The organism is Lysobacter sp. MMG2 (genome assembly GCF_016735495.2).
GTDB lineage: Bacteria > Pseudomonadota > Gammaproteobacteria > Xanthomonadales > Xanthomonadaceae > Lysobacter_J.
Map to the genome: position 1 here is coordinate 224380 of NZ_JAERQY020000004.1, position 111870 is coordinate 336249.

Annotated in this window: 110 protein-coding genes, 1 tRNA gene, 1 pseudogene and 1 riboswitch (2 of these 113 cut by a window edge); of the genes and pseudogenes, 59 read left to right on the forward strand and 53 right to left on the reverse strand. The window is 67.7% G+C overall.

Going from position 1 to position 111870, the window contains the following annotated elements:
- The 4 genes from atpA to JI752_RS15660 form a co-directional block, all read left to right on the forward strand.
- Positions 1 to 1220, forward strand: the 3' portion of a protein-coding gene (gene atpA / locus JI752_RS15645; protein ID WP_216965799.1) for a F0F1 ATP synthase subunit alpha. 331 nt of this gene lie to the left of the window's left edge; only the last 1220 of its 1551 coding nucleotides appear in the window; its start codon lies off the left edge, out of view; the stop codon is at positions 1218 to 1220.
- A 111-nt stretch (positions 1221 to 1331) separates the two neighbouring features.
- A complete protein-coding gene (atpG, locus tag JI752_RS15650) occupies positions 1332 to 2195 on the forward strand; it encodes a F0F1 ATP synthase subunit gamma (protein ID WP_216965801.1) in 864 nt (287 codons plus the stop codon).
- A gap of 150 nt (positions 2196 to 2345) precedes the next feature.
- Complete coding sequence (gene atpD / locus JI752_RS15655; protein ID WP_216965803.1) at positions 2346 to 3746, forward strand: F0F1 ATP synthase subunit beta; 1401 nt, start codon at positions 2346 to 2348, stop codon at positions 3744 to 3746.
- A gap of 124 nt (positions 3747 to 3870) precedes the next feature.
- Positions 3871 to 4296, forward strand: a complete 426-nt coding sequence (locus JI752_RS15660; protein ID WP_216965805.1) for a F0F1 ATP synthase subunit epsilon — start codon at positions 3871 to 3873, stop codon at positions 4294 to 4296.
- An 81-nt stretch (positions 4297 to 4377) separates the two neighbouring features.
- Here the strand turns inward: JI752_RS15660 and JI752_RS15665 are convergent, their stop codons facing one another.
- Positions 4378 to 4782, reverse strand: coding sequence for a GtrA family protein (locus JI752_RS15665; RefSeq protein ID WP_216965807.1), 405 nt, complete (start codon positions 4780 to 4782; stop codon positions 4378 to 4380).
- A gap of 140 nt (positions 4783 to 4922) precedes the next feature.
- On the opposite strand from JI752_RS15665, the gene glmU reads away from it, so the two are divergent.
- Complete coding sequence (gene glmU / locus JI752_RS15670; RefSeq protein WP_216965809.1) at positions 4923 to 6293, forward strand: bifunctional UDP-N-acetylglucosamine diphosphorylase/glucosamine-1-phosphate N-acetyltransferase GlmU; 1371 nt, start codon at positions 4923 to 4925, stop codon at positions 6291 to 6293.
- 403 nt (positions 6294 to 6696) lie between these two features.
- Here the strand turns inward: glmU and glmS are convergent, their stop codons facing one another.
- The gene (gene glmS / locus JI752_RS15675; RefSeq protein WP_216965811.1) at positions 6697 to 8529 is read right to left on the reverse strand and encodes a glutamine--fructose-6-phosphate transaminase (isomerizing); all 1833 of its coding nucleotides are present in this window, start codon (positions 8527 to 8529) and stop codon (positions 6697 to 6699) included.
- Positions 8530 to 8723: 194 nt separating this feature from the next.
- On the opposite strand from glmS, the gene JI752_RS15680 reads away from it, so the two are divergent.
- The 7 genes from JI752_RS15680 to JI752_RS15710 all read left to right on the forward strand — a co-directional run bounded on the left by JI752_RS15680 (position 8724) and on the right by JI752_RS15710 (position 16927).
- Positions 8724 to 10013, forward strand: a complete 1290-nt coding sequence (locus tag JI752_RS15680; RefSeq protein WP_216965813.1) for an HlyD family efflux transporter periplasmic adaptor subunit — start codon at positions 8724 to 8726, stop codon at positions 10011 to 10013.
- Positions 10014 to 10075: 62 nt separating this feature from the next.
- Positions 10076 to 10807, forward strand: a complete 732-nt coding sequence (locus JI752_RS15685) for an ABC transporter ATP-binding protein (RefSeq protein ID WP_216965815.1) — start codon at positions 10076 to 10078, stop codon at positions 10805 to 10807.
- Positions 10808 to 10818: 11 nt separating this feature from the next.
- Positions 10819 to 12138, forward strand: coding sequence for an ABC transporter permease (locus JI752_RS15690; protein WP_216965816.1), 1320 nt, complete (start codon positions 10819 to 10821; stop codon positions 12136 to 12138).
- Between the two features lie 16 nt (positions 12139 to 12154).
- Positions 12155 to 13390: an FtsX-like permease family protein gene (locus JI752_RS15695; protein ID WP_216965819.1), complete on the forward strand. Its 1236-nt coding sequence runs from the start codon at positions 12155 to 12157 to the stop codon at positions 13388 to 13390.
- Positions 13391 to 13570: 180 nt separating this feature from the next.
- The gene (locus JI752_RS15700; protein WP_216965827.1) at positions 13571 to 14908 is read left to right on the forward strand and encodes a sigma-54 dependent transcriptional regulator; all 1338 of its coding nucleotides are present in this window, start codon (positions 13571 to 13573) and stop codon (positions 14906 to 14908) included.
- A gap of 4 nt (positions 14909 to 14912) precedes the next feature.
- Positions 14913 to 16229 (forward strand): ATP-binding protein, encoded by a 1317-nt coding sequence (locus JI752_RS15705; RefSeq protein ID WP_216965829.1) that lies wholly within the window; start codon positions 14913 to 14915, stop codon positions 16227 to 16229.
- Positions 16230 to 16300: 71 nt separating this feature from the next.
- Positions 16301 to 16927, forward strand: coding sequence for a dihydrofolate reductase family protein (locus tag JI752_RS15710; RefSeq protein ID WP_216965830.1), 627 nt, complete (start codon positions 16301 to 16303; stop codon positions 16925 to 16927).
- Between the two features lie 12 nt (positions 16928 to 16939).
- On the opposite strand, the gene JI752_RS15715 is transcribed toward JI752_RS15710, so the two are convergent.
- Positions 16940 to 18124, reverse strand: a complete 1185-nt coding sequence (locus JI752_RS15715; RefSeq protein WP_216965832.1) for a low temperature requirement protein A — start codon at positions 18122 to 18124, stop codon at positions 16940 to 16942.
- A gap of 180 nt (positions 18125 to 18304) precedes the next feature.
- Here JI752_RS15715 and JI752_RS15720 point away from each other — a divergent pair, with 180 nt between their 5' ends.
- Positions 18305 to 18733, forward strand: coding sequence for a nuclear transport factor 2 family protein (locus JI752_RS15720; protein WP_216966140.1), 429 nt, complete (start codon positions 18305 to 18307; stop codon positions 18731 to 18733).
- Between the two features lie 175 nt (positions 18734 to 18908).
- Positions 18909 to 20495, forward strand: coding sequence for an FMN-binding glutamate synthase family protein (locus JI752_RS15725; RefSeq protein ID WP_216965834.1), 1587 nt, complete (start codon positions 18909 to 18911; stop codon positions 20493 to 20495).
- A 36-nt stretch (positions 20496 to 20531) separates the two neighbouring features.
- Here the strand turns inward: JI752_RS15725 and JI752_RS15730 are convergent, their stop codons facing one another.
- A complete protein-coding gene (locus JI752_RS15730) occupies positions 20532 to 20918 on the reverse strand; it encodes a hypothetical protein (RefSeq protein WP_216965836.1) in 387 nt (128 codons plus the stop codon).
- Positions 20915 to 21679: a methanethiol S-methyltransferase gene (gene mddA, locus JI752_RS15735; protein WP_216965838.1), complete on the reverse strand. Its 765-nt coding sequence runs from the start codon at positions 21677 to 21679 to the stop codon at positions 20915 to 20917. Before mddA ends, JI752_RS15730 begins: the two co-directional genes overlap by 4 nt.
- A gap of 168 nt (positions 21680 to 21847) precedes the next feature.
- Here mddA and JI752_RS19355 point away from each other — a divergent pair, with 168 nt between their 5' ends.
- The 17 genes from JI752_RS19355 (at position 21848) to JI752_RS15820 (ending at position 41800) form a co-directional block, all read left to right on the forward strand.
- Positions 21848 to 22897 carry an alpha/beta fold hydrolase gene (locus tag JI752_RS19355; RefSeq protein ID WP_216965840.1) on the forward strand — a complete coding sequence of 350 codons (1050 nt, stop codon included), beginning with the start codon at positions 21848 to 21850 and terminating at the stop codon, positions 22895 to 22897.
- A 252-nt stretch (positions 22898 to 23149) separates the two neighbouring features.
- A complete protein-coding gene (locus JI752_RS15745) occupies positions 23150 to 24772 on the forward strand; it encodes an ABC-F family ATP-binding cassette domain-containing protein (RefSeq protein ID WP_216965842.1) in 1623 nt (540 codons plus the stop codon).
- A gap of 89 nt (positions 24773 to 24861) precedes the next feature.
- Positions 24862 to 25365 (forward strand): DUF6491 family protein, encoded by a 504-nt coding sequence (locus tag JI752_RS15750; protein WP_216965844.1) that lies wholly within the window; start codon positions 24862 to 24864, stop codon positions 25363 to 25365.
- A gap of 234 nt (positions 25366 to 25599) precedes the next feature.
- Positions 25600 to 26604, forward strand: a complete 1005-nt coding sequence (locus JI752_RS15755) for a serine hydrolase (RefSeq protein ID WP_345777366.1) — start codon at positions 25600 to 25602, stop codon at positions 26602 to 26604.
- A gap of 135 nt (positions 26605 to 26739) precedes the next feature.
- Positions 26740 to 27132: a hypothetical protein gene (locus JI752_RS15760; protein ID WP_216965848.1), complete on the forward strand. Its 393-nt coding sequence runs from the start codon at positions 26740 to 26742 to the stop codon at positions 27130 to 27132.
- A gap of 134 nt (positions 27133 to 27266) precedes the next feature.
- On the forward strand, positions 27267 to 27695 hold the full coding sequence (locus JI752_RS15765) for a hypothetical protein (RefSeq protein WP_216965850.1): 429 nt from the start codon (positions 27267 to 27269) through the stop codon (positions 27693 to 27695).
- 118 nt (positions 27696 to 27813) lie between these two features.
- A complete protein-coding gene (locus JI752_RS15770) occupies positions 27814 to 28494 on the forward strand; it encodes a hypothetical protein (protein WP_216965852.1) in 681 nt (226 codons plus the stop codon).
- Between the two features lie 97 nt (positions 28495 to 28591).
- Positions 28592 to 29056, forward strand: coding sequence for a hypothetical protein (locus JI752_RS15775; protein WP_216965854.1), 465 nt, complete (start codon positions 28592 to 28594; stop codon positions 29054 to 29056).
- A 221-nt stretch (positions 29057 to 29277) separates the two neighbouring features.
- Positions 29278 to 30906 (forward strand): TldD/PmbA family protein, encoded by a 1629-nt coding sequence (locus tag JI752_RS15780; RefSeq protein ID WP_216965855.1) that lies wholly within the window; start codon positions 29278 to 29280, stop codon positions 30904 to 30906.
- Positions 30907 to 30928: 22 nt separating this feature from the next.
- Positions 30929 to 32263 (forward strand): TldD/PmbA family protein, encoded by a 1335-nt coding sequence (locus tag JI752_RS15785; RefSeq protein ID WP_216965856.1) that lies wholly within the window; start codon positions 30929 to 30931, stop codon positions 32261 to 32263.
- An 18-nt stretch (positions 32264 to 32281) separates the two neighbouring features.
- Positions 32282 to 33919 carry a TldD/PmbA family protein gene (locus tag JI752_RS15790; protein WP_216965857.1) on the forward strand — a complete coding sequence of 546 codons (1638 nt, stop codon included), beginning with the start codon at positions 32282 to 32284 and terminating at the stop codon, positions 33917 to 33919.
- Complete coding sequence (locus JI752_RS15795; RefSeq protein WP_216965858.1) at positions 33916 to 34617, forward strand: DUF4159 domain-containing protein; 702 nt, start codon at positions 33916 to 33918, stop codon at positions 34615 to 34617. Before JI752_RS15790 ends, JI752_RS15795 begins: the two co-directional genes overlap by 4 nt.
- A gap of 66 nt (positions 34618 to 34683) precedes the next feature.
- Complete coding sequence (locus JI752_RS15800; RefSeq protein ID WP_216965859.1) at positions 34684 to 35679, forward strand: MoxR family ATPase; 996 nt, start codon at positions 34684 to 34686, stop codon at positions 35677 to 35679.
- Between the two features lie 13 nt (positions 35680 to 35692).
- Positions 35693 to 36607, forward strand: a complete 915-nt coding sequence (locus JI752_RS15805; protein WP_345777367.1) for a DUF58 domain-containing protein — start codon at positions 35693 to 35695, stop codon at positions 36605 to 36607.
- Complete coding sequence (locus JI752_RS15810) at positions 36604 to 37773, forward strand: BatA domain-containing protein (protein WP_216965861.1); 1170 nt, start codon at positions 36604 to 36606, stop codon at positions 37771 to 37773. Before JI752_RS15805 ends, JI752_RS15810 begins: the two co-directional genes overlap by 4 nt.
- A complete protein-coding gene (locus JI752_RS15815) occupies positions 37770 to 39959 on the forward strand; it encodes a DUF4175 domain-containing protein (protein WP_216965863.1) in 2190 nt (729 codons plus the stop codon). Before JI752_RS15810 ends, JI752_RS15815 begins: the two co-directional genes overlap by 4 nt.
- Positions 39956 to 41800, forward strand: a complete 1845-nt coding sequence (locus JI752_RS15820; protein WP_216965865.1) for a carboxypeptidase regulatory-like domain-containing protein — start codon at positions 39956 to 39958, stop codon at positions 41798 to 41800. Before JI752_RS15815 ends, JI752_RS15820 begins: the two co-directional genes overlap by 4 nt.
- Here the strand turns inward: JI752_RS15820 and JI752_RS15825 are convergent.
- The 4 genes from JI752_RS15825 to JI752_RS15840 all read right to left on the reverse strand — a co-directional run bounded on the left by JI752_RS15825 (position 41787) and on the right by JI752_RS15840 (position 45968).
- Positions 41787 to 42332, reverse strand: a complete 546-nt coding sequence (locus JI752_RS15825; protein ID WP_216965867.1) for an isochorismatase family cysteine hydrolase — start codon at positions 42330 to 42332, stop codon at positions 41787 to 41789. The genes JI752_RS15820 and JI752_RS15825 overlap by 14 nt on opposite strands.
- Before the next feature lie 314 nt (positions 42333 to 42646).
- Positions 42647 to 44518: a TonB-dependent vitamin B12 receptor gene (gene btuB / locus JI752_RS15830; protein WP_216965869.1), complete on the reverse strand. Its 1872-nt coding sequence runs from the start codon at positions 44516 to 44518 to the stop codon at positions 42647 to 42649.
- A gap of 162 nt (positions 44519 to 44680) precedes the next feature.
- A riboswitch (cobalamin riboswitch) is annotated at positions 44681 to 44889 on the reverse strand.
- Positions 44890 to 45108: 219 nt separating this feature from the next.
- Positions 45109 to 45486: a TfoX/Sxy family protein gene (locus JI752_RS15835; protein WP_216965870.1), complete on the reverse strand. Its 378-nt coding sequence runs from the start codon at positions 45484 to 45486 to the stop codon at positions 45109 to 45111.
- Positions 45483 to 45968, reverse strand: coding sequence for a GAF domain-containing protein (locus tag JI752_RS15840; RefSeq protein ID WP_216965872.1), 486 nt, complete (start codon positions 45966 to 45968; stop codon positions 45483 to 45485). The genes JI752_RS15835 and JI752_RS15840 overlap by 4 nt, the downstream gene beginning before the upstream one ends.
- A gap of 69 nt (positions 45969 to 46037) precedes the next feature.
- On the opposite strand from JI752_RS15840, the gene bioD reads away from it, so the two are divergent.
- The 3 genes from bioD to JI752_RS15855 all read left to right on the forward strand — a co-directional run bounded on the left by bioD (position 46038) and on the right by JI752_RS15855 (position 51200).
- Positions 46038 to 46706, forward strand: a complete 669-nt coding sequence (gene bioD / locus JI752_RS15845) for a dethiobiotin synthase (RefSeq protein ID WP_216965873.1) — start codon at positions 46038 to 46040, stop codon at positions 46704 to 46706.
- A 123-nt stretch (positions 46707 to 46829) separates the two neighbouring features.
- Entirely contained in the window at positions 46830 to 48017 is a 1188-nt protein-coding gene (locus JI752_RS15850) for an efflux RND transporter periplasmic adaptor subunit (protein WP_216965874.1), read from the forward strand.
- Between the two features lie 9 nt (positions 48018 to 48026).
- Positions 48027 to 51200, forward strand: coding sequence for a multidrug efflux RND transporter permease subunit (locus JI752_RS15855; RefSeq protein WP_216965875.1), 3174 nt, complete (start codon positions 48027 to 48029; stop codon positions 51198 to 51200).
- A gap of 77 nt (positions 51201 to 51277) precedes the next feature.
- On the opposite strand, the gene JI752_RS15860 is transcribed toward JI752_RS15855, so the two are convergent.
- From JI752_RS15860 to JI752_RS15870, 3 genes are all read right to left on the reverse strand, one after another.
- A complete protein-coding gene (locus JI752_RS15860; RefSeq protein WP_216965876.1) occupies positions 51278 to 51829 on the reverse strand; it encodes an RES family NAD+ phosphorylase in 552 nt (183 codons plus the stop codon).
- Positions 51826 to 52206, reverse strand: a complete 381-nt coding sequence (locus JI752_RS15865; protein ID WP_216965877.1) for an antitoxin Xre/MbcA/ParS toxin-binding domain-containing protein — start codon at positions 52204 to 52206, stop codon at positions 51826 to 51828. Before JI752_RS15865 ends, JI752_RS15860 begins: the two co-directional genes overlap by 4 nt.
- A gap of 189 nt (positions 52207 to 52395) precedes the next feature.
- Positions 52396 to 52806, reverse strand: a complete 411-nt coding sequence (locus JI752_RS15870) for a phasin family protein (protein ID WP_216965885.1) — start codon at positions 52804 to 52806, stop codon at positions 52396 to 52398.
- A 189-nt stretch (positions 52807 to 52995) separates the two neighbouring features.
- Between JI752_RS15870 and JI752_RS15875 the strand changes: the two genes are divergently transcribed.
- On the forward strand, positions 52996 to 55260 hold the full coding sequence (locus JI752_RS15875) for a patatin-like phospholipase family protein (RefSeq protein ID WP_216965887.1): 2265 nt from the start codon (positions 52996 to 52998) through the stop codon (positions 55258 to 55260).
- 93 nt (positions 55261 to 55353) lie between these two features.
- Here JI752_RS15875 and queD read toward each other — a convergent pair whose 3' ends face one another.
- Positions 55354 to 55707, reverse strand: coding sequence for a 6-carboxytetrahydropterin synthase QueD (gene queD, locus JI752_RS15880; protein ID WP_216965890.1), 354 nt, complete (start codon positions 55705 to 55707; stop codon positions 55354 to 55356).
- Between the two features lie 88 nt (positions 55708 to 55795).
- Here queD and JI752_RS15885 point away from each other — a divergent pair, with 88 nt between their 5' ends.
- The 3 genes from JI752_RS15885 to JI752_RS15895 all read left to right on the forward strand — a co-directional run bounded on the left by JI752_RS15885 (position 55796) and on the right by JI752_RS15895 (position 58320).
- Positions 55796 to 56731 (forward strand): S41 family peptidase, encoded by a 936-nt coding sequence (locus JI752_RS15885; protein WP_216965892.1) that lies wholly within the window; start codon positions 55796 to 55798, stop codon positions 56729 to 56731.
- Between the two features lie 134 nt (positions 56732 to 56865).
- Positions 56866 to 57222, forward strand: coding sequence for a BON domain-containing protein (locus JI752_RS15890; protein ID WP_216965894.1), 357 nt, complete (start codon positions 56866 to 56868; stop codon positions 57220 to 57222).
- A 93-nt stretch (positions 57223 to 57315) separates the two neighbouring features.
- Positions 57316 to 58320: an SDR family oxidoreductase gene (locus JI752_RS15895; RefSeq protein WP_216965896.1), complete on the forward strand. Its 1005-nt coding sequence runs from the start codon at positions 57316 to 57318 to the stop codon at positions 58318 to 58320.
- A 374-nt stretch (positions 58321 to 58694) separates the two neighbouring features.
- Here JI752_RS15895 and JI752_RS15900 read toward each other — a convergent pair whose 3' ends face one another.
- From JI752_RS15900 to JI752_RS15910, 3 genes are read right to left on the reverse strand one after another with little or no spacing between them, the layout of a single operon-like run.
- Complete coding sequence (locus JI752_RS15900; RefSeq protein WP_216965898.1) at positions 58695 to 59492, reverse strand: alpha/beta fold hydrolase; 798 nt, start codon at positions 59490 to 59492, stop codon at positions 58695 to 58697.
- The gene (locus JI752_RS15905; protein WP_216965900.1) at positions 59482 to 60660 is read right to left on the reverse strand and encodes a DUF3182 family protein; all 1179 of its coding nucleotides are present in this window, start codon (positions 60658 to 60660) and stop codon (positions 59482 to 59484) included. The genes JI752_RS15900 and JI752_RS15905 overlap by 11 nt, the downstream gene beginning before the upstream one ends.
- Before the next feature lie 8 nt (positions 60661 to 60668).
- A complete protein-coding gene (locus JI752_RS15910; protein ID WP_216965902.1) occupies positions 60669 to 60860 on the reverse strand; it encodes a hypothetical protein in 192 nt (63 codons plus the stop codon).
- 186 nt (positions 60861 to 61046) lie between these two features.
- Here JI752_RS15910 and JI752_RS15915 point away from each other — a divergent pair, with 186 nt between their 5' ends.
- A complete protein-coding gene (locus JI752_RS15915; RefSeq protein WP_216965905.1) occupies positions 61047 to 61475 on the forward strand; it encodes a low affinity iron permease family protein in 429 nt (142 codons plus the stop codon).
- A 509-nt stretch (positions 61476 to 61984) separates the two neighbouring features.
- Here JI752_RS15915 and JI752_RS15920 read toward each other — a convergent pair.
- The 7 genes from JI752_RS15920 to JI752_RS15950 form a co-directional block, all read right to left on the reverse strand.
- Positions 61985 to 62938, reverse strand: coding sequence for a transporter (locus JI752_RS15920; RefSeq protein WP_216965906.1), 954 nt, complete (start codon positions 62936 to 62938; stop codon positions 61985 to 61987).
- 107 nt (positions 62939 to 63045) lie between these two features.
- Positions 63046 to 65655: a hypothetical protein gene (locus JI752_RS15925; protein WP_216965909.1), complete on the reverse strand. Its 2610-nt coding sequence runs from the start codon at positions 65653 to 65655 to the stop codon at positions 63046 to 63048.
- Positions 65656 to 65725: 70 nt separating this feature from the next.
- A complete protein-coding gene (locus JI752_RS19365; protein ID WP_254200938.1) occupies positions 65726 to 66262 on the reverse strand; it encodes a hypothetical protein in 537 nt (178 codons plus the stop codon).
- Complete coding sequence (locus JI752_RS15935; RefSeq protein WP_216965911.1) at positions 66259 to 67059, reverse strand: DUF2092 domain-containing protein; 801 nt, start codon at positions 67057 to 67059, stop codon at positions 66259 to 66261. Before JI752_RS15935 ends, JI752_RS19365 begins: the two co-directional genes overlap by 4 nt.
- Before the next feature lie 470 nt (positions 67060 to 67529).
- Complete coding sequence (locus JI752_RS15940; protein WP_216965913.1) at positions 67530 to 69239, reverse strand: GAF domain-containing protein; 1710 nt, start codon at positions 69237 to 69239, stop codon at positions 67530 to 67532.
- Positions 69236 to 69778 (reverse strand): biliverdin-producing heme oxygenase, encoded by a 543-nt coding sequence (locus JI752_RS15945; protein ID WP_216965915.1) that lies wholly within the window; start codon positions 69776 to 69778, stop codon positions 69236 to 69238. Before JI752_RS15945 ends, JI752_RS15940 begins: the two co-directional genes overlap by 4 nt.
- A 66-nt stretch (positions 69779 to 69844) precedes the next feature.
- Positions 69845 to 70588, reverse strand: coding sequence for a response regulator transcription factor (locus JI752_RS15950; RefSeq protein WP_216965916.1), 744 nt, complete (start codon positions 70586 to 70588; stop codon positions 69845 to 69847).
- 156 nt (positions 70589 to 70744) lie between these two features.
- On the opposite strand from JI752_RS15950, the gene JI752_RS15955 reads away from it, so the two are divergent.
- The 3 genes from JI752_RS15955 to JI752_RS15965 are packed head-to-tail and all read left to right on the forward strand — an operon-like array spanning position 70745 to position 72727.
- On the forward strand, positions 70745 to 71200 hold the full coding sequence (locus JI752_RS15955) for a PA2169 family four-helix-bundle protein (RefSeq protein WP_216965919.1): 456 nt from the start codon (positions 70745 to 70747) through the stop codon (positions 71198 to 71200).
- 40 nt (positions 71201 to 71240) lie between these two features.
- Positions 71241 to 71522, forward strand: a complete 282-nt coding sequence (locus tag JI752_RS15960; protein WP_216965921.1) for a hypothetical protein — start codon at positions 71241 to 71243, stop codon at positions 71520 to 71522.
- A 2-nt stretch (positions 71523 to 71524) separates the two neighbouring features.
- Positions 71525 to 72727, forward strand: a complete 1203-nt coding sequence (locus JI752_RS15965; protein ID WP_216965923.1) for an FAD-dependent oxidoreductase — start codon at positions 71525 to 71527, stop codon at positions 72725 to 72727.
- A 12-nt stretch (positions 72728 to 72739) separates the two neighbouring features.
- Here JI752_RS15965 and JI752_RS15970 read toward each other — a convergent pair whose 3' ends face one another.
- Genes JI752_RS15970 through JI752_RS15980 form a run of 3 tightly spaced genes read right to left on the reverse strand, consistent with a single transcriptional unit; the run spans position 72740 to position 75379 of the window.
- Positions 72740 to 72928: a hypothetical protein gene (locus JI752_RS15970; RefSeq protein WP_216965925.1), complete on the reverse strand. Its 189-nt coding sequence runs from the start codon at positions 72926 to 72928 to the stop codon at positions 72740 to 72742.
- Positions 72925 to 74097, reverse strand: a complete 1173-nt coding sequence (locus JI752_RS15975; RefSeq protein ID WP_216965927.1) for a PepSY-associated TM helix domain-containing protein — start codon at positions 74095 to 74097, stop codon at positions 72925 to 72927. The genes JI752_RS15970 and JI752_RS15975 overlap by 4 nt, the downstream gene beginning before the upstream one ends.
- Before the next feature lie 7 nt (positions 74098 to 74104).
- Positions 74105 to 75379 carry a TonB-dependent receptor gene (locus tag JI752_RS15980; RefSeq protein WP_254200941.1) on the reverse strand — a complete coding sequence of 425 codons (1275 nt, stop codon included), beginning with the start codon at positions 75377 to 75379 and terminating at the stop codon, positions 74105 to 74107.
- Positions 75380 to 75381: 2 nt separating this feature from the next.
- On the opposite strand from JI752_RS15980, the gene JI752_RS15985 reads away from it, so the two are divergent.
- Positions 75382 to 75621 carry a hypothetical protein gene (locus tag JI752_RS15985; protein ID WP_216966163.1) on the forward strand — a complete coding sequence of 80 codons (240 nt, stop codon included), beginning with the start codon at positions 75382 to 75384 and terminating at the stop codon, positions 75619 to 75621.
- Positions 75622 to 75723: 102 nt separating this feature from the next.
- On the opposite strand, the gene JI752_RS15990 is transcribed toward JI752_RS15985, so the two are convergent.
- The gene (locus JI752_RS15990; protein ID WP_216965929.1) at positions 75724 to 76650 is read right to left on the reverse strand and encodes an NmrA/HSCARG family protein; all 927 of its coding nucleotides are present in this window, start codon (positions 76648 to 76650) and stop codon (positions 75724 to 75726) included.
- Between the two features lie 121 nt (positions 76651 to 76771).
- Here JI752_RS15990 and JI752_RS15995 point away from each other — a divergent pair, with 121 nt between their 5' ends.
- Positions 76772 to 77398, forward strand: coding sequence for a TetR/AcrR family transcriptional regulator (locus tag JI752_RS15995; RefSeq protein ID WP_216965931.1), 627 nt, complete (start codon positions 76772 to 76774; stop codon positions 77396 to 77398).
- Between the two features lie 135 nt (positions 77399 to 77533).
- Here the strand turns inward: JI752_RS15995 and JI752_RS16000 are convergent, their stop codons facing one another.
- Both JI752_RS16000 and JI752_RS16005 read right to left on the reverse strand, forming a co-directional pair.
- On the reverse strand, positions 77534 to 79111 hold the full coding sequence (locus tag JI752_RS16000; protein WP_345777368.1) for a site-specific integrase: 1578 nt from the start codon (positions 79109 to 79111) through the stop codon (positions 77534 to 77536).
- Between the two features lie 66 nt (positions 79112 to 79177).
- Positions 79178 to 79254 (reverse strand) — tRNA-Met (locus JI752_RS16005).
- Between the two features lie 119 nt (positions 79255 to 79373).
- Here JI752_RS16005 and JI752_RS16010 point away from each other — a divergent pair.
- The 3 genes and pseudogenes from JI752_RS16010 to bfr form a co-directional block, all read left to right on the forward strand.
- Positions 79374 to 79868: pseudogene (locus JI752_RS16010) on the forward strand (RNA pyrophosphohydrolase); the annotation flags it as partial.
- A gap of 169 nt (positions 79869 to 80037) precedes the next feature.
- Complete coding sequence (locus tag JI752_RS16015) at positions 80038 to 80241, forward strand: (2Fe-2S)-binding protein (RefSeq protein WP_216966146.1); 204 nt, start codon at positions 80038 to 80040, stop codon at positions 80239 to 80241.
- Positions 80242 to 80355: 114 nt separating this feature from the next.
- Positions 80356 to 80826, forward strand: a complete 471-nt coding sequence (bfr, locus tag JI752_RS16020) for a bacterioferritin (protein WP_216965936.1) — start codon at positions 80356 to 80358, stop codon at positions 80824 to 80826.
- A gap of 87 nt (positions 80827 to 80913) precedes the next feature.
- Here bfr and JI752_RS16025 read toward each other — a convergent pair whose 3' ends face one another.
- On the reverse strand, positions 80914 to 81495 hold the full coding sequence (locus tag JI752_RS16025) for a DUF4126 domain-containing protein (protein ID WP_216965938.1): 582 nt from the start codon (positions 81493 to 81495) through the stop codon (positions 80914 to 80916).
- Between the two features lie 76 nt (positions 81496 to 81571).
- On the opposite strand from JI752_RS16025, the gene JI752_RS16030 reads away from it, so the two are divergent.
- The 5 genes from JI752_RS16030 to nudC all read left to right on the forward strand — a co-directional run bounded on the left by JI752_RS16030 (position 81572) and on the right by nudC (position 85048).
- The gene (locus JI752_RS16030) at positions 81572 to 82306 is read left to right on the forward strand and encodes a DUF6776 family protein (RefSeq protein WP_254200947.1); all 735 of its coding nucleotides are present in this window, start codon (positions 81572 to 81574) and stop codon (positions 82304 to 82306) included.
- A gap of 53 nt (positions 82307 to 82359) precedes the next feature.
- A complete protein-coding gene (locus JI752_RS16035; protein WP_216965941.1) occupies positions 82360 to 82776 on the forward strand; it encodes a polymer-forming cytoskeletal protein in 417 nt (138 codons plus the stop codon).
- Positions 82777 to 82828: 52 nt separating this feature from the next.
- Positions 82829 to 83635, forward strand: coding sequence for a DUF6776 family protein (locus tag JI752_RS16040; protein ID WP_254200950.1), 807 nt, complete (start codon positions 82829 to 82831; stop codon positions 83633 to 83635).
- 82 nt (positions 83636 to 83717) lie between these two features.
- Positions 83718 to 84092, forward strand: coding sequence for an iron-sulfur cluster insertion protein ErpA (erpA, locus tag JI752_RS16045; RefSeq protein ID WP_216965943.1), 375 nt, complete (start codon positions 83718 to 83720; stop codon positions 84090 to 84092).
- Positions 84089 to 85048 (forward strand): NAD(+) diphosphatase, encoded by a 960-nt coding sequence (gene nudC / locus JI752_RS16050; protein WP_216965945.1) that lies wholly within the window; start codon positions 84089 to 84091, stop codon positions 85046 to 85048. The genes erpA and nudC overlap by 4 nt, the downstream gene beginning before the upstream one ends.
- Here nudC and JI752_RS19465 read toward each other — a convergent pair.
- Entirely contained in the window at positions 85045 to 85176 is a 132-nt protein-coding gene (locus JI752_RS19465; RefSeq protein ID WP_256448154.1) for a hypothetical protein, read from the reverse strand. The two genes, nudC and JI752_RS19465, sit on opposite strands and share 4 nt — an antisense overlap.
- Before the next feature lie 428 nt (positions 85177 to 85604).
- Between JI752_RS19465 and JI752_RS16055 the strand changes: the two genes are divergently transcribed.
- Positions 85605 to 86549 carry a hypothetical protein gene (locus JI752_RS16055; RefSeq protein WP_216965947.1) on the forward strand — a complete coding sequence of 315 codons (945 nt, stop codon included), beginning with the start codon at positions 85605 to 85607 and terminating at the stop codon, positions 86547 to 86549.
- 103 nt (positions 86550 to 86652) lie between these two features.
- Here the strand turns inward: JI752_RS16055 and JI752_RS16060 are convergent, their stop codons facing one another.
- The 8 genes from JI752_RS16060 to JI752_RS16095 all read right to left on the reverse strand — a co-directional run bounded on the left by JI752_RS16060 (position 86653) and on the right by JI752_RS16095 (position 94013).
- Positions 86653 to 87081, reverse strand: a complete 429-nt coding sequence (locus tag JI752_RS16060) for a DUF2752 domain-containing protein (protein ID WP_216965949.1) — start codon at positions 87079 to 87081, stop codon at positions 86653 to 86655.
- Positions 87078 to 87431, reverse strand: coding sequence for a CD225/dispanin family protein (locus JI752_RS16065; protein WP_216965951.1), 354 nt, complete (start codon positions 87429 to 87431; stop codon positions 87078 to 87080). The genes JI752_RS16060 and JI752_RS16065 overlap by 4 nt, the downstream gene beginning before the upstream one ends.
- 79 nt (positions 87432 to 87510) lie before the next feature.
- Entirely contained in the window at positions 87511 to 89412 is a 1902-nt protein-coding gene (locus JI752_RS16070; RefSeq protein ID WP_216965953.1) for an MFS transporter, read from the reverse strand.
- 447 nt (positions 89413 to 89859) lie between these two features.
- Positions 89860 to 90930 (reverse strand): DUF1176 domain-containing protein, encoded by a 1071-nt coding sequence (locus tag JI752_RS16075; RefSeq protein ID WP_216965955.1) that lies wholly within the window; start codon positions 90928 to 90930, stop codon positions 89860 to 89862.
- Between the two features lie 32 nt (positions 90931 to 90962).
- Positions 90963 to 91910 carry a hypothetical protein gene (locus JI752_RS16080; protein ID WP_216965957.1) on the reverse strand — a complete coding sequence of 316 codons (948 nt, stop codon included), beginning with the start codon at positions 91908 to 91910 and terminating at the stop codon, positions 90963 to 90965.
- A 602-nt stretch (positions 91911 to 92512) separates the two neighbouring features.
- On the reverse strand, positions 92513 to 92818 hold the full coding sequence (locus JI752_RS16085) for a helix-turn-helix transcriptional regulator (RefSeq protein ID WP_216965959.1): 306 nt from the start codon (positions 92816 to 92818) through the stop codon (positions 92513 to 92515).
- Between the two features lie 11 nt (positions 92819 to 92829).
- Complete coding sequence (locus tag JI752_RS16090; RefSeq protein ID WP_216966152.1) at positions 92830 to 93135, reverse strand: type II toxin-antitoxin system RelE/ParE family toxin; 306 nt, start codon at positions 93133 to 93135, stop codon at positions 92830 to 92832.
- A gap of 185 nt (positions 93136 to 93320) precedes the next feature.
- Positions 93321 to 94013 (reverse strand): alpha/beta hydrolase, encoded by a 693-nt coding sequence (locus JI752_RS16095; protein ID WP_216965961.1) that lies wholly within the window; start codon positions 94011 to 94013, stop codon positions 93321 to 93323.
- A gap of 251 nt (positions 94014 to 94264) precedes the next feature.
- Here JI752_RS16095 and JI752_RS16100 point away from each other — a divergent pair, with 251 nt between their 5' ends.
- The gene (locus tag JI752_RS16100) at positions 94265 to 94537 is read left to right on the forward strand and encodes a hypothetical protein (RefSeq protein ID WP_216965963.1); all 273 of its coding nucleotides are present in this window, start codon (positions 94265 to 94267) and stop codon (positions 94535 to 94537) included.
- A gap of 205 nt (positions 94538 to 94742) precedes the next feature.
- On the opposite strand, the gene purD is transcribed toward JI752_RS16100, so the two are convergent.
- From purD to prmA, 6 genes are all read right to left on the reverse strand, one after another.
- Entirely contained in the window at positions 94743 to 96041 is a 1299-nt protein-coding gene (gene purD, locus JI752_RS16105; protein WP_216965965.1) for a phosphoribosylamine--glycine ligase, read from the reverse strand.
- Between the two features lie 148 nt (positions 96042 to 96189).
- On the reverse strand, positions 96190 to 96684 hold the full coding sequence (locus JI752_RS16110) for an N-acetyltransferase (RefSeq protein WP_216965976.1): 495 nt from the start codon (positions 96682 to 96684) through the stop codon (positions 96190 to 96192).
- A gap of 299 nt (positions 96685 to 96983) precedes the next feature.
- Positions 96984 to 98573: a bifunctional phosphoribosylaminoimidazolecarboxamide formyltransferase/IMP cyclohydrolase gene (gene purH, locus JI752_RS16115; protein ID WP_216965979.1), complete on the reverse strand. Its 1590-nt coding sequence runs from the start codon at positions 98571 to 98573 to the stop codon at positions 96984 to 96986.
- Positions 98574 to 98766: 193 nt separating this feature from the next.
- Positions 98767 to 99039 (reverse strand): DNA-binding transcriptional regulator Fis, encoded by a 273-nt coding sequence (fis, locus tag JI752_RS16120; protein WP_216965981.1) that lies wholly within the window; start codon positions 99037 to 99039, stop codon positions 98767 to 98769.
- A 100-nt stretch (positions 99040 to 99139) separates the two neighbouring features.
- Positions 99140 to 100027, reverse strand: coding sequence for a DUF3426 domain-containing protein (locus JI752_RS16125; protein WP_216965982.1), 888 nt, complete (start codon positions 100025 to 100027; stop codon positions 99140 to 99142).
- Positions 100028 to 100061: 34 nt separating this feature from the next.
- Positions 100062 to 100982: a 50S ribosomal protein L11 methyltransferase gene (gene prmA / locus JI752_RS16130; RefSeq protein ID WP_216966154.1), complete on the reverse strand. Its 921-nt coding sequence runs from the start codon at positions 100980 to 100982 to the stop codon at positions 100062 to 100064.
- A 166-nt stretch (positions 100983 to 101148) separates the two neighbouring features.
- On the opposite strand from prmA, the gene JI752_RS16135 reads away from it, so the two are divergent.
- Together JI752_RS16135 and JI752_RS16140 are read left to right on the forward strand one after the other, a co-directional pair.
- The gene (locus JI752_RS16135; RefSeq protein WP_254200952.1) at positions 101149 to 102135 is read left to right on the forward strand and encodes a hypothetical protein; all 987 of its coding nucleotides are present in this window, start codon (positions 101149 to 101151) and stop codon (positions 102133 to 102135) included.
- Positions 102132 to 102542, forward strand: coding sequence for a hypothetical protein (locus JI752_RS16140; RefSeq protein ID WP_254200955.1), 411 nt, complete (start codon positions 102132 to 102134; stop codon positions 102540 to 102542). Before JI752_RS16135 ends, JI752_RS16140 begins: the two co-directional genes overlap by 4 nt.
- A gap of 17 nt (positions 102543 to 102559) precedes the next feature.
- Here the strand turns inward: JI752_RS16140 and JI752_RS16145 are convergent, their stop codons facing one another.
- From JI752_RS16145 to cutA, 7 genes are all read right to left on the reverse strand, one after another.
- Positions 102560 to 103369 carry an energy transducer TonB gene (locus tag JI752_RS16145; RefSeq protein WP_216965984.1) on the reverse strand — a complete coding sequence of 270 codons (810 nt, stop codon included), beginning with the start codon at positions 103367 to 103369 and terminating at the stop codon, positions 102560 to 102562.
- Between the two features lie 91 nt (positions 103370 to 103460).
- A complete protein-coding gene (gene accC / locus JI752_RS16150; protein ID WP_216965986.1) occupies positions 103461 to 104828 on the reverse strand; it encodes an acetyl-CoA carboxylase biotin carboxylase subunit in 1368 nt (455 codons plus the stop codon).
- A 70-nt stretch (positions 104829 to 104898) separates the two neighbouring features.
- Positions 104899 to 105372, reverse strand: a complete 474-nt coding sequence (gene accB, locus JI752_RS16155; protein WP_216965988.1) for an acetyl-CoA carboxylase biotin carboxyl carrier protein — start codon at positions 105370 to 105372, stop codon at positions 104899 to 104901.
- Positions 105373 to 105449: 77 nt separating this feature from the next.
- Positions 105450 to 105908: a type II 3-dehydroquinate dehydratase gene (aroQ, locus tag JI752_RS16160; protein WP_216965990.1), complete on the reverse strand. Its 459-nt coding sequence runs from the start codon at positions 105906 to 105908 to the stop codon at positions 105450 to 105452.
- Between the two features lie 130 nt (positions 105909 to 106038).
- Positions 106039 to 106635 (reverse strand): TlpA disulfide reductase family protein, encoded by a 597-nt coding sequence (locus tag JI752_RS16165; protein WP_216965992.1) that lies wholly within the window; start codon positions 106633 to 106635, stop codon positions 106039 to 106041.
- Positions 106635 to 109031: a protein-disulfide reductase DsbD gene (gene dsbD / locus JI752_RS16170; RefSeq protein ID WP_216965994.1), complete on the reverse strand. Its 2397-nt coding sequence runs from the start codon at positions 109029 to 109031 to the stop codon at positions 106635 to 106637. The genes JI752_RS16165 and dsbD overlap by 1 nt, the downstream gene beginning before the upstream one ends.
- Positions 109024 to 109365 carry a divalent-cation tolerance protein CutA gene (cutA, locus tag JI752_RS16175; RefSeq protein ID WP_216965996.1) on the reverse strand — a complete coding sequence of 114 codons (342 nt, stop codon included), beginning with the start codon at positions 109363 to 109365 and terminating at the stop codon, positions 109024 to 109026. The genes dsbD and cutA overlap by 8 nt, the downstream gene beginning before the upstream one ends.
- A gap of 152 nt (positions 109366 to 109517) precedes the next feature.
- Between cutA and JI752_RS16180 the strand changes: the two genes are divergently transcribed.
- A complete protein-coding gene (locus tag JI752_RS16180) occupies positions 109518 to 109991 on the forward strand; it encodes a hypothetical protein (protein WP_216965998.1) in 474 nt (157 codons plus the stop codon).
- A gap of 3 nt (positions 109992 to 109994) precedes the next feature.
- On the opposite strand, the gene JI752_RS16185 is transcribed toward JI752_RS16180, so the two are convergent.
- On the reverse strand, positions 109995 to 110417 hold the full coding sequence (locus JI752_RS16185; RefSeq protein ID WP_216966000.1) for a helix-turn-helix domain-containing protein: 423 nt from the start codon (positions 110415 to 110417) through the stop codon (positions 109995 to 109997).
- A 538-nt stretch (positions 110418 to 110955) separates the two neighbouring features.
- Between JI752_RS16185 and groES the strand changes: the two genes are divergently transcribed.
- Positions 110956 to 111243, forward strand: coding sequence for a co-chaperone GroES (gene groES / locus JI752_RS16190; RefSeq protein WP_216966001.1), 288 nt, complete (start codon positions 110956 to 110958; stop codon positions 111241 to 111243).
- Between the two features lie 144 nt (positions 111244 to 111387).
- Positions 111388 to 111870, forward strand: the start of a protein-coding gene (gene groL / locus JI752_RS16195) for a chaperonin GroEL (protein WP_216966003.1). It continues 1155 nt past the right edge of the window; 483 of the gene's 1638 nt are visible here — the first part of the coding sequence; it begins with the start codon at positions 111388 to 111390; its stop codon lies off the right edge, out of view.

The following is a 111870-nucleotide window of genomic DNA, read 5'->3' on the forward strand; positions in this document are numbered from 1 at the left end:
TGAACGCGCTGGGCGAGCCGATCGACGGCAAGGGCCCGATCGCCGCCACGCAGACCGCTCCGGTGGAGCGCGTTGCCCCGGGCGTGATCTGGCGCAAGTCGGTCGACCAGCCGGTGCAGACCGGTTACAAGACCGTCGACGCGATGATCCCGATCGGCCGCGGCCAGCGCGAGCTGGTCATCGGCGACCGCCAGACCGGCAAGACCGCCCTGGCCATCGACGCGGTGATCAACCAGAAGGGCACGGGCATCAAGTGCGTGTACGTGGCGATCGGCCAGAAGGCCTCGACCGTCGCCAACATCGTGCGCAAGCTCGAAGAGAACGGCGCCCTGGCGCACACGATCGTCGTGGCCGCCACGGCGTCCGAGTCGGCCGCGATGCAGTACATCAGCGCCTACTCCGGCTGCACGATGGGCGAGTTCTTCATGGACCGCGGCGAAGACGCGCTGATCGTGTACGACGATCTGTCCAAGCAGGCCGTCGCCTACCGCCAGATCTCGCTGCTGCTCAAGCGCCCGCCGGGTCGCGAAGCCTATCCGGGCGACGTGTTCTACCTGCACAGCCGCCTGCTCGAGCGCGCCGCGCGCGTGTCCGAGGAGTACGTCGAGAAGTTCACCAACGGTGAAGTGAAGGGCAAGACCGGTTCGCTGACCGCGCTGCCGATCATCGAAACGCAGGCCGGCGACGTGTCCGCGTTCGTGCCGACCAACGTGATCTCGATCACCGACGGCCAGATCTTCCTGGAAACCGACCTGTTCAACGCCGGCATCCGCCCGGCCGTGAACGCCGGTATCTCGGTGTCGCGCGTCGGTGGTGCGGCCCAGACCAAGATCATCAAGAAGCTCTCGGGCGGCATCCGCATCTCGCTCGCCCAGTACCGTGAGCTGGCTGCGTTCGCGCAGTTCGCCTCCGACCTGGACGAAGCCACCCGCAAGCAGCTCGAGCGCGGCCAGCGCGTCACCGAGCTGATGAAGCAGAAGCAGTACGCGCCGATGCCGATCGCGCTGCAGGCCCTGTCGATCTACGCCGTCAACGAGGGTTACCTCGACGACGTGCCGGTCAACAAGCTCCTGTCGTTCGAAGAAGGCCTGCACTCGCACTTCATCAACACCCAGGGCGAGCTGGTCAGCAAGATCAACGGCACCGGCAACTGGAACGACGAGATCGAGGCGACCTTCAAGCAGGGCATCGCCGAGTTCAAGCAGACCGGTACTTGGTGAAGCCGGGAATCGAATAAGGAGAATCGGGAATCGTAGAAGCCAGAGCAACGTGCTCCTGACGATTCCCCATTCCCGATTCCCCATTCCCGAACGAGCGAAGCGAGCGAAAAGATGGCAGGCGGACGCGAAATCAAATCCAAGATCAAGAGCGTGCAGAACACCCGCAAGGTGACGCGCGCGCTCGAGATGGTCTCGGCTTCCAAGATCCGCAAGGCGCAGGAACGCATGAAGGTCTCGCGTCCGTATGCGCGCGTGATGAAGCAGGTCATCGGCCACCTGGCGCAGGCCAATTCCGACTACCAGCATCCGTACCTGGTCGAGCGCCAGGACGTGAAGCGCGTCGGCTACATCATCGTGTCGTCGGACCGCGGCCTGGCCGGCGGCCTGAACAACAACCTGTTCCGCAAACTGCTGGGCGAGTTCCGCAAGTGGCAGGAGCAGGGCGTCGAGATCGACGTGGTCACCATCGGCCAGAAGGCGTCGGTGTTCTTCCGTCGCATCAAGGTCAACATGGTCGGCTCGGTCACGCACCTGGGCGACCAGCCGAAGCTGGAACAGCTGGTCGGCGTCATCAAGGTGATGCTGGACGGCTACAGCGCCGGCAACCTGGACCGCGTCTTCATCTGCTACAACGACTTCGTCAACACGATGACGCAGCGCGCGGCGTTCGACCAGCTGCTGCCGTTGCCGCCGGCGGAGACGCAGGTCGCCAAGCACGACTGGGACTACATCTACGAGCCCGACGCGGCGACCGTGCTGGAGCACGTGCTCAACCGTTACGTCGAGTCGCTGGTGTACCAGGCGGTGCTGGAGAACGTGGCCTCCGAGCATGCCGCGCGCATGGTCGCGATGAAGGCCGCCTCCGACAACGCCACCAAGCTGATCGGCACGCTGAACCTGGTCTACAACAAGGCCCGCCAGGCGGCGATCACCCAGGAAATCTCGGAAATCGTCGGCGGCGCCGCGGCGGTGTAATCAAAGCCGGGATTCGGGAGTCGGGATTGGAGATTCGATAGAGCAGCGCAGCGCGCTTTTACGAATCCCGAATCCCGAATCACGAATCCCAACGCATCAATCAGGCGACGCAAGCCGCCGAAACGAACAAAGTTAATCGGAGCAACCACAATGAGTCAGGGCAAGATCGTTCAGATCATCGGCGCCGTCGTCGACGTCGAGTTCCCGCGCGAGTCCGTGCCGAAGGTGTACGACGCGCTTAAGGTCGCCAACACCGAGATCACGCTCGAAGTGCAGCAGCAGCTGGGCGACGGCGTCGTGCGCACCATCGCGCTCGGCTCGACCGACGGCCTCAAGCGCAACCTGGTGGCCAACAACACCGGCAAGGGCATCTCGGTGCCGGTCGGTGCCGGCACGCTGGGTCGCATCATGGACGTGCTGGGTCGCCCGATCGACGAAGCCGGCGACGTTGCCGCTTCCGACCATTGGGAAATCCACCGCGCCGCTCCGTCGTACGAGGACCAGTCCTCGGGTAACGACCTGCTGGAAACCGGCATCAAGGTCATCGACCTGATGTGCCCGTTCGCGAAGGGCGGCAAGGTCGGCCTGTTCGGCGGCGCCGGCGTCGGCAAGACCGTCAACATGATGGAACTGATCAACAACATCGCCAAGGCGCACTCGGGTCTGTCCGTGTTCGCCGGCGTGGGCGAGCGTACCCGCGAGGGCAACGACTTCTACCACGAGATGAAGGACTCCAACGTCCTCGACAAGGTCGCGATGGTGTACGGCCAGATGAACGAGCCGCCGGGCAACCGCCTGCGCGTCGCGCTGACCGGCCTGACCATGGCCGAGTACTTCCGCGACGAGAAGGACGCCTCGGGCAAGGGCCGTGACGTGCTGCTGTTCGTCGACAACATCTACCGCTACACGCTGGCCGGTACTGAAGTGTCGGCGCTGCTCGGCCGCATGCCGTCGGCCGTGGGTTACCAGCCGACGCTGGCCGAGGAAATGGGCGTTCTGCAGGAGCGCATCACGTCGACCAAGACCGGTTCGATCACCTCGATCCAGGCCGTGTACGTGCCCGCGGACGACCTGACCGACCCGTCGCCGGCGACCACCTTCGCCCACCTCGACGCCACCGTCGTGCTGTCGCGAAACATCGCCTCGCTGGGTATCTACCCGGCGGTCGATCCGCTCGACTCCACCTCGCGCCAGCTCGACCCGAACGTGATCGGCCACGAGCACTACGACGTCGCGCGCAAGGTCCAGTCGACGCTGCAGAAGTACAAGGAACTGAAGGACATCATCGCGATCCTCGGCATGGACGAGCTGTCGGAAGAAGACAAGCAGGCCGTGTCGCGCGCCCGCAAGATCGAGCGCTTCTTCTCGCAGCCGTTCCACGTGGCCGAAGTCTTCACCGGTTCGCCGGGCAAGTACGTCGCGCTGAAGGACACGATCCGCGGCTTCAAGGGCATCGTCGAAGGCGAGTACGACCACCTGCCGGAGCAGGCGTTCTACATGGTCGGCGGCATCGAGGAAGCGGTCGAGAAGGCCAAGAAGATCACGGGTTGATCCGTTGATCTTGTCCCCTCTCCCGCTTGCGGGAGAGGGTTAGGGTGAGGGCTCTGCCTTCACCCTCACCCCAGCCCTCTCCCGCAAACGGGAGAGGGGGACAAAGCAGAAAGGCACGTTCTCTATGGCATCCACGATTCGTTGCGACATCGTCAGCGCCGAGCAGGAAATCTTCCACGGCGAGGCCGAGCTGGTCGTCGCCACCGGTGAGATCGGCGAGCTCGGCATCGCGCCGAAGCACGCGCCGCTGATCACGCGCCTCAAGCCGGGCAAGGTCGTCGTGACCCTGCCGGGCGGCGAGCAGTTGGACTTCGCGATCTCCGGCGGCATCCTTGAGGTGCAGCCCACCGTCGTCACCGTGCTGGCCGACACCGCCGTGCGCGCGCAGGACATCGACGAAGCCGCCGTCCGCGCCGCGAAGGAAGAGGCCGAGCGGATCCTGTCGAAGAAGGATCCGAAGATGAGCATGGAAGAGGCCCAGTCGCAGTTGGCGATGAGCATCGCCCAGCTCAGTGCGCTGGAGCGTCTGCGCAAGAACATGAAGCATTGAGTCCCGCGCTGGCCGCACGGCCGGCTGCGGACAAGAAAAACGCCGGCAATGCCGGCGTTTTTCTTTGGTGCCGAAGCTGCCTCAGCGCCGGTAGACCCAGTGCCGCGAGAGCACGAAGCCTACCGAGGCCAGGACGAGCTCAATGGCCGGTTTGGCGACCCAGGCCCACTGCAGACCCACCGTGTCGTCGACATGGCCCAGAGACCACGTGCTCACCACCGTCGTGGCGATCCACATCGTCAGGAAACGCGCGAACTGTCGCCGCCCCACCTTGGTGTCCTCTCCGGCGAAGGTGACGCGCCCGTTGAGCCAGAAGCCCAGCACGGCACCGCTCACCCGACCCAGGACGTTTGCCGGCTCCACGGCCAGGCCCATCGCGCTCAGCGACACGAACATCGCCCAGTCGACCAGCAACTGGAGCAGGCCTATCACGAGGTAGCTGCTGCCCTGGCGGACCAACGGGGAGCCGGAAAACCATCTGCGCATGCGCACATTCTAGACAGGGCCGCGTCAGGCCGCCGGTGCGGAACCCTCCGGCCTTCAGGTAGTGTCGGGTCGATCCGGGCGGGCATCGCGATTGCTAAGATTCCGCCACATCTTAAGGTCGCACAGCACAGGATGGCCGCATGAACCCGTTACACGTCGTGATCCTCGCAGCCGGCGAGGGCAAGCGGATGAAATCCTCCACGGCCAAGGTGCTGCAGAAGATTGCGGGCAAGCCGATGCTGGGCCATGTGATCGATACCGCGCGCCAGCTGGGAGCCACGGGGATTCACGTGGTCTACGGTCACGGCGGCGAGCAGGTACGCGCGGCCTTCGCCGACCAGACCGATCTGCACTGGACCGAACAGGAGCAGCGCCTGGGCACGGGCCACGCCGTGCAGCAGGCGATGCCGTCCATTCCAGTCGATGCGCGCGTGCTCATTCTTTACGGCGACGTGCCGCTGATCACCACCGAGACCTTGCAGCGCCTGCTGGCCGCACCAGGCCGCATCGCCGTGCTGGTGGCGGACCTGCAGGACCCGACCGGCTACGGCCGCATCGTGCGCGACACGCAGGGGCGTGTCGGCCGCATCGTCGAACACAAGGACGCAGACGACGAGCAGCGCGAGATCCGCACCGTCAATACCGGCATCCTCGTGGCCGATGGCGAAGCACTGCGTCGCTGGCTTCAGCATCTGGGCAACGACAACGCGCAGGGCGAGTACTACCTCACCGACGTGTTCGCGTCGGCGGCCGCCGAATTCAACGCGGCGGAGATGGTGCATGTGCAGGACCCGCTCGAAGTCGAGGGCGCCAACGATGCATGGCAGCTTGCGCAGCTCGAACGCGCGTTCCAGCGTCGTGCAGCGCGCGCGCTGTGCATGCAGGGCGCCCGCCTCGCAGACCCCTCGCGTTATGACCAGCGAGGCGATGTCCGTGTCGGTCGTGATGTGGAGATCGACGTGGACGTCGTGCTGGAAGGCAACGTCGTGCTCGGCGACGGCGTGCGCATCGGCCCCTTCTGCCGGCTCAAGGACGTGACGCTGGGCCCGGGCACGGAGGTGCGTGCGCACTGCGACATGGACGGCGTCATCGTCGAAGGGGCCGCGCAGATCGGTCCCTATTCGCGCCTGCGTCCGGGCACCGTGCTGGCCGACGGCGTGCACGTGGGTAACTTCGTCGAGACCAAGAACACGCGCATCGGCGTGACCAGCAAGGCCAACCACCTCACTTACCTGGGCGACACGGTGATCGGTGCGGGCGTCAACGTCGGCGCGGGTACCATCACCTGCAACTACGATGGCGTGAACAAGTCCAGGACCACCATCGAGGATGGCGCGTTCATCGGCTCCAACTCCTCGCTGGTGGCGCCGGTCACCATCGGCAAGGATGCCACCATCGCCGCGGGCTCCGTCGTCACGCGCGATGCGCCCGAAGGCAAGCTCACCGTCGCGCGTGCGCGGCAGGCGACCATCGAAGGGTGGCAACGGCCGAAGAAGAAGCCGAAGGTGTAGGCGGACGTCAGGATCTTCGCCGCAAGTAAGGGCGTTGCCGGTGACGAACAGTGGGAGGAAAGTGCCCGCCTTGCCTCGCAGCACAGGCAAGACGTCCGTGGAAAAAGGCCGCTGAAAAGCGTGTCGCTGCGCTGATCCTCGCATTGACGCCCCAACCGCCGAACTTCGCGACCAATGTGCGTGATCGCGACGGGCCGGTCGAAATTAACACCGGGCGCGGATGTGCATTGCGAGACAGTTTCGCCGATCGATGCCGTACGACGCGAAGTCAGCCCGGGTGGCTGCGTGATCAGTGCGCGACTCGGTTCGCATCGAGTGCGCCGAAGAGAGTTCGCCAAGCTTCACGGCCGGCTGAGTGGCCCTGCCGTGAAGCTGACAAGAAAGTGCGAACGCCGTAGTCGGCTTACTCCACCGTCACCGACTTGGCCAGGTTGCGCGGCTTGTCCACGTCGGTGCCGCGGGCGAGGGCGGCGTGGTAGGCGAGCAGCTGCACGGGGATGGCGTGCACCACCGGCGACAGCACGCCGACATTGCGCGGTGCGCGGATCACGTGCACGCCTTCCGACGGACCGAACTGGCTGTCTTCGTCGGTGAAGACGAACAACTCGCCGCCGCGCGCGCGCACTTCCTGCATGTTGGACTTCACCTTCTCCAACAGGCTGTCGTTCGGCGCGATGACGACGACCGGCATCGCCGCGTCCACCAGCGCCAGCGGGCCATGCTTGAGCTCGCCTGCCGGATACGCCTCGGCGTGGATGTAGGAGATTTCCTTGAGCTTGAGCGCGCCTTCCAGGGCGATCGGGTAGTGCACGCCGCGACCGAGGAACAATGCGTGCTGCTTCGGCGCGAAACGCTCCGCCCACGCGGTGACCTGCGGCTCCAGGTTGAGCGCGTGCTGCACGCTGCCGGGAAGGAAGCGCAGCGCGTCGAGATACTGGCCTTCCTGCTCCACGCTCAGGCGGTTCTGCAGCTTCGCCAGCGTGGCCGCCAGCGTGAACAGCGCCACCAGCTGCGTGGTGAAGGCTTTGGTGGAGGCCACGCCAATCTCGGCGCCGGCGCGGGTGTAGTAGACCAGCTTGCTGGCGCGCGGGATCGCGCTCTCCGGCACGTTGCAGATCGACAGCGTGCGGTCGTGGCCCAGCGACTTGGCGTACTTCAGCGCCTCCATCGTGTCGAGCGTTTCGCCCGACTGCGAGATGGTGACGATCAGGTGCTTCGGGTTCGCCACCGCCTTGCGGTAGCGGTATTCGCTGGCGATCTCGACCGAACACGGCAGCCCGGCGATCGCTTCGATCCAGTAGCGCGCGGTAAGGCCGGCGTAGTAGCTGGTGCCGCAGGCGAGGATCTGCACGCCGTCCACGTCGCGCAGCACGTCTTCGGCCTTGGCGCCGAACAGCAGTGGGCTGAAGGCATTGGCGTCCATCACCGCTTCGATGGTGTCGGCGATGGCGCGCGGCTGCTCGTGGATTTCCTTCTGCATGAAGTGGCGGTACGGGCCCAGCTCCAGCGACGCCAGCGAGACGTCGGACACGTGCACTTCGCGCGCGATCTCCACGCCGTGCACGTCGAACACGCGCACGCCCTGGCGGGTGACTTCGGCGGTATCGCCTTCTTCCAGGAAGATCACCTGGCGCGTGGCCTGCAGGATCGCCGAGACATCGCTGGCGACAAAGTTCTCACCTTCGCCCAGGCCCACCAGCAGGGGGCAACCCATGCGCGCAACGATCAGGCGCTCGGGCTCGCGCTTGCTGACCACGGCGATGGCATAGGCGCCCACGAGTTCGTGCACGGCCTTCTGCACGGCGGTCAGCAGGTCCGCGCCCTGCGACTGATGGAAGTGGATCAGGTGGGCGATGACTTCCGTGTCGGTCTGCGACTCGAACACGTAGCCCTTGGCGCGCAGCGCTTCGCGCTGCTCGTCGTGGTTCTCGATGATGCCGTTGTGCACCACCGCCAGCTCGCCGAAGGAGATGTGCGGGTGCGCATTGGCCTCGGTCACGCCGCCGTGGGTGGCCCAGCGGGTGTGGCCGATGCCGAGCGTGGCGCTGAACGCCTCACTCTGCGCGGCGGCTTCCATCTCGGCCACGCGGCCGGTCCGGCGCACGCGGCGGACGTTGCTGCCGTCGAGCACGGCGATGCCGGCGGAATCGTAGCCTCGGTATTCCAGGCGCTTGAGGCCTTCGATGAGCACCGGCACCACGTCGCGGTCTGCGATCGCACCAACGATTCCACACATGCAGCGCAACTCCAGAGCAGGAAGGCGACCAGTTTAGCGGGAGGTACGCGACGCCTGCTGTACAGCGGACAGCCGGGTGTCCGCGCGGACGCCCCGGACACGGTGCGTCCGACGCAAGTGGTTGAAATTTAAGACATGAGAAGTTGGCACGGTCCATGCTCGTAATGAGGGCATCCCGACTCGTCCCAGACCGCATGATCCGCGACACCTCCGGCCAAGACCGCGTTATCGCCGCGCCTCCCGCCCATCCCCGCCGCAAGCAGCTGCTCATCGGCGGCGGCGTGGCGGCCGCACTGCTGCTGGCCTTGAGCGTGCCCACGCTGGGCCGCTGGCTCGGCGCCGGGCAGTCCGTGAGTGGCGAGCGCCTGCGCACGGCCGAGGTCCATCGCGGCACGCTGGTGCGGGACGTGGCGGTGCAGGGGCGCATGGTCGCCGCCGTCAGCCCGACCCTGTACGCGCCCGCCGCCGGCACCGTCACCCTGAAGGTCCGGGCCGGCGACACGATCAAGCAGGGCCAGACGTTGGCCTTGATCGACAGCCCGGAGCTGCGCAGCAAGCTCGTCCAGGAGCAATCCACCCTCGCCAGCCTGCAGGCCGAAGCCGGCCGCGCCGCGCTGGACGCGCAACTGGCGCGCTCCACCGCGCAGAAGGCGCTGGACCAGGCCGAGATCGACCGCACTGCCGCCCTGCGCGACCTGGAGCGCAGCCAGCGCGGCTTCGAGGGCGGCGCGGTGTCGAGCATCGAGGTCGCCCGCGCGCAGGACACGCTGAAGAAGGCCGACATCGGCCTGTCGCACGCACAGCGCGACTACGGCCTGCAGGATCGCGGCGCCGGTCTGGACACGCGCAACAAGCACCTGCTCGCGCAGCGCCAGCAGGCGCTCGTCGACGAACTGCAACGCCAGGTGGACGAACTCAACATCCGCTCGCCCGTGGACGGCATGGTCGGCACGGTCAACATCACCGACCGCACCGTGGTGCCGCTGAACCAGCCGCTGCTGGTGGTCGTCGACCTGCGCGAGCTGGAAGTGGAACTGCCCGTGCCGGAAAGCTACGCCGACGACCTGCGCCTGGGCATGGGCGCGGAGATCAGCTACGGCGGGCAGAAGTACAACGGCACGCTGCGTTCGGTTTCGCCTGAAGTGGTGAACGGTCAGGTGATGGCGCGCGTGCGTTTCGCCGAACAGCAGCCCGACAACAAGCGCCCCACCGGCCTTCGCCAGAACCAGCGCGTCAGCACGCGCGTGATGATCGAAGAAAAGCCCAACGTGCTGATGGTCCAGCGTGGCCCGTTCCTCGACACCGGCGGCGGTCGCGTCGCCTACGTCATGGACGGCGACACCGCCGTCAAGACTTCCATCACCACCGGCGCCAGCAGTCTGTCCGACGTGGAAGTGCTGTCGGGCCTGAAGCCGGGCGACCGCATCGTCATCTCCGACACCACCGCATTCAACGGCGCCGACGAAGTCATGGTCAACGATTGAGCCGCGCGACGCATCACACCCGCATCCACATCGACGAACACACGCACCACCAGGAGCCCGCCATGCTGAAGATGACCCACCTGAGCAAGGTCTACCGCACCCACATGATCGAGACGCATGCGTTGCGCGGCTTCGACATCCACGTGCGCGAAGGCGAGTTCGTCGCCGTCACCGGGCCGTCGGGCTCGGGCAAGACGACGTTCCTCAACATCGCCGGATTGCTGGAGGATTTCAGCGATGGCGACTACCTGCTCGACGGCGTATCGGTGAAGGGCCTGGACGACAACGCACGTTCGCGGCTGCGCAACGAGAAGATCGGCTTCATCTTCCAGGGCTTCAACCTGATCCCCGACCTCAACCTGTTCGACAACATCGACGTGCCCCTGCGCTACCGCCGCATGGGCGCGGCCGAGCGCAAGCAGCGCATCGAGCATGCGTTGGGCCGCGTGGGCCTGACCTCGCGCATGAAGCACTACCCGTCCGAACTCTCCGGCGGCCAGCAGCAGCGTGTCGCCATCGCACGTGCACTGGCCGGTTCGCCGCGCCTGCTGCTCGCCGACGAGCCCACCGGAAACCTCGATTCGCTGATGGCGCGCGGCGTGATGGAGCTGCTGGAGGAGATCCACGCGCAGGGCACGACCATCGTGATGGTCACGCACGATCCGGAGCTCGCCGCGCGCGCGCAGCGCAACGTGCACATCATCGACGGCCAGGTCACCGACCTCGACGATGCCCCGCGCCTGGGCGGCGAAGTGGCCGCCGCGACCGCCGCCGCCGCTGTGACGGCCGGCTGAGGAGGGCGCCCATGTTCACCTACTACCTGCGCCTGGCGATGATCTCGCTCAAGCGCAACCGCATCCTCACCGCGTTGATGGTCACGGCGATCGCATTGGGCATCGGCATGTCGATGACCTCGATGACGGTGCTGCACATGATGGCCAGCAACCCGATGTCCTACAAAGACGAACAGGTCCGCCGCGTGCAGCTGGACAACTGGGACGTCAACGAGCCGTGGGACGAGGACAACCCGACCGAGCCGCCGGACCTGATGACCTATCAGGACGCCAACAACCTCGTGCAGGCGCACAAGGCCGAGCACGAAGCGGCGTTCTTCCCCAACGTGCTTCCGCTGGAGCCGGACAAGCGCGAGATCAAGCCCTACATGGTCGAAGCGCTGTTCACCACCTCGGGTTTCTTCCCGATCTTCGAGCCGCCCTTCCGCTACGGCACCGGCTGGACGCCCGCCGAAGACCGCAACGCCGCGCGTGTGGCGGTGATCGACAGCGAGACCAACGACAAGATCTTCGGTGGCGAGAACAGCGTCGGCCGCAAGCTTCGCCTGGGTGGCGAGGACTTCACCGTCGTGGGCGTGCTGGAGAAGTGGAGGCCGACGCCGCGCGTCTACCATGTCGCCAACGGCGCGTTCAACGATCCGCAGTCGGTGTTCGTGCCGTTCGCCTTCGGCATCGAGAAGCAGCTCAACAGCAACTCCAACAACAGCTGCTACAAGGATTCCGGGCCGGGCTATCAGGGACTGCTGACATCGGACTGCATCTGGATCGACATGTGGGTGCAGGTCAAGGACGAGGCCGACGCGCAACGCTACCTGAGCTTCCTCAACGACTACGTCGGCGAGCAGAAGAAGGCCGGCCGCTTCCCGCGCCCGGTGAACAACCGCGTGTACACCGTGTCGCAATTCCTCGAGGCGCAGCGTGTCGTCGGTCGTGACGTGCGCACGCAGGTGTGGCTGGCGTTTGCATTCTTCGCGGTGTGCCTGATCAACACCGTGGGTCTGCTGCTGGCCAAGTTCATGGGCAAGGCGCCGGAAATCGGCCTGCGTCGTGCGGTGGGCGCCAGCAAGCCGGCGGTCTTCGCGCAGTACCTCACCGAATCGGGGCTGGTCGGCGTCGCCGGCGGTTTGCTCGGGCTGGTGCTGACCGGGCTGGGCCTGCTTGCGCTGCGCAAGCTCTACGCGGGCACCTCGATCGAGAAGCTTGCGGAGCTGGACTGGACCATGGTCGGCCTGTCGTTGCTGATCGCCCTGGTCGCCAGTCTGATCGCCGGCCTCTACCCGACGTGGCGCGCCTGCCAGGTGCAGCCGGCCACGCAGCTGAAGACGCAGTAATCGCGAGGACATCACCATGGAATTCCGCCCGATCCTCAACGCGCTCCTGCGCAACAAGACCGGCCTGCTGCTGATCGCGTTGCAGGTGGCGATCACACTGGCCATCGTGTGCAACAGCGTCTTCATCATCCTGCAGCGCATCGAGAAGGTGAACCGCCCCAGCGGCATGGACGAGCAGTCGCTGTTCACCATCACCAGCCTCGGCTTCGCGCCGGACTTCGACCTGCGCGGCAGTCTGCGCCAGGACCTGGAGGCGCTGCGCTCCATTCCGGGCGTGGTCGACGCGACCACGATCAACTCCGTGCCGCTGTCCAACGGCGGCTGGAGCGAAGGCCTCGAAACGCAGCCCGACAGCGTCCCGCAGGAGCAGCGCAAGAACACGCCGACTGCGCTCTACATCGTGGACGAGCACGGCGTGAACACGCTCGGTGCGCATCTGGTGGCCGGACGCGACTTCACCGCCGACGACGTGAGCTATCGCAGCCGCGACGACAAGGGCACGCCGAACTCGGTCATCGTCACGCAGGCGCTGGCGGACCAGCTCTACCCCGACGGCAACGCGCTCGGAAAGCCCATCTACAGCGGCCTGGGCGGCAAGGGTTCGTCCAGCACCATCGTCGGCATCCTGGAGCGATTGCAGGCGCCGTGGGTGGGTTGGGACAAGGTCGAGCACGCGATGCTGGTGCCGCAGTACCAGGACGGCGAGTTCGACAGCTCCGCGCGCTATCTCATCCGCACCGAGCCCGGCCGACGCGACGAAGTGATGAAGCAGGCCGAGCGCAAGCTGGGCGAGGTCAACACGGGCCGCATCGTGCGCGGATTGCGCTCGATCGAGGAAGTGCGCGGCGAAAGCTACCGCCAGGACCGTGCCATGACCATCGTGCTGACCACGGTGATCTTCTCGCTGCTGGCCGTCACCGGCCTGGGCATCGTCGGCATGGTGAGCTTCTGGGTGACGCGACGCGTGAAGCAGATCGGAACGCGCCGCGCGCTGGGTGCGCGACGCTTCGACATCCGCCGCTACTTCATGGTGGAGAACGTGATCGTGGTCGGCATCGGCATCGCGCTTGGCCTGCTGATGACCTACGGCTTCAACCTGTGGCTCATGAAGCACTACGAACTGCCGCGCCTGGCGTGGTACTACGCGCCGCTGGGCGCGCTGACCGTGCTGCTGCTGGGACAGCTGGCGGTGTTCGGCCCGGCCACGCGCGCCTCGCGCGTGTCGCCGGCGGTGGCGACGCGGACGGTATGACGTAGCGTCGGCATCCACGCATTCCGGCCGTCATTCCCGCGGGGCGGGAATCCGGCTCCGGCGCCTTAACTCTCCGGAGGCGCCGGAGCCGCACGCCTCGTGCCCGCTTTCGCGGGGATGGCCGCCGGGGTTTTCACCGCGGCGCCGTTCGCCGCCTGCCCACTGCTACCCTAAGCCCCGATGCGGACCATCCTCGTCATCGACGACAACCACGCCGTGCACGTCGCCCTCGACGTGCTGTTCTCGCTGGCCGACCTGCGCGTACTCAGCGCGGAATCGCCCGAGGAAGGCCTGCGGCTGCTGGAAGACGAGACGATCGACCTCGTCATCCAGGACATGAACTTCACCGCCGACACCACGTCCGGCGAAGAAGGCATCGCCCTGTTCCGCACCATCCGCGATCGCTTCCCCGACCTGCCGATCATCCTGCTCACCGCGTGGACGCGGCTGGAGTCGGCCGTGGCGCTGGTGAAGGCCGGCGCCGCCGATTACCTGGGCAAGCCGTGGGACGACCACAAGCTGATGACCACGGTGACCAACCTGCTGGAACTGGGCGAGGCCAACCGCGCGCTCGCGCAGCACCGCGACGGCGAGCGCCGCCGTCGCCAGGAACTGGAACGCCAGTACGACCTGCGCGGCGTGGTCTTCAACGATCCGGCCAGCGAGCGACTCATCAGCCTGGCCTGCCATGTCGCGCGCGCCGATGTGCCGGTGCTCATCAGCGGCCCCAACGGTGCCGGCAAGGAGCGCATCGCCGAGATCATCCAGGCCAATTCCTCGGTGCGCGACGGCCCGTACGTGACGCTCAACTGCGGCGCGCTGCCGTCGGAGCTGATCGAAGCGGAGCTGTTCGGCGCGGATGCGGGCGCCTACACCGGCGCCAACCGCTCGCGCGACGGCAAGTTCGAGGCCGCCGATGGTGGCACGCTGCTGCTGGACGAGATCGGCAACCTGCCGCCCGCGGGCCAGATGAAGCTGCTGCGCGTGCTGGAAACCGGCCGCTTCCAGCGCCTGGGTTCCAACCGCGAGCGGCAGGTGAAAGTGCGCGTGATCGCGGCGACCAACGCCGACCTGCCGGCGATGATCCGCGCCGGCACGTTCCGCGAGGACCTCTACTACCGTCTCAACGTGATCGAACTGCGCGTGCCGCCGCTGGCGGAACGTCGCGGCGACATCCTGCCGCTGGCCGAATCCTTCCTGGAAGGACGCCGCCGTCTCAGCGACGCGGCACGCGGCGCGCTGCTGCGGCACGCGTGGCCGGGCAACGTGCGCGAGATGAAGAATGCGATCCAGCGGGCGCTGCTGCTCGGGCATGCCGACGTCGTGGAAGCCGAAGAACTCGGGCTTCCCGCAACGCCGTACTCGCCGCGAATGCAGGCCGACGGCGAGCTCGACCGCGAGACGATCGAAGCCGCGCTGCAACGCGCCGGCGGCGTGATGAGCCAGGCCGCGGCCGACCTCGGGCTGAGCCGCCAGGCGCTGTACCGCCGCCTGGACAAGCTCGGCATTGCGCGGTGATGCGATGCAACCGCGTGCACGCCACTTCTCGATGGCCGGAAAGCTCGCGCTGCTGCTGTTCGCGGCAATGCTCGCGGCTGTCGCGCTGGGTGCGCTGCTGGTCGACTGGCTCGACAACGCACTGCTCGGCGCCAGCCTGACGCTGCTGGTGTGCGCCATCGTCGCGCCGTGGATCGCGCAACGTTACCTGGCGCGCCAGTTGAGCCTGTTCCGCGCGCTGTCGGGATCGGTGGCGAGTTTCCGCGACGGCGACTTCAGCTTCAGCGTCACGCGCCCGTCCAATGACGAACTCGACGATCTCGTCGAAGCGCACAACGAGCTCGGCCGCGTCCTGCGCGAGGAACGCCAGTCGCTGTTCCAGCGCGAACTGCTGCTGGACACCGTGGTGCAGAACACCCCGACCGCGCTGCTGCTGACCGAGAGCCGCGGCGCGATCGTCTACGGCAACCTCGCCGCGCGCCAGCTCTTCCACGACGGCCGCAAGATCGAAGGCCTGAAGTTCGCGCAGCTGATGGAACGCACGCCGGCGCCGCTGCGCGAAGCGCTGGGCGAAGGGCGCGACCGACTTTTCAGCTTCGAGCACGCCGGCCAGGAAGAGACCTACCATCTCGCCCGCCGCGATTTCCACCTCAATGGACGCGTGCACACGCTCTACATGTTCAAGCGCCTGACCGCCGAGTTGAACCGTCAGGAAGTGGCGACGTGGAAGAAGGTGATCCGCGTGATCAGCCACGAGCTCAACAACTCGCTGGCGCCCATCACCTCGCTCGCGCACTCCGGCGCGGAGCTGCTGCGGCGCGAGGATTACGAAAAGCTCGGCCGCATCTTCGAGACCATCGAAGAACGTGCGCGCCACCTGCACGGCTTCCTGCGTGGCTATTCCAGCGTCGCCAAGTTGCCTGTGCCGGAGCCGGAGCGTGTGGAGTGGGTGCCGTTCCTGTCGCGGCTGCAGCAGCATTACGCATTCCAGCGCGGGCCGGTGCCGTCGGAGCCGGCGAACTTCGACCCCGCGCAGGTGGAGCAGGCGCTGATCAACGTGCTCAAGAACGCGCACGAGTCCGGTTCGTCCCAGGACGAGGTCACGCTGACCGTCCGCCAGATCGGCCGCATCGTGCGCGTGGAAGTCAGCGATCGCGGCCCCGGCATGTCCGATGCGGTGCTGGCGAATGCGCTCGTGCCGTTCTATTCGACCAAGCGCACCGGCAGCGGCCTGGGCCTGGCACTGGCGCGCGAGATCGCCGAGGCCCACGGCGGCCGCATCGCGCTGGCCAACCGCGAGGGCGGCGGCCTGACGGTGAGCCTCAGCCTGCCGGTGGAGTGAGGGGCTGTCGATCCACCACCCCAGCGTTCGTCGTACTCAGGAACCGATCGGGTTCCGACGCGGAGGACCGCATGCGCAAGCTCATCGTTTCCGAGTTCATCAGCCTTGATGGTGTGATCCAGTCTCCCGGCGGCGCGGAGGAAGACACCAGCGGCGACTTCCGCCTGGGCGGATGGATCGTTCCCTATGCCGACGAAGCCGGTGGCCGCGACCTGCACGAACTGCTTTCGCAGCCGTTCGACCTGCTGCTGGGGCGTCGCACCTATGACATCTTCGCCTCGTACTGGCCGCAGGTGCCGACGGATTCTGGCGCCCACGCCATCGCCGACCCGTTCAATCGCGCGACCAAGTACGTCGCCACGCACCGGGCCGACGACCTTGACTGGAAAGACAGCCAGGCGCTGGAAGGCCACCTCTCCGACGCGGTGAGCGGCCTCAAACGTCAGGGCGGCAAGACCTTGTTGACCTTCGGCAGCGGCGAGATGGTTCGCCAACTGCTGGCCGCCGGACTCGTCGACGAGCTTCGGCTGCTGATCCACCCGTTGTTGCTCGGACGCGGAAAGCGCCTGTTCGGCGACGACGCATCGCCTTCCGCCTTCACCCTCGCGCATTCGATCACCACGCCCGGCGGCGTGCTGATCAACCGCTACGTGCGCGATGGCGAGGTGCGGACCGGGACGTTCGACCAAGGCGGCTAAGCGCCGCCGGCGTCATGCACGACGCAGCGCGATGGTCTCCCACGTGGCCACGATCATCAGGATCAGCGTCGTCGCCATGCCCAGCGCCAGCGGGGACAGCAGGTGCGCCAGCGCCGCCGGTGCCAGCGCGGCGAGCAGGACGATGCCCACGCAGTGCGACAGCGGCGGGCCGCGGCGGTCGTTGCAGACCCACTTGAACAGCGCCACGCCCAGCAGGTAGAGCATCGGCCCGCCGATCATCGCCGCGATCGCGGCGCGGCCGTCGCCTTCGAAATGGTCCGGGTGCGCCAGCGACAGCTCGTCCGCCACGGCGCAGACGATGACGCCGGCGATGATCAGCAGATGCAGGTAGGTGTACGCCAGTCGCGCCTGGCGTCCGGGGTCGTCCGAGTGCGCGATGCGATGGCTGGCGCGCTCGGCGCCCGTGTCGAAGTAGATCCACCACATCGCCACGCTGCCGAGGAACGCCACGACGAACGCAGTAACGGTCGGCGTCGTCCACGCCTGCCCGGCGAACGTGGCGCCGGTCACCAGGACCGACTCGCCCAGCGCGATGATCACGAACAGCGCGCACCGTTCCGCCAGGTGGTGGCCGTCGACGTCCCAGTCGATGGTGTGCGAGCGTCCCATGCCCGGTACGTAGAAGTAGAGCGCGGGCGCGAGGTACTCGATGGCGACCGCCGCGACCCACAAGGCCGCGCGCGTCGGTCCCTCGGACAGCCCGCCCACCACCCAGAACGCGCCCGACACCATCAGCCACAGCGCGATGCGCACGAAGTTCTCGTGGAGCACGCGATGACGGCCGCGCATCGCCACGGCGACGAACAACGTTCGGCCCACCTGCATCGCCGCGAACACCGCGCCGAACACGAGTCCACGATCCGAAAACGCCTGCGGAATCGAGGACGACAACAGCAGCCCGCCGAGCATCAGCGCGAACAGCAGCATCCGCACCGGCGTGCGATCGGGATCCAGCCAGTTGGTCACCCACGAGGTGAAGATCCACAGCCACCACACCGCCAGGAACAGCAGCAGTGTCTGCAACGCGCCTTGCACGGTCAGGTGCTCCAGGAGCGTGTGCGAGAGCTGGGTCACGGCGAACACGAACACCAGGTCGAAGAACAGTTCGACCATCGCGACGCGGTTGCTGTCGGCGGTGCCACGTTCACGCAGGAGGGGAGAGGAGGGCTTCGTCATGCGGGCTCGGGTGTGCGGGGGCGGCGGTCGGCGGAAGGCGCAGTGCCAAGGGTGGCACATGCGCCGGCCGGAGGCCTTCGCGCGGCGGATGGCGCGCGGGCGACCGCTCCCGGGCGACGGCAGGCGTTAGGCTGTCGCCTGCTTCCTGTCCACGCATGCAAGGAGTCGCCCGTGCCCCTGATGAGCCTGATGCTGGCCGCTGCATCGGTCGCGTCCAACGCACCGCCCGCCGCGATCGACGCGCCCACGCGCGCAGCGATCGAAGCCACCTGCTTCGACTATGTCGACGGCCAGCTGGAAGGCGATCCGGCGCGGGTCGCGCGCGCGCTTCACCCCGACCTCGCCAAGCGGCGCGTGCTGGGCGACACCCCGGACGAACGCCTCGGCCTGCGCCGCATGAGCAAGGAGGAACTGGTCGAGCTCACGCGGCAAGGCGCGCTGAAGACGCCCAGGGAGGCGTGGGACCGCGCATGCACCGTGCTGGACGTGGCCGGCAATGCCGCCGCGGTGCGGGCGGAAACGCCCTGGTTCGTCGACTATTTCCACATGGGGAAGTTCGGCGAGCGCTGGGTGATCGTCAACGCGCTGTGGTACTCCAAGCCGAAGTGAAACGCCGGCCGCGCGCTTACGACGCCTGATCGTTTCGTCACGATCCAGTGGCGCTCGGGAATCGAGTGCCTATCCGCGAACGGTGCGGCGGGACTACTCTGGGTGCGTCCAGTCGGATCCCGTAGCGCAGGGCGCCTGGACGCACCGCCCCGCCCGTCGTTCCAGGAGAAGCCGGATGTCCCGGTATGCCGCCTACTTCGCGAGCATCGTGCTCACGGTGCTGTTCGCCTTCGTCGCCTACCTCGACGCGGACTGGTGGTGGGTCGCGGTCGTGTTCGGCGTGTTGGCGCTGCTGGGCACCTGGGACGTGCTGCAGCGTCGAAGCACGCTGCGGCGCAACTATCCGATCCTGGCCTACTTCCGCTACGGCCTGGAATCGATCGGGCCGGAGATGCGGCAGTACTTCATCGAATCCGACACCGCCGAGGTGCCGTTCTCGCGCCAGCAGCGCGCACTGGTGTACCAGCGCTCCAAGGCCGTCAACGACACGCGTCCCTTCGGCACGCAGCAGGACGTGTACGGCGTGGATTACGAATGGATCAACCATTCGATGGTGCCCGCCGACATCGCCTCGCACGACTTCCGCCTCACCGTCGGCAACCAGGCGAAGCAGCCGTACTTCGCCAGCGTGCTGAACATCTCGGCGATGAGCTTCGGTTCGCTTTCCGCCGCCGCGATCCATGCGCTCAACGAAGGCGCCCGGCGCGGGCACTTCTACCACGACACCGGCGAAGGCTCGATTTCGCCCTACCACCGCGGGCCGGGCGGTGACCTGGTGTGGGAAATCGGTTCGGGCTATTTCGGTTGTCGCAACGCCGAAGGTCGCTTCGATCCGTCGCGCTTCGCCGACAACGCGCAGCTTCCGCAGGTGAGGATGATCGAGATCAAGCTGTCGCAGGGCGCCAAGCCCGGGCACGGCGGCGTGCTTCCGGGCGCGAAGGTCAGCGCGGAAATCGCCGCCACGCGCGGCGTGCCCGAAGGCGTGGACTGCGTGTCGCCGTCGCGCCACACGGAGTTCGCCACGCCCATCGAACTGCTGGAGTTCGTGGAACGGTTGCGTTCGATGTCGCACGGCAAGCCGGTGGGTTTCAAGCTGGCCATCGGCCACCCGTGGGAGTGGTTCGGCATCGCCAAGGCGATGCGCCAGACCGGTCTGCTGCCGGATTTCATCGTCGTGGACGGGGCCGAAGGCGGCACGGGCGCGGCTCCGGCGGAGTTCATGGACCACGTCGGCGTGCCGATGCACGAAGCGCTGATGCTGGTGCACAACACGCTCGTGGGCCTGAACCTGCGCGGCAGCATCCGCATCGCCGCGGCCGGCAAGATCGTCAGCGCATTCGACATGGCCCGCACGATGGCGATGGGCGCGGACTGGTGCAACGCCGCGCGCGGTTTCATGTTCGCGCTGGGCTGCATCCAGTCGCAAAGCTGCCACACCGATCGCTGCCCGACCGGCATCGCCACGCAGGACCCGGCGCGCTGGCGTTCGCTCGACATCCCGGACAAGGCCACGCGCGTGTTCCAGTTCCACCAGAACACGCTGCGCGGCCTGCGCGACCTGCTCTGCGCGGCGGGTCTGGAGCATCCCGAACAGATCGGTCCCGAGCACGTCCTGCGCCGCGTGTCGCCGGTGGAGGTGCGCTCGCTCGGCGCGCTCTACCGTTTCCTCCAGCCGGGCGAACTGCTCAACGGCATTCCCGACCACGCCGTGTTCAAGAACTTCTGGGATCGGGCGCGCAGCGATTCGTTCGGCCTGAAATGAGCCAATGACGTCGTCGGTACGTTGACCGCGCCTGGCTCACCCCGGCGCGTCCATCGGCACCAGCGCGTCGATCGGCGGCAGTTCCGACGGCACGGTGCGGCCGTCGAGCGACCACAAGTCCAGTCCGGCCAGCAGTCCGCCCTGTTCGAAGACGATCGCCACGCAGGAGTGGCCTTCGCGCGTGCACCACTGGAACTGCGCGAGCACGATCATGCGACCTTCCGGCGCGCGCCTGCCGTCGACGGCCACGTCGACGCTGGCGCAGCCGCAGCCGCAATGGCCGACGACGCGCGCCGCGTCCAGTTGCCGCAGGTACACCGCGTTGTCGCGCGTGCCATGCGTAAGCAGCCATCGCAGCACCGCGCGTTCTTCATCGACGAGCGGGCGGTCCGTGCCGACCGTGCGCGCCGACGCTGTGCTCACGGCTGCGCGATCCGGCCGGCCTCACCGGCACGTGCGCCACGCGGCACGCGCGGCACCAGCATCGGCACTTCGCGGCGGTAGGTCGCGTACTCGGGCAGCGCGTCGATCAGGTCGCGCTCTTCCAGGCGGATCGCCACGAGGATGTAGGCCGTCGTCATCAGCGCGAACACCAGGTGCGTGACGGTCATCGTCGGTGTCGCCCAGAACGCGAAGAACCAGCCCACGTACAGCGGATGGCGCACCAGCCGATACGGCCCCGGCGTCTTGAACGGCAGCGGCGTGTACGGGCGCCCGCGGAACTGCAGCCACACCTGGCGCAGGCCGAACAGATCGAAGTGGTTGATCAGGAACGTCGACACCAGCACCAGCATCCAGCCGAATGCGCACGCCGCCAGCAGCAGGGCGCGCCCGGCTTCGTTCTGCACGTCCCACACCACGCCGCCCAGCGGTCGCCATTGCCAGAACAGCACGATCAAGGCCAGGCTCGACAGCAACGTGTAGGTGCTTCGTTCGGCGGATTCGGGAATCACGCGCGTCCATGCGCGCTTGAACGCCGGACGCGCCATCACGCTGTGCTGCAGCGCGAACAGGGCGAGCAATCCCAGGTTGATCGTCAATGCGGCCGCCAGGCTCGTTTCACGCGGCGAGTCCATCGCCTTGGGCACCCACAGGTTGCCGACGAAGCCGATCGCGTAAAGGAACGTCGCGAAGAACACCGCGTAACAGAACACACCGTAGAGCAGGATCAGGGAACGCTTCATGGCGGCCTCGATGCGCCCGGGAGGGCTTGGGGGAAGTGGCCGCAGCATCGTCCCGCGCACGGCGCGAGCACAGGGGAGGGACGTCCCGGCGCCCGCCCGAAGGCGCCGCTACCGGGGGAGGTTTGTCCCGACTAGACTGACGGCAGGTGCGCGCTGGGGCCTTCGGCCATGAAGCAGTCGATCCGTTACCTGACCGCCGGCGATGGCACGCGCCTTGCGTGGTCGTCGATGGGAACGGGCATGCCGCTGGTGAAGGCGGCCAACTGGCTGAGCCACCTGGAATACGACCTGGAAAGCCCGATCTGGCAGCACTGGATGCGCTTTCTGGGCGGCAATTTCCATTTCATCCGCTACGACGAACGCGGCTGCGGCATGACCGGCGGCGATCCGCGCGGCCTGTCGCTGTCGAACTGGCTGTCCGACCTGGAGGCCGTCGTCGATGCGGCGCAGATCGACCGCCCGTTCGCATTGCTGGGCATCTCGCAAGGCGCGGCCGCGTGCCTGGCGTATGCGGTGAAGCATCCGCAGCGCGTCTCGCACCTGCTGTTGTATGGCGGCTACGCGCGCGGCGCATACGAACGCGGCAACGCCGAAGCCGCGCGCATGTACCACGCCATCGTCGACATCGCGCGCGGCGGCTGGGACGACCACAATCCGGTGTTTCGGCAATTGTTCACCGCGCGCTTCATCCCAGGTGCCACCGATGCGCAGGTGCAGTGGTTCAACGAACTCGCGCGCACGACCACCACCGCCGAATCGGCCGGCGCATTGCTCGAAGCGCGCGCCCACGTCAACGTCACCGCACTGCTGCCGCAGGTCACCGTGCCCACGCTGGTGATGCACGGGCGCGAGGACGGCGTGGTGCCGTTGGAAGAAGGCCGCCTGCTCGCCGCCGGCATCACCGGCGCACGTTTCGTCGAACTGGAATCGCGCAACCACGTGCTGCTGGACACCGAGCCGGCATGGCCCCGCTTCTGCGAGGAGATGCTGCAGTTCCTCGGCCGCGACGCCCCGGATGCCCTGTCGGGGCTGACCGGACGCGAACGCGAGATCGTCGAAGGCCTCGTCGCGGGCCGCACCAACGCGGAAATCGCCGCATCGCTGTTCATCAGCGACAAGACGGTGCGCAATGCGTTGACGCGCATCTTCGACAAGCTGGGCGTGCGCTCGCGCACGCAAGCGATGGCGTTGCTGCGCGGCGGTACGCAGCGCGGGTGACGCGTGGGGTGGCTTGCCGGCCGCGAATGCTGAACGGGTCAGGCCATCTGCAATCCGTCTTGCGACGCAGAACGGGCCAAGGCCGCAATCGCGACGGTAGAATGCACGCCCTGCAAGGAGACCTCCCCGGACATGTGATAGCGGCAACTCTCTCGAACGCCTGACCGTGACCTGCCGCCGATGCGGCCATGGACCGGTTGGAACCGCCACGCGGCACAAGTCGGCCGGCGTGGCCTCGATGGAGGATGCCCCATGTCCAACGCGCACATCCGCGCTTGCGATCTTGTTTTTTCATGGCCCGACGGCACGCGCGTGCTGGACGGTCATTCTTTCGTCATCGGCCCTTCGCGTACCGGCCTGGTGGCACCCAATGGTGCGGGCAAGAGCACCCTGCTGCGGCTGATGGCCGGTGAATTGAAACCCGCATCCGGCACGATCCAGGCGCGAGGCGCCGTCGCTTATCTGCCCCAGGGCGTGATGCTCGATGCGCAGGCCTCCGTGGCCGCTGTGCTGGGTGTCGAATCCCGCCTGGAGGCGCTGCACGTCATCGCCGAAGGACGCGGCGCGCCGGCCGATTTCGACCTGCTCGACGGCGAATGGGGCCTGCGCGAACGGATTGCCGCAACGCTGGCGCAAGTTGGCCTGGTCGATGTCGCGTTGTCGCGTCGCCTGGCCAGCCTGAGCGGCGGCGAAGCCATGTCGCTTGCGCTGGCGGCGAAGCTGCTCCAGCGCCCGGACATCCTGTTACTGGACGAGCCGACCAATCACCTGGACAGAGCCCGGCGGCAGCGATTTCGCGAAGTCCTGGCGGACTGGCCCGGCTGTGTGGTGGTCGCAAGCCATGATCGCGAACTGCTCAACGACATGGATCAGATCGCCGAACTCCAGAGCACCGGCCTGCGCCTGCACGGCGGAGGTTTCGATGCGTACCTGCGCGCCGCCGTGGTCGAACGCCAGGCGGCCGAGCAGCGCGTGCGCAACCTGCGTGGCGAAGTGGACCGCGAGAAGCGCGAGCGGCAACAGGCCCATGAGCGCGCGGAGCGTCGCATGGGCAATGCGGCGAAAAACCTCGCCAGCTCGGGCCTGCCCCGGATCGTGGCCGGCAATCGCGAACGCGCCGCACAGCAATCCGCAGGCAAGGCCAGGAACGTCCATGCCGCTCGCCTGGCGAGCGTGGGAGCGCAACTGCAGGACGCCACACGGACGTTGGTGGAAGTCGATCCGGTGGATTTCAGCCTGCCCGCCACGCGTGTAGCGTCCGACCGCTTGCTGTTCTGCGCCGATGGACTGCGCATCCGCCAGGGTGATCGCGTGCTGTTTGGCGAGCGAGGCCTGTCGTTGAGCGTCCGGGGTCCGGAACGGATCGCGCTGACCGGCGCCAACGGTGTCGGCAAGACCACGCTGTTGAAAGTCCTCGCGGGGATGCTGGGCCCCGACGGAGGCACCATCAGGAGCGGCAGCGGACGCGTGGCCTATCTGTCGCAGCGCCTGGAGGGGCTGGACCCTTCGCGGTCGGTGCGCGAGAACCTGGACCGTGCCATCCCCGGCATGCCGGCCAATGAAAGAGCCCGCCTGCTGGCCAGGTTGCACTTCCGCGGCGAGCGCATGCACCTGCCCGTGGCTTCCTTGTCGGGTGGCGAGCGCGTGCGCGTGGTGCTCGCCTGCGTGCTGCATGCCATCCCGGCGCCGCATCTTCTGCTGCTCGACGAACCCACCAACCACCTCGATCTGGAGGCGGTGCGCCAGCTCGAACACGCGTTGAGTGCGTACGAGGGCGCGATGATCGTGGTCAGTCACGACGAGACGTTCCTCGCCTCGATTGCGCCCACGCGAAGATGGGAGCTGACCGCCGACGACCTCCGTGAGATCGGGTGAACGATCCGGCTTCGATGGCCGTGCTTGCGCCACGCGCCGCAGCAAGGTGCACAATCGGGACCGCCACGGCCACGTTGTGAGGGATCGCCATGAAGCGCTTGTATGGCCCGACACTTCGCCGAAGCGTCCTGCCTTCACTGCTGCTGGCCGGCGCGCTGGCGGCGTGCACGCACGGTCCGGCACTCAGCACGAACGAACGACTGGCGGTCTACCGCGAGCATGCCGGCGCAGCGGTCGGTTCGTTCCAGCTCGACCAGAGCGCCGGCAAGTTCGAGTGGACGCCGCTCGGGGATCAGGCCCTGGCGATCTGGCCGAGCGCGTTTGGCGGGTACCTGCTGGAATTCCGCACGCGCTGCCCGGCCATCCTCACCGCGCCGCATGTCTGGATCACGCATGACGCCGGCCAGGTCGCCGCGCCGTTGGACAGCGTGATGATGCGCAGCGCCTCGGGAACGGTGACCAGCGCGTGCCGCATCGCCACGATCCGCCCCGTGGACGGCCGATCGTTGTACGAAGCCACGCGGGAGTGGCGCCAGGCCGATGTCATCGACCGCAGCCAGCTGCCGCCCGAGCAGGCCACGCCGTTGCCCTGAATGTCAGCGAGGTGAGCTAATGTCCGCATTCGCCCGATAGCGAACGCGATCATCGGTGTTCGTCGCCGAGTTCGGCATGACGCCTGGCGCGTTCCGGCGACTCGCCCTGAGGGCAGGGCAGAGGTTTCGCGGGTACAAGATGGGCGAGCGCGCGGGCGATAGAATCGCTGAAACCGGGGGACTTCCATGAAACGAGCGCTTCTTTGCCTTTGCCTCGCCACGGCCTCGTGCGCCGTGGCCGCTGCCGATCGAGAGCCGTTCCAGCAGGCCCAACAGGCGGTCGAGAAAGGCGAGTACAAGGCCATCACCAGCATCCTGGTCGCGCAGGACGGCAAGGTCGTCTACGAGCACTACTTCGACGAGGCCGGAGCGCAAGGGCGCCGCAACACGCGTTCGGTGACCAAGACGGTGGCGGGAATGCTCGCCGGGCTGGCGATCGAGGACGGCAGGCTGGTCGGCGCGTCCGCGCGCATCTTCGACGTGCTCCCGCCCGATCGCCGGCAGAAGATGCTCAACCCCGATCCGCGCAAGGAGGCGATCCGGGTCGAAGACCTGATGACGATGTCGTCCATCGTGGAATGCAACGACGACGATCAGTTCTCGCGCGGCAACGAAGAGCGGATGTATCTGATCGAGGACTGGGTGCAGTTCTACGCCGATCTTCCGGTGCAGGGCTTTCCTGGCTGGATGCCGAAACCGGCCGATTCGCCGCACGGCCGCAGCTTCCGTTACTGCACCGCCGGCGTGAGCGCGCTGGGCGAGGTGATCCAGACCGCCGTGCGCGAGCCGCTGCCGTCCTACGCGCAACGACGCCTGTTCGATCCGCTCGGCATCCAGGCGCCCGAGTGGCAGTTCTCGCCGCTGGGCCTGGCCCAGGCCGGTGGTGGCCTGGGGCTGCGCACGCGCGATCTGTGGAAGCTGGGCCAGCTGTATCTCGACGACGGGCGCGCCGGCGGCAAGCAGGTGGTTCCCGCGGCATGGGTGCGTCAATCGCTGTCGCCGCAAGCGACCGCGCGCGACGATGCCGATTACGGCTACCTGTGGTGGCTGATGAAGATTCCCGACGGCAATGGCGGCGTCATCACGGCGCCCACGATGGCCGGCACCGGCGGCAATGCGGTGTACCTGCTTCCGCCGAAGCGGGCCGTGGTGGTCATCACCACGACCAATTACCGCGAACGGCAATCGCATGCGCTGACGCTCAAGCTGCTCACGCAGGAATTGATGCCCGGCCTGTAACGGACCCGCTCGAAACGCTGCGTGCGAATGCGCACGCAAGCGTGGCCGGCCCCGGCATGCATGAGCTCACCCGAACTTTCATCGTGCAATGGCAGCTGCGCTGACGGCCAACCCTCCATCACAGGTGCTCAGGGAATGAAGAGACTCCACCTTCTTGTTCTGGTCGTTTCGATGCTTGCCACCGCCGCCTGCGGCCGGGCCTCTTCGCTCCATGGCCAGTGGGCCGTGGACGTCGAGGCGACGATCGAAAAGGCGAAGGACGCCGGCATCCCGGCTTCGCAGTCGCCTCGCATTCGGGAAATCTACGACGGGGGGCAGCTGGAGATAACGCGCGAAACGCTGGTCATGAGGGTCGCCGGCTATCCGGAGGCCGTTGCCCGCCATTACAAGGTCTTCGCCGAGGCGGGCCCCTGTTACATGCTGGAGATCGACGGCGCGCCCGGCGTGCACAACTACTGCGTCGAGAACGGCCGTCTGATCGTGAACGACCCCGGCGCGAAGATGGCGATTGTCTTCAAGCAGGCGTAGTGCATCCGTGCGAAGCCGCGGGCGCACTTCGCAGTCAGCGTAGCCGGCACGGGACACATGTTCCGGGGACTGTGGCTCGCGCCCCTTCCCGGGTTACGCTTGCCGCGAACCTTGGCGAGGTGAGGAGAGATCCCATGGCTGAAGATGTTGCCGCTGCCAACGTCAACCGCTCGTACCAGCTCGCGGCGTCGAGCATCGCGATCTTCACGTTCCTGCTGTTCTTCCTGTATCCCAAGTACACGGCCGGCCAGATCGACGGGTTCGTATACCAGGCCGCGTTGATCGCGATGGGCGTGGCGACGTTCGGGTTCGCGTTCTCGTCCTTCTACTACTACGGCGCATCGCTGGCCGGTCGTATCGACGATGACGAACGCGCCCGCTACTCGCGTCGGGGCGATCGCCTGTGGCTGATCGGCTGCATCCTGCTGTTCCTCACGCCGAGCCTGATCCTCTACACGGTCGGGCTGCTGATCGTCGCGGCGGCATGGTTCGCTCTGTGGCTGGTGTACGTGCTCTTCGTGATGCGTCATTTCCCGCGCATCCAGAGTGCGGGAAAGGACTGAGGGCGCAGGCGCAGGCAGTCCGATGCCTGAATGCGCCCGTGTTGTTCGCGAAGATCGCATTCACCGCTCCGGCACGGAGCCTTCAGTAGGGTGCCTGCTTCTCCGGGAGGCACCCACGATGACCAGGCCATTCGTACTCACTGTCGCCGCGCTCGCGTTGATGCTCGTGGGCGTCGCGCAGGCGCAGGTTCGTACCGAGCGCGTGCAGTTCGCCAAGGGCGCGTCCTCGAAGACGATCACCGGCAGCATCAAGGGCGACGAGAGTGTCGATTACCTCGTGGGCGCCCGTGCCGGCCAGACGCTCTCGGTCACCTTGAAGCCGGGCAATGCATCGAACTACTTCAACGTGCTGCCGCCCGGCTCGGACACGGCGCTGTTCGTCGGCTCCTCGTCGGGAAACACGTACAGCGGGCGCCTTCCGGCCAATGGCGACTATCGGGTCCGCGTGTATCTGATGCGCAACGCCGCACGCCGCAACGAGGCGGCCAACTACACGCTGACGATCGGCGTGACGGGCGCTGCGGCATCGGCGGCACCCGCGGTGCCCGCGGCACCGGCCGGCAGCGCGGTGGTGACGCCCGGCAACATGCCGGCGTTCTGCCGCGGCGAAGTGGCCGGCAACTACGGCACGCGGCCGGCCTACGTGAAGACCGATCCGGTCGTGCGACGCAAGGATGGAGGCAGCTCCATCACCGGCACCGTCGACAAGGGCAACGAAGGCATGAAGCGGTTCGAATGCCGGTTCGACGCGAAAGGTCGCTTCATCGACGTCATGGCGCTGACCAGCGACGGCGAATGAAGCGGCGCGACATGCCCGCTCGGCGGCGAGGGTAGCGGCCCCCACGACCCGGCGACGAACCGACTAGACTCGGCATCCATCGCTCATGGGGGGAGCCATGGACCCGTACCAGTCGCCGACCCGAAACATCACCGTCGCCGAGATGCCACCGCTTCGGTGGCGAAGAATGCTGGTATGGGCCGTGCTGATCTTTGCCGCTGCGATGAGCATCGCGACGATCAGCGGCCTGAGCATGGCGTACTGGCCGCTGTACGGTGGCTCCATGGAGGAGGCCGTGGCCAACGCGCGGCTCGTTCGTCGGATCCTGTACGTCGTGGTGGGGGCGTTCCTCTACTGGCGATTCGCCGCCCCCATCCACTCCCGGCGACTGTTGCACGTGGTCGTGCTCTACCTCCTGGTCCAGCTCGTCGACATGGGCGTCATGCGGTTCTTCATGGGGGCCACGCTGCGCGAATTATTCGATGTGGGGGCCCTGGGTCGTAGCCTGATGGCGGCCGCGCTGGGATACGCCGCGGCCCGTCTGGGATCGGGCCGGCGATCGGCCGCGCTTTCCGCCCGCTGAGCAGGCCGCCCGACTCGGCACATTCCTGCGCGCCGGAACCCCGGCGCCCGAGGACGTACTCCACAGTTCGGACTTCGTCGTGCCTCCGGGCACGCGCATCTAGTCCGTTCGTCACTTGACGCCCCCCGATCCGGCTCCCCACAGTCGGCGAGTTCTTGTCTCGTTCGTTCGCCCGCCGCGCCGCACCGGCGCCACCGGGCCCATTTGGGGGTACGACAACAGTGGATAGACGCTCCTTCCTTACGATGTCCGGCATTGGCGTGGCCGGCTTGATGATGCCGTTCGGCAAGTCCATCGCCGCCGAAGCCCTGCTCACCACGATGGACGTGGGCAAGAAGAAGGCCCTGGCCGACGCCGCGCTGCAGTCCGCCACGTCCGCCGGCGCGACCTACTGCGACGTGCGCATCGGCCGTTACCTGCGCCAGTTCGTGATCACCCGCGAGGACAAGGTCCAGAACGTGGTGAATACCGAGTCCACCGGCATCGGCGTGCGCGTGCTCGTCAACGGCGCGTGGGGCTTCTCCGCCACCAACGATCTGAGCACGCAGGGCGTGGTCAAGGCCGCGCAGCAGGCCGCCGCGATCGCCAAGGCCAACGCGAAGATGCAGAGCGCGCCGGTGCAACTGGCCAAGACGCCGGGCGTGGGCGAAGTGTCGTGGAAGACGCCCATCCGGAAGAACTCGATGGAAGTGCCGCTCAAGGACAAGGCCGACCTGCTGCTGGGCGTGAACGCCGCGGCCATAAACGCAGGCGCGAACTTCGTCAACTCCATGCTGTTCCTGGTGAACGAGCAGAAGTACTTCGCCTCCACCGATGGCAGCTACATCGACCAGGACGTGCACCGCATCTGGGCGCCGATGACCGTCACCGCCATCGACAAGGCCACCGGCAAGTTCCGCACGCGCGACGGTCTGTCCTCGCCGATGGGCATGGGCTTCGAATACCTGGACGGCGCGGCTTCGGGCAAGGTCGTTTCGCCCAACGGCGTGGTCAACTACGGTCTGTCGTACGACATGATGGAAGACGCCGTCGCTTCGGCGAAGCAGGCACGCGCCAAGCTCAGCGCGCCGTCGGTGAAGCCGGGCAAGTACGACCTCGTGCTCGATCCGTCGCACACCTGGCTCACCATCCACGAGTCCATCGGCCACCCGCTGGAACTGGACCGCGTGCTCGGCTACGAAGCCAACTACGCCGGCACCAGTTTCGCCACGCTGGACAAGCAGCGCGAGAAGTTCCAGTACGGCAGCGGCAACGTCAACGTCTTCGCCGACAAGACGCAGGTCGGCAGCCTGGGCGCCGTCGGTTACGACGACGAAGGCGTGAAGACCAAGAAGTGGGACCTCATCAGCAACGGCAAGCTGGTGGACTACCAGACCATCCGCGACCAGGCCCACATCCTGGGCAAGACCGAATCCGACGGCTGCTGCTACGCCGACTCGTGGTCGAGCGTGCAGTTCCAGCGCATGGCCAACGTGTCGCTCGCCCCGGGCAAGAACAAGCTGTCGGTCGCCGACATGATCAAGGACGTCGAGAACGGCATCTACATCATCGGCGACGGCTCGTTCTCCATCGACCAGCAGCGCTACAACGCGCAGTTCGGCGGCCAGCTGTTCTACGAGATCAAGAACGGCAAGATCACCCAGCAGATCGAGGACGTGGCCTACCAGATCCGCACGCCGGAATTCTGGAACGCCTGCGTCGCCGTCTGCGACGAAAGCGACTACCGCCTGGGCGGTTCGTTCTTCGACGGCAAGGGCCAGCCGGGCCAGGTCTCGGCGGTCTCGCACGGTTCGAGCACGGCGCGCTTCAACGGCATCAACGTCATCAACACCGCCCGCAGCCTCGGCTGATCGCGCGCTGGAGAATCACTAAATGAGCATCTTCACCGAAGAACAGTCCAAGGCCATCCTGGACAAGGTCATCAAGCTGTCCAAGGCGGACCAGATCAGCGCCACGCTGTCGGGCTCCATCGACGGCAACATCCGTTTCGCGCTGAACAACATCTCCACCAGCGGCATCGTGGACAACACCGAACTCGCCGTGGAAGTCGCCTTCGGCAACCGCGTCGGCACGGCGACCATCAACGAGTTCGACGACGCCGCGCTGGAACGCGTGGTGCGTCGTGCCGAAGACCTCGCCCGCCTGGCGCCGGAAAACCCGGAGTTCATGCCGGCCATCGAGAAGCAGACCTACAAGCCCAGCCCGACCTTCAGCGAATCCACGGCGGCCATCACGCCGGAATACCGCGCGAAAGTGGCGGCCGATTCGATCGGTCCGTGCAAGGGCGAGAAGCTGATCGCGGCGGGCTTCCTGGAAGACGGCCAGAACTTCGTGGCCATCGCCAACAGCAACGGCAACTTCGCCTACCAGCGCGGCGGCACGTTCAACTACACCTGCACCGTGCGCACCGAAGACGGTCGCGGTTCGGGCTGGGTCGGCCGAAACCTCAAGGACGCATCGGACTTCAAGGCCGACGCCGACATCCGCACCGCCATGCGCAAGGCCACCGAATCGGCCGAAGCCAAGGCGCTGGAGCCGGGCAAGTACACGGTGATCCTGGAACCGGCGGCCGCCGCGGGCCTGATCTCGTTCATGATGAATTTCTTCGACGCGCGCCAGGCCGATGAAGGCCGCAGCTTCCTGTCGAAGAAGGGCGGTGGCAACAAGCTGGGCGAACAGGTCTACGACTCGCGCGTGAACATCAGCGCCGATCCGTGGGACCCGCGCGCGCCGGTGCTGCCGTGGGATTCGGAAGGCCTGCCGCGCGAGAAGATGGCGATTGTCGAGAACGGCAAGGTCGTCGCGCTGAACTACTCGCGCTACTGGGCCAAGAAGCAGGGCAAGCGCGCCGTGGGCGAGCCGGGCAACCTGCTGGTGGCCGGCGGCGACAAGTCCACCGCCGACCTCGTTCGCGGCACGCAGAAGGGCATCCTGGTCACGCGCACCTGGTACATCCGCATGGTCGATCCGCAGACCGTGCTGCTGACCGGCCTCACGCGCGACGGCACGTTCTACATCGAGAACGGCCAGATCAAGCACCCGGTGAAGAATTTCCGCTTCAACGAGTCGCCGGTGATCATGCTCAACAACATCGAGGAACTCGGACGCCCGGTGCGCGTGGCCGGCGATGAATCCTCGTTCGTGATGATGATCCCGCCGATGAAGCTGCGCGATTTCACCTTCACCTCGCTGTCGGATGCGGTTTGACGCAAAGGGTGTTCGATCGTGCAGCGTCGTGATTTCCTCCACCTGACCGGTGCAAGCGTCGCCGGCATGCTGTTGCCCCATAGCTCTGCATGGGGCAACAACATCGCCGCGGAGGCCTTGCTGGAGCCGGTCGACACCGTGCGCCGTCGGCAACTCGCCGACGCCGCGCTCACCACCGCCCGCGCCGGCGGCGCGCAGTACTGCGACGTGCGCGTGGGCCGTTACCTGCGCCAGTCGGTCATCACGCGCGAGTCGCGTGTGGAGAACGTGGTCAACGGCGAGTCCTCGGGCGTCGGCGTGCGCGTGCTCGCCGACGGCGCGTGGGGTTTCGCCGCCACGCACGTGCAGACGCCGGACGCCGTGGCCCAGGCCACGCGCACCGCGCTGTCCATCGCCAAGGCGAATGCGCGCAACCAGACCCGGAAGGTCGAACTGGCGCCCACGCCCGGCCTGGGCGAAGTGCGCTGGGCCACGCCGATCCGCAAGAACGGCATGGAAGTTCCGATCAAGGACAAGGTCGACCTGCTGCTGTCGGTGAACGCCGCGGCGATGAAGGCCGGTGCGGATTTCTTCAACTCCACGCTGTTCCTGATCAACGAGCAGAAGTACTTCGCCTCCAGCGACGGCAGCTACATCGACCAGGACATCCACCGCATCTGGCTGCCCGTCACCGCCACCGCGGTGGACAAGGCCAGCGGCAAGTTCCGCACGCGCAACGGCCTGTCCGCGCCGATGGGCATGGGCTACGAGTACCTGGACGGTGCGAAGTCGGGCAAGTTCGCGCTGCCCGGCGGCATCACCGCTTACGGCACCAGTTACGACGTGATGGAAGACGCGGTGGCCGCCGCGCGCGACGCACGCGCCAAGCTCAAGGCGCCGTCGGTGAAGCCGGGCAAGTACGATCTCGTCATCGACCCGAGCAACCTGTTCCTCACCATCCACGAGAACGTGGGTCACCCGCTCGAACTCGACCGCGTGCTCGGCTACGAAGCCAACTACGCCGGCACCAGCTTCGCCACGCTCGACAAGCGCGATGCGGGCTACAAGTGGGGCAGCGACATCGTCAACTTCGTCGCCGACAAGACGCGTCCGGGCAGCCTGGGCGCGGTGGGTTACGACGACGAAGGCGTGAAGACGAAGCAGTGGGACCTGGTGCGCGACGGCGTCCTTGTCGACTACCAGGCCACGCGCGATGAAGCGCACATCCTGGGTCATGCGCAATCGCACGGTTGCAGCTACGCCGATTCGTGGTCGAGCGTGCAGTTCCAGCGCATGGCCAACGTCTCGCTGATGCCGGGCAAGACGCCGCTCAGCGTCGCCGACATGGTCAAGGACGTGGAAAACGGCCTGTATATCCACGGCCGCGGCTCGTACTCCATCGACCAGCAACGCTACAACGCGCAGTTCGGCGGTCAGCTGTTCTACGAGATCAAGAACGGAAAGATCACCGGCCTCGTCGAAGACGGCGCGTACCAGATCCGCACGCCGGAATTCTGGAACGCCTGCGTGGGCATCTGCGACGAGCGCGACTTCCGCCTCTACGGTTCGTTCTTCGACGGCAAGGGCCAGCCGAGCCAGGTCTCGGCGGTTTCGCACGGCGCGGCCACGGCACGGTTCAACGGCGTCAACGTCATCAATACCGCGCGGTCGATATGAACCGCGCGCAGTTCCTCCGCCTGATGCTGGGGGGCGCGGCAGCGGCGCTGCTGCCTCCTCTGGCACGGGCGGCGGGCGCGGAGTACGACTTCTGGCTGACCCGCCTGAAGTACGACTCCGGCGACTGGGACGTGGACCAGCGCATGCCGGCGAACCTGGTCACCTCGCTGATCGACTACACCACCCTGCGCGTGGACCCGAAGGAGCATGTGATCGCGCTGGCCGATCCGAAGATGCTCACCGCGCCGTTCTGCTACCTCGCCGGCCACAAGCTGGTCGAGTTCAACCCGGCCGAGCGGCGCAACTTCGAACGCTACGTGCGCAACGGCGGCTTCGTGTTCGTGGACGATTGCAACCACGACATCGACGGCTTGTTCGCCAAGTCGTTCGAAGAGCAGATGGCGTCGATCTTCGGGCCGAAGGCCTTGAAGAAGCTGCCGAACAACCACGCGCTGTACCGCAGCTTCTTCCAGTTCAAGGACGGCCCGCCGGCCACGACCTTCGAGCTCAATGGTTGGGGCGACGACCTGGTGCACGATTATCTGAAGGGCATCGAGATCGACGGCCGCCTGAGCGTGCTCTACAGCAACAAGGACTACGGTTGCGAGTGGGACTACGACTGGCGCAACAAGCGTTTCCTGGCCGAGGACAACACGAAGTTCGCGGTCAATATCGTGATGTATGCGTTGAATAGCTGACACCCCGGTCGTCATTCCCGCTTTCGCGGGAATGACGAGCAACGAGCGAAGGCGGACCGAAACGACATGAACGACACCCTCACCGAAGCCGACCTCAAGGCGCAGCTCGAGAAGCTCGGCACGCTGCGCAACGCCATCGCCCAGGCCATCGTCGGCCAGGACGCCGTGGTCGAGCAGCTGCTCATCGGCCTGCTGGCCGGCGGCCATTGTTTGCTCGAAGGCGTGCCGGGCCTGGGCAAGACGCTGCTGGTGCGCTCGCTCGGGCAGGCGCTGGAGCTGCAGTTCCGCCGCGTGCAGTTCACGCCGGACCTGATGCCCAGCGACATCCTCGGCACCGAACTGCTGGAAGAGGACCACGGCACCGGCCATCGCCACTTCCGCTTCCAGCCGGGCCCGATCTTCACCAACCTGCTGCTCGCCGACGAGCTCAACCGCACGCCGCCCAAGACGCAGGCCGCGCTGCTGGAGGCGATGCAGGAGCGCACCGTCAGCTACGCGGGCGTGACGCATTCGCTGCCGGCGCCGTTCTTCGTGCTCGCCACGCAGAACCCGATCGAACAGGCCGGCACGTACCCGCTGCCGGAGGCGCAGCTCGACCGCTTCCTGCTGCACATCCGCGTCGACTACCCGACCGAGCGCGAGGAGCGCGACATCCTCGCCCAGACCACCGGCACGCACTCGGCGCATGTGCCCAGCGTGATGCACGGTGAGGAAGTGCTGGCGTTGCAGGCACGCGTGCGCGAAGTGCATTTCGGCGAAGACCTGCTCGGCTGGGTGACGCGACTGGTGCGCGCCACACGCCCGGGTGAGGCGTCGCCCGTGGAAGTGAAGCAGTGGGTGAAGTGGGGCGCCGGCCCGCGTGCGGGCCAGTCGCTGGTGCTCGCCGCCAAGGCGCGCGCGTTGCTGCACGGACGCCTTGCTGCCACGCGCGAGGACATCGCCGCGCTCGCCGCGCCCGTGATGCGTCATCGCCTGCTGCTGTCCTTCGCTGCCGAAGCCGAACAGAAGAGCGCCGACGACGTGATCGCCGCGCTGCTGCGCGCCGTGCCGTTCAACGCCTGATCGAAACGCACGCGTGAACACGCCCGGCACCCGCATCGCCGACTTCATTCCGCCGCAGGTGCGCGCGCGGTTGAAGGACCTGCGCCTGACCTCGCGACGCGCGGTCGGATTGCAGGGGCTGGGCCTGCATCACAGCCGCAGTCGCGGCGCCGGACTGGAATTCGCCCAGTACCGCGCGTACGAACCCGGCGACGAACTGCGCCAGATCGACTGGAAGCTCTACGCGCGCTCGGACCGCTTCTTCGTGCGCGAGGCAGAGCGCGAAAGCCCGCTGGCCGTATGGCTGCTCATCGATGCCAGCGCGTCGATGGCGCAGGAAGACAAGGCGCGGCCGGGCTGGTCGCGGCTTGCGGCGGCGAAGGGACTGGCGGCGTGCATCGCCGAACTCGCGCTGAAACAGGGCGATCGTTTCGGCCTCGTCGCGTTGCGCGACGACGGCGTGCGCCTGCTCGCGCCCGGCGCCGGATTGCGCCAGCGCGACCGCTTCCTGCTGGAGCTGCACGGCTTGCAGGCACGCGGCCGCTGGCCGTCGCCGGAGCAGTTGCGCCCGTTGTGGGAGCGCATCGGCGCGGGGGATCTGGTCGCATTGCTCAGCGACGGTTTCGATGACGGCGCGATCGAGGTGATGACGCGACTGGCCGCCGCGCGCCGCGAAGTGCTGGCGGTGCGCATCCTCACCGCCGAGGAGCGCGACTTCCCGTTCCATGGCGGCCACCGCTTCCACGATCCGGAAACCGGCGAGGAACTGCTCGGCGACGGCGCGGCGATGCGCGCCGACTTCCTCACGCGCTTCGTGCAGGCGCGACGCGAACTCGATGCGCGGCTGGACGCCAGCGGCATCCGCCATGCCGAATACGTCCTCGACCAGCCGCTGGACCTGCCGCTGCGTCGGCTGTTCGGCGCACGCGACGCGGCGGAGTACGCGTGAGCCTGGCGTTCCTGATCCCTGCCGCACTGGCCGCGCTCGCGGCGCTGCTGCTGCCGCTGCTCATCCACCTGGCGCGGCGCAGCGAGCAGCGTCCCACCGAATTCGCCGCGCTGCGCTGGCTGCGGCAGAAGCCCAAGCCGCGCCACCGCATCCGCTTCGACGAATGGCCGCTGCTGCTGGTCCGCCTGCTGCTGGTGGCGTTGATGGCGGCGTTGCTGGCGCGGCCTGTGTTGCACGGCGGCGAGAGCGAGGCGCCGTATGTCGCGGTCGTTCCGGGTGTGGATGCCGCGCAGGTGCGAGCGTCCGTGCCGGTCGCGGCAAACGCGCGCTGGCATTGGCTGGCGCCGGAGTTCCCGCAGATCGACACGCAGCCCGCCGCCTCGAACGCGTCCATCAGCAGCCTGCTGCGCGACCTCGATGCCCATCTGCCGCCGGGCGTTGCGCTCACGGTGATCGCGCCCGAACGCTTGCAGGGCGCGGACGCACAGCGCGTCGTGCTGTCGCGTCGCGTCGACTGGCGCGTGGCGCCCGGTGCGATGCCCGCGCCTGCGGCCTTGCCCGCCACGCGGGCGCCCGACCTCGTGGTGCGCCATGGAGTGGGCGCGGAGTCCGCGTTGCCCTATCTGCGTGCCGCCGTCGCCGCGTGGCAGCCGCCGGGCAACGTGCCGGTTGCGCTCGATACTGCGCCCGTCGCGCAGGCATGGCCCGGCAAGACGAAGCATCTGGTGTGGCTCGCTCCCGGCACGGTGCCGGCGAACGTGCGCGACTGGACTCGCGCGGGCGGAACGTTGCTGCTGGCTGCGAACGCCAGGCTCGAAGACGCACCGCCCATGGCCGCGCTGTGGCGCGACGAGGCGGGCGATGCGTTGATCGAAGGTGCCGCGTACGGACACGGCCGCGTGCTGCGCTTCACGCGCGCGCTGGTGCCGCAGGCGATGCCGGCGTTGCTCGATGCCGACTTCGCGCAGCATCTGCGCCGCGCGCTCGAACCCGCCGGGCCGCCGCCCACACGCGTACTGGCGAAGGCCCATGCGCCCGCCGACGGCGGCGCCGCATTCCCGATCGCGCCGCGTGACGTGCAGCCGTGGCTGGCCCTTGCGATCGCGCTGTTGTTTCTCGTCGAACGCTGGCTGGCGACGGGCCCGCGCAGGGCGGTGGCGCCATGAGTGCGGCGAACCTCCTGCAGCACGCCTGGCAACAGGCACGCACGCGCCGCGCGCTGGATGCCATCGCGTGCGTGCTGCCGTGGGCGCTGGTCGCATCGACGGTGGCGTGGCGATGGCACGGCGTCGTGCTTGCGTCGACGGTGTTCGTCGTTGGCGTGGTCGCGGCGATCGCCTTCGGCGTGCAGCGTGCGCGCAAGCTCGACACGCGCTGGCTGGTGCAGCGCCTGGACGCTGCGCGTGCCGACATGGAGGACAGCGCCGACCTGCTGTTCGCGCCGGATGCCGGGCTGACAACTCTCGAACGCCTGCAACGCGAACGCCTGCAGACGCGCCTTCGGCACGGAGCGGCGCCCGATCTGCGGCCGCGCTGGTCGCTGCGCGCGATCGTGCTTTCGGCGGCGCTGGCGATGCTGGCCGCGGCGGCGGTGGTCTTCTGGCCCGCGCGACCGGCGCAGATGTTCGACGACGTCGTCGCGCAACTCAGCGGCGAAGCGGCGGCGCCCACGCACACGCGCATCGTCGAACAGAACCTGCGCGTGACACCGCCCGCGTATACGCGCCAGGGCGCGCGCGACGAACCCACGCTCGACACGCGCGCTCCGCAGGGAACGCGCCTGCAATGGGCATTGCGACTGGCCCCGCAACCCGCCGCAGCGGAACTGGTCTTCCACGACGGCCGCCGTGTCGCGTTGCGGCGCGACGGCGAGACATGGCGCGGCGACCACGTGCTCACGCGCTCGGCGCTCTACCGCCTTGTGCTGCGCGATGCACCGCCGCTGCGCGAAGCCCGGCCGCACCGCCTCGATGCCATCGCCGACCACCCGCCGCAGGTGCGCGTGATCGAACCCGATCGCAGCCTCAGCCTCGCCACGCCGGGGCAGAAGCGGTGGCCGGTGGTGTTCGAGGCCAGCGACGACTTCGGCGTCGCGCCCGTGGCCAGGCTGCGCGTGACGCTTGCACAAGGCAGCGGCGAGAACATCACCTTCCGCGACCAGATCGTGACGCTGCGCGCCACGGGCGGCGCGACGGTGAAGCGCTTCGCGCATCACTTGGATCTGGGTGCGCTCGGTTTCGCCGTGGGCGATGACCTGATCGCCCAACTGGAAGTGGAGGACAACCGCACGCCGTCGCCGCAGACCGCGCGCAGCGCCAGCCTGATCCTGCGCTGGCCGTCCGAGCTGGGCACCGAAACCAGCGACCTGGAAGGCATGGTGCGCAAGGTGATGCCCGCGTATTTCCGCAGCCAACGCCAGATCATCATCGACGCCGAGGCATTGCTGAAGGACAAGCGCCGTCTCGATGCCGACGAATACCTGCGCCGCAGCGACGCGATCGGCGTGGACCAGCGCATCCTGCGCCTGCGTTACGGCCAGTTCCTCGGCGAGGAAGCCGAAGGCGAGCCCAAGCCGCCGCCGACATCGGACGACGTGTCCGCCGTGACCGAATCCGACACCGAGGCGGCCGGTCACGCTCACGTCGGCGAATCCGCCGCGCCGCAGGACGATCACGCGCACGACGACGCGAAGGGAACGGCCACCTTCGGCCAGGAAGGCGCGGTGCTGGAGGAATACGGCCACACGCACGACCACGCGGAAGCGGCGACGTTGCTGGATCCGGAAACGCGCGCCACGCTCAAGCTTGCGCTCGACGCGATGTGGCAGTCCGAAGGCCATCTGCGACAGGGTCATCCGGAGCGCGCGCTGCCTTACGCGTACACGGCGCTCAAGCACATCAAGCAGGTGCAGCAGGCCACGCGCATCTACCTGGCACGCGTGGGGCCGGAGCTTCCGCCCATCGACGAGACGCGCCGCATGAGCGGCGACCGTGCCGGCATCGCGCGTCGCGACGATGCGTTGGCGCGCGCGACGCCGCCCGATCCCACGCTCGATGCCCTGTGGCGCGCGCTGGACGACACGCCGGGGCGCGAGGCCGCGGCCGAGGTCGATTTCGCCGCGCTCGAACGCTGGTTGCGCACGAACGAATCGCGCGTTCCCGATCCGTTGTCGTTCATCGCCGCGGTCGATGCGCTGCGCGCGCAGCCCGCGTGCGTCGCGTGCCGGCATGAATTGCGTGCCAAGCTGTGGCCGCTGTTGCCGCGCCCGCCGGCGGCGGTGCCGCGTCGCGATGCAGGCGACGCGGACGGCCGTCGCTACCTCGACGCGCTGCGGCGGGAGACGACCCGATGAGCGATCTGTTCTCGCCGACGACGACGGCCGTCGTGCTCGCGCTCGCGGCGATGCTCGGCATCGTGCGCCTGCTCGTGCGCCATCTGCGCGCGGAGCCGTCGCAACGCTCGCATGCCTGGCGCATCGCGGCGCTGGTGATCGCGCAGCCGCTGTGCGCGGCGCTGCTGTACTTCGCGCTGTGGCCGCCGACGGTGCTCGGCGAGGCCGGAACCCTGGTGGTCGTCACGGCCGGCGCACCGCGTGCGCAGTTGGCGGCGGGGGACGCCGCGGTCGCGCTGCCGGAAGCACCGGCCTGGTCGGACGTGGAGCGCGCGCCCGATCTGGCGACCGCACTTCGCCGCCGTCCCGGAACGCAGCGCGTGCGCGTGATCGGAGCCGGCCTGGAGCTGCGCGATCTCGATGCGGCGTCGACCATCGCCATCGAGTTCACGCCGCCGCCGCTGCCGCGCGGGCTCGTCGAACTCGCCGCGCCGGCCCGCATCGCGGCCGGCGATGAATTCCGTATCTCCGGTCGTGCCGCGCAGTTGGCCGGCGGGCAGGTCGAGCTGCTTGATCCCGCGCGTCGTCCGGTCGATCGCGTCGCGATTGCGGACGACGGGCGTTTCATGGTCACGGGCACGGCGCGCGGCACGGGAGGAATGCGGTTCCGCCTGCGCCTGCACGATGAGCGAAAGCGCGTCGTCGAGGAAGCCGATGTGCCGTTGCAGGTGCAGGAAGCCGCGCCGCCGCGCGTGCTTGTGCTGGCGGGTGCACCCGGGCCGGAGGTGAAGTTCCTGCGGCGCTGGCTCGACGATGCCGGCCTGCCGATGCACGCACAGATCGCGGTCGGTGGCGGCGTGCAGTTGGGTGATGCGCCGATCTCGCTGGATGCAGCGAGCCTGTCGCGTTTCGATCTGGCCATCGTCGACGAGCGCGCGTGGTCCGCACTGGGCGAGGGTCAGCGTGCCGCGCTCGAAGCGGCCGTGCGCGACGGGCTCGGCCTGTTGGTGCGCATCACCGGTCCCTTGTCTGCCGGCGAACGCGGCCGGCTGCGGTCGCTGGGCTTCGCGCTCGACGGTGGACGCGATTCGGTTCCGGTGAAGCTGGCTGCGGGCGCGCGCGAGGATGCGATGGAGCGCGCGCGCATCGGCCCGGGAACGCAGGACGCACCGCGTGCGCACGACGCGGCGCCGGCAGAGGTGCCGCCGCTGACGCGACGCGACGCGCGGCTGTCCGCGTCCGACGGCGTGGCGCTGCTGCGCGATGCGGACGGCACCGCGCTGGGCCTGTGGCGCGCGCACGGACGCGGTCGCGTGGGCGTGTGGTTGCTGGCCGACAGCTTCCGCCTGGTGCTGGGCGGACGCGATGACCTGCATGCCGCGCTGTGGAGCGATGCGGTCTCCGCGCTTGCGCGTGCGCAGGCGGCGGCTGAGTTCGATATCGATGCGGATGCGCGACAGGACCGACGCGTCGCATTGTGCGGCGTGTCCGACGGCGCAAGGGTGATCACGCCGGACGGCGCTTCGCATGCGCTGCTGCGCGATCCCGTCACCGGCGCGCGCGCATGCGCAGCGTTCTGGCCGACATCGGAAGGCTGGCACCTGCTGCGTTCCGGCGATCGCACGCAGGCGTTCTTCGTTCGCGCGACCGATGCGGCGCCGGGGCTGCGGGCGCAGGCATTGCGCGAGGCCACGCTGCAACGCGCGGCGGATTCGCAACGCAGTATGGCGCAGGCGGACGCCGCGCTGGCGCCGTGTCATCCGACGGCGCGCTGGCCGTGGTGGCTGGCATGGCTGCTGGCCAGCGGCGCGTTGTGGTGGCTGGAACGTTCGCGGGCCGGGCGACGCCTCAGCGCAGCGTGAGCGCGCGCGAGGCCCGCGTGTCGACGTGGAGCGAATCGCGCAGCAGCTTCAGCGAAGCCTGCTTGCGCCCTGGCGTTTCCGATGCCACGCAGTCCGACGGCACGAACAGCCGGTAGCCGTGCATGCCGGCGTCGGTCGCCGTCGCGAGCACGCAGACATCAAGCGCGATGCCGGTGAGGATCAGCGTGTCGGCGCCGAGCCGGTCCAGCAGCAGGGGCAAGGGCGTGTCGTGGAAACCGGAGCGCTCGGGTTTGAGCACGAAGAAGTCATCGTCCTCGGGGTGCAGCAGCCTGACCAGCGGCGCGCCCAGCGATGCGTCCTGCGCGCACTGCGCGACGACCTGGCGGAAGTCGGAGCGCCATTGGCCGTAGTTGTCGTTGACGTAGATGACCGGAACGCCGCGCGGCTTCAATCGCGCCTTCAGTCGCGCGATGCGCTGCGCGGCCGGTCGCGCGGATGCGAGCAGCTTCGCGCCCTGCGCAAAGTCGAGCGCGTTGATCATGTCGATGATCAGAAGGGCGTGGCGTTTCACGTCGCGGCTGCCTCCAGCGATGGAAGGCTAGGGTCGGCGAACTTTCGTGAGCGCGATGTCTCGACGCATCCGCGCTTGCCGATGGACGCCACAACCTTCCACCGTTCGTCCTGAGCGTAGGCCGCAGGCCGAAGTCGAAGGACCCGGCGGGACCGTTGCGTGACCGGCCTGCTCATCCTTCGACTCCGGGGCTTCGCCCCTACGCTCAGGACGAACGGGATCGGATGGATTCGCCTCGCCGCTCGGGATGAAGTGCAAGGTCGGCGCCCCTCTGCCTTGTCGGAGGAGGGGCGCCAGTCACTTCGCAGAACGGCTCAGTTCACCGGTGCGTAGCGCAGCGTGAGGAACCACTCCCGCCCCGCCTGGTTGTAGAACGCCACCGTCTCGTACTCGCGGTCGAAGACGTTGGCCACGCGGGCCTGCAATGTCAGCGCGGGCGTGATGGCGTATTCGGCGCGCAGGTCGATTGTGCCGTAGCCGCCCAGGCGACGCGTGTTGGCGACGTCGTCGAAACGCGAGCCTTCGCCCACGGCGGTCAGGCCGATGCGGAAATCGTCGAATGCGCGGTCCACGTCGACACGCGCGCTGTTCTTCGCGCGGCGGGCGAGTTCGTTGCCTTCGTAGAAGCCGCTGCGGTTCTCGGTGTCGAGGTAGCTGATCGCGCCGGCGATGGTCCATTCGGCGACGGTCGTGTCCACGCCGAGTTCGGCGCCCTGCATGCGCGCGCGTTCGACGTTGTTGGGCAGGCCCAGCGCGGCGTCGAAGGCGATGAGGTCGTCGACCTCGGTGCTGAAGGTGTCCAGGCGCACGTTGAGCGCGTCGCCGCGCCAGGCCACGCCCAGTTCCCAGGTGTCGGAATCTTCCGGACGCAGGTTCGCGTTGCCGAAGAACGGGAAGTAGAGCTCGTTGAACGTGGGCGCCTTGAACGCGCTGCCGTAGCCGGCGGTGATGCGCCAGTTCTGCGCGAACTCGATGCCGTATGCGGCGCTGCCGGTGGTGTGGCCGCCGAACTGTTCGTTGTCGTCGCGGCGCACGCTGGCTTCCAGCGATTGCGCTGCGAAGCGACCCTGGTACTGCACGAATGCGGCCTTGTTATCGCGGCTGCTCTCGTCGTACGGCGTGGTACTGCTCACGCTGTCTTCCAGCCAGTCCAGGCCGACGGTGAGCAGGTGGTGTTGGGCCAGGCCGAAGTCGCCCTGCAGCGTGGCGCTGTCGCGGTAGGTGCTGAAGTAGTCGAGGTAGGTGTCGCCGAGGTAGTTGTCGGACGCGTCCTGGTTGCGGCCGGCGGTGAGGTGCAGGTCGACGCGGTCGTTCGGGTGCCAGCGCAGCTTGCCGCCGACGACCTGCTGCACGGTCTTGGCGCGGTCGGTGAAGTCGCCGTCGAACTCGTTGTCGCCTTCGTTGCGCAACGCGTGGCCTTCCAGGGTCCACTGCTCGTTGAAGTCGACGCCGCCGCGCACGGAGAGTGCGTCACGCGTGTAACCGTCGCGGTCGGGCTGCGAGTCCGGCGCGATGAAGCAACCGGCACCGTCGAAGGTCACCGGGTCGAAATAACCGTTGCAGGCGTTGATGCCCTGCGTGTGGCTGCGCGAGTAGTCGGCGCCGAACCAGGCGCGGCCGTTGCCGCCGCCGAAGCCGGTGGCGAATTCGTTGAGGCCGTTGGAACCGCCGCCGACGGTGACGCGCGGAGCGAAGCCTTCGCGGTCGCGTCGCGTGAACACCTGGATCACGCCGCCGATGGCGTCGGCGCCGTACAGGCTGGAACGCGGGCCGCGGACGATCTCGACGCGGTCGATCAGATCGACCGGCAGATCCTGCAGCGAGGCCAGGCCGGACGTCGCCGAACCGATGCGGATGCCGTCGACTAGCACCAGCACGTGGTCGGATTCCGCGCCGCGCAGGAACAGCGTGGTGAGCTTGCCCTGGCCGCCCTGGTTGGACAGCGTGATGCCGGCGCGGCCGCGCAGCAGGTCGGGTAGCGAACGCGCCTGGCTGCGGCGGATCTGCTCGGCGTCGATCACTTCCACCGGCGCGAGCGCGTCGTTGACCGTCACGGCGGTGCGGTTGGCGGTGACGACGACTTCGTCCAGATCGGTCGCCTGCGGCGCGGCGTGGGCGAGCGCGGGCAGGGCGAGCGCGCAGGCGAACGCGAGGGCGTGGACGGGGGCATTGCGGCGGAAGGACATCGGAATTCTCCAGCGCACGACGGCGCCGACGGCAAAAGGAACGGTTGCCGGGAGAGAGTGGGCCGCGGAATCGGAAGCGGAACGCCGACGTCGCCGCCGCGACGCCCTCCGCATCGCAACCAGTGGCGGGTCCATGCTGATTCCAGACGGGCTGTTTCCAGTCGGGACCCTTGCGTCGCAGGCCGGTCTCCGGACTCGCGAGTGGAGGAGGCCCTCCGGCTGCGGCGCCTTCCCGTGCGTGTGCACAGTGGCGGTGTGCCGAGCTCGAACTCGCTTACCGTTGCGGGGGCAGTGCCGGACTGGCCGCGTGGCGGCGTCACCGGCTTCCCGTTTCAACCCGCCGGCAGGACGCCGCCGGGTCACCTCGAAGCGGGGCGAAGTCTACGGCATTTTCGCGTGGAGGCTTGGGTTCGCGGTGTGCAAAGCCCTCTCACGCTTGCGGGAGAGCGGTGGGAGCGAAGGAAAGCGCGCGGAGCGTTGAAGGGCCCAGCCGAGTCGAAGCCTCGTCTCCGTTTGCCCTCATCCGCCCTTCGGGCACCTACTCCCGCAAGCGGGAGAAAGGGAGGTGCTCGGAGTGCAGACTGTCTCGATCAGTCCCGATCCGCAGGCTCGTCGAACAGCGTCGGCATCGCGATGGTGTCTTCCTCGCGGGCCATCTGCGTCGTCGTAACCGGCGCGGCGGCCGGCTTGTAGCGCGGCGGCGGCAGCAGGGCGGTGGCGGCATCGGCGGCCTGGATGAGCTCGCCGCGGCGCTCGTCGGAAATCTCCTGCCAATGGCAGTCCTGCAACGCGCCTTCGATGGCGTACAGCAGGTTCAACGTCGGCTTGAAGCCGGCGCGCTTGACGCGCATGAAGGCCTCCACCGTGCCCACCGCGGCGAGGTCCTCGCGTGTGCGCAGTCCGACCTGGCGCAGCCAGGCGGCGGACTTCGGGCCGATGTTGCGCAGCTTGTCGGTGCTGGTCGTCATTCCAGTGACTCCACATATGCCCGCGCGATGGACTCCAGGCCGTGCTGGTCTTCAACGTTGAAACGGTCCAGGACCGGACTGTCGAGGTCGAGCACGCCGATCAGCTCGCCATTGGCGGAGACCAGTGGCACGACCAGTTCGGAGTTGGAGGCCGAGTCGCAGGCGATGTGGCCGGGGAAGGCGTGCACGTCGGGGACGAGCTGGGTCTGCCGGGTGGAGGCGGCGGCGCCGCACACGCCCTTGTCGAGCGGAATGCGCACGCAGGCGGGCAGTCCCTGGAACGGACCCACGACCAGCTCGGTGCCGTCGAAGAAGTAGAAGCCGGCCCAGTTGAGTTCCGGCACCGCGTTGTAGATCAGCGCGGCCAGGTTGGCGGCGTTGGCGATGCGGTCGCGTTCGCCATGCATGAGCGCACGCGCCTGCGCGAGCAGTTGCGCATACTGTTCCGACTTCGTGCCGCTTAGACTTTCGCTGGTGAACATGAGTGCCTCTTTTCCGCAGTCTACCAGCGTACTTGGGGCCGGCAGGGCCGCTCCGAAAGGGGCCGCGTCGTGAGCCGCGGCTGGTTCGTCACCGGCACCGACACCGGCATCGGCAAATCGCTGGCCAGTGCGACGCTGTTGCATGCGCTGCGCGCGCGCGGGTTGCGCGCGGTCGGCATGAAGCCGCTTGCCAGTGGCTGCGAGCGCACGCCGGAGGGATGGCGCAACGAAGACGCGCTCGCCCTGCAGGCGGCAAGCGCGCCGCGCCCTGCGTACGAGGACGTCAATCCATTCGCCCTGCCCAATCCGCTGGCGCCTGAACTGGCTGCCGCCGACGCAGGCATCCGCGTTACCCTTGCGCCGATAGAAAGCGCATTCGCACGCCTGTCCTCGCAGGCCGATGCGGTGGTGGTGGAAGGTGTGGGCGGTTGGGCCGCGCCGCTGGCCGCCGATCTGGACCAGGCGGACGTGGTGCGCGCGCTGGACCTGCCGGTGGTGATGGTCGTGGGGCTGCGCCTGGGCTGTCTCAACCATGCGCGACTCACCGCGCGGGCGATCCAGGCCGATGGTCTGCATCTGGTGGGCTGGATCGCCAACGACATCGACCCGGCCATGGAGCGCGCCGATGACAACTTCACGCTGCTGAAGCAGCACCTGCCGGTAGCGTGCTGGGGACGGCTCCCGTTCCGCGAAGCGCCCGATCCGGCACAGCTGGCGGCTTTGCTTCAACCGGCCTGATCGGCGATAGGCGTGACCAATGGGAGATGGGCCGCTCCCGACAAATGCTAGACTGGGCGGTATAGGAATTCGAACCCTACCCGGGCTGCGACGCCCGTCATGAAGGAATTGGAGTCTTCCCCCATGGTCAAGAACCCGCGCACGGTGGCGATCGCTGCCGCGTTGGCCCTCGTACTGTCCGCCTGCGGCGGCAAGGATCAGCCCCAGGGCGGCGAGATGCCCCCGCCGGACGTCGGTGTGGTCAAGGTGCAGCCGGGCGACGTGCCGCTGCAGAAGGATCTGGTGGGCCGTCTGGCCGCGTTCCGCAGCGCGGACGTGCGTGCGCGCGTTCCGGGCGTGCTGCAGCGCCGGGTCTATGAGGAAGGCAGCGACGTGAAGGCCGGGCAGGTGCTGTTCCTGATCGACCCGGCGCCGTTGCAGGCCGAAGTCGGCCAGGCCCAGGCCTCGCTGGCCTCGGCGCAGGCCAACTACGCCAACGCCAAGGCCGCCGCCGATCGCGCCCGCCGCCTGGCGCCGGAGAAGTTCGTCTCGCAGTCCGACCTGGACAACGCCATGGCCGCCGAGCGCAGCTCCGGTGCCGCGGTGAAGCAGGCCGAGGCGGCGCTGGCGAATGCGCGCATCAACCTGGGCTACGCCACGGTGACCGCGCCGATCAGCGGCCGCGCGAACCAGCAGCAGGTCACCGAAGGCGCGCTGGTCGGGCAGGGCACGCCGACGCTGCTCACCACGGTCGACCAGATCGACCAGCTCTACGTGAACTTCTCCCTCAGCGTCACCGAGCTGGAGCAGGTGCGTCGCGCGCAGACCACGCAGGGCGATTCGAAGGTGACCGTCGTCCTGCCGGACGGCACGCCGTACGAGCGCCAGGGCAAGCTGGACTTCTCCGGCGACGTCGTCGATCCGAGCACCGGCGCGATCGCGCTGCGCGCGCTGATCCCCAACCCCGACAAGACGCTGCTGCCGGGCACGTTCGTGACCCTCAAGACGGTGCTGGGCGTGACGCCCAATGCCTACCTGGTCCCGCAGGCCGGTGTGCAGCGCGATGCCAAGAGCGCCTTCGTGCTGGTCCTCGGCAGCGACGGCAACGTCGCGCGCAAGGACGTCGTGGCCGACCGCCAGCAAGGCGGCAACTGGGTGGTGACCAAGGGCCTGGCCCCGAACGACCAGGTCATCGTCTCCGGCGTGCAGCGCGCGCAGCCGGGCAAGCCGGCCAAGGTTTCGCCGGCCGACGCCGCGGGCAAGACCGCCGGCGATGCATCGAAGGCGCCGGCCGCGAAGGCCGCCGGTGAGGAACCGGCCAAGAAGGACTGACCCCACGCCATGTCCAGATTCTTCATCAACCACCCGGTCTTCGCCTGGGTCATCGCGATCCTGATCTCGCTGTGCGGCGTGCTCGCGATCCTGAACCTCGGCGTCGAGTCGTATCCCTCCATCGCACCGCCGCAGGTGACGGTGTCCACGTCCTATCCCGGCGCCAGCGCCGAGACGGCCGAGGGCGCGGTCACGCAGGTGATCGAGCAGCAGCTGACGGGCATCGACAACCTCGTCTACTTCTCCTCGTCCTCCAGCTCCAGCGGCGGTTCCAACATCACCCTGACGTTCACGCCGGGCACCGACCCGGACATCGCGCAGGTGCAGGTGCAGAACAAGGTCGCGCTCGCCACGCCGCGCCTGCCCACCGAAGTGGTGCAGCAAGGTGTGGTCGTGGCGAAGGCCAACGCGGGCTTCCTGAAGGTCGTCGCGCTGCGTTCGGACGACGAGTCGATGGACCGCGATGCCCTCAGCGACATCGTCGGTTCGCGCGTGCTCGACCAGATCGCGCGCGTGCCGGGCGTGGGCAGCACCCAGCAGTTCGGCAGCGAATACGCGATGAACATCTGGTTGAACCCCGACCAGCTGCGCGGCTTCGGTCTGTCGGCCACGCAGGTGCTCACCGCGGTGCGCGGCCAGAACGTGCAGTTCGCGGCCGGCAAGATCGGCTCCGACCCTGCGCCGGCGGAGCAGGGCTTCACTGCGACCGTGTCCGCCGAAGGTCGCTTCAGCACGCCCGAGCAGTTCGGCAACATCATCCTGCGCACGAACGGCGACGGCACCACGGTGCGGCTGCGTGATGTCGCGCGGATCGGCCTGGGCGCGACGTCCTACGGTTTCGACAGCCGCTGGGACGGCAAGCCGGCCGCCGGTTTCGCCATCCAGCTGGCGCCGGGCGCCAACGCGCTGGGCGTGGCGGAGGCCGTCACCAAGCGCATGAACGAACTGCAGGCGACGTTCCCGCAGGGCGTCACCTGGTTCTCGCCGTACGACAGCTCCACCTTCGTCGCCGTCTCGATCAAGGAAGTGATCAAGACGCTGTTCGAGGCGATCGTGCTCGTGTTCCTGGTGATGCTGATCTTCCTGCAGAACCTGCGCGCGACGCTGATCCCCACGCTGGTCATTCCCATCGCGCTGCTCGGCACGTTCCTGGGCATGTACTTCATCGGCTTCACGATCAACCAGCTCAGCCTGTTCGGCATGGTGCTGGCGATCGGCATCGTGGTGGACGACGCGATCGTGGTGATCGAGAACGTCGAACGCATCATGACCGAGGAAGGACTCTCGCCGAAGGCGGCGACACGCAAGTCGATGAGCCAGATCAGCGGCGCGGTCGTGGCGATTACGGTCGTGCTGGCGGCGGTGTTCATCCCCTCGGCGTTCCAGGGTGGTTCGGCGGGCGAGATCTACAAGCAGTTCGCCATCACCATCGCCATGGCGATGTTCTTCTCGGCGTTCCTCGCGCTGGGCTTCACGCCCGCGCTGTGCGCGACGCTGCTCAAGCCGACGGCCGACCACCACCGCGACAACTTCGTCTTCCGCACCTTCAACAAGTACTACGACAAGATCGCCAAGACCTACGTCGGCCACATCGGCCACGCGATCAGCCACGCACCGCGCTGGATGATGGTGTTCGGCGTGCTGGTGGTGCTGTGCGGATTCCTGTTCACGCGCATGCCGGGCAGCTTCCTGCCCGAGGAAGACCAGGGCTACGCGATCGCCCTGATCAACCTGCCGCCGGGCGCGACGATCAATCGCACCAACGCCGTGTTGGAAGAAGTGCGCGCGACGATGGCGAAGGAAGACGAGTTCGACGGCATCTTCACCGTCGCCGGCTTCAGCTTCGTCGGCCAGGGCGAGAACGTGGGCATCGCGTTCATCCGCCTCAAGCCGTGGGACGAGCGCAAGGTCACCGCGTCGGAGTTCATCCAGAAGGCCAACGGCGCGTTGTTCGGCATCCGCGACGCGCAGATCTTCGTGATCAACCTGCCGACGGTGAGCGGCCTGGGCCAGTTCGGCGGCTTCGACATGTACCTGCAGGACCGCCAGGGCCAGGGCCGTGAGGCGCTGACCGAAGCGCGCAACACCCTGCTGGGCAAGGCCGGTGAGGACAAGGCGCTGACCGGCGTGCGTCCGAACGAACTGGAAGCCTCGCCGCAGCTGCGCCTGGACGTCGACCGTGTGCAGGCGACCTCGATGGGCCTGTCGGTGGGCGACATCTACAGCGCGATCCAGCTGATGCTGGCGCCGGTGTACGTCAACGACTTCGTCGACGCGGGCCGCGTGAAGCGCGTGACGATGCAGGCCGACGGCCCGTACCGCACGGGCCCGGAATCGCTGGCGCGCTTCTACACGCCCAGTCCGCTGACGCAGGCGGGCCCGGGCGAAGCGACGTCGATGGTGCCGCTGTCGAACGTGGTGCGTAACCACTGGATCACCGCGTCGCCGTCGCTCACGCGATACAACGGCTACGCAGCGGTGGAAATCGTGGGTTCGCAGGCACCGGGCCACAGCTCGGGCGAAGCGATGACCGCGATGGCGAACATCGTCGAGAAGGACCTGCCGCAGGGCTTCGGCTACGACTGGACGGGCCAGTCGTACCAGGAAATCCTGTCGGGCAACCAGGCGCCTGCGTTGCTGGCGTTGTCGATCCTCGTCGTGTTCCTGTGCCTGGCCGCGTTGTACGAAAGCTGGTCGGTGCCGGTCGCGGTGCTGCTGGTGGTGCCGCTGGGTGCGCTCGGCGCGGTGCTGTTCTCGCTGCTGCGCGGATTGCCCAACGACATCTACTTCAAGATCGGCCTGATCACGGTGATTGGTCTTGCAGCCAAGAACGCGATCCTGATCGTGGAGTTCGCCATCGAGCAGCGCCAGCACGGCAAGACGCTGCGCGAGGCGACGATCGAGGCCGCGCACCTGCGCTTCCGTCCGATCCTGATGACGTCCTTCGCCTTCATCATGGGCGTGTTCCCGCTGGCGATTTCCAGCGGCGCCGGCGCGAACTCGCGTCACGCCATCGGCACCGGTGTGATCGGCGGCATGATGTTCGCGACCTTCCTCGGCCTGCTGTTGATTCCGGTGTTCTACGTCGCGGTGCGTCGCCTGCTGGGCGACAAGATGGACGAGAAGCCGGTGATCGAACAGGACGACGAGGATGAACACCTGCGGCCGCGACCGGTGAGCTGATCCCCGGAACCGCAGAACGGAAAAGCCCGCCGGATGGCGGGCTTTTTCTTTGCATCGACGGATGCGGCGATGCAGGATCAGCGGGTGGATATCGGGTTCGAAGGATCCGGCCACGAGCGCCCGTCCTGCGGCAGCTGACCGTTCGGATCGTGCACGCGCAGCAGGCGCGCGGGCAGCTGGCTGGAGTTGAACAGCACCAGGTTCGTGCCGCCGGTGCGCGCGGCGGACGGAAAGAGAATGCCGGCCGCGCCGGCATCGAGCGCGAGGTCGCCCAGCACCCAGCTCGGCGGCTCGATGCGTTCGTCGAAGGCGAGGCGACGCCAGTTGCAGGCGTACTCGGCCCAGATCGGATCCCAGCCGTCGCCCTCGTAGCCGCGCGCGAAATCCACCACGAGCAACGGACCGACCAGGAAAGTCACCAGCGTGCCGGGCGGCAGCAGTTGCTCGTGCTGGCGGTATTCCTCCACGGCCGTCTCCAGTTCGCGGGACAGGTACAGCGCTTCCAGTCCTGCGCGATTGAAGCGGCCGCCCTTCAGTGCGGCGCCGGCGCCGGAGGTGGGCGCATGCGACCAGCGCGGGACGATGACGCGGTACAGCGCGTCGCCATCGCCCAACTCGCGCAGGATCATCCGGTCGCGCCCCCGGCGATGGATTCGATGTAGTCGATGACCACCTGCGCCTTGCCCGCCTGCACCAGCGCGTCGGCGGTGAGGTAGTCGAACTCCGGCAGCGGGTCGTTCATGAACCAGAAGATCGCGCGTGCCCGATCGCCGCCGGCCACGTCTTCGGCCGCGGCGAGCACGCGCACGACATCGCGCAGGTACTGCTGGAGGTGTTCGTTCTGCGGGCGTGCGGTGGGCGTGTTGCGGCTGACGCGGGCGCGCTCGGCCAGGCTCTGGATCTGCAGGCCGAGCGCCTCCCCGATCCGGCGGGGGGACAGGTAGACCTGCTCGGGCTCGCGCAGGGATTCGGCGAGGCTGGTACGAGGCTTCATGACGGCGTTCATGAGCGGGCTCCGGCAGTGCGTGCACGGATTATGCACCCGATTCGCCCGAAATACGACCGGCCACCCGCGCCCGGCTCAGGCGCCGGGAAAAGAAAAAACCCGGCCGCTTGCGCTGCCGGGTTTCCAGACCGCCGGGAGGGGTGGCGGTAGATCGGAAAAATAAAGCCAGTTAAGGAGAGAGATTCGGAATTACTTGGCAGCGGCCTTCGGGGCGCCGGTGGCGGCCTTCACGGTCGTTTCGACGCCGGCCTGCACGCCGCGCGCGGCGGTTTCGAACTGCGACTTGGCCAGCTCGGTGATCGCACCGTGGGCCTTCAGCGTGCGGCCGAAGACTTCCTGGCCGGTGGCGACACCGCGCTCGAAGTTCTCGCGGGCAACCTGCGCGCCCTTCGGCAGCAGCGTCTTGAGGGCCTCGAAATCACGGGCCTCGGCGGCCTCGCCAAGGAAGGCGAAGGTGGCGTTGACGCGGTCCTCGATGGCCGACAGCTGCAGGCCGAACACGGCCTCGGCGTTGTCGAGGGCCAGGCGGTTGACCTGCGCGGCCGTCTCCGCGAACTGGCGCGTTGCGGCGGCAAACTGTTCGTTGAACGGCTGGTACATGCTGGTCTCCTGGGCAATCCGGGGAAGGGTGGATTGTGCGGTGCAGCATAGCGCTGGTTTTGTTGCAGTGCAACACGTCCGGGAACTCGATTCAGACACCGTTGGGCCTCACAGGACCGATGGCAGAATCGGACTGCGCCGGGCTCGGCCGGTGCGCACAGCTTCGCCAACCAGGATGACCGGACGATGATGGATGCGACCGCCCGCTCCCCACTGCTGCGCCGCCTCGGGCGCGCCCTGTCCGGAGCGGCCCTGGTCGCGGCCGGCCTGACGGCGCTCCCGGCCGCCGCGCAGTCGCCCCCGGCCCGGAATGAACCGGCCTGCGTCGGCCTCGTCCTCGGCGGCGGCGGCGCGCGCGGTTCGGCGCACATCGGCGTGCTCAAGGTGCTCGAACGCGAGCGCATCCCCGTGTGCAAGATGGCCGGCACCAGCATGGGCTCGATCGTCGGCGGCCTGTACGCCACCGGCTACACGCCGGCCGAGATGGAAAACCTGATCGAAACCATCGACTGGGCCGACATGTTCGTCGACGACCCGCCGCGCCCGGGCCAGCCGATGCGCCGCAAGGACGCCGACTTCCGCTACCTGCTCGACCTGGAGATCGGCTACGTCGACGGCCGCGTCGTGCTGCCCGTGGGCATCGTGCAGGGGCAGAAGCTGCTGATGCTGATGCGCCGGCTGACGATCTCGACCTGGAACGTGCACGACTTCGACAACCTGCCGATCCCCTTCCGCGCCGTGGCCGCCGACATCGTCACCGGCGACAAGGTGGTGTTCCAGGACGGCGACCTCGCGCTGGCGATTCGCTCGAGCATGTCCGTGCCGGGCGCGTTCGCGCCGGTGCGCGTGGGCGATCGCCTGCTGGTGGACGGCGGCATGGTCGACAACGTGCCCGTGGACGTCGTGCGCGAGATGGGCGCGCATCGCCTCATTGTGGTCGACGTCGGATCGCCGCTGCACAAGGAAGAAGCGCTGACCAATCCGATCGTGATCATGGATCAGATGATCTCGGCGCTGATGTCCAACAAGACCGAGCGCACGCTCGCCACGCTCGGTCCCGGCGACGTGCTGATCCGCCCCGAGCTGGGCGACATCACCGCGGCGGAATTCAACCGCGGCGCCGAGGCCATCGCGATCGGCGAGCGCGCCGCCGAAGCCGCGCTGCCGCGGCTGCGCGCGCTGTCGGTGGACGAGGCGACCTACGCCGCTTACCGCGAGCGCCAGCGCAAGCGCGATTTCGATCCCAAGCTGGTGTCGTTCCTCGACGTGGTCGAAGGCCGCTCGCCCTCGGCGACGCGCCAGGTCGAGCGCGCCGTGGCCGACAACCTCGACAAACCGTTCGACGCCGAGCGCCTGGAGAAGGACATCGGCACGGCCTATGGCGACGGGCGCTTCCAGCAGATCGACTACCGGCTCGTCGAGCGCGATGGCGAACGCGGACTGCAGATCATCCCGGCGGAAAAACCGTGGTCGGCCTTCGGCAAGCTGGGCTTCCAGCTCGACGACAACTTCAACGGGCGCAACAGTTACATGGTCTCGGCGGAGCTGACGTTCAACGACGTCAACACGCTGGGCGCGGAGTGGCGCAACGTGATGCGACTGGGCCGCATCACCGGCCTGCGCTCGGAGTTCTACCAGCCCTTCGGCGAGACCGGGGCCTTCTATCTGCAACCTTCACTGGAGCTGCGCAACGAATCGCTGCCGTTGTGGCGCGACGGCAACCAGCTTGCCGAGTTCCGCATCAACCGGCGCCAGCTCGCGCTGCAGGCGGGCTTCACGCCGCAACCGGAATGGCGCATCAGCGCGGAGCTGCTGCGCGGTCGCGATCGCGGCGACCTGCTGATCGGCAACCCCGCCGACTTCAGCGGCGCGCAGGAGGAGTACGCCGGCATCATGTACAACGCGACGTGGGACACGCTGGACAGCATCAACTTCCCCACGCGCGGTGTGCGCGTCAGCGCGGACCTGGAGACCTACTACGAAACGATGGGCGCGAACGTGGAAGGCAACGTCGCGCGGCTCACCGGAGACTGGGCGCAGGCATGGGGCCGCTATCACCTGCTGCTCGGCGCGCGCCTCACCAGCGCGCTGGAGGACGACAACTTCTTCCAGGCGCAGGGATTCCTGGGCGGGTTCCTCAACCTGTCGGGCTTCGACGAACGCGCGCTGGCCGGCAACCAGACCGCGCTGGCACGCGCGGTGATGTACCGCCGCACCGGCAACACGAGCCGATTGTTCTCGCTGCCGATGTACGTCGGCGCGAGCCTGGAAACGGGCAATGCGTGGACGAGCAAGGACGCGGTGGACGCCGACGATCTGATCCTCGCCGGCAGCCTGTTCGTCGGATTCAGCACGCCACTGGGGCCGATGTTCCTGGCCTACGGCGGCAACGACGAAGGCGAGAGCTCGTGGTACCTGACGTTCGGCTCGCTGCTGCGGCCGGAGGTGAAGTGAGGCGTGTGAGCGACGCGTAGCCGTTACCCGGGCCCGGCCATTCTGACCGGGCGTTCGGCAGGACACGCGGCCGTGCCGCGTAAGCGAACCGCCTCACCCTTTGTAACTGCACCCCGACGTGCAGGTCTCGTGCACGACGACCTCCGACAACAGCGGCAGCGCCGGCTTCAGACGCTCCCAGATCCACACCGCCAGTCGCTCGCTGGTGGGGTTCTCGAGGCCTTCGATGTCGTTGAGGTAGTGGTGGTCGAGCCGGTCGTAGAGCGGCTTGAAGGCCGCCTTCACGTCGGCGAAGTCCATCACCCAGCCGGCGTGCGGGTCGATGTCGCCCTCGACGTGGAGTTCGATGCGGAAGCTGTGCCCGTGCAGGCGCGCGCACTTGTGGCCTTCCGGGACGTTCGGAAGGCGGTGCGCGGCTTCCAGCGTGAATGCCTTGAAGATCTTCATGCGCGCAGTTTACCGCCTGCGGCGGCGGTCGCTGCGACCCCCGGGCCGCCCGCGGCATCCAGACAGGAAAGCCTCCGGAACGCCGCCCATGCCGAACCTGCTCCGCATCGCCGCCCTCCTGCTGCTGTCCGCCTCGGCGGCCGTGCACGCCACGCCCGCGTCCCGCGTGCACGTCGACGCCGTGGCCGCCGCGATCGCCGACCGCTACTTCGACCCCGAGCGCGGCAAGCGCATCGCCGACGACCTGCGCCGCGACGCCGCCACTGGCGCCTACGACGCGCTCCAGGCGCAGGCACTGGCCGACGCGCTCACCGCGCGCCTGCGCCCGCTCGACCGCCATTTCCGCGTGCGATGGAGCGCACCGGGCGACGCCGCGCGCCCGCCCGCGCCGCGCAGGACGCCGCGGACTTCATCGCCCAACGGCATCGTCGAAATCGACGTCCTGCCCGGCGACATCGGCTACCTGCGCCTGGACGGCTTCGCGCACTTCGAGCCCGACGACACCGATGCGCCTGCGCGCGTCGCCATCGACGCCGCGCTGGCAACGCTCTCCGGCACCGGCGTGAACGTGATCGACCTGCGCGGCAACCGCGGTGGATCGCCGAGCATGGTCGGCTATCTCGCCAGCGCGTTCGTCGAACCGGACGCCGACGTCTACAACGCCTTCCACACGCGCACCGATACGTTCAGCGAGGCGCCCCTGCATCCCTACGCGCACCCGCGCACGCGCGTGCCCGTGTACGTGCTCATCGACGGCGGCACCGCCTCGGCGGCCGAAGCGTTCACCTACACGTTGCAGAGCGCACGCCGCGCGACCGTCATCGGCGAGCGCAGCGCGGGCGCGGCCAATCCCGGTGGCGAGGTCGACGTGGGCGCGGGCTTTCGCGTGTTCGTATCCGACGGAACGCCGGTCAATCCCATCACGCGCACCAACTGGGAAGGCAGCGGCGTCGCGCCTGACGTGGCGGTCGCCGCTTCCGATGCGCTGGACGAAGCACTGCAACGCGCCCGTCGATCGCCCTGAACACGCCGCGCGCGTTTACACCGGATTCGCATCCGTGAACGCAGGCCCTGCGCGAACTGCGCGATATCGGTGATTTCACGCGGGGATACACGCCGACAACGAAAGCTGTCGGCACTTTCCAGTGGAGGACTCGCATGAAGATCCATACCAACGCGAAGCTGTTTGCCGCCATTCTCGGCGCCGTGGCGATCATCTCCACGCCGATGATCGTGCTCGCGCAGGATCGCGCCCAGGCCGAAGCGGAAGAGGAAGGCTCCGCGCAGCCCGTCAACGACACCTGGATCACCACCAAGGTGAAGGCCGACCTCATGGCGACGTCGGACGTGCCGGGCACGGAGATCGACGTCGACACCGTCAACGGCACGGTGAAACTGTCGGGCACGGTCGACAGCAAGGCCAAGCACGACAAGGCCATCGCGGTGGCGAAGGGCATCAAGGGCGTCAAGAGCGTCGATGCCAGTGGTCTGGCCGTCGCCAAGACGGGCAAGTAATCCTGCGTCGGCCTTTCAGCGGCCGCATGCAGGCACGAGCGCCCGGGTGTCCGCACCCGGGCGTTCTTGTCATCGGTAGCGGAGGACACGGGCATGGCGATGGAGAAGAAGCCGGCGTCGAAGGCCGCCGGCACCGCAGCGAAGCAACGGGCGATCCAGAAGAAGGTCGAGGCGAAGGACGCCAGGCAGGCCAAATCGCCCGCGAAGAAGGCATCGTCCAGGAAGGCCGTGCAGGCCGGCACACGGCGGCAACCGGAAAACCCGCTTCCCGCGCAGCACCAGCAAAAGCCGGGCCGCGAGCGCGACCTCGACCCGCAGCCGCGCTACATGGCGCCCGACTACAAAGGCAGCGAGAAGCTGCTCGACCGCGTCGCCATCGTGACGGGCGGAGATTCCGGCATCGGGCGCGCGGTGGCGGTGCTGTTCGCGCGCGAAGGCGCCGACGTCGCCATCGTCTACCTCGACGAACACGAGGACGCCGAGCAAACGCGCGCCGCAGTGGAAAAGGAAGGCCGGCGCTGCCTGGTGATTCCCGGCGACGTGAAGGATTCCACCTTCTGCAACGGCGCCGTCGCCGCGACCGTCCAGGCGTTCGGGCGGCTGGACATCCTCGTCAACAACGCCGCTTTCCAATTGCACGCCAAGAAGCTGGAAGACCTCACCGACGAACACCTGCAGGAAACCTTGCAGACCAACATCGCCGGCTACTTCCACATGGCACGCGCCGCACTGCCGCACCTCAAGCGCGGCGCGTGCATCATCAATTCCGGCTCCGAGACCGGCCTGTTCGGCTCGCCGCACCTGCTCGACTATTCGGCGACCAAGGGTGCGATCCACGCCTTCACGATGTCGCTGGCGAGCAACCTGCTCGAACGCGGCATCCGCGTGAACGCGGTGGCGCCGGGGCCCGTGTGGACACCGCTCAATCCGGCCGACAAGGCGGCGAAGGACGTGGCGAAGTTCGGTGCGTCCAGCGACATGGGGCGGCCGGCGCAACCGGAGGAACTGTCACCGGCCTACGTGTTCCTGGCTGCGCCGGTGTGCTCGTCCTACATCAGCGGCATCGTGCTGCCGGTGATGGGTGGGCCGCATGGGTGAGCAGGAACGCGCGCAAGACGAAGGCAAGGTCACTCTCAAATTCCGTCATCCCGGCGAAGGCCGGGACCCAGGCCCTCAGCGTGCGGGCACTCCCTCTGCGGTGAATATCCTCATCGTCATTCCCGCGTAGGCGGGGCTTGGGGGCCGTCGCATGGCACGCTTTCGTGTTGCCTGTGTGCAGCAACAGCAAAATGGATTCCCGCTTTCGCTGGAATGACGTGATGGGGCGGATGGCGTGACGGCCTGGATCCCGGCCTTCGCCGGGATGACGGCTTCGGGAAGGTGATGGGCGACTCCTTGCCGCACCGCGCATCACACCACGCATCACGCATCACGCATCAAACCACGCATCGCATCCCGCATCACATCCCGCATCACACCCCTTCCTCCTCCTCCGGAATCCGCCGCTCCCGCAGCTTCGCCAGCGCTGCTTCCTCGCGCGCGCCCATGATCATCTCGGCCAGCCACTTGATCAGGATCGCGGTATAGGCCTTCTGCGCGGGCTTCTGCGAGAACGCGTGGTCGGCGCCCTCGACGATGCGGCGCGTCAGCGAGCGCGTGCGGTGGAATGCGTTGGCGTAGTTGTCGATGACCGGATGCGGCACCACCGTGTCGTGCTCGGCCGCGACCAGCAACGCGTGGCCCCGATATGCCGCACATGCGCGCAGCACGCGGTTGTCCTGCATGTCGATCCGGCGCTGGCGATAGGCGTTCAGATCCGTGTCGATGTGCAGCTGGAGCTTGGGCAGTTCCCAGCCCTCGTCCATGTAGATCGCCGGCGAACGCAACGCCAGCCAGCGCACCGGCCGCTGCGCCGTCATCAAGGCCGCCAGGTATCCGCCGTAACTGATGCCGACGACCGCCATCGCGGTGGGATCCACGTTCGGTCGCGCGGCCAGCCAGTCGTAGGCGGCGAGCAGGTCGGCCAGGTTCTGCGGGCGATTCACCTTCTCCCAGTGACGCGCCGTGCGCTCGTGGCCGCGCAGGTCGAAGGTGAGGCACACGCAGCCGATGCCGGCCGCTTCGCGTGCGCGCACCAGATCGTGTTCCTGGCTGCCGCCCCAACCGTGCACGAACAGCACGCCCGGCATCCGCGAAGGCGGCGAGAGCACCGTGCCGCACACACGATCCTGCTCCACTGCCAGCTCGATGCTTTCGAGGCTAACGTCCATGCGCATCGTCCTGCGCATCGAGTACGGCGTACTTCGTCATCGGGCCGACGGCGGGGTCTTCGCCGTGGAAGTACACCTGCGCGCCGAGCGGCGCGTCGATCAGTTCGTAGGTTTCGTGCGTGGAGACATGCACCTGCGACAACCTGGGATCACGGTGCATCGCTTCCAGCGCTAGGATCTCCGCCGGTGTCGCGCCGCCGATGCGCCAGGACTGCTCCAGCACGCCCGTGCGCGGCACGCCCGACGGATCCACGCCGAGCGCCACGTCGTAATTGCGCCTGGAGGCGAAGAACTCCGGATACGCGCGCGAAACCTCCGCGTCGTAGCGGATCGCACAACGCAGCACGCGACGTTCGGCCTCGTCCTGCAATGTCGCCATCACGTCCTCCAGGCCGCCACGCAGGCAGGCCAGGCTCGATCCGCCGTACACCGCCACGCCGTGCCGGTTGCGCGTGAGCCGCTGCATTCCGAAGTAGGCGATGCGCTGCTCGCCCACCGCCACCGTACCGACGCTGTAGGTCTTCACCGGCTTGAGGTTGAGTTCCACCACCGCGCCCAGGCGTTCCAGGCAGTCCACGTCCAGATGCGCCAGCGCGGCGTCGAGCGTCTTGCGATCGGTGGCGACCGATTGGCCGACGCCGCCGATGCCGTCGGCGCGCTTGATGCGGGCCGGCAGGCCCTGTTCGAACAACTGTTTCGCGGCGCGCGCCACGTCGTCCACGCTGAAAGCGGCGAAGCCGGGCAGGGTGACCTCGTCGAGCGCGGCGCCCAGCGCGTGAGACCAGCCCACGGGCACGACGCGCGCGCCGTCGACGAGCCGATGCGTGATCGACTTGGTCGCCACGAACGGATGCGGCACGACGCCGCCCAGCAACTGCTCCGGCCCGTGGATGTGCAGCGCACGCGCGTCGGCGGTGGACAGCGTGCTGTCGGGCAGGAAGTACCGCTCCGGCGGCGCGGCATCCGCGTCCGTGTCGGGTGCATGCACGCCGCCGTACTCGTAGCCGAGCAGGCCGGCCAGTCGTTCGCCGATCCAGCGTCCGGTGGCCGCCTCATGCTCGGTTCGACGCGCGCGCCGCAACAGTTCGACGACGCAGCCGGCACCCTGCGCGCATGTCGCGCGCCCGGTGTCCGATGCGGTGGATGCCCAGGCTCCGCCGGCCGCCATCGCGCGCGTCAATCCGGAGCCTTGGCCGGCACGAACGGCGACGTCGGGTCGCTCGCGGGGAAGGTTTCCTCCAGCGCCTGGTCCTGGTTCTCGCTCTCGTGCTGCTTGCGCTTCTCGCGCTCGCGCGCGTCTTCGGGCTTGTCGTGTTGTGTCTTGCGGTGCTCGTCGTGGATGGGCGGGTCCTTGCGATCCTGCGACATGGCGTGCCTCCTTCGGCGTGCGTCGTCGTTGCATTCGACGATACGTCCGGCGCCGGGTAACGCCGCGTGATGGCACCGCCGGTCGCGCGATCACGTGAAGTCGGCGTGTGTTCACGCGGAATTTGCGTTGCGCGGCGGAAGGTCTTCCCGCGGCGACGGGCCGCGCGGCGCGTACGCAAAGTCGCCATGAGCCTGCACGCAAAGTTCACGGTCTTCGCCAAGGCGGCCTCGCGCTGGACGGGCAACGCCACGGCCTTCGGGCTGGCGGTGCTGGTGATCCTGGCCTGGCTGGTCAGCGGCCCGATGTTCGGGTTCAGCGACACCTGGCAACTGATCATCAACACCGGCACGACGATCATCACCTTCCTGATGGTGTTCCTGATCCAGAACACGCAGAACCGCGACACCGAGGCGATGCAGATCAAGCTGGACGAACTGATCCGCGCCACGCGCCGTGCCGAGAACGCGCTGCTGGACCTGGAGGAAATGGACCAGGACGAACTCGATCGCATGCGCAAGCGCTACGAAGAGCTGGCGCGCGTCGCGCGCGATCACGTCGAGGCGCGACAGCGCGGCTCGACTACGCGCAAGCCGCCGCACGATGCGTCGGGGTGAAGTGCGCCTCTTCTGGATGCGGAAGAGGGGTTTTCTCCGTTACGGGACGGCGCATGTCGCGTGCGCATTGAGCCCCTCTCCCGCTTGCGGGAGAGGGGTTGGGGTGAGGGCAGGTGGCCGCATTCGCGCGCCTCGCCCTCATCCGCCTGCCGGCACCTTCTCCCGCGCGCGGGAGAAGGGCTTCCACTGATACGCCACAGGTACTGCGCCACCCTCGCGCGGGCAGTGAGTCACCCTCGCGAGGGCAGCCCTCCACCCTCGAACGAGTCGCGGCGAGGATCGCGAGGCTGCGCGGCAGGGTCGCGAAGGCGCAACAACGCCCTCGCGCTGCGAGCAAGTCGTATCGCGAGGGTGTTCCGACACCCGCACGAGGGCATCGTCGTACCCGTGCGAGGGCGCCGGAGATTCGATCGAGGGCGCCCGCATGCCCACGCGATGCGACCAAGCAGCAGCGCGAGGGTATTCCGCACCCCGCGCGCGGGCATCGCCACGCCTGTGGAAGCTTGCAATCAGAACGCGATGGTCGCCGTCACCATCAACGGATCGCCCTTGAGCCGCCGCTTCACGTTGAACTCGGAAAGCCAGCGGGCCGCGAACTCGACCTGTCCGCCTTCCCACTTCTTCGTGTAGTTGACGGTCGGTCCCAGCGCCAGCGCGTGGCCCTTGAAGCCGTCGAGGCGATCGGCGGTCGGGCCTTCGTCGTCTTCCAGCTGCTCGATCCACCCGCCGATGCCGCCCACGCCCCAGCCGTTGGCGAAGCGCTTGACCAGTTGCGCGTCGAGGCGGAACACGGCGCCGTTCTTGTAATCGGTCGCGTCGTTGCGCGTGTAGAAGTCCACCGCGCCGACGGCGGTGAATTCCAGCGTGCCCTTCTGCATCAGCTGCGTGTAGCCGACCGTGGGCGAGTAGGTCCAGTTGTTGAGGCTCAGGTTCGCCAGGCGGTCGGGGTCGTAGCTGCCCCAGTCGCTGTAGATGTACAGCGCCAGCGTCATGTGATGCGTCTGGTCGAAGTGGTAGCCGGCGATGATCGGCGCGAAGAAGGGATCGAACACGTCCCAGTCGGCCTTGTCCTTGACCTGGCCCGTGCGCGGGCCGAGCGCGACGTTCGCGGTGACGTCCACGGTGGCGAACGGCAGCGTCGCCATCGAGGCGAAATTCCAGCGCCCTTCGCCGGTGTCCCACACGTACAGGCCGGTCACGCTGACCATGTCGAAGTCCGCGTCCAGGCCGAGCGTGAGCAGGTTGTTCACCGGCGTTTCGCGCGAGCCGCCGATCTCGCCGGAGTAGTGCACGAAGCCGATGGCCGCGTTGAAGCCCGGCGTCGGCGGAACCACGCCCGCGAAGGACTGCACGGTGGTGCCGGTGATGGTGCGGCCCAGCGCGCCTTCGGTGGCCAACGCAGGCGGCGCGAGGCCGAGCGTGGCCAGCACGATGCAGGACGCGGACAGGTTGCGTGTGTTCATCGATCTCTCCCTGGCAATGAAGCGGGCCATCGCGTACTCGCCGGCCCATCGCGGGGCCGTGCGTGGCGGCGGGCGTTGTAGCGCCGCCGCCGCGCGATGACGGAATGTCAGCGTCGGCGGCCGCCGCCGCCGCGGAAGCCGCCTCCACCCAGGCCCGGACGGAAGCCGCCAACCGGCCGTTGATAACCGCCGGCCGGGCGCTGCATGCCGCCGCCACCACCGGCCGGACGATCGAATCCGCCGCCCTGGCGCTGGAAGGCGGCGGGATTCAGCGCGCCCGAGCTGCGCTGGTCGCCGCGTTCGCGCGCGAAGCGGTCGCGGTCGAGGGTGGAGGGATCGATGTTCTGGCGCGTCTGTCCGGACACGTTCTGCGAACGGTCGGGACGGTCCACTTCGCTCCAGCCGTTTTCGTCGTGCTTGTAGACCTCGCCGTTGCGTCCGGCGTAGACGTTGTCGTTCACCTCGACCACGCCTCCACGGTTCAACGTGCCGCTGTCGGCGTTGTAGTGGAATCCACCCGCGCCGCGGGCCTCGTTGCCGCCCGGTCCCTGCGTGTTGAACGCACCGCCCGCGGCCGCGCCGCCGGGGCCGACCGCTGCGCCGCCCGCCGCCTGCGTCACGCGGCCCGTGTTGGTGTTCACCACCGTGCGTTCGCCCGCGCGCGCGGCCTGGCCGGTGTACGGATTGACCGCCGCCGCGCCGCCGCCCGCGACCACGCGCCCGGTTTCCGGGTTGTAGCGGATGCCCTGCGCGCCGGCCGAGGTGGTGCCGGTGTAAATGTTGGTGTTGACGCCCGCGCGGCCGATGCCGCGTCCGCCGGTGGCTTCGTTGTAGTAACCGCCGCGCGCGCCGCGCCCGACGTTGCCCGTCCACGGATCGGCCCATGCCGCGGCGGTACCGCGCACGGCCGCGTTGCCCCAGTGGCCGTAGACATTCCACGCCGCCGCGCCGCCGCCCCACCAGCCGTAGGGATACACGGGGCCGTACCAGGGACCCCACCACGGGCTGTACGGCCCGTACCAGCCGTCGTACCAGCCCCAGCCCCAGCCGAAGGTCCAGCCGACCCACGGATTCCAGCCGAAGTACGCGCCCATGCCGTAGGTGGCCGGGCAGCCGTACCAGTACGCGCCGACCCACGGCGTGCACGCGTAGCCGGTGCCGTAGACGACGACATCGTCGGTCACCACAGTGCCGTAATAGCCCGGCGTGTAGCCCACGTACACCTCGTCGCCGCTGCCGCCGTACACGCGCGCGTAGGTGACGTAGTGCAACGGCGAGCTGGTCGGGATCGCGTAAATCTCCGCCGGCACGCTGGTGGCCACCGACCACGGGCCGGTCGCCGCCTTCGCCGTGAACCACACGCCCTTGTCGACCGCGTAGTAACCGCCGTCGGCCACGCGGATCACCGGCACCGCGGTGTTGCGCGCGTACTGCAACTGCGTGCCTTCGATCGGCGCGAACTGCGGCGCGCCGTCGTAGGCGACGGTCAACTTCGCCTGACTCTTGTTCACCGACGCGGTCTGCGGGATGTCGTTGGCGATCAGCGCTTCCCTGGACTCGGGCGTGCCGGGAATGGACGCGAGCACGCCGCTCTTGTCGCTGTCGGGCGGGATCTTCGCGAACTCCGCCGGCAGCGCGCCCGGCGCGACGTACTTCCACGGGCCCTTGCTGCCGGGCGCGGTGAACCAGCGGCCGGACACCAGCACGTACCACGCGTTGTCGGCGCCGCCGTCGACGAACACGTCCGCGCCGGTGTTGGCGATGTAGCTCAGCTTCGTGCCCGGCACCGCCGCGAACTGCGGCTCGCCCTGCACGGTGATGAGCTCGGCTGGACGCGTGCTGACATGGATTTCGGGAACGCCGCCGTTGGCGAAGGCCTGCTTGAGCGCATCGGGCGGATTGTCGAGCGTGTCCACCTGCTTGGACGACACCGCCTGCCGCATCGCGTTGGTCAATGCGGCATCCACCGTCGCGACCGCGCTCCACGGGCCGGCCAGCGACGACGCTTTCGCCCAGTGCCCGCCGAGGTAGGTGTAGTACTGCCCGCCCTGTTGCAGCAGCAGCGAGCGGCTGTTGATCACGCGCTGCACGCCGGCGACGCCGCTGGGCTTCAGTGCCGGCGGGCCATCGACCAGGATCAGCACCGCCGCCTGCGTGCTGAAGAGGATGTCCGGCGGATCGTTGCGCACCGGCAGCGACGCGGGCGTCTTCGCATCGACTGCGGCGATCGCCATCGCCGATTCGAGCTGGTCCAGCGAAACGGTGAGCGTGGAGCGCTGCTTGAGCTGCGCGCGCGCCAGTTCCAGGTACTGCGCCTGCTTCGCCGTCGCGGTGGGGAAGGTGGCGCCGGTGAGTTGCAGGTCGGTGAGCACGACCGCGCGCGCGTCCTTGTCGATCTGCGTGCGCGCCTGGAAGGTCACCACGCCGTAATCGGCGGTGTCTTCGGGCTTGCCGTCGGGACCGTTGTGCGTGCCGGTCTTGACCGACATCGCGAAGCGGCCCTTGAGCTGGTTGCCTTCCCAGCTGTCGTACTGCGGCTGGTGCACGCTGAAACTCGTGCCCTGCTGGGTGAACTGACGCGGGAACGGGCGCGCGTCGATGTTCGCCGCCGCGCCCGCGGCCGGTGCCTGTGCGAGCGCGAATCCCGGTTCGACCGACATCGCGGGACACATCGCAAACGCCAGCGTCGCGGCGAGCACCAACGAGTGAATACGCATGAGGACTCCGTGTTGCATGCGGCACGTCGCAGCGTGCGTGGAAGGCCGGATGTGCCGACAGCGGCGCACCTCAGCCCGGCGGGTTCACCACGACGTACTGCACGGTCGTTCCGGCGTACTGCGGCTGGTACCAGGTGCTCCCGCACTGCTGGTAGGCCACGCCGTTGACCACTGTGGTCACGCAGCTGGGCGGCACCGAGTACACGACCGAGCCGATCGCCGCCGCGGTCACCGCCACCGCCGTCGTCACCGCCGCCGCGGTCGCGATGGGATGGTCGTCGTACCAGCCGCCGTGCCAGTGGTCGTCCACGTCGATGTCGATGTCGTTGTGGATGTTCACGTCGCGGTTGATGTTGGTGTTGCGGTTCACGTTCGTGTTGCGGTTGACGTTCGTGTTGCGATTGACGTTGCCGCCGTGGCTGACGTTCGCACCGCGGTTCGCCGCCGCGGCATGGCCGCCGCCACCGGCGTGGTTGACGCTGGTGCGTGCGCCGCCGCGCGCACGCGGTCCGGCCTCCGCGTCGAAACTCACGCAAAGCAGGGCGGTGGTGCCCGCGAGCAGACCCAGGCAGGCACCGAGCGGAATGGCATGGCGAGCTGCGTTCATTTCGCGTCCTCCACGGCGACGACATCGACTTCCACGAGCTTGATGCGACCGGCGTCCTTGGGGGGCGTGAAGGCGAAGTCGGCATCGCGGACCGCGGCGTTGGTGTTCCAGGTCAAGGTGCTTGCGAACTGCGGCTGCGTCGGATCGTCGGTGGTGGTGATCACCAGCCGGCGCGGCAGCGGCTTGTCGCCCGCTTCGATCCACAGCTGCCAGTCCACGCCGTCCTGGCGGAAGGCGTACTGGTCGGTGACGCTGCCATCGATGCGCGCCGGGCCGACGAAGACCGCCGACTTGAGCGCGGACACCGGCGCCTTGTCGGTGCCCCACAGGAACAGGTCGGCCAGCGGCAGTTCGATGCCGTACTTGTCCTCGGCCACGGCGAGCAGCTTTGCGATCGTCGGCGGCGCATCGGTCTGCGCGTAGAGCTTGTTCTTGGGGCCGTAGACCGTCAGCGTCTTGCCGTCGTAGAACAGCTGGCGCTCCTTGCGGTCGGTCTTCATGTCGATGCGAAGGCCGTTGGGAACGCGCACCTTGTAGTCGATCGTGCCGGGGAACTGCAGCTTCTGGTCGTCTTCGGTGACCAGGTCCAGCGTGGTGTCGGCGCGCAGGCCGAAGCTCTTCAGGCTGCGCAGGTACTTGGCCATCCTGTCGAGCGCGGCGAGGGCTTCGGGCTGCACCTTGGCCGCGGCGGCGACGGCCGCCGAAGGCGGTACATCCGCCTGGCCCTCGGCCATGACCGGAGCGGCCGTCGTGCACGACAACAGCGCGATGGCAGCGAACAAGGACGAACGACGCATGGCGCATCTCCTCGATGTGACGGCCCCGACCGATGCCGGACCCGGTGCCGCGTGCAGGACGCGACGTATGGCGCAGCCCTACCGTCCGGCGTGTGCCGGTGCGGTGTTCGGATGGCTGTGGACGGTGGAACCCAGGCCCGGTGGCCCGTGGCCGACATCACGAGGTGCGTCGTGCGCCCGCTCATTCGTGCGCCGCGCATGGCGGCGACACGGCATGGGTTGCGCGCTCGACATCGTCCCTCCCTCCCGACGGTCCGTTTCCGCTGGCGAATGACGCGTGCGATGGACGACATCGATGGCCGTGCGCCGGCCTGGGGTCACCGCCGACACATTTCCGGCCGGCTGGCGTGAAACCACCGTGATGACGCGGCCTGCACTTCATCGTTCAGGCTGAACGAAACACCGTCGGACGCGGTGTCGCCCGCGTCGCGCAAAGCGTCCGGTGCGGCGGATCGGATCGCGCGCAGGGGTCAGCGATCGCCGCTGTTGTCCTCGCGGTCGCCACGATGCGTGATGCTGCGCATGTGCAGCTCCAGTTCGGCGATCTGCTCGGCCAGATACCGCGTCTGCGCCTCGTCCAGATGCTGCATGTCGCCCAGCATTGCCGCCAGTCGCGACAGGCGTTCGCTCTCCTCGCGCACGTTCTGGCGCTGGCGCAGCGTCTGCTGTTCGTCGGCGTTGACGGTGCTGCGACGATGCAGGTCGATGAGGATGTCGTACAGGCGCTCGGCGATGCGTCGGTCGCTGTCGCTCCACTGCACGCTCTGGCCGCGCACGGTCTCGCGCCAGGCCGCGAAACTGCGACGCGGTGCGATGCGCGTGCCGTCGTCGGTGGGCACGGTCGCCTTGTGCGGCGTGCCGGCCCAGGTGACCTCCTCGATCTGCTCCTTGCGGAAGCAGTACAGGCCGTCGCCGTCGCGGCCGAAGGCCATCGCCAGCACGCCGGCAAGCCCGTCGGCGGGGTGCGACTGGCTGCGCCAGTCCTCTCGCCGGTGGGTCATCGCCACGGCGCCCGCGCGCGCGGCGCCCCAGGCGCACAGTTCCGACAACGACTCCCCGCCCGGCACCGGGCCGATGCTGGCCTGGCGCGAGCCGAGGATCATCAGCACGCCGTCGGCGTCGAGCAGGCGCGCGACCACGCGCAGATAGATCGGCAGCACGTCGGCCAGCGACTGGCCTTTCAGCGTCGACTCGCGCAGCACGTCGCCGAGCTGCTGGCTCTGGTCGAACAACGCCATCGTCGTGGCCTGCTCATGCCCGGCCACGCGCATCGAAACGTACATGCCGAACAGGTCCGCCGTGGCGCGCATGCCGGGCGGCACCGGGCGCGGCGTGCGGTGGTGGCAGGCGATCAGGCCCCACAGGCGGCCGCCGCTGACGATGGAGATCGACATCGACGCGCCCACGCCCATGTTGCGCAGGTATTCCACGTGCACCGGGGAGACGCTGCGCAGTGCGTGGTGCGTCAGGTCCAGCGGGGCGCCGCCGACGTGCAGCGCAGGCTCGATCGGCACCGGCGCGTATTGCGCATCCGGAATCACGCGCAGGCGGTTGAGCAGGTAAAGGTGACGCGCCTGTGCCGGAATGTCGGAGGCCGGATAGCGCAGGCCCAGGTACGGTTCGACTTCGTCGGAGCGCGCCTCGGCGATCACTTCGCCGGCGTCGTCGGCGCGGAAGCGGTAGACCATGACGCGGTCGTAGTCGGTCAGTTCGCGCACCAGCGAGGCGACCTGCTGGAAGAAGCCCGGCGCGGGGTCCTGCCCCGCGATGCGCCCGATCATCGCGTTGGCGGTGAGGCCCGTGCTGCCGTCCGCGGTGGTCTGCGGCTCGATTTCGATATGCACCAGGCCCTGATGCAGGTGCGTGCTGACGTCGCACAGCGCGCCGTCCCGGCCGAGGTTGACGGTGGCCACGCGTTGCGCGGCCAGTCCAGGTTCGATGAACCGCAATGCGTCGGCGATGGCTTCCAGGAAGCTGCCATCGACATGCTCGCGCAACGACGTGCCGAGCAGGGCGCGCGGCGGCAGGTCGAGCAGTTCGGCCACGTTCGCCGAGACATGCCGCACCGTCCAGTCGGGCCAACTGCAACTGATCAGGAAGCCGTGCGGCTGGATCGCGCCGGACAGGTGGATCGGCTCGCGCGCGCAGACCTCGGCCTCGGTGGTGACGTTGACGTTCATGCAGGGACTCGTTCGAGGCGAAGGGCGTGCAGCAGCGCGGCTTCCACCGCGGCGAAGGCGGTGTTGCTGGCGGCGACGAGGCGGTGCAGTGCGTCGGCGTCGGGCGCGGAGGACTCCAGTTGCGCGAGCAGCGCGGGCCATTGCGGCGATGCGGCGTGCTCATGGAGGTAGCGCGCGCCGGAGGCGGCATTGAAACCCAGCCCTTGTGCCTGCCGCAGCAGCATGCGCGCGCCGAGTGACGAACCTTCGAAGACGTAGGCCCAGCCCAGGCGTTCGTAGGGATCGTGCGAAGCGACGGCGGGGCGTGCGATTGCATCGGGGTCGATGCCCAGCGCGTGCAGGTCGGCGCGCAGCAGCGGCAGGTAGCGTTCGCGCGTCCCTTCCGGGAGGCTGGCACTGGCGACGAAGCGGTGCATCGCACGCAGGTAGGCGGCGTAGTCGTCGCGCCGGCCAACGCCGTGCGGCAGCAATGCGTCGACGCGCTCGTGCGCAGGCGCGGTGGCCTGGCGGAGGTGACTGCGGAGGGTGCCCAGCGACATCGAGATGGCTTCCACCGCTCAGGGGCGCCAAGCCTAACCCATCGGTGGAAGCACCGTGGGCGTCGCCTAGCCCCGCATGGCGACCTCGCGCTGGTTGCGCGAAGCGGTGAACGCGGAGGGATGTTCGCCGATGCGGAAGCCCATGCCGGGGATCGTCTGCAGCAGCGGCGTGTCGAAGCCGCGGTCGATCGACTTGCGCAGGATATAGAGATGGCTGCGCAGCGAGTCGGAGTCCGGCAACTCATCGCGCCACACTTCGCGCTGGATCTCCTCGCGGCTGACCACGCGCGGCGCTTCGCGCATCAGCAATTGCAGGATCTGGAAGCCGATCGGCGTGAGATGAATGGCCACGCCTGCACGCTCCACCGTCATCGACTGCGGGTCCAGCAGCAGGTCGCCCACGCGGATGGGCTCGCTCGCGGCCCTGTGCGAGCGACGCATCAGCCCGCGCAGGCGCGCCTCCAGCTCTTCGATGGAGAAGGGCTTGGTCAGGTAGTCGTCGGCGCCGGCCTCCAGGCCCGACACGCGGTCCTCGATGCTGTCGCGCGCGGTGAGCATGAGGATGGGCGTGGCGCGACGCTGCTCCTGGCGGATGCGGCGGCAGACTTCCACGCCGTCGATGCGCGGCAGGTTGCGGTCGAGCAGGATCGCATCGTAGGGGTTGTTCGCCGACAGGCTCAACGCTTCGGCGCCGTCGCGGGCGAAGTCCACCTCGTAGCCGCTGGCTTCGAAGAAGCCGCCCAGCATTTCCGCGATGGGAAGGTGATCCTCCACGATCAGGATGAGTCGGCCGTTGTTGTTCATGTTCATGTCCGAAGTCGCTTGATGCTTGATTGGAAGACTCGGTGAACATTCGTGATGCGAACGTGACAATCGCGCGAAGGAATGCATCGCGCAGCGCTAATTCACGACATCGTCGCCGCGACGAACACAAGATCGGCCCTCGTCTTTACACGGAGCAATCCCATGGCAACAACGAATCATGAACTGCGCGTCATCAACGGTCTGATCGAAACCACCATCGACAGCGTGGAGGGCTATCGCGATGCCGCCCAGGACGTGCAGAACAGCACGTTCCGCACGATGTTCGAGCGCCGCGCCAGCGAACGGCAGGCGGCGGTCGCGGGCTTGCAGGCTTACGTCGTGTTGCACGGCGGCAAGGCCGAGGACTCGGGCACCGTGCTCGCCTCCGCGCATCGCGTGTTCGTGGATCTTCGCGCGGCGCTCTCCAAGGGCGACGAGGCGGTGGTGAAGGAAGTCGAACGCGGCGAGGACCACATCAAGCACAAGTACGAGGACGCGCTGAAGGACGTGGAGCTGTCTCCTTCCGCACGCGATACCGTCGACAAGGCCTTCGCTTCGGTCCGCGCCGGCCACGACGAGATGAGCCGGCTCAAGCACGGCCTGGAAGGCCTGCACTGACAGGCGCGGCCGCGCGCGGCGGACTTCGGGGCACAGACGGATGAATCCCGACGTGATCGGCTGGCTCGCGTCGGCCGTCCTGCTGGCGACGCTGGTGCGCCAGATCCTCGCCACGGCGCGCGACCCCGACGCGAAGGGCGTATCGCGCTGGCTCTTCGTGGGCCAGTGCGTCGCGTCGCTGGGGTTCGTGGTCTACAGCGTGATGGTGGGGAACCCGGTCTTCGTCGCCACCAACGCGGCCATCCTGGTCACGGCCGTGGTCGGACAGTGGGTCGTGGCGCGGCGGAAGTCGCGCCACGACGCGCAGCAAGGGCATGGCTGAGGATGGATCTGAAGAGCGGTTATCCGTTCTGGGCCGTCAAGAACGGCCTGATGCAGTCCTTCGCCCCTTTGCGCGAAGAGCTTCGCTGCGAAGTGGCGGTGATCGGCGGTGGCATCACCGGCGCGATCATCGCCGACGCGCTCGCCAATGCAGGGCACGAGGTCGCCGTGTTCGAACAGCGCGATGTGGGGTGGGGCAGCAGCGCGGCGAGCACCGCGCTGTTGCAGTACGAGATCGACACCCATCTGACGGATTTGTCGCGGCAGATCGGGCTTGCGCAGGCGACGCGCGCCTACCGCGCCTGCCAGGACGCGATCGGCACGTTGGGCGAACTGGCGCGCGGCGTGCGCGATGTCGACTTCGATCGCAGCGACAGCCTTTACTTCGCCAGTCATCGCTGGCACGTCAGACGGCTGAAGGACGAGTTCCAGGCGCGTCGCCGCGCGGGACTGGACACGCACTGGCTGGAGCGTGAGGACATCGCCGAGCGCTACGGTTTCGATGCGCCCGCGGGACTGCTCACGTCCACGGCGGCGCGGCTGGACCCTTACCGTCTCGCGCATCGCCTGCTGCAACGCCTGCGCCGCCGCGGTGCGGGCGTGTATGGCCGCACGCGTCTCGAGCCGGTGGACGTGGGCTCGCGTCAGGTCGTGCTCGCCGGCGAGGACGGCGTGCGCGTGACGGCGCGGCATGTCGTCGTCGCCACGGGCTATGAAGCGCAGCGCTGGATTTCCCGGGACGTGGCGAAGAATCGCAGCAGCTACGCCTGCATCAGCGAGCCCGTCGACCTTGGTGCGCTCGCCGACACGATGCTGTGGGAGACCGCGCGTCCGTACCTTTACATGCGTGCCACTGGCGAGTCGCGCCTGCTGGTGGGCGGTGAAGACGATGCGATCGATGTTCCCAAACGCCGCGACGCGCGCGTGGAGAAGAAGGCCGCGCGCTTGATGAAGCGCGTGGAAGGATTGTTTCCCGGGCTTTCGCTCAAGCCCGCCTTCAGCTGGGGCGGCACCTTCGCCGAAACTTCGGACGGATTGCCCTTCTTCGGTCCGCACCCGCAATGGGGGCCGCGCCTGCTGTTCGCGATGGCCTACGGCGGCAACGGCATCGTGTACAGCATGATCGGAGCGGACCTGCTGCGCGCATGGCTGGAGCGGCGTGCGCACCCGTTGAAAGGTTTGTTCGGATTCGAGCGGCTGCGCTGAGGCGCGCTTCGCTCAACGCTTGCGTTCGCGCCTGAGCCACGCGCGGATCACCAGCCCGATCAGCGAGGCGAACACCAGCCACGACACGACGTCGAACACACCGTCGCCCACGAGCGCGCTGACGAGGCCGACGACGCTGGCAAGCGCGATCCAAGCCGGAACGATGAAGGGATTGCGCGGTGTGGCGGCGGAGCGGTTCACGACGCGGCTCCGGCGTTGCGGGCGTGTGCGAGGCCGTTCTCCGGCAGGCCGCTGCGTTCGATCTCGGCGATGCGCGTGTCGGTGCTGCCGCGCTTGAACCACAGGTACAGGCCGCTCACCAGGACCGCGATCGTCAGCAGGTCGAGCAGCGCCCACAGGAACTTCAGCGGCAGACCGCCGTAGTCGCCGAAATGCAGCGGCTGCGACAGCAGCAGCGTGGTCATGTAGCCGGGCAGTTGCGGCCGTGCGGTGAGTTCACCGGTTTCGGCGTCGATCAGCACCGGGCGGTACAGGCGCTCGGTCAACGGCGTGTCGCCGTGCATGAAGACGCCGTAATGATGGTCGCCGCTGTAGCCGGTACCGGGGAAGCTCACGAACGCCGGCGTCATGCCCGGCTCCGCCGCGCGCGCGGTGGCGATGGCGGCGTCGAGCGAGGCCAGGCGTTCGGGACGCGGGCGGCCTTCGTATCGCCGGGCGAACTCGCCCAGTTGCTCGGACTGCCAGGCCTGTTCCAGTGGTTGTGCCAGCGTGTTGATCGCGCCGGTGATGCCGACGACGAAGGCCCAGCCCAGCGTCACGATGCCGAGCACGTTGTGCAGGTCCAGCCACGCAAGCCGCCGGCTGCGTCCCGTTCGCAGCGTGCCGAAGGAGAGCTTGCGCATGAACGGCCCGTAGAGCACGAGGCCGGACACGATCGCCACCGCGAACAGCAGCGCCATCGCGCCGAGGAACAGCATGCCCGGCAGGCCAACGAACACGTCGGTGTGCAGCCGGTAGAGGAAATACATCACGCCTTCGTTGAACTGCGCGACCGGCAGCACCTCGCCCGTGTACTGGTGCATGACGGCGGTGTGCATCTCCGGCGGCGGTGTGTCGGGACGCGCACCGGTGTTCACGTAGACGCTGGGCGAGTGGTCGTCCCAACCGAAGAACAACGGCACGTCGCCCGGGTATTGGGCGAGCGCCTTCGTCACGAGGTCATCGACGTTGGCCGCTTGCATGCCGGGCGGCGCCGGAGCCACCTCGGCCTCCGCGCCGGTGAGGTGGGAGATCTCTTCCCAGAACACCAGCGGAAGGCCGGTCACGCACAGCAGCAGGAGGAACAGCGTGCACACCAGGCTGGTCCACTTGTGGACCAGGAACCAGGCCTTGAGTGTGCTTCGCTGCATGGCGTCCTCAGAAGCGGTAGGTGACGGTGCCCACGACGGTGCGCGTGTTGCCGCTGAAGCAGTCGCCGAAGTTGCGGCAAGGCGCGAAGTATTCCTTGTCGAACAGGTTGGTCACGTTGAGCGAGAAGATCCACGACGGCATCTGCAGTTCCAGCAGTGCGTCGACTAGGGTGTAGTCCGGCGTGCGCACCGTGCTGGCGGCGCCGGTAGAGACGGTGCCGCCGACATAGCGGCCGCCCAGGCCCGCGCGCAGCAGCGTGTCGTCGCCGAGCTGGAAGCCCTTTGCCAGCCACAGCGATGCCAGATCCTGCGGCGTGTCGTTGAGGCGCTGGCCGACTTCCGGCGCGAAGTTGCTCTTGGTCACTTCGGCTTCGTTGTGGCTGTAGCTGGCGGTGACGGTGAAGTCGTTGTCGAAGACGTACGCGCCTTCGAACTCGATGCCCTTGGACTCGATCTCGCCGGTCTGCACGACGTTGAGCACGTTGTCCGGATCGTTGGTCTGGCGGTTGGTCTCGGTGATCCTGTACAGCGCCGCGGTGAACATGGCGTTGCGGGTGGGCTGCCACTTCACGCCGGTTTCGACCTGGTGGCCGCGCATCGGATCGAACGAATTGCCGAACAGGTCCTGGCCCGGCACCGGCAGGAACGACTCGGTGTAGGTCACGTAGGGCGAGACGTTCGCGCCGACATCGCCGATCAGGCCGACGCGGTAGGTCGTGGCGTTGTCGGTCTGATCCGGCAGGCCCTGCGTTTCGGACACGGCGCGGTCGCGACGCGCGCCCAGCACCAGCGAGACACGGTCGGCGTAGCGGATCTGGTCCTGCACGTACACGCCGGTCTGCGTGGTGCGCTGGTCGGGAAGTTGCGTGTATTCCGGCACCGTCACGCCGGTGGAGACCGGGTTGTAGATGTCGATGGGCGTAGCGAGGCCTGAGAACGTCGACGACTCCTCGCGGAAATCGGTGTAATCCACGCCCGCCAGCAGCACGTGCCGGAACGCGCCGGTGGCGAAGTCGAACTGCAGCGAGTTGTCGGCGGTGAGGATGCGGTCGTGCGGCTTCACGCCGTAGCTCAGGCGGTTCAGCACGCGGCCGTCTTCGTCGATGAAGGGGTTTTCCGGATTGCTGTAGGTGTCCGGGAACAGCTCGCGGAAGTCGGTCTTGGAATCGATGTAGCGCAGGTTCGAGCGCCAGGTCACGACATCGTTGAAGGCATGGTCGAACAGCACCGTCGCGCTGGCCACGCGTGCATCGAGCTTGTCGAAGTCCGCTGCGCCTGCCATCCATGTCGATGCCCAGGCTCAACCAAAAGTCCGAGCACGCCTACACCTCGCCAGCACGCCTAATGCTCCACGTTGTCACCGCCAAGCGGATGGTGAAGGTGATATGGAACGGCAGCCGTAGGTGGAATGCGCTCGGCGGCATCACGACGGTTCTGGACAACGGCGATCTACTTATCGGCGGCGTGTTCTCGATCAAGCGCGTAAGAGCCGGATCTGGAAAAACATCCGCACCCGCTCAATGACCGCTCTGGGTCGAAAGCGGACATTAGCAGCCCGGCCGTGGGCCGTCCCGGCCGAACGTCCGCTATCGGCCAGAGGCGGACATGGTCACCACGGGTCGAGGTTCAGCCGATGACGAAGTTGCTGCGGTTCTGCTCAACGAACTCGTCAAGCGCTGTGAGCGGAACCCGCCAGCGCCGAACAGCATCCAGGTCAACTTTGTAGCCTTCGACGTTGGTCCACTCCTCGTGCTTGTACATCAGCTCGCCGTAGGGCTTTGCCAGCGTCTCTTCTTCCGACAGGGTGACTGCGGAAACCTGCTTTCCGGTCGCTTTGGTGATCTTCGCCGCGACCTCGGGCAACGTGGCGGTTTCGGCTGCGAGGTCAACCTCATGGCCGTGAAAGCGCTCCGGATCGGCGAAGGCGGCCGCGGCGAACGCGCCGATGTCCCTCGCTGCGATCCAGTCGATGCCCGTGTCGGCTGCAATCGCCGTCTCGAACTGACCGCGTTCTCGGAGCGAGGGCCACATGGTCTCGACCATCGGCGGCACCAGGTTCTCCATGATCATCGCCGTCTTCAAGACGACCCAGTGGCGGAAGCCCTGCGCCTTGACCATATCGATCACAGCTGCCTTGTTGTTCCAGTAGAGCGGCTCCCAGCGCCCCTCGTCCCAGCCGACGAAGTTCGTCTGGTCGCCTGCGCGGGCAACGGAGGTGTGGACGATCGTATCGACACCCGCCCGGCCAGCGGCCTCGATCAGCGCTTTGCCAGTCACAACCTCGGTGTCAGGGTCTGCGGGCTGCGATCCCATCTGCATTGAGAACACGCCGTCCACCCCGGCCAACGCCGCATCGAGGCTCGCCGGATCATTGAAGTCGCCTCGGACGACCTCCACGCCCCGCGCTGCGAGCGCCTGCGCCGCCGCCGAGGAGGTGTCGCGGGTCATGGCACGGACGGGACGTCCGACCTCGAGCAAGGCGCGAACGACGGCACCGCCCTGCTTGCCGGTGGCGCCGGTCACCAGGATCGGGCGATTGATGGGGTTTGACATGGTGAGCCTCTCGAAGGTGCAGGCGCGGTGCGCCGCGGTCCACCCATGATCGGGGCCTCTATTACGAAACGAAAGAGTTTCGGTAATCCTCCGTTTCGTAACTTAGGGCACTATAGCTGGTATGACCGAACAAGCTGAACGACTCCAGCGCCGCCTGCCCCCGTCCGAGCGAGGGCGAACGCAGGACCGAAGCCGCGACGACCTCATCGTGGGCGCCGCGCTCGCGCTCCTCGCCGAGAAGGGGTATGGCGATCTAACGATGACCGATGTGGCGACCCGCGCCGGTGTGTCGAAAGCAACGCTGTATAGGCGTTGGACGAACAAGGCGGATCTGGTGGCCGACGCCGTGGCCACGCTCAATCCCATGAAGCTGCCGCTTTATCCCGGTACGTCGCTACGGGACGACCTGCTCGCGCTGATGGAACAGGCGGGCACATGCGACGGACGGCCTGACATCGTGGTTACGACAATGGAGATGGCACGGTCGCAGCCGGATCTGTACAGAACGCTCGCGAAGAGCTTCGCCACGCTGGTTCGCGCGGAACTCGGCAAGCTCGTCAAGCGGGCCGCGGATGAGGGCGACGCTGCACTGTCGGAACTGGAACTCGATGTCGTGGCGGATACGGCTGTCGCGTTGCTTGCTCATCACGCCGGACCGGTTGGCGAGTCGGTCCCACGCGAACGACTGATCAGCATGGTGGACAACGTGCTGATGGTTCTGATTACAGGTAAGCGCGGCGCTGGATAAGCGATATCACTTCCATGCGGTTGGCCTGAGCTGCGCGAAAGATGACGTCGCCCTTCCTGCTGCTATGTCCGCTTTTGGATCGGAAGCGCACATTGCCATTTGCGCCGCGCTCGGCACCCTCGGCCGCAGTTGGCATCAGATCGGAAGCGAAATGAGCTTCACGACTTCAGCAAGGCGCTGGATGTCGGTGGTTGTTCCGTAGCGCCCGGTGCTCATGCTCTCGTTCTCGTGCCCGAGGATGTCTGCGATCTGGTACTCCGGGACGCTGAGCGCCTTCAGGCGGGCGGGAATCGTATGGCGGAAGCTGTGCGCAGCTGTCTTTTTCGGATCTGTGATGCCGGCGCGGCGCAGATGACGGGCCAGCAGCTTCTGAAGCTTGTCTACGGCGCTGCGGGTCGGGTCTGCCGGCGTGCGCATGTCCGCGGGCCACAGAAATCCGGGAGGCAGCTGGGAAATGTGCTCGAGTAGCCCAAGCTCTACAAGACGAGGATGAACCGGGACGAGGCGCGGACTCGACTCGTTCTTCAAGCGTCTGCCCTCAGCCTCGTTGATATCGAAGACCCAGAGGCCGCTCTCCTGACGAATATCTTGCTTGCGCAGCTGCGCTGCTTCGCCGAGGCGGCAGCCGCTGAAGGCGAGGATGTAGGGAATCCAGTACAGGAACGGACGCTTCTCGCGCTCCAGCTTCAGCATCGCGAAGTAGGCAGAGAGGTCGGCATCATCGAATGGCTTCCGATCTTCCGAGGCGCGGCCGCGCTTCACATCCTTCAAGACCGTGGCCGGGCTGGAGCGAACGTGGTCGTGTAGTTCGACCCATGCGAAAAAGCTTCGGATCGCTTGGTAGTAGGCGTTTACGCTGTTCGCCGCGAGGCGAGGGATGTCGGAGGCATCGCCCGCTTCGGCGACAGCCTGCGAAGGTGTCATTCCAGGGAAGCGCTTCGTCAGGTTGGCGGGTAGCTTGATCAAGGTAAGGCCCAACCGTCGCATGTCGTCCTTTGTGACAGCCGCAACTTCCGGGTCACCGAGTAGGTCGGCCAGAACCGCGAGATAGCCCCGATACTGGTGTTCCGTGCGAGGCGACCAGCTCTTGATTGCCACGCGTTCGTCGCCGTAGAGCTTCGCGAGCTCGGAGACCTTGGGCGAATGCTTGAGCGTCGAAGGGACGCTTGACGGGCGCTCGGAGATCACGACGGGCTGACGTAAGGGCTCGCCGGACAATGCAACCAGTTCGGCTTTGATGGCGTCGAGCTTTGCCTCCATCAGGCGCCTGGCGAGCCGACGCAACACCTCGTCCTCCGCCTTCGGAAGCATGGAGCGTGCCCACGGAAGGCCGAGGTGGTAGTCGACGTTAGCCAAGCCTGCGGTCAGCGCCTCGGCCTCTTCAGCGAGGTCCCAGCGGTGAACGTCCAAGCCCGTCTCGGACCAGTCCATCGAGAGTCTCTCCTCGATCTCGTCGAACGAGGCCGAAAGGAAGCGGTCACGAAGAAGGTCGAGCTGTTCCCTTGTCATTCCGGCTCCCCGCCGATGGATCTTGTTTAGGTACATCCCCACGTGCGTTTCCCACAGCACGAGGCGACGGAGCGCCTCGCGGCGGTCACCTGTGCGCAAGCTGCGGGTGATCTCGACCCGGCCCATCAGGGGCTGCAGGTCGGTGGGGATGATGATCCGTGAGGTGTATCGACTGCCACGTCGCTGTAGCACTTTCTGTAGCACTAGCGCGGGCGCTGGGAGGCTTCGGAAACGCTGACTGGCACGCCCCGTAGGGCTTCTCCGCAAGACTGGTGGCTATGGGTGGACTCGAACCACCGACCCCAGCATTATGAGTGCTGTGCTCTAACCGGCTGAGCTACATAGCCCCGCGGAGAACCGCGAATTATTCATGCCGAAGGGGTTGTCGTCAATCGCCTCGCGCCGGGTTGTCGTTGCGGGCGAGGGCGTGGCAGAGTCGGGGGCAGTGAATTCAGGAGTCCGCATCGTGATCGATCCGGACGGCTACCGACCCAATGTCGGCATCGTCCTGATGCACCCGGACGGACGCGTGTTCTGGGCGCGCCGCGTGCATCGGGATGGCTGGCAGTTCCCGCAGGGCGGGATGAACAGCGACGAGACGCCGCTGGAGGCCATGTATCGCGAGCTTCGCGAGGAAACCGGCCTGCTGCCCGAGCATGTCGAGGTCCTCGGCGCGACCCCGGGCTGGCTGCGATACCGCCTGCCGCAGCGGGCGATCCGCCGGAATGACCGGCTGGTGTGCATCGGGCAGAAGCAGGTCTGGTTCTTGTTGCGCCTGACCGGCCAGGAGTCCGACCTGCGCCTGGACCTCACCGACAAACCTGAATTCGACCACTGGCGGTGGGTGGACTTCTGGTACCCGGTGGAACACGTCGTGATCTTCAAACGGGGCGTCTACGATCGGGCGCTGCGCCATCTGGCGCCGGCCGCGCGGCAGGTGGCGGGGGTGCAGGCGGTGCCGACGCCCGGTCCGGAGTTCCGCGGCCAGGACCGTTCAGGCCGCATCCGGCGGCCGCGCTGGCGCGATGCCAAGCCGGTGCGCGGTCAGGATCCGGTTAATTGACAATCATTCTCATTCATGGCGAAATGGCCCTGCAGCCGATCCGGCTGCTTTGTCCGATACCGCCGCCGTGTACGTCTGCATCTGCAATGGGGTCACCGATCACGACATCCGCGCCGCCGCCGACGCGGGCTGCCGCAGCGTGACCGAACTGACCATGCGCACCGGCGCTGGCGCCAATTGCGGCAGCTGCCTCGACATGGCCTCCTCGCTGCTCGACGCCCATCACGCCGTGCGCGAGCTGCCCTTCGCGGTGCTGCAGGAAGCCGCCTGAGCTTCTTTCCCAATCGAGACTGATTCTCGGACGCGGGCGCACCCGATTCGCGTTCCGTCATCGTCCGCCTGAACGGGCTAGAGTGCCGCCATCCCACGTTTACGGAGGCCGGCCATGAAGGGCGACGCCAAGGTCATCGAATTCCTCAACAAGGCGCTCTACAACGAGCTGACCGCCATCAACCAGTACTTCCTGCACGCCAAGATGCTGAAGAACTGGGGCCTGAAGGAACTCGCCGAGCACGAGTACAAGGAATCCATCGACGAGATGAAGCACGCCGACAAGCTGTCGGAGCGCATCCTCTTCCTCGAAGGCCTTCCGAACTTCCAGGCGCTGGGCAAGCTGCGCATCGGCGAGAATCCGCGCGAGTTGCTCGCCTGCGATCTCGCTCTGGAGCTTGAAGGCCTGCCGGTGCTGCGCGAGGCCATCAAGTACTGCGAATCGGTGAACGACTACGTCAGTCGCAAGCTGTTCGCCGACATCCTGGATTCCGAGGAAGAACACATCGACTGGATCGAGACCCAGCTGTCGCTGATCGAGCGCCTGGGCGAGCAGAACTACCTGCTGACCAAGATCGAGGAGTAAGCACGCCCGCGGCTTCATTCCCGCGCGTGCGATGAAGTAGAACGCCGCCGTTTCCGGCGGCGTTTTCGTGTCGGTGCAATGCTCGTTTCAGACCGGTCCGGGCCGTGGCGCGCGCCGGAACAGCATCCGCCAGACCCACCACAGCAGCAGCGCCAGTGTCACGCTGATCAGCACGACGATGGACAGCGCGATCCACGGATGCGCGAACACCAGCGCCAGCCCGCCGACGGTGGCGACGTCCTCGGTGATGGATGCCGTCCAGTTGCTCACCGGCTCGGGTGAGGTGTTGAGCAACGCCCGCGAGCCGGACTTGAGCACATGGCTGGTCAGCGCCACGCCCGCGCCGGCCGCCAATGCGCCCGCGCCGAGGTGCCCGTCGGGCGACAACGTGGCCGCGGCCAGGAAGGCGCCGGCCGGAATGCGAAGCAGCGTGTGCAGCAGATCCCAGCCGGAGTCCACGCCCGGGATCTTGTCGGCGAAAAATTCGCCGGCGGCGAGGACGCCCGAAACACCCAAGACCCACGGCGACGCCGTAACCTGCAGCGCCTGCGGCAGGTCCAGCCAGCCGAAGTAGCCCGCCAGGCCCACGCCGAACACGGTCAGGTACACCCGGATGCCCGCCAACCAGGCCAGGACTACCCCAATTGCGAACAGGTGCGCATCCGACATGTCGCTCCCTCGCTAGACTGTCCATCGAAGTATAGGGGCTGGGGAAACCGGCGACCGCATCGCCGGAAACAAGCGTATGAACAAGCCGCCGCGCAGGGCGCCGCCACCGCGCTTCACGATCGTCCAGCAGCGTCCGGACCGCCGGCCGCTGATCATCGCCGTGCTCGCGGTGGTCTGGATCGCCTCGCTGGTGGGCGTGTGGATCGGCGCCGAGCGCCATGCCGCGCCCAGGCTTCCGGCGGTCACCGCCGAGCTCGACGCGGCCAACGACGAACTCCACCGCTGGCGCGCCCAGGCCGAACAGCTGGCACAGCGCGAGGCCACGCTCGCCCGCTCCGACCAGATCAGCCGCGCCGCCAACAAGGAAGTGCAGGGCGAACTGGCGGAAAGGGAGGAGGAGATCTCCGACCTGCGCGCCAACCTCGCCTTCTACGAGCGCCTGGTCGGCGCGACCGGACAGCCCAAGGGGCTGAGCGTGCACTCGGCACGTTTCGACGCCGAAACCGGCGGCACCTGGCGGTACCAGATCGTGCTGACCCAGAGCCTCAACAAGGGCGCCATCAGCCGCGGCCGCCTGCGCTTCACCGTGGAAGGCGTGCGCAACGGCAAGCTCGCCATCGTGAGCTGGGACGAGCTGCACCAGCGCGCAGGCGTCCCGGCACAGGATTATTCCTTCCGCTACTTCCAGCAGCTGGGCGGCAGCGTCATGCTGCCGGCCGGCTTCACTCCGCAGCGCGTCCGCGTCTCGCTGGACGGCGGCGACGTCGCCATCGAGCAGACGCTGGGCTGGCAAAGCGGCACCGCCACTTAATCGTTGAAATCCCATCCGCCGGAATGCCCGGCGGCGCAACCGGAAGTACCCCGATGTTCAAGAGCAAACCCGCCCAGATCGACGGCCAGGTCGACACCCTCATCGGCGCGCAGGTCGTCATCCACGGCGACCTGGTCTTCAGCGGCGGCCTGTACGTGGAAGGACGCATCGTCGGCAAGGTCATCGCCGAGGAAGGGCAGCGCGCGACCCTCACCCTGGCCGAGCAGGGCAGCATCGAAGGCGAGGTGCGCGCGCCGGTGGTCATCCTCAACGGACGCCTCGACGGCAATGTCTACGCCAGCGAGCGCGTGGAACTGGCCGCCAAGGCCCGGGTGCAGGGCAACGTGCATTACCAGGTGGTCGAGATGCTGGCCGGTTCGGTCCTCACGGGCCGCCTGATCCACGCCGGCGCCCACGAGGCCCACTCTCTGTCTGAAGCGCATCTGGACGCGGCCGCCGCTCTGCGCTGACCGTTCCCCCCGCACGCGGTAGGCTGGGCGCCGGCTTCCCACGGCGACCGGCATGACCCCGAGCGACCCCGAGCAGTCCGCGCCCATCCCGGCGTCCATGGGAGAGGCCCCCGGCCACCCGGTCGAGGCCGTCGCCGCACCGTCGTCGGTGCGCGACGGGCTGATCGGACGGCGTGGGCCGCTGATGCTCGCTCTGGTCGCGGTGTCGATGCTGTTCGGCCTGTGGGGCGCGTGGCGCGTGTTCGCGCCGGCCCCGGACAGCCCCGCTGCGAAGCTGGAAGACAGCCAGCGCGAAAGCCGCGGCCAGCAGCGCCAGATCGAACAGCTGCAGCAGCGCGTGGCAACGCTCAGTCGCTCCGACCAGATCAGCCGCGACGCCAACCGCGACCTGCAAAGCACCTTGGCCGAACGCGACGAGGAAGTCGCCGGCCTGCGCGCCGACGTCGCCTTTTACGAACGCCTGGTCGGCAGCACCGCGCAGCGCCGCGGCCTGGCCGTGCACTCGCTGCGCCTGCAGCCGCAGAACGACACCGCCTGGCACTTCACCGGCACGCTGACCCAGAACCTCAACCGCGGCGCCGTCAGCTCCGGCCAGCTCACGCTGTCGATCGAAGGCACCCGCGCCGGCAAGCTGGAAAAGCTCTCCTGGCCGCTCCTGCGCCAGCAGCCCAACGCCCCGGGCGTCGCGTACTCGTTCAAGTATTTCCAGCAGGTCGAAGGCGACGTCTTCCTGCCGCCGGACTTCTCCCCGGTGCGCGTGGCCGTGCGGCTGGTGCCGCGCTCGGGCGCGGCGATCGAGCAATCCTTCACCTGGGCCGACGCCACGCGCGACGTCGCGCCCGCCACCGCGTCCCCCTGAGCAGCCCCTCGCGGCGTCCGCAGGACGCAGCAACCCGTCGCGCGGCTTGAACAACGCGCCCGCGCGCCCCATCCTTTTTGGCATGGAACTGCCCACTATCGACGCCGCGCCGGACTACCAGTCCCTCGACCGCCCCCTGCAGTTCTCCGTCGCCGCCGCCCACAAGGTGCGCGAGCTGATCGCGGAGGAGGGCAACGACGCCCTCAAGTTGCGGGTCTACATCCAGGGCGGCGGCTGCTCCGGCTTCCAGTACGGCTTCGAGTTCGACGAACAGCAGGGCGAGGACGACCTGTCCATCCAGACCGACGGCGTCACCCTGCTGGTCGACCCGCTGAGCCTGCAGTACCTGATGGGCGCGGAAGTCGACTACACCGAAAGCCTGCACGGCGCGCAGTTCGTGATCCGCAATCCGAACGCGAAGACCACCTGCGGCTGCGGCTCGTCCTTCGCGGTGTGAGCGACACCCCGGCACCCTTCGCCTTCGTCGAGGCCGGCGCGGACGCCGCTTGCCGCGGTGCACTCGACCGTGCCGATCGCCTGCGCGACGACCCGGACGCGATCAAGGCGCTGTGGCCCCGCGCCCGCGTCGTCCTGCTCGACGACAAGGGCAACGCCTACGCCGACGAAGACGGCAACCTGCGCGCGCCGTTGGGCGATGAAATCAGCGAAGGCCCGGGCGGCGTGGGCGCTGCGGTGTTCCTCGGCCTGGATGCGCAAGGCGGCGGCTGGTTCGCGCTCGAAGGCGCGCTGACGGCGTTCGATGCGCCGAACCGTGTCGACCTGCGTCGCGCCGCCGTACTGTGGCCCGCGTTCGACGCCAGCGTGTTCGCACAGGCGCGCGCGCTGCAGCATTGGCGCAGCCGCCATCGCTTCTGCGGCGTGTGCGGCGGCGAAGTCGCGCTGTCGCGTGCGGGCTGGCAGGGCAAGTGCACCAAGTGCGGCACCGAACATTACCCGCGCACCGATCCGGCCGTGATCGTCGCCGTCAGCGACGGCACCCGCCTGCTGCTGGGCCGCCAGGCCATGTGGCCGGCGCGTCGCTATTCGGTGATCGCCGGCTTCGTGGAACCGGGCGAATCGCTGGAGCAGACCGTTGCGCGCGAAGTGCTCGAGGAAGCCGGCGTGCGCGTGCGTCGATGCCGTTACCAGGCCTCGCAGCCGTGGCCGTTCCCCGGTTCGCTGATGATCGGCTTCGCTGCAGAAGCCGACGCCGATGACCCGCAAGTCGGCGACGAACTGGAAGACGCGCGCTGGTTCACTGCCGAGGAAGTGCGTCGTGCGCGCACGCGTGGAGAGTGGGGCAGCACGCAGGATGACGGCGAAGGCCCGGTGCTGTCGCCGAGCATTTCGATCTCGCGCTGGCTGATCGAACAGTGGCTGGCGGAGCAGACGTCGGAGCGGCCGGGCGGCTAAGCGCGGCCGCGCGATGACGTGCGCATCGAGGTGTGCATCGAGGTGTGCATCGAGGTGTGCATCGAGGTGTGCATCGAGGTGTGCATCGAGGTGTGCATCGAGGTGTGCATCGAGGTGCGCGGACGCACGCCACCCCATCCGTCCTCCCGGCAAAGGCCGGGGCCCAGCCCCGCAACGTACGCACGGGGCCCCGCAACGCACGGGCACTCCTCTCCGGCAAGCCATCCCACCGTCATTCCCGCCTTCGCGGGAATGACGGTGAAGTGGCTCACCCTGGACAGAGTGCCCGAACGCAGCGGACCCGGTCCCGACCTTCCCCATGATGAGGTGGGTCGAGCCGCCGCTGTTGCCCTATCACCCGCCGCATGACGCCGCCATCGCCGCGTTTCACGCACGGCACGCCCGCGCCAACACCCCACACCCGCGCAGCACCGCCACGTGACCCCGTGCCGCCGCCAGCGAGACCCACCCGACACAACCTCCCACCAACGCCTTCACGCCGTCACCGCCAAGCTAGAATCGGCCCAGCCCCTCGCGAGCCGGAGCCGATCGCGCAATGTCCGCCACTCTGATCGCCGTCGTTGTCGCGCTGGTGCTGGGGCACATGGCCCCGACGCTGGCGTCGTCGGTGCGCCACTTCGGCTGGTACCGCGACTGGCTGCGCTGGCTGGATTCGCGCTTTCCCGAAGGCAGCTTCTGGCGCGGCCGCTGGGGCCTCGCCATCGCGCTCGTGCCGCCGCTGCTGCTGGTCTCGCTGTTCCAGCTGGCCCTGCACGATGCGCTGTTCGGACTCGCAAGCCTGATCTTCGGCGTGGCCGTGCTTTTCTACGCATGGGGCCCGCGCGATCTGGACCTCGACGTGGAGGCCGTCGCCAACGCACCCGATCCCGTTGCCCGTCGCGCCGCCGCGCAACGCCTGTGGCCCGAAGGCGGCATGCCGGCCGTGCTCGACGGCGGCAGCCTGGTGGAAGCCGTGTTCCGCAATGCACAGCACCGCTGGTTCGGCGTGCTGTTCTGGTTCCTCCTGCTCGGCCCCGCGGGCGCGCTGCTGTACCGCCTCGTCGCGCAGTCGGCGGAAGGCGAAGCATCCACGGCATTGCCGGGCGAGACGAACGAAGGCGCACGCTACTTCTTCGCCATCCTCGATTGGCCCGTCGCCCAGCTGATGACGCTGGCGCTCGCGCTGGTGGGCAACTTCGACACCGTGCTGGGTGCATGGCGCGATGCCGGCGGCGCGTCGTTCGATGTGCGCCGTCCGTTCCTCGGCGCCGTGGCGCGCGCCAGCGTGACCTGCGAACTGGCCGACGAGGCCGCCGACTACGCCGACGACAACCTCGGCGCCGATGCCGGCGAAGCCGGCCTGGCGCCGCCGCCGATTCCCGCGCCCGTGCTGACCGGCGAAGTACCGGAACTGCGCGACGCCATGAGCCTGGTCTGGCGCAGCCTGCTGGTGTGGCTGGCGGTGCTGGCATTGTTCGTCATCGCCGGCTGGGTGGCCTGACGGCGGAACGCCGCCCTGCGTAGCCCGGGTAAGCGAAGCGCACCCGGGGAACCGATCGCCACTGCCACCCGGGTGCACTTCGCTTACCCGAGCTACGCGAATGTCAGCCCGGCGCCATCCACGCGAACGGCGCATAAGGCAGATTGCGCAGCACGCCGAACACCACCAGCGCCGCGATCCACCACCGCCCGTCATGCGCGCGCCGGCTCAACCACGCCGGCATCAGCGGCCGCGAAACCCACCACTGCGCCAGCATCATCGCCAGCAACGGCAGCGCGATCATCGCCAGCGGATTCATCGCCCATGCGCGCGCGATGTCGCCATGCACCAACGCATGCAACGCACGCGTGAGCCCGCAGCCGGGGCAGTGCAGCCCCGTGATGGCATGGAACGCGCACGGCCACAAACCGCCCGCGTTCGGATCCAGCGCCCGCAGCACCGCCACACCGCCCAACGCCGACACCGCCGTGGCCGCGGCCACGACGGTGCGCGGGGTCAGCAAGCGCGATGCGAAGGCGGGCGCGACGCTCACGACTGCACGCGCTGCGCCTGTTCCAGTTCCTGCAGCATCTGCTGGTACTGCGACATGCCGCCGGACGTGAAGAAGTAGATCGTCCAGCACAGGCCGAGGATGGTCAGGCCCGTGGTGATCCAGCACCACAGCTTGGCGCGGCCCGAGGCCACCCATGCGCCGGCCTCATCGCCCGCGGCCAGCTTGCTGTTGACCTGCGCCGCGAACACGATCGCGACGATGCCCGGAATGGTGCCGATGATGCAGCAGAACAGAACGGAGGCGATCGTGATGAGGATCGCCCAGATCAGGTAGTTCGGAACACGCGGCGCCAACGAAGGCGACGGCGGGACGGGTGGCGGCACGTTCATGGCGGTCCTTCGGAGTGTGCCGCCGGAACAGCGGCACGGTCGATCCTAGCAGCGCGCCATGCAGGCCGTCATCGCAGGATCAGGGGGCGTCCCCGCGCAATTGCCTCACCCGGGTTTCCAGCATCGCAGCGTCCACACCCGCGCCATCGACGGGCGCATCGGCCACCACCTCCACCGGCGCGCGGAAGCGACGCGGCACGCGCATGCGGCCCATGCGGTCGTCGCGCCGGCTCCACATGCTCGTCCACATGTTGCGCAACGCCATCGGCACCACCGGCACCGGATGGCCGTTCGCTCTCGCGCGCTGCAGAACGTGCTCCACGCCCGACTTGAACGGCGCGATCTCCCCGTCCTTCGTCAACGCACCTTCCGGGAAGATGCCGACCAGCTCGCCCTCGGCCAGCGCCGCGTCGATCTGCTCGAATGCACGACGCATCAGCTCCGGATCCTCCTTCGCCCCCGCGATGGGAATCGCACCCGCGGTGCGGAAGATCCAGCTCATCACCGGGATGTTGAAGATCTTGTAGTACATGACGAAGCGCACCGGCCGCGGAATGCTCGCCGCCAGGATCAACGCGTCCATGTAGCTCACGTGGTTGCACACGATCAGCGCCGCGCCCTCATCGGGCACGTGCTTCTCGATGCCGTGCAGGCGCAGCCGGTACAGCGTGCGCACCAGCACCCAGCTCAGGAACCGCATCATGAACTCGGGCACCAGCGTGAAGATGTAGATCGCCACGATCACGTTGGCGATGGCCAGCGCCAGGAACACCTGCGGAATCGACCACCCCAGAAAGCGCTGCACCACGATGCCCAGCACCGCCGCCAGCACGATGAAGCCGGCGTTCTGGATGTTCATCCCCGCGATCACGCGCGAGATCTCGTTGCGCGGCGTGCGGCTCTGGATCAGCGCGAACAGCGGCACCACGAAAAAGCCCGCGAACAGGCCGATGCCGGTGAGGTCCAGCGCGATGCGCCAGCAGCCCGGCTGCTGCAGGAACGTCGCCACCGACAGGTTCGTCGCCGTCGCCGCACCGCTGCGCGCGAAGTACAGGTCGATCATGAAGGCGCTCATGCCGAACGCACCCAGCGGCACCAGGCCGATCTCCACCGTTCGCGCCGAGAGCTTCTCGCACAGCATCGAGCCCACGCCCGTGCCGATGGAGAACAGCGCCAGCGCGAAGATGTACAGCGTGTTGCTGCCGCCCAGGTTCACCTGCGCGTAGGTGGGCAGCTGCGAGGTCAGCACCGTGCCGATGAACCAGAACCACGACACGCCCAGCACCGAATTGCGCACCGCCACCTGCCGCTTCGCCAGGCGCAACACGGCGAGCGATTCGGGAATCGGATTCCAGTTGATCTTCAGCTCCGGCGCGCCCGCATCGGCGCGCGGAATGAAGCGGCTGATGAGGTTGCCCGTCACCGCCAGCGCGATGATCGCCGTGGCCGCCACCACCGGCCCGTGCGCGCCGGCGACCACGAAGATGAGCCCGCCGAAGATCATGCCCACCAGGATCGAGATGGACGTGCCCATCTCCACCAGCCCGTTGCCGCCGGTGAGTTCCTCCGGCTTGAGCACTGAGGGCAGGATCGAATACTTCACCGGCCCGAACAGCGTGGACTGCACCCCCGTGCAGAACAGCGCCACCAGCAGCACCACCATGCTCTGCGTGACGAAGCCGATCGCCGCCAGCGACATGATCACGATTTCCATCGTGGTGGTGATGCGGATGAGCTTGGACTTCTCCAGCTTCTCCGCGATCTGCCCCGCCGTGGCCGAGAACAGGAAGTACGGCAGGATGAACAACGCCGGCGCGAGGTTGGTGTAGAGCGTGCGCTCCTCCGCGGTGACGCCCAGCCAGAACAGCAGGCCGATGATCGCCTGCCGATACACGTTGTCGTTGAACGCCCCCAGGCACTGGGTCACGAAGAACGGCAGGAAGCGGCGCTGCTTGAGCAGGTCGAACTGACTGTGTGCCATGCACTCACGGGGGTCTGACTGACTCGCGGGAGACTAGCAAAAGCCGGTGGCGTTGAACCCCTCCCGTCATCCCGACCTTCCACCGTCATCCTCACCTTCCACCGTCGTCCTGGCGAAGGCCGGGACCCAGGCCCTCAAGCCCACCGACCCTCTCACCCGTCATTCCAGCGAAAGCTGGAATCCACTTTCGTCTTTACCCGTTACCTCCACCGTCATCCCGACCTTCCACCGCCATCCCGGCGAAGGCCGGGACCCAGGCCCGCAGCCTCCGGGTACTTCCGCACGGGAAGGGCAGCCCCACCGTCACCGCGGCCTCCTCAATCCAGCGAAAGCTGGCGGATCGGGAGAGCGTGGTGGCGCCAAGTATGAATCCAGGAACCCGACTGTGTTTTGCGCCCCCCGCTTGGGTGCCAGGCGTCCCGGCATACAAATGACGAACGGATGGCGCTAGCGCAGAACTTCGGTAACCAGTGTCGGCATTACCCATGCCCCACCGAGAGCAACCATGCGACACAGGCCCGTGCCATAAGCGGACGTCTCAACGAACTGCTGACCATCCCATGTCCAATCCTCGTGCGACCAGCAATCCCCCAGTCCTCTGCCCTTCTGAGCGGATGAGATGACACCATCGTCATAGTCGGTACCGTTCGTAGTTACGAGAACCGGACTATGGGGAGGCCTTTCATTGATGACCCAGTAGCCGAGCCCTCCGTTGTATGCCGCCAGCCAGCAATTGGTTGAAACGAGCATCTTGTCGCGGGTCAAACGTTGCACCGAGAGTTCGGACTGCACACTCTGCGAACGCTCATAACCGCCGAAGAGTTGAGCGCACGTCTCCTGATCGACAGTGGCGCGAATGCTCTCCCGCAATTCTTCTGATCCAGCCAGTTCTCGATCCATCTCCTGAGCGCTGCGAACCTTTGCCGCACGCACCACAGGCGCGGGAACGGGCAAGCTCACGGATTCCTCTCCTCGCGCCCCTTTCCTAAGGAGCGCCATTTCTGTCCCCAGACGCTCTTGGAACTCGTCCATCTTCAGAAACACCGCCGCCGCCCCCTTGCCTGACAACATCCAGCGGCGCCCGTCATCTGCCGACCACTCGACCTGGCTCTTGCGGACGAGGGCGGAAAGAAGCCCGTCAACCTGATGACGTGGCAGATTCGCAACCTCGGCGCGACCGAAGTTCGTCCTTCCGAGACTCCGGCCGTCAATCCGCAACACCAGCGAGGTTGGCATCTCGCCATCCTCTGTCTCCGTGTTGCCAAGCGTCAGCTCTCCCGTCACAGCCTGGTGTGGACCTGCCTTTCGTACCAGCAGCACGGAGACTGGCCGACCGTCTCCTTCCTCACTCTGATAGCCGGCAGCGCGACAGGTGCCTGTGTTGTCGCATGCCAGTATCCAATCATGATGCGAGAACTCGAAGCCCGGTCGGGGCGCGGCGGACACGCTGAAGAGCGCTGTTACGAGCCAGAAGTACGCGAAGCCTATCAACTTGTTCAATTTAGTTACCTCTTCCATTCTGGACGCGGCGTCGCTGCACCTTGTCTACGTCAATTACAGATGAGCAGGCAGTAGAGCGTCAGCGAGATCGGCACGAAGCCGTCGGCTTCCTTGAGGATGGCGACGATCTGCGATTCGGTGAAGCACTCTTGCGCATGAGAACCTCCGTTAGATGCTGCCGGGGATTCTCCATTCAAATGACGACTTCTGGGGGGAAGGCTACGGTTGGGCGTATCGAGCAAGGCATCGCCGGGCCGCAATACCAGCAACGTGCGCTCGCTGTCCGGGACGTGCTGCTTGGCCCATTGGCGGCTGGCCGTGAGATAGCCCGGCACGTCGTCGCCGCTGAACACTTCCAGATGCAGCAGCCTGCGCGAGACCGGCGTCCCCGCGATGGGGTGCGCGTGGGCCGGCACGTCTTCGCCCAGGTAACCGACGATGTCGCCCTGCTTGATCGGATGCGGCGGGTCGAGCGGTACCACCGCATCGAACTGGCCGGGTCGCGTTATCGCATCCAGGCTGGCCAGGTGTACCCAGCCACGGTGGCCTGCGGGTGCGGCCGGCACGCCCCAGAAATCGGACTCGCCGGTTACCGCTTCGATCTGCCCCCATTTGCCGTCCTTCGACGTCACGCCGGTGAGGGCCACGCCGGCGCCGCGCCCGTGCCAACCGATCTTCGTCGTCTTGCCGATCCGCGTCGCTTCGTCGGTGGAACCTTGCCGGACGTTCAGACCCGGGCGGTGGTCGCGCGGATGCGGGTCGCGATTGTCGGCCTGCACCTCGACGTCTTGCACTTCCATTCCAGCCAGCGGCAGCACCTGGGCGCGATTCAAGGTGAAGTCCACCGCGCCATTGGGCTCCTTGTGCAGCGTGTCGCCCCGCATCGCTGGATTCGCGTTTGCCGCGTTATCGGTGATCGCCTCAGGCTTCCCGTCGCAAGTCATTTGTAGCCCCAGCTTCGCAACTGCCTTCTGACCGACTTGGCGTTCCTTGCGCATTTGGTTATCTCCGTTCGGGCAGGCCGACTCGCGTTGCTTCGTGCAATGCGAGGGTGTCGGGAGGTTCAAACACCGGATACGCGGCTGGGCTGATTTCCCTTGCGGGTGTTGTATTCGCCGCCCTCCCGACGCGGAGCACTTGCGTCGGTTGTGCCTGAAGCCAGGCAAAAAAAGCCACCGATGTTGCGGAGGTGGCTTCCGCGTATCCGGAGGTTTGAAACTCCGTGGAAACGAGTCTGCTGATGGCCTTTCATCGCGACAACGCGAGAGTGTCGCGGTTGGTGTTGTTTGATCACAGTTCGTGACGTTGGCGAATCATGTGCTGCTGTCCTTCCCGCGTAGACGGGGTCTTTTGGGCCGCCGTATGGCGGCACCATCCATGCGTCAGTCGCGTCACGACTTACGAAGCGTCGTGATGGTTCGGACAGTTGGATCCCCGCCTTCGCGGGGATGACGGCTGGAGGACGGATAGGGTGCGGGCCTGGGTCCCGGCCTTCGCCGGGATGACGATCGTAGGGTGAAGAGGGTGATGGTTCGGACCGTTGAATCCCCTTCGCGGGGACGACGTTAGGAGGGCGGCCGTCTTTGCGCGGTTGCGCACATCACGGCGACAGCACGATCCGCGCAGGCTTGCCGATCCGGGCGGCGAAGGTCACTAGCATGTCCAGGCTGAAGTTCTCGGCCTTTCCGCGAACCAGATCGGACACACGCGACTGGCTCACGCCAAGAATCTTTGCAGCGGCGGTTTGCGTCAGCCCTTGCGCCTTGAGCTGCTTCTCCAGCTCGATCATCAGATCGGCGCGCATGGCGAGCACCTGCGCTTCGGCGCTGTCGAATCCCAGATCGGCGAAGACGTTTCCGCTGGAGGCGACGATGTGGGGACCCTTCTTGGGATGCTTGGTGGCCATGGTTGCCTCCTTCATTCGATGAGTTGATATCGGGCTTTGCCCTTGTCGATGTCCTTCTGTTCCGTCTTCTGTGACTTCTTCTGGAAGGCGTGCAGAACATAGACCGCGTCGAGTCGCTCGATGACGTAGAACACCCGAAAAGCGCCCGAGGAATCTGCGATCCGGATTTCGCGGACGCCAGCGCCTACGGTCTTCATCGGTTTCCAGTTGCGCGGATCGAGTCCCGATTGGATGCGTCGCAGGTCATAACCGGCTTCGCGGCGGGCGTCCTCGGGGAAGCGTTTCAGATCGTCGAGGGCGCTTCCTAGCCAGCACAGGGTCTTCGCGAACGGACCATATAGGTATTTGGATAAATATGCAAATACTTAGATGGTTGTGCCGGGGCTAGGCTGGCAGCGCCGGGCGGGCCAGGCAGGGCGGCGTGTCGCTTCGTCGGCCCTCACCCCAACCCCTCTCCCGCGAGCGGGAGAGGGGCTTTAAAGCGATCTGCGCGGGAGGCGGCTCAGGACGCGGTGGCCTTCGCCGCTTCGTCGATCAACGCCGCCACTGCGTCCGCTTGCGAGGCCAGCGATGCGTGGCTCGCGTCCAGCGTGATCACCTTCTTCGCGTTCATGCGGGCCGACATGCGCTTCTGGTTGTCGGGGTGGATCATGCGGTCCTGCGTGGAGATCTGGTACCAGCAGGGTTTGTCCTTCCATGCGGGCGCGGTGATGGTGTCGCCGAATGTGCCGCCCACCGGCGCCTTCTGCGTCACCGCCATCACCAATGCTTCGTCGGCGGTGAGGTCCTGGCAGAAGCTTTCGTGGAATTTGGACGGGACGATCCACAGGTAGCCGTCGCTGTCGGGGGCGATGTTGGCGACGGCGGCGGGCGGTTGCTGTTGCGTGATGCCGCCGGGGCTTTCGCCGGCGTCGGGGGCGAAGGCGGCGATGTAGACCAGTGCTTTGATGTTGGGTTGGTGGCCCATCTGCGTGATCACCGCGCCGCCGTAGGAATGACCGACGAGGACGACGGGGCCGGTCACCTGCGCGACCATCTTGCGCGTGCGTTCGGCATCGTCGGCGAGCGAGGTCAGCGGGTTTTCGACGGCGCGGATGTCGGTGTAGCCCATGCGCGACAGCGCGACGATCACCTTCGACCAGTGCGCGGCGCCGCCCCAGAATCCGTGGACCAGCACGACGGTGGGCTTGCTCATGGCGTCATCTCCGAGGAAGGGGGGCATGCAGTCCAACGCAAGCGCGGCGACGAATCGGGCAGCCAGTAGCTCGGGTAAGCGGAGCGCACCCGGGGTTCAACGTGGAGGGCGTCCCGGGTGCGCTTCGCTTACCCGGGCTACGTCGTGTGCGCACGTTTCTTTCACGCCGTCTCCACGCAAACGCCGCGATTTCACCTGCGAGCCAGCTTCGGCTTCGTAGGCTGCCGGTACACGTCCGGAAGGAGGTCGCCATGACGGCCGATACCAAGTCGCCGCTGGAGCATGTCAACGACACGGTGTTGCAGCTCAAGGAAATGCGGCATTACTCGAAGAACAACGTGGAGCTGCTGACGACGCAGTGGCTGATGTTCGACGGTGAGTTGTCGAAGTTGAAGAAGGCGTCGGTGATCGAGGATCTGATGACCAAGCAGTCGCAGTTCTACGATGCGGTCGAAACCGCAATCGCGGATCTGGAGGCGGTGGCGGTGGAATTGACGCCGGCGCCGGAGGAGGGGACGGCGTAAGGCGCGTCGTAGTAGCCCGGGTAAGCGAAGCGCGCCCGGGGGTGTCACCGTTCGATCCCGGGTGCGCTTCGCTTACCCGGGCTACAAAGACACGAGTGCTGTTCGGATGAGGGGGGTCGCCGGATTGGCTTCGTTGAGCCCTCACCCCAACCCCTCTCCCGCGGGCGGGAGAGGGGCTCAAAACACAGGGACTTGAGACTCGCGCTTATGCGGGCTCTTCAGTCCGCTCGCGCTCGATCGCGCGCCAGCCGATGTCGTGGCGGTGGAACTCGCCGTGCCAGCTGATGCCGGCGACGGCTTCGTACGCCTTGTGCTGCGCGTCGGCGACGCTGTCGCCCAGGGCGCACACGCACAGCACGCGGCCACCGGAGGTGACGACGTGTTCGCCTTCCACCTTCGTGCCGGCGTGGAAGACCTTCACGTCGTCCACTTCAGGCGCGTCCCAGCTGTTGATGACGTCACCGGCGCGCGGCGTGCCGGGGTAACCCTCGGCGGCCATCACCACGCCGAGCGACGGGCGCGAATCCCACTGCGCGCTCACCTTGTCCAGGCGCTCGTCGATGGCCGCTTCCACCAGTTCCAGCAGGTCCGAACGCAGGCGCAGCATCACCGGCTGCGTTTCCGGGTCGCCGAAGCGCACGTTGTATTCGATGACCTTCGGCGCGCCGCTCTTGTCGATCATCAAACCGGCGTAGAGGAAACCGGTGAAGGGAATGCCGTCGGCGATCATGCCGCGCACGGTGGGTTCGACCACTTCGCGCATGATGCGCGCGTGCACGTCCGGCGTGACCACCGGCGCGGGCGAATACGCGCCCATTCCGCCGGTGTTGGGGCCGGTGTCGCGGTCGCCCACGCGCTTGTGGTCCTGGCTGGTCGCCATCGGCAATGCGGTCCTGCCGTCCACCATGGAGATGAAGCTGGCTTCCTCGCCTTCCAGGAACTCTTCGATCACCACGCGCGCGCCGGCGGCGCCGAAGGCGTAGTCGGCGAGCATGTCGGTGATGGCCGCTTCGGCTTCGGCCAGCGTCATCGCGACGATCACGCCCTTGCCCGCGGCCAGGCCGTCGGCCTTGATGACGATGGGGGCGCCCTTTTCCTGCACGTAGTCGATGGCGGCATCGACTTCGGTGAACACGGCGTAGTGCGCGGTGGGAATGCCGTGGCGCGCGAGGAAGTTCTTCGCGTAGGCCTTGCTGCCTTCCAACTGCGCGGCGGCCTGGGTGGGGCCGAAGATGCGGTGCTGCTTCTCGCGGAAGCGGTCGACCACGCCGTTGACCAGCGGGACTTCCGGGCCGACGACGGTGACGCTGACGCCTTCGCGTTCCACCAGCGCGATCAGGCCGTCGATGTCGGAGGCGGACACGTCCACGTTGCGGCAACCGGCTTCGGTCGCGGTGCCGGCGTTGCCCGGCGCGACCAGCACCTCGCTCACGCGCGGCGATTGCGCCAGTTTCCAGGCCAGGGCGTGCTCGCGACCGCCGGAACCGATGACGAGGACTTTCATGTGCGCTCCTGCGTGTCGCGACGTGGGACCGCGGATTTTACGGAAGCAGCCGCGATGCCGCGACTTTCGCGTCCGGGCGCGTCGTCTTTCATGGGGTTGAACGCGTCCGCGCGGCGGTATCGGCCTCGCGCGCGTTCATCCGTGTCGCTCAGGCGTCGGAGAACGAGCGGTGGTAGCGCACGGCGCCCTTCGCCGTCGCGTCGCCGAAGGCGAGGGACTGGAAGTACTGCGGCGGGGCGTCGGCGTAGTGCAGTTCGCCGTCGTTGAGGAAGCCGAAGCGGGCGTAGTACGCGGGTTCGCCCAGCACGACGCAGCCGGCGGCGCCCTGTTCGGCCAGTTCGGCCAGGCCGGCGCGGATCAGCGCGGTGCCGACGCCGTGGCCCTGGTCGCGCGGCGCGACGGCGACGGGGCCCAGGCCGTACCAGGACTTCGCGCCTTCGATCGCCACCGGCGAGAACACCGCGACGCCGGCGAGGCGACCGTCGATGTCGGCCACCAGGCACAGGCTCAGTTCGCCGTCCTCGCGCAGGGTGTCGACGATGCGCTGCTCGACGCGGCCGTTGCCGGGGACTTCGGCGAAGGCGGTGCCCAGGAGGTCGCGGATGGCGGCGTGGTCGTCCTGGGTTTCGGTGCGGATCCACATAAGGCCTCCGGGCGTGTGGGCGGAGTTTGCGCGGGGGGCGGTTATGGCGGTGTCGGCGGGGGCGTCGAGGCCCTCATGAGCGCGGGCTACGCTCATGCCGTCATTCCCGCGTAGGCGGGAATCCAAGGACGTAACGCATCACGCGCTCCGGAGGACGTGAGGGTGTGGACAGTTGGATCCCCGCCTACGCGGGGATGACGGCATGGGGGCTGCGAGGCTGTCGGCCTGGGTCCCGGCCTTCGCCGGGATGACGGCTTCGGAAACGCTTTCCCGATTCCCGATTCCCGATTCCCGGCGGATCAGTGACGGAAGTGACGCACGCCCGTGAACACCATCGCCAGGCCGTGTTCGTCTGCGGCGGCGATGACTTCGCTGTCGCGCATCGAGCCGCCCGGCTGGATCACGGCCTTGATGCCCGCTTCGGCCGCGGCGTCGATGCCGTCGCGGAACGGGAAGAAGGCGTCGGACGCCATCACCGAGCCCGGCACCACCAAGCCCGCGTCGGTCGCCTTGATGCCGGCGATGCGCGCCGAGTACACGCGGCTCATCTGGCCCGCGCCGACGCCGATGGTGCGATGGTCCTTCGCGTAGACGATCGCGTTGGATTTCACGAACTTCGCCACGCGCCAGGCGAACAGCAGATCGTCCATCTGCTCCTTCGTCGGCGCGATCTTCGTCACGACCTTGAGTTCCTCGCGCGTGACTTCGCGGATGTCGCTGGTCTGCATCAGCAGGCCCGAGCCGACGCGCTTGATGTCCACGTTGTTGCGGCCTTCACCATGCGGAATGCGCAGCACGCGCACGTTGGCTTTCTTCTTCGCGTAGTCGAGCGCGCCTTCCTCGTAGTCCGGTGCGATCAGCACTTCGACGAACTGGCGGTCGAGGATGGCCTTGGCGGTGGCGGTGTCCAGCGTCTTGTTGAACGCGATGATGCCGCCGAAGGCGGAGGTGGGGTCGGTGGCGTAGGCCAGCTCGTACGCGTCGCCGCAGGCCACGCCTTCGGCCACGCCGCAGGGATTGGCGTGCTTGACGATCACGCAGGCCGGGCGCTCGAACTGGCGCACGCATTCCCACGCGGCGTCGGCGTCGGCGAGGTTGTTGAAGCTCAGTTCCTTGCCCTGCAACTGCGTGAACGTAGCCAGCGTGCCCGGCACCGGCCACAGGTCGCGGTAGAACGCGCCCTGCTGGTGCGGGTTCTCGCCGTAGCGCAGATCCATCACCTTCACGAAGTTGCTGTTCTGCTGCGCGGGGAAGCGCGCGCGCTGGCCGTCGTCGACGTTGATCGAGGACAGGTAGTCGCTGATGCACGCGTCGTACTGCGCGACGCGGTTGAACGCGGCCACCGACAGTGCGAAGCGCGTCGTGCCCGACAGCGCACCGTGGTTGTGCTTGAGTTCGTCCAGGATGCCTTCGTACTGCGCCGGATCGGTGGCCACGGCCACGCGCGCGAAGTTCTTCGCCGCCGAACGCAGCATCGCCGGACCGCCGATGTCGATGTTCTCCACGATGTCGTCCAGCGAGCTGTCGGGGTTGGCCGAAACCTTCTCGAACGGATACAGGTTCAGCACCAGCAGGTCGATCGCGCCGATGCCGTGCTGCGCCATCACCGCGTCATCCAGCCCGGCGCGGCCGAGCAGGCCGCCGTGCACGAGCGGGTGCAGCGTCTTGACGCGGCCGTCCATCATCTCGGGGAAGCCGGTGACGTCGCTGACGTCCTTCACCGGCAGGCCGGCGTCGCGGATGGCCTTGGCGGTGCCGCCGGTGGAGAGCAGTTCGACGTTGTGCGCGTGCAGCGCCTGGGCGAGCGCGATCAGGCCGGTCTTGTCGGATACGGACAGCAGGGCGCGGCGGACGACGACCGGCGGGCCGGACAGGAGTTCGGAGGTCATGGGTGTGCGGGGACGGCGGCGGGGAGCTGGGAATTATACGGCCCCGCGCGTTGCGGGCCTTCCGTCGCACGGAGTTTCAGCCGTCATTCCCGCGAAGGCGGGAATCCAACTGTCCGGTTCGATTCCGGCCTTCGAAAGGCGTGACGCACGCAAGCCTGGATCCCCGCCTTCGCGGGGATGACAGCAGGAAAAATCAGTCCAGCCCGTACTCGCGCAGCTTCTTGCGCAGCGTCGCGCGGTGGATGCCGAGCATCGACGCGGCGCGGCTCTGGTTGCCGTCGCAGTGCTGCAGCACTTCCACGAACAGCGGGATCTCCAGCTCGCGCAGCGCGATCTCGTAGAGGTTCTCGGTGTCGCTGCCGTCCAGGTCGCCCAGGTAGCGGCGGATCGACGTGGCGACATGGTCGCGCAGCGGCACGCGTGGAGCGGGGCGTGCGGTGTCGGTTCGGTCGGTGGCAGCGTTCAACGTGATCCCCAGTCCTTCGCGCGACCTCACCCCGGTGCGGGGTCGGCGGGAGGGCGAGTCTATCGTGGGCCTGTCGCAGGCGCCAATGAATCGCGAGGGCTCAGCGGAAATCGAAGGTGAACGCCACGATGCGTGGCGCCGGTTCCACGACATCCATTGTCACGGTCGCGCTCTGCCCGGGCAGGAGGCGGTCCGCGGCGCTGTGCGTCCGGCGGTACTCGTTGGGGGTGAACGCACGCACGCCGACCGGCCGGCCGTCCACGTCGGACAGACTCAGCAGCAACGTCGGCCAGGGCTGCGGCCATTGCGCGTCGTTGCGGAAGCTGGCCTCCACGGCAAGCACGCCTGCCGCGCCCGCCTTGGGTCGCACGCTGCGCTGGAGCATGGTGAACGCGGCCGGTTCGTGCCACGCCGGCACTTCGCAGCGCAGCACGCTGCATGCGCCGGCGACCAGCGGTCGCCAGCGCGGATCGGCGGCGAGTTCGAAACGCTGCGCCAGCAGCAACTGCAATGCGAGCAGCAGCGTCAGTCCGGCGATGCCGGCATACCAGCCCCAATGCACGCGTGCCGGTGCGGTCGGTGCGGAGTGGCGGGCGAAACTCGGCGCGCCTTTGCGACGCGGACGTGCGGCGCGTTTGCTCCGACGCGCGGGCGTGCCCACCGTCACCGCGGCGATGGCGTCCTCGTAACTGGGAAGCGCGTCCGATGTCGGTTCGCTGTCGGTGGCGTCGTCCGTCGCCTCGGCGGTGGTTGCGACTTCGTCGGTTGCACTCGTTTCAGGCGTAACGGTCGGCGACGCTTCGGGCGATGCGTCCGCCGTTTCGTGCACGGGTTCGTCGGCCGGTGCGTCGACGGGTTCTTCCACGGGCGTCGTGTCCGTGCCGATGGGTTCCACGAGTTGCTCGCAACGCGGGCAACGCTGCGGCGCACCGTCCGGGCGGACGATGAGCGCAACCAGGAAACCGCAGTGCGGGCACGGGACGAACATGGCGGCTATTCAAACATGCCGGCCCGCGGCGTTGTCATCGGCGGCGCACGCCTGTGACGCGCATCCAGTCTTCCTGGCGTTGCGCATGCAGCTGTTCGAAGCCGGCGGCGTAGCGCTCGATGACCTCGTCTTCCTGGCCGGCGAGGATGCCCGACATCGCGATGCGCCCGCCCGGCGCGGCGCGCGCGGTGAGCGTGTCGGCCAGCGCCACCAGCGCCGAGGCCAGGATGTTGGCGACCACGACCGGGTACGTCTGCGCGGGTTCCTCGTCCGGCGCGTAGGCCAGCAGGCGATCGTCCACGCCGTTGCGCTGTGCGTTGTCGGCGGTGGCGATCAACGCCTGCGGGTCGTTGTCCACGCCGATCGCCTGCGCGGCGCCGAGCTTCAGCGCGGCCAGCGCGAGGATGCCCGAGCCGCAGCCGAAATCGAGCACGCGCTGACCGTGCAGCGCGCCTTCGTCGGCCAGCGTGTCGAGCCATTCCAGGCACAGCGACGTGGTGGGATGCGTGCCGGAGCCGAAGGCCAGGCCGGGGTCGAGGCGAACCACGGCCGCGTCGGCCGCGTCGGCGCCTTCGGGCAGGTCGTGGTTCCACGGCACGATCCAGGTGCGACGGCCGAACTTGAGCGGCTCGTACTGATCCATCCAGGCCCGTTCCCAGTCCTGGTCCTCGACCTCGCGGAAGGCCGCGCGCGACCAGTCCAGGCCTTCGTCGGCCGCGCTCAGTGCGTACAGCAGCAGGTCCTGAGAGGTGCCGCCTTCGAACAGCGCGGTCAGCACCAGCTCGTTCCACAGCGGCTGTTCGCCGACGCCGGGCTCGAAGATCGCCTGTTCGTCGGGCGCGTCGGCATGCGCATCGGCGAGCGTGACGGCCAGCGCGCCGACGCTTTCCAGCGCGCGCTCGTAGCGCGGCTGCTGGACTTCGGTGCAGGGCAGGGTGAGTTCGAGGAACGGCATGGCGGTCGGAAGGCGACGACGGGCGGCCATGGTGGGCCGTGCGGCAGACGGCGTAAAGCGGGTCCACGGTCACAGGGCAGGGCCACTTGCCCGCATTCAGCCCGAAACCTTGCCGGTTGCGGCGGCGGCTTGGCCTTAGAATGGCCCGACGCCGTCTCCCCCCGCCATGGCCAACACCCTTCAAACCGGGCTGAAAGCACGATCGCCTTCGTGGCCGAGCACGCGCATGCTCGCCGGGGCGACGCTGGTGGTGCTCGGCATCGCGTCGGTGGCGGCGTGGGTGCAGAGCGGTGACCGGAGCAGTGTCGAACGCGTCGCCATCGCCACGGCGGTAAACGCCGAGCTGCCCGATCGGGAGAGCGCGTCGGTCGACCATCCGCGACCGGATACCATCGGCCGCACGGTGCAGGTGCCCGCACGCTCGGCCCTGCGCGAGCAGTTCGACACGGCGAGCGATCTGTACGCGTACGCGCAGTCGCTGGAACCGGCCGCGCGCGAACGCGACGCCGATGCGATCTGGATGATCAGCCGCGTGTACGACTACTGCTCCGGCTTCGCCGCGGCACCGGCGGCGTTCGAGCGCGACACGCGCGTGATCGGCGAGATGGAGATGCGCGGTTCGGCGGCGATGGTCGCCGCACGCGAGCGCATCCGCCAGCGGTGCGCGCGCTTCGTGCCGCAGGACGAGCTGACGCCGCGCATGATCGTGCTCAAGCGCGTGGAAGCGGCGGAAGCCGGGAGCGTCGCGGCGGAGGCTTCGCTGCTCGCTTCGGGCGAACCGCTCAAGGACACGCCCGAATACAAGCGCGATCTGGTCGAGCGCGTGAAGGAATCGGGCGACCCGGAAGCGTATTCGGCGCTGTCGCCGGCGATGGGCGTCGCCGCCAGCGGCAAGATCGAGCTGGCCGATCAGGTCGCCGGCACTCAGTTCTCGGAACTGGCCTGGCAACTGGCCGCGTGCCGGCAGGGCCTGGACTGCTCGTCCGACAGCGCACTGATGACGTCGTACTGCGCCAACGGCGGCATCTGTTCACGCGTGCCCGGGCAGGATTTCGAACGCTTCGTATTCGACGCCGCCATCCCCCGCCAGGGTGTGGACGTCATCAACGACATGGTTGTCTCGCTCATGGGCGGGAAGAGGGAATCAAAATGAAGAAGCTTCCATTGCCAACCAAGGCCGGCAGGTATTTCTGGGTGCTGTTGTTCGCCACGTATTCGGTGGCCGCCGCGGGCGTGATGATCGACGTGTTGGGTGACGAGTATCGCCATCTGTCGCAAATCGCCGTGACCTCCGTGCGTTCGTCGGAGGACGTGCGCACCACCGGGGCGGCGCAGGTCGCCGCGGTGTATCGGGCGAGCAGCGGCGCGCCGTTCTCGACGCTGCCGCCGGGCAGCACCTTCAAGGTCGTGTGGCCCGACGGTTCCAGCGAGTACGTCATGGTCGTCAGCCCGTCGTCGAGCTCGGGCGTGCATCCCCTCGCCGGGACGCAGCAGCGCAGCGGTACCGCGGTCGCCAAGGATGCCGCCGCCGATGCCTCGGCGCAGGAAGCGACGCGCTGATCTGAAGGCAGGCGGCCTCAGCGCACCGCCCGATCGACCCGTCCGGTGGCGGCGCCGTCCATCTGCGGCGGTACGAAGTCCACCGGCACACGCACCAGTGCGCCCTCCGGTTGGCGTTCGGACTGGATGCGCCAGCCCCAGGCGACATTGATCGCCGACTGGTCCAGCAGCGGATAGCCCGAGGATTCGCTCAGGCGCACCGCGCGCACTTCACCGCAGGGATTGACCAGCAGGCGCAGTTCCACGCGACCGCCTTCGCCATGCCGCGCCAGCGAGGCCGGATAGCGCGGTGGCGCCATGTCCTTCGGCGCGGGCGTGCAGGCCTCGTGTTCGATGAGCTTGCGCCAGGCGAGATAGCCGGGGCTTTCGGTGTCGGTGGACGGCTCCGGCGGGGACATCGCGGCGGTTTGCGCCTGCAAGGCCTTGCAGGCGGCGTTGGCGGCCGGGCAATGGACGCGCGCGATGATGCGGTAGCGGTCCATGTCGGAACGATCGATCACCTGCACCGCGCTGTCGGGCCACCGGCCCTGCTGTGGTGCGACGAAGGTCCATTGGCCCGTGGCGTCGCCGCGGTCGATCGCGAAGCTGGTCAGGTCCGGGCGGAAGGCGAAATAGCCGGCGTCCGGCAGCGCCTCCAGTTCCTTCGGGTCCATCGTTCCGCTGGTGCGGTACCAGGAGAGCAGCTGCTCGCGGTACAGGTGCGACACGGTGTCGTGGGTGTCGATGACGGTCTCGACCTGCAGCCAGTCGCTGCCGGAGCGGGGTGCGCAGATGGCCTGCGAGGACGCCAAGGCGATCGCGAGGGTCATCAACAGTCGAGCGGTCATGCGGGCTCCGAACCGGTGCGGGGACGCAGGCATTCTTGCAGGAAGTCCTGCCGCAGAAAAAGAAACCGCGGCCTGGGCCGCGGTTGTCAGGTCACACGATCGAGAGCGCCTTTTCCTTCTGTTCCTTCAGGCGTTTCTCGAGGTAGTGGATGTTCATGCCGCCCTGCTGGAAGCCGGCGTCGGACATGATCCGCTGCTGCAGCGGGATGTTGGTCTTGATGCCGTCCACGACCATCTCGGAGAGCGCCACGCGCATGCGTGCGATCGCGGTTTCGCGATCGGGGCCGTGCACGATCAGCTTGCCGATCATCGAGTCGTAGTTCGGCGGCACGCGATAGCCTTCGTAGATGTGGCTGTCCACGCGTACGCCCGGGCCGCCCGGTGCGTGGAAATGCTGGATCAGTCCGGGGAACGGCATGAACGTGTCCGGGTCTTCGGCATTGATGCGGCACTCGATCGCATGGCCTTCCAGCACGATGTCGCTCTGCTTGATCGACAGCTTGTGGCCGGCGGCGATGTTGAGCTGCTCGCGCACCAGGTCGATGCCGGTGACCATCTCGGTGACCGGATGCTCCACCTGGATGCGGGTGTTCATCTCGATGAAGTAGAAGCGGCCGTTCTCGTAGAGGAACTCGAACGTGCCGGCGCCGCGGTAGCCGATGCGCAGGCAGGCTTCCACGCAGACCTTGCCGATTTCCGCGCGCTGCTCGGGCGTGATGCCCGGTGCCGGCGCTTCCTCGACGACCTTCTGGTGGCGGCGCTGCATCGAGCAGTCGCGCTCGCCCAGGTGGATCGCGTTGCCCTGGCCGTCGGCGAGGACCTGGATTTCCACGTGGCGCGGGTTCTCCAGGAACTTCTCCATGTAGACCATGTCGTTGCCGAACGCGGCCTTGGCTTCGGACTTGGTGGTCTGGATCGCGGTGACCAGATGCGCCTCGGTGTGCACCACGCGCATGCCGCGACCGCCGCCGCCGCCGGCGGCCTTGACGATGATCGGGTAGCCGATCTCGCGCGCGATCTTGACGTTGGTCGCCGCGTCGTCGCCGAGCGGACCGCCGCTGCCGGGCACGCAGGGAACGCCGGCGGACTTCATCGCGCGGATGGCTTCGACCTTGTCGCCCATCAGGCGGATCGTGTCGGCCTTGGGCCCGATGAAGATGAAGCCGGACTGCTCCACGCGCTCGGCGAAGTCGGCGTTCTCCGACAGGAAGCCGTAGCCCGGGTGGATCGCCTGGGCGTCGGTGACCTCGGCGGCGGCGATGATCTGCGCCATGTTGAGGTAGCTGTCGGTGGACGGCGCCGGGCCGATGCAGACCGACTCGTCGGCCATCGCGACGTGTTTGAGATTGCGGTCGACGGTGGAGTGCACCGCGACCGTACGGATGCCCAGCGCGTGGCACGCGCGCAGGATGCGCAGCGCGATCTCACCGCGGTTGGCGATTACAACTTTGTCGAGCATGTGGCTGTTCTCGAAAGCAGGGACGAAGAAAGCGGGAGCGCGGCGGCAGCACCGGCCGCGCCCGGCGCGCTTACCCGATGACGAACAGCGGCTGGTCGAACTCGATCGGCTGGCCGTTCTCGACCATCATCTTGAGCACGGTGCCGGCGACGTCGGCTTCGATGGGGTTGAACATCTTCATCGCTTCGATGATCCCCAGCGTGTCGCCGGCCTTGACCGCCTGGCCGATGCTGACGAACGCCGGCTTGTCCGGCGACGGCGAGGCGTAGAAGGTGCCGACCATCGGCGCGCGCACGATGTGCCCGGCGGGCAGGTCGGCGGCGGGCTTGGGCGTGCCGCCGCTGGCGGCTTCGGTGGGGCCGTGCATCGGCATCACCGGCTGCGGCGCGACCGGCGCGGCGTGCATCACCGGCGCAGCCGCGACGGCGACGCCCTTCGGCGTGCGGGCCAGGCGGACCGACTCCTCGCCTTCCTTGATCTCGATCTCGGCAAGGTTGGATTCTTCGAGCAGGTCGATCAGCTTCTTGATTTTGCGCAGGTCCATGGTGGGCCTCGGTTGTGCGGGATTGGGGATTCGAGATTCGGGATTGGATGAGATCGGGGAGCCGCTTTCGCGAATCCCTAATCCCCAATCCCCAATCCCGGCCGTAGATGCGCCAGGGCGGCATCGAGGGCGTAGCGGTAGCTGTCCGCGCCGAAACCGCAGACCACGCCCACCGCCAGATCGCTGAAGTAGCTGGTGTGGCGGAAGGGTTCGCGGCGGTGCGGGTTGGACAGGTGGACTTCGATGAACGGCAGGGCCACCGCCGCCAGCGCGTCGCGGATGGCGACGCTGGTGTGGGTGAAAGCGGCCGGGTTGATCAGGATGAAGGCGGTGCCGTCGCTGCGGGCGGCCTGGACGCGGTCCACCAGCACATGCTCGGCGTTGGTCTGCAGGGTTTCGACGGCGTGGTCGGCGGCCTCGGCGCGGGCGCGCAGGTCGGCGTCGATGTCCGCCAGCGTCGTGCGGCCGTAGACCTCCGGCTCGCGGGTGCCGAGCAGGTTGAGGTTGGGGCCGTGCAGGACCAGCAGTTTCGCCATCGGGACCGGATTTTTCGCGTTGAACAAAGCCGAAGGGCGGCAGTGTGCGCCATGCCTTTCAGGGTGTCCAGACGTTCGCCGCCGTATCGACGAAGTTCCCGGAAGTTAATCAGTTGTTTGAGTGGTCGCTCTAATCTGCGACCCAGTTGTCGATTTCGCCGTGCTGGAACGGGCCGATTTTCTGCCTGATCAGGCGTCCGTCGGCCGAAATCAGCGCGGTATAGGGCAGCACGCCCTTGGGGTTGCCCAGCTGCACCCCGGCATCGCGCGGGCCGGCCTCGTCGAGCAGGATCGGGTAGCGCACCGGGATCCGCTGCAGGAAGGCCTGCACGGCCGCCTTGTCATCCAGCGCGATGCCGACCACTTGCATGCCGTTCGCGCCCTGGGCGGCGGCGAAGCGGTCCAGCTCCGGCATTTCCTCGATGCACGGGCCGCACCAGCTGGCCCACAGGTTGATCAGCACCGGTTTGCCGGCGTACGCGGCGGGAAGCTCGACATTCGCGCCATCCAGCGCGGGCAGGCGGATGGAGGGGATGACCTCACCGCGGCGCGCGACCGGAAGGTCCGCCGGCGGTTTGGGTGCGCTGGCTTCCATCGCCGATTGCAGCGCGCGCTGGCCCACTTCGGTGCGCAGCAGCGGGCCCGGGCCGTTCACCACCAGTCCGGCCACGACGCCGAGCGCACCGGCGATGACGGCGACGAGCAGGACCTTGCCCGTCGACCCCATCAGCGCTTCACCCGGCCCGCGCGTTCGACGAAGTTCTCCGCATCCTCGAAGCCGAACAGGCGCAGCTCGCGGTGCTCGACGCCGTCGGCGTAATAGAGCGTGGCCGGCGGGCCGATGATGCCCAGGTGCTTCATCAGCGCCTGGTCGGTGTCGTCGTTGGCGGTCACGTCGGCCTTGAGCAGGACGAAGCCGTCGAGCGCCTTGTGCACGGCCGGTTCGGGGAAGGTGTACTTCTCCATTTCCTTGCAGGCCACGCACCAGTCGGCATAGAAGTCGAGCATCACCGGCTTGCCGGCGGCCTTGGCGGCGGCGACTTCGCGATCGAGATCGGCCAGCGACTTGATCTTGCGGAACGGCAGCTCGGCTTCCTGCACGCCACCGCTGCGCAGGCCGGCCAGCGGCTGCAGCGGATCGCGGCTGCCGGCCATCGCGCCCACCAGCTGCGCCGCGCCGAACAGGCCCAGGATCAGCACCGAGGTCCAGCCCAGGATGCGCGCGCCGTCGTGGCGCAGCGCACGCAGGCCGATCGCCACCGCCGCGGCGGCAGCGAGCAGCAGCACGCCCCACAACGCCAGCGTCGCCGGCCCCGGCAGGATGCGCGAGACCATCCACACCGCCAGCCCCAGGAAGATGAGGCCGAACACGCGCTGCACCGTGACCATCCACGGCCCGCTGGTCGGCAGCCCCTTGCCGGCGGCCACGCCGAAGGCGAGCAGCGGCACGCCCATGCCCATGCCGAGCAGGAACAGCGCCGCGCCGCCGAAGGTCGGGTCCTGGGTCTGGCCGATGTAGAGCACGGCGGCCGCCAGCGGCGGCGCCACGCAGGGGCCGACGATCAGCGCCGACAGTGCGCCCATCGCCGCCACGCCCAGCATCGAACCGCCGCGCTGGCGGTCGCTCATCGCGCCGAGCCGGCTGCGCAGGCTGGCCGGCAGTTGCAGCTCGAACAGGCCGAAGCTCGACAGCGCCAGCACGACGAACAGCGCGGCGAAGGCGACGATCACCCACGGCGTCTGGAAGGCCACCTGCAGGTTCGCGCCCACCAGCCCGGCGACGATGCCCGCCGCGGTGAACACCAGTGCATTGGCCAGCACGTAGACGAAGGACAGCGAGAACGCGCGGCGCGCACCGAGGTTCGGGCCCTGGCCGGCGATCAGCCCGGACAGGATCGGAATCATCGGCAGCACGCAGGGCGTGAACGACAGGCCCAGGCCCAGTGCGAAGAAGGTCAGCAGCGCGACCCAGCGCCCCTTGCCCGACAGCGCGGCGGCCAGGCGTGTGTCTTCGGCCTGGCCGGCGGTGTCGGTCGTCGTCGCGACGGGAGCCGACGAAGCGGCGGGCGCTGCGTCCGTGCTCGCATTCGCCGGGCCGGTCGTGGCCAGGGCTTCGCCGGCGGACGGCGCGGCCGCAATCGGCTGCGATGCAGCGGCGGGTTTGGCGTCGATCGCCATCACTTTGCCGGTCGGCAGCGCAACTTCGACCGTGCGCGTCATCGGCGGATAGCAGATGCCGTCGGTCTGGCAGCCCTGGAAACCGGCGGTGAGCCGCAGCGTCGTCGCCTCGGTCTTCGTGCGCGCGACCGCCACCGGCACGTCGATCTGGTCGAAGAACACCGTGACGTCGCCGAAATGCTCGTCGCGATGCGCCACGCCCTTCGGCCAGCGCGGCGCGCCGAGGGCGAAGCCGGCCTGCGTCGCGGCAGCGTCGAGCGTCAGCGTGGTCTTGTCGCGATAGAGGTAATAGCCCTTGGCCGGCGTGAAGCGCAGCAGCAGCGTGTTGCCGTCGCCGGCGATCGCTTCGAAGCCGAACGCCTGTTCCGGCGGCAGAGGCAGGGCGTCGGTGCCGGTGGCGTTGCGGCCCAGCAGGCCGCCGCCGAGCGGCGCGGCGCCGCCTGCGCCGAAGTTCACCGTAGGACGCGCGCTGTCCTGCGCGGCGGCGTTCGAGGCGGGCAGGGCGACCGTCACGCTGCGCACCTGCGGCGGGTAGCAGATGCCCGCGTCGGCGCAGCCCTGGTACTTGATCTTCAGCGTGACCTGGCCGGCGTTCGCCTGGCCCGGCAGCACGGCGGTGAGCGCCTGCCGGTAGGTCTCGACCTTGCCGAAGAACTCGTCCTCGTGCGCATCGCCCTTGGGCAGCTGCAGCGGCTGCGCGGCGAAGGCCGCGTCGGCCTGCACGGCGATGCGGTGCTTGTAGAGGTAGTAGCCGTCGGCGATGCGCCAGCGGATCTCGATCCGGTCCGGCGTCGGCGCTTCGGCGCGCAGTGCGAAGGCGTCGTCGACCGGGAGCAGGTCGTCCGGGTCGATCGCGGCCTGCGCGGCGGGGGCGCCGATCGCCAGTGCGAGGGGAAGCAGGAAGGAGAGCAGTCGCGCGGCGCGCGTTCGGATCGGATCAGTCATCGTCACGGGTCTGTTCGGCCACCCAGTCCAGGTAGGCGGTGAGGCCGCCGACGGCTTCGACCGCCAACGCCTCGGGCAGTTCATAGGGATGCAGCGCGTTGAGTCGTTCCACCAGCGCCGCCTCGCGGTCGGCGGTGGTCTTGATCAGCAGCAGCACTTCTTCGCCGCGCTCCACGGCGCCCTGCCAGCGGTACGTCGAACGCACGCCGGGGAGCACGTTCACGCAGGCGGCCAGGCGCGCCTCGACCAGCGCCGTGGCGAGGGCATCAGCGGTCTGCGCATCGGGGCAGGTGCTGAGCACCAGCCGCACGGGCGGGGCGGAAGGCGTGGTCATGAGGGGCGCCAGTGTAGGGCCTGCCCCGTGCCGATGCCCGTGCCCAGGCGGCCCACAGTGTTGCGATACCCCCGCCCGGCGGACTTGCGCGAGGGGGCCGGCTTTGGCGTAGGCTGCCCGCGCCGGTGCCCCACGCCGGTCGAGGAGGTCCGATGTCCCACCGCTTCAAGCCTGTGCTGGCGAGGTTCGTGTTCGCCGGGCTGCCGCTGGCGCTGGCCAGCCTGGCCGCCATTGCGCAGACAGGCGATGCCCACGGCATACGCGTGCGGGCGGCGTGCCTGCAGGCGGCGCCGGCGCCGCGCCTGCTCCTGGACCTGAGCTGCGAGAGCGCAATGGATTGCTGGAGCGACCCGGCCGACATGGGCGTGATCGATGTCGACACCGGGCAACGTCTGGTCGCATCGGGGCCCAACCTGATCTATGTCGACGCATCCGGCGCCCCGCAGGCCGAGCCGCCGATGCAGGGCACGATCCGCGCCGTGTGGACGCTCGTGCTGCCCGCTCCGGTGGCGGCCAAGCGGCTCCAGCTGGTGCAGGGGGATGAGACCGCCACGGCGGCTTTCGCCCCCGCGGCCGACTGCGCCGCGCTGCCGGCCGCGGCCGTCAAACGCCTCGCCGGCGGCTGAGGCTCAACCGCGTACCGCTTTGGCGGACGATCGCGCGCGCCCCGTGCGCAGTTCCGCCAGTTGCTCCACGACCTCCACCAGCGGCGCCTTCGAACGCGTAGGTGCGGTGCGGAAGGCCGTCAGCAGGCGCAGCTCCAGTGGATCCTCCACCAGCACCGCATCGGCGGCGGCGACGGAGTCCAGCGCCGTGTCGGCCGACAGTCCCATGGAGCCGCGGCCCGTCGCCAGCCACTCGAACTGGACGCCGGTGACCAGCGCGATCTCGCGCAGATGCGCCACCGAGGGGAATTTCCCCCGCGCGGCCTCCCAGTGCCCCACGGCGCTGCGTTGCACGCCCACCGCGGCCCCCAGGGCGGCCTGGGACAGTCCGGCGTGGCGGCGGGCGAGTCGGATCCGTTGCTGCGGCGTCACCTTGGATACCTCCATTCACAGAGTGAACAAAATTCACCTGAACCTGTGTCCTGGAGGTAGCCATGCTTCCTGCAGGCGTGAACCGAAAGCTATTTCTGCGGGGGATTCTGGCAAATTCACACGCCGTCCGGCTACCGCCTGTCAGCAGCGCCACCGCCCCGTCCCTCTGGCTGGAATGCCACGAACTGCACAACATTCGCGTGCGCCATGACACGGCGCGGGGTTCGGGGGCGTGCGCAGGGACAGCGCCAGGCCCAGGACGGCAACTCCGACACCAAAGAGCGCGTTCCACGGGACGCGCTCTTTTTTTTACGCACCGCGCCGTTGCCGCCGGCCGCCCCGTGTTGCGTTTGAAGCCTCTGGGCCGCCTCCGGGCGCGTTTTTCGCCGCGACGCCCTTGAAAGCCCTGCCGTGCGCCCCATCTCCCTCGCATCCCGGTTCGCCGGGTTTTGTTTGCCGCCGGCGTTGGCACTCGTCGCCTGCGGCTGCTAAAATTCCGCCACTTTTCCCCTTGTTTCAATCACTTACGTATTCCTCGGAGGTTCGCGTCGCCATGAATATCAAGCCGCTCTACGACCGCGTGGTCATCAAGCGCATGGAAGAAGAAAAGATGTCCGCCGGCGGCATCGTGATTCCGGACTCGGCTACCGAGAAGCCGATCAAGGGCGAAGTCGTCGCCGTGGGCGAGGGCAAGGTGCTCGACAACGGCAGCGTGCGCGCGCCGAAGGTCAAGGCCGGCGACAAGGTGCTGTTCGGCAAGTACAGCGGCACCGAAGTGAAGCTCGACGGCAACGAGTTCCTGGTGGTGAAGGAAGACGACATCTTCGCGATCCTTGGCTGATGCCGTAAGGCGGGGATTCGGGATGGGAGATTCGGGATTCGTAAGAGCGCCATGCGCCGACGCATCCCGACCTTCCCGAACTCCTGCCGCACCCTCGCTTCTACGAATCACGAATCTCGAATAACGAATCCCGGAGTTACAACCATGGCTGCCAAAGAAATCCGTTTCGGTGAGGACGCGCGCGTCAAGATGGTGCGCGGCGTCAACATCCTCGCCAACGCCGTGAAGGCGACCCTCGGCCCGAAGGGCCGCAACGTCGTGCTCGAGAAGAGCTTCGGCGCGCCGACCATCACCAAGGACGGCGTGTCCGTCGCCAAGGAAATCGAGCTTGCCGACAAGTTCGAGAACATGGGCGCGCAGATGGTCAAGGAAGTCGCTTCCAAGACCTCCGACAACGCCGGCGACGGCACCACCACCGCCACCGTGCTGGCGCAGGCGCTGATCCGTGAAGGCATGAAGGCGGTCGCCGCCGGCATGAACCCGATGGACCTCAAGCGCGGCATCGACAAGGCCGTGACCGAGGCCGTCGTCGAGCTGAAGAAGATCTCCAAGCCGTCCTCGACGTCGAAGGAAATCGCCCAGGTCGGCGCGATCTCGGCCAACAGCGACACCAACATCGGTGACCTC

What these genes read in the sequence shown, in the direction of transcription:
- accB (WP_216965988.1), bottom strand. Translation starts at nt 105,372, where the DNA reads ATGGACCTGCGCAAAATCAAGAAGCTGATCGACCTGCTCGAAGAATCC.
- atpG (WP_216965801.1), top strand. Translation starts at nt 1,332, where the DNA reads ATGGCAGGCGGACGCGAAATCAAATCCAAGATCAAGAGCGTGCAGAAC.
- JI752_RS15925 (WP_216965909.1), bottom strand. Translation starts at nt 65,655, where the DNA reads ATGCGTATTCACTCGTTGGTGCTCGCCGCGACGCTGGCGTTTGCGATG.
- JI752_RS15820 (WP_216965865.1), top strand. Translation starts at nt 39,956, where the DNA reads ATGAGCGATCTGTTCTCGCCGACGACGACGGCCGTCGTGCTCGCGCTC.
- JI752_RS15760 (WP_216965848.1), top strand. Translation starts at nt 26,740, where the DNA reads ATGAAGAGACTCCACCTTCTTGTTCTGGTCGTTTCGATGCTTGCCACC.
- JI752_RS16125 (WP_216965982.1), bottom strand. Translation starts at nt 100,027, where the DNA reads ATGTTCGTCCCGTGCCCGCACTGCGGTTTCCTGGTTGCGCTCATCGTC.
- purH (WP_216965979.1), bottom strand. Translation starts at nt 98,573, where the DNA reads ATGACCTCCGAACTCCTGTCCGGCCCGCCGGTCGTCGTCCGCCGCGCC.
- JI752_RS15765 (WP_216965850.1), top strand. Translation starts at nt 27,267, where the DNA reads ATGGCTGAAGATGTTGCCGCTGCCAACGTCAACCGCTCGTACCAGCTC.
- JI752_RS15680 (WP_216965813.1), top strand. Translation starts at nt 8,724, where the DNA reads ATGATCCGCGACACCTCCGGCCAAGACCGCGTTATCGCCGCGCCTCCC.
- JI752_RS15835 (WP_216965870.1), bottom strand. Translation starts at nt 45,486, where the DNA reads ATGACGACCAGCACCGACAAGCTGCGCAACATCGGCCCGAAGTCCGCC.
- JI752_RS15855 (WP_216965875.1), top strand. Translation starts at nt 48,027, where the DNA reads ATGTCCAGATTCTTCATCAACCACCCGGTCTTCGCCTGGGTCATCGCG.
- JI752_RS15795 (WP_216965858.1), top strand. Translation starts at nt 33,916, where the DNA reads ATGAACCGCGCGCAGTTCCTCCGCCTGATGCTGGGGGGCGCGGCAGCG.
- JI752_RS15725 (WP_216965834.1), top strand. Translation starts at nt 18,909, where the DNA reads ATGTCCCGGTATGCCGCCTACTTCGCGAGCATCGTGCTCACGGTGCTG.
- JI752_RS16085 (WP_216965959.1), bottom strand. Translation starts at nt 92,818, where the DNA reads ATGGCCACCAAGCATCCCAAGAAGGGTCCCCACATCGTCGCCTCCAGC.
- JI752_RS15980 (WP_254200941.1), bottom strand. Translation starts at nt 75,379, where the DNA reads ATGGCAGGCGCAGCGGACTTCGACAAGCTCGATGCACGCGTGGCCAGC.
- JI752_RS15785 (WP_216965856.1), top strand. Translation starts at nt 30,929, where the DNA reads ATGAGCATCTTCACCGAAGAACAGTCCAAGGCCATCCTGGACAAGGTC.
- JI752_RS15965 (WP_216965923.1), top strand. Translation starts at nt 71,525, where the DNA reads ATGGATCTGAAGAGCGGTTATCCGTTCTGGGCCGTCAAGAACGGCCTG.
- JI752_RS16025 (WP_216965938.1), bottom strand. Translation starts at nt 81,495, where the DNA reads ATGTCGGATGCGCACCTGTTCGCAATTGGGGTAGTCCTGGCCTGGTTG.
- JI752_RS15940 (WP_216965913.1), bottom strand. Translation starts at nt 69,239, where the DNA reads ATGAACGTCAACGTCACCACCGAGGCCGAGGTCTGCGCGCGCGAGCCG.
- JI752_RS15900 (WP_216965898.1), bottom strand. Translation starts at nt 59,492, where the DNA reads ATGGACGTTAGCCTCGAAAGCATCGAGCTGGCAGTGGAGCAGGATCGT.
- JI752_RS15960 (WP_216965921.1), top strand. Translation starts at nt 71,241, where the DNA reads ATGAATCCCGACGTGATCGGCTGGCTCGCGTCGGCCGTCCTGCTGGCG.
- JI752_RS16035 (WP_216965941.1), top strand. Translation starts at nt 82,360, where the DNA reads ATGTTCAAGAGCAAACCCGCCCAGATCGACGGCCAGGTCGACACCCTC.
- JI752_RS15720 (WP_216966140.1), top strand. Translation starts at nt 18,305, where the DNA reads ATGAGCCTGATGCTGGCCGCTGCATCGGTCGCGTCCAACGCACCGCCC.
- JI752_RS15685 (WP_216965815.1), top strand. Translation starts at nt 10,076, where the DNA reads ATGCTGAAGATGACCCACCTGAGCAAGGTCTACCGCACCCACATGATC.
- JI752_RS16140 (WP_254200955.1), top strand. Translation starts at nt 102,132, where the DNA reads ATGAAGAAGCTTCCATTGCCAACCAAGGCCGGCAGGTATTTCTGGGTG.
- JI752_RS15920 (WP_216965906.1), bottom strand. Translation starts at nt 62,938, where the DNA reads ATGAACACACGCAACCTGTCCGCGTCCTGCATCGTGCTGGCCACGCTC.
- purD (WP_216965965.1), bottom strand. Translation starts at nt 96,041, where the DNA reads ATGAAAGTCCTCGTCATCGGTTCCGGCGGTCGCGAGCACGCCCTGGCC.
- JI752_RS15700 (WP_216965827.1), top strand. Translation starts at nt 13,571, where the DNA reads ATGCGGACCATCCTCGTCATCGACGACAACCACGCCGTGCACGTCGCC.
- JI752_RS15910 (WP_216965902.1), bottom strand. Translation starts at nt 60,860, where the DNA reads ATGTCGCAGGATCGCAAGGACCCGCCCATCCACGACGAGCACCGCAAG.
- JI752_RS15745 (WP_216965842.1), top strand. Translation starts at nt 23,150, where the DNA reads ATGTCCAACGCGCACATCCGCGCTTGCGATCTTGTTTTTTCATGGCCC.
- JI752_RS19355 (WP_216965840.1), top strand. Translation starts at nt 21,848, where the DNA reads ATGAAGCAGTCGATCCGTTACCTGACCGCCGGCGATGGCACGCGCCTT.
- JI752_RS15995 (WP_216965931.1), top strand. Translation starts at nt 76,772, where the DNA reads ATGACCGAACAAGCTGAACGACTCCAGCGCCGCCTGCCCCCGTCCGAG.
- cutA (WP_216965996.1), bottom strand. Translation starts at nt 109,365, where the DNA reads ATGACCACGCCTTCCGCCCCGCCCGTGCGGCTGGTGCTCAGCACCTGC.
- JI752_RS15985 (WP_216966163.1), top strand. Translation starts at nt 75,382, where the DNA reads ATGTCGATGCCCAGGCTCAACCAAAAGTCCGAGCACGCCTACACCTCG.
- JI752_RS15975 (WP_216965927.1), bottom strand. Translation starts at nt 74,097, where the DNA reads ATGCAGCGAAGCACACTCAAGGCCTGGTTCCTGGTCCACAAGTGGACC.
- JI752_RS15715 (WP_216965832.1), bottom strand. Translation starts at nt 18,124, where the DNA reads ATGACGAAGCCCTCCTCTCCCCTCCTGCGTGAACGTGGCACCGCCGAC.
- JI752_RS15895 (WP_216965896.1), top strand. Translation starts at nt 57,316, where the DNA reads ATGGCGATGGAGAAGAAGCCGGCGTCGAAGGCCGCCGGCACCGCAGCG.
- JI752_RS19365 (WP_254200938.1), bottom strand. Translation starts at nt 66,262, where the DNA reads ATGAACGCAGCTCGCCATGCCATTCCGCTCGGTGCCTGCCTGGGTCTG.
- JI752_RS15660 (WP_216965805.1), top strand. Translation starts at nt 3,871, where the DNA reads ATGGCATCCACGATTCGTTGCGACATCGTCAGCGCCGAGCAGGAAATC.
- JI752_RS15990 (WP_216965929.1), bottom strand. Translation starts at nt 76,650, where the DNA reads ATGTCAAACCCCATCAATCGCCCGATCCTGGTGACCGGCGCCACCGGC.
- JI752_RS15850 (WP_216965874.1), top strand. Translation starts at nt 46,830, where the DNA reads ATGGTCAAGAACCCGCGCACGGTGGCGATCGCTGCCGCGTTGGCCCTC.
- JI752_RS15915 (WP_216965905.1), top strand. Translation starts at nt 61,047, where the DNA reads ATGAGCCTGCACGCAAAGTTCACGGTCTTCGCCAAGGCGGCCTCGCGC.
- JI752_RS15945 (WP_216965915.1), bottom strand. Translation starts at nt 69,778, where the DNA reads ATGTCGCTGGGCACCCTCCGCAGTCACCTCCGCCAGGCCACCGCGCCT.
- JI752_RS16030 (WP_254200947.1), top strand. Translation starts at nt 81,572, where the DNA reads ATGAACAAGCCGCCGCGCAGGGCGCCGCCACCGCGCTTCACGATCGTC.
- JI752_RS15815 (WP_216965863.1), top strand. Translation starts at nt 37,770, where the DNA reads ATGAGTGCGGCGAACCTCCTGCAGCACGCCTGGCAACAGGCACGCACG.
- erpA (WP_216965943.1), top strand. Translation starts at nt 83,718, where the DNA reads ATGGAACTGCCCACTATCGACGCCGCGCCGGACTACCAGTCCCTCGAC.
- JI752_RS15800 (WP_216965859.1), top strand. Translation starts at nt 34,684, where the DNA reads ATGAACGACACCCTCACCGAAGCCGACCTCAAGGCGCAGCTCGAGAAG.
- JI752_RS16145 (WP_216965984.1), bottom strand. Translation starts at nt 103,369, where the DNA reads ATGACCGCTCGACTGTTGATGACCCTCGCGATCGCCTTGGCGTCCTCG.
- JI752_RS16180 (WP_216965998.1), top strand. Translation starts at nt 109,518, where the DNA reads ATGTCCCACCGCTTCAAGCCTGTGCTGGCGAGGTTCGTGTTCGCCGGG.
- JI752_RS16165 (WP_216965992.1), bottom strand. Translation starts at nt 106,635, where the DNA reads ATGGGGTCGACGGGCAAGGTCCTGCTCGTCGCCGTCATCGCCGGTGCG.
- JI752_RS15905 (WP_216965900.1), bottom strand. Translation starts at nt 60,660, where the DNA reads ATGGCGGCCGGCGGAGCCTGGGCATCCACCGCATCGGACACCGGGCGC.
- JI752_RS16135 (WP_254200952.1), top strand. Translation starts at nt 101,149, where the DNA reads ATGGCCAACACCCTTCAAACCGGGCTGAAAGCACGATCGCCTTCGTGG.
- JI752_RS16040 (WP_254200950.1), top strand. Translation starts at nt 82,829, where the DNA reads ATGACCCCGAGCGACCCCGAGCAGTCCGCGCCCATCCCGGCGTCCATG.
- JI752_RS15950 (WP_216965916.1), bottom strand. Translation starts at nt 70,588, where the DNA reads ATGAACATGAACAACAACGGCCGACTCATCCTGATCGTGGAGGATCAC.
- JI752_RS15885 (WP_216965892.1), top strand. Translation starts at nt 55,796, where the DNA reads ATGCCGAACCTGCTCCGCATCGCCGCCCTCCTGCTGCTGTCCGCCTCG.
- JI752_RS15710 (WP_216965830.1), top strand. Translation starts at nt 16,301, where the DNA reads ATGCGCAAGCTCATCGTTTCCGAGTTCATCAGCCTTGATGGTGTGATC.
- glmS (WP_216965811.1), bottom strand. Translation starts at nt 8,529, where the DNA reads ATGTGTGGAATCGTTGGTGCGATCGCAGACCGCGACGTGGTGCCGGTG.
- aroQ (WP_216965990.1), bottom strand. Translation starts at nt 105,908, where the DNA reads ATGGCGAAACTGCTGGTCCTGCACGGCCCCAACCTCAACCTGCTCGGC.
- JI752_RS15890 (WP_216965894.1), top strand. Translation starts at nt 56,866, where the DNA reads ATGAAGATCCATACCAACGCGAAGCTGTTTGCCGCCATTCTCGGCGCC.
- JI752_RS15955 (WP_216965919.1), top strand. Translation starts at nt 70,745, where the DNA reads ATGGCAACAACGAATCATGAACTGCGCGTCATCAACGGTCTGATCGAA.
- JI752_RS15690 (WP_216965816.1), top strand. Translation starts at nt 10,819, where the DNA reads ATGTTCACCTACTACCTGCGCCTGGCGATGATCTCGCTCAAGCGCAAC.
- JI752_RS16065 (WP_216965951.1), bottom strand. Translation starts at nt 87,431, where the DNA reads ATGAACGTGCCGCCACCCGTCCCGCCGTCGCCTTCGTTGGCGCCGCGT.
- atpD (WP_216965803.1), top strand. Translation starts at nt 2,346, where the DNA reads ATGAGTCAGGGCAAGATCGTTCAGATCATCGGCGCCGTCGTCGACGTC.
- JI752_RS15840 (WP_216965872.1), bottom strand. Translation starts at nt 45,968, where the DNA reads ATGTTCACCAGCGAAAGTCTAAGCGGCACGAAGTCGGAACAGTATGCG.
- bfr (WP_216965936.1), top strand. Translation starts at nt 80,356, where the DNA reads ATGAAGGGCGACGCCAAGGTCATCGAATTCCTCAACAAGGCGCTCTAC.
- JI752_RS15770 (WP_216965852.1), top strand. Translation starts at nt 27,814, where the DNA reads ATGACCAGGCCATTCGTACTCACTGTCGCCGCGCTCGCGTTGATGCTC.
- JI752_RS16095 (WP_216965961.1), bottom strand. Translation starts at nt 94,013, where the DNA reads ATGAGCAAGCCCACCGTCGTGCTGGTCCACGGATTCTGGGGCGGCGCC.
- JI752_RS16185 (WP_216966000.1), bottom strand. Translation starts at nt 110,417, where the DNA reads ATGGAGGTATCCAAGGTGACGCCGCAGCAACGGATCCGACTCGCCCGC.
- JI752_RS15775 (WP_216965854.1), top strand. Translation starts at nt 28,592, where the DNA reads ATGGACCCGTACCAGTCGCCGACCCGAAACATCACCGTCGCCGAGATG.
- dsbD (WP_216965994.1), bottom strand. Translation starts at nt 109,031, where the DNA reads ATGACTGATCCGATCCGAACGCGCGCCGCGCGACTGCTCTCCTTCCTG.
- JI752_RS16110 (WP_216965976.1), bottom strand. Translation starts at nt 96,684, where the DNA reads ATGTGGATCCGCACCGAAACCCAGGACGACCACGCCGCCATCCGCGAC.
- JI752_RS15860 (WP_216965876.1), bottom strand. Translation starts at nt 51,829, where the DNA reads ATGATCCTGCGCGAGTTGGGCGATGGCGACGCGCTGTACCGCGTCATC.
- groES (WP_216966001.1), top strand. Translation starts at nt 110,956, where the DNA reads ATGAATATCAAGCCGCTCTACGACCGCGTGGTCATCAAGCGCATGGAA.
- queD (WP_216965890.1), bottom strand. Translation starts at nt 55,707, where the DNA reads ATGAAGATCTTCAAGGCATTCACGCTGGAAGCCGCGCACCGCCTTCCG.
- accC (WP_216965986.1), bottom strand. Translation starts at nt 104,828, where the DNA reads ATGCTCGACAAAGTTGTAATCGCCAACCGCGGTGAGATCGCGCTGCGC.
- glmU (WP_216965809.1), top strand. Translation starts at nt 4,923, where the DNA reads ATGAACCCGTTACACGTCGTGATCCTCGCAGCCGGCGAGGGCAAGCGG.
- JI752_RS15870 (WP_216965885.1), bottom strand. Translation starts at nt 52,806, where the DNA reads ATGTACCAGCCGTTCAACGAACAGTTTGCCGCCGCAACGCGCCAGTTC.
- prmA (WP_216966154.1), bottom strand. Translation starts at nt 100,982, where the DNA reads ATGCCGTTCCTCGAACTCACCCTGCCCTGCACCGAAGTCCAGCAGCCG.
- JI752_RS16070 (WP_216965953.1), bottom strand. Translation starts at nt 89,412, where the DNA reads ATGGCACACAGTCAGTTCGACCTGCTCAAGCAGCGCCGCTTCCTGCCG.
- JI752_RS15750 (WP_216965844.1), top strand. Translation starts at nt 24,862, where the DNA reads ATGAAGCGCTTGTATGGCCCGACACTTCGCCGAAGCGTCCTGCCTTCA.
- JI752_RS16100 (WP_216965963.1), top strand. Translation starts at nt 94,265, where the DNA reads ATGACGGCCGATACCAAGTCGCCGCTGGAGCATGTCAACGACACGGTG.
- btuB (WP_216965869.1), bottom strand. Translation starts at nt 44,518, where the DNA reads ATGTCCTTCCGCCGCAATGCCCCCGTCCACGCCCTCGCGTTCGCCTGC.
- JI752_RS16055 (WP_216965947.1), top strand. Translation starts at nt 85,605, where the DNA reads ATGTCCGCCACTCTGATCGCCGTCGTTGTCGCGCTGGTGCTGGGGCAC.
- mddA (WP_216965838.1), bottom strand. Translation starts at nt 21,679, where the DNA reads ATGAAGCGTTCCCTGATCCTGCTCTACGGTGTGTTCTGTTACGCGGTG.
- JI752_RS15665 (WP_216965807.1), bottom strand. Translation starts at nt 4,782, where the DNA reads ATGCGCAGATGGTTTTCCGGCTCCCCGTTGGTCCGCCAGGGCAGCAGC.
- JI752_RS15935 (WP_216965911.1), bottom strand. Translation starts at nt 67,059, where the DNA reads ATGCGTCGTTCGTCCTTGTTCGCTGCCATCGCGCTGTTGTCGTGCACG.
- JI752_RS16080 (WP_216965957.1), bottom strand. Translation starts at nt 91,910, where the DNA reads ATGCGCAAGGAACGCCAAGTCGGTCAGAAGGCAGTTGCGAAGCTGGGG.
- JI752_RS16075 (WP_216965955.1), bottom strand. Translation starts at nt 90,930, where the DNA reads ATGGAAGAGGTAACTAAATTGAACAAGTTGATAGGCTTCGCGTACTTC.
- JI752_RS15695 (WP_216965819.1), top strand. Translation starts at nt 12,155, where the DNA reads ATGGAATTCCGCCCGATCCTCAACGCGCTCCTGCGCAACAAGACCGGC.
- JI752_RS15865 (WP_216965877.1), bottom strand. Translation starts at nt 52,206, where the DNA reads ATGAACGCCGTCATGAAGCCTCGTACCAGCCTCGCCGAATCCCTGCGC.
- JI752_RS15875 (WP_216965887.1), top strand. Translation starts at nt 52,996, where the DNA reads ATGGATGCGACCGCCCGCTCCCCACTGCTGCGCCGCCTCGGGCGCGCC.
- JI752_RS15705 (WP_216965829.1), top strand. Translation starts at nt 14,913, where the DNA reads ATGCAACCGCGTGCACGCCACTTCTCGATGGCCGGAAAGCTCGCGCTG.